This window comes from Pseudomonas sp. Y3 TE3536, from assembly GCF_053629175.1.
In genome coordinates this window covers 5,386,644-5,500,840 of sequence record NZ_JBRJHU010000001.1, presented here as the reverse complement: position 1 = coordinate 5,500,840, position 114,197 = coordinate 5,386,644, and the positions used below count along the sequence as shown (strand labels likewise).

Genomic DNA, 114,197 nt, shown 5'->3' with positions numbered 1-114,197 from the left:
GCCACGGCGCCGACGGCCGCGGCCGCGCCGAAGGCGGTGTTCGCCCGCCGAGCCTCGACTGGCAACGCCTGGCCCTGGGCCAGGGCGAGCGGCAGGCCAATGGCCGCAGTTACCCGCGTTATACCGACGCCAGCCTGGCCAGGGCGATCCAGCAGGGGGTGGACCCTGCCGGCAATCGCCTGGACGCCGCCATGCCGCGTTTCGATTTAACCCTGGCCGACCAGCGCAACCTCACCGCCTACCTCAAACGCCTGGCCGATGAGCGCGACCCGGGCGTGGAGGAGGGCGTGCTGCGCCTGGGCACCTTGCTGCCGGGGTCCGGGCCGCTGGCCGAAGCAGGGCACGTGGTGCGCGCAGTACTGGAAGACGGCCTGGCGCAACTCAACCAGCAAGGCGGTGTGCACGGGCGGCGCCTGGAACTGGTGGTGCTCGACCCAGGCAGCGACGCCGACAGCGCCGAGCAGGCCCTTCGCCAACTGCTGGACAAGGAGCAGGTGTTCAGCCTGATTACCCCGCTGGCACCTATGCTCGATCAGCGACTGACCGCGGTGTTGGCGCAGCAGAACGTGCCGCTGATCGGCAGCACCCCGCGCAGTGGCGGCAGTGCGCAGATCTTCGACCCGCTGCCGGGCTTGCCTGCGCAACTGCTGAGCCTGGCCGGCCACGCCCGTGACGCCTTGGGCCTCGCCCCAGATGGCTTGCGTGTGGTGTATGCCGGTGACGAGCAAGCGCCGCTGGCCGAGCAGGTGCGTGAACAGCTTGTGCAGCAGGGCTGGGCCCCCGGCGCCCTGCAGCCCTTCGATGGCCAGGCGGTGGACGGCCAGGGCATCGTCTTCGTTGGCCGCGCCCAGGCCTTTGCCGAGTTGGCTGCCGCGTTGCAGGCGGCAGGCCGCCAGCCATACCTGTTTGCAGCGTCCAGCCAGGTGGTCGGGGCCGTGGCGAACTTGCCTGCGCAGTGGTCGCAGCGCGTCTACCTTGCCTACCCATTCGTGCCCGAAGACTGGACCGAGCAGGGCCTGGCGACCCTCGCCGGCCTGCAACACCGCCAGGGCCTGGACCCGCGTCAGGCGTCCTTGCAGGTCAACACCCTGTGCGCCTTGCGCTTGCTGACAGAGGCCCTTAAACAGATCGGCCGAGATGCCAGCCGCGAGCAACTGATCACGGCCCTGGAGGGCCTGCACGACGTCACTACCGGCCTCACGCCAGCCCTGGGCTTCGGCCCCGGTCGCCGGCAGGGCATGGCCGGTGCCCACGTGGTGGCGGTGGCCTTGCCCGGGCCGCGCTTCACCTCGGTCACCCCGTACCGGCCAGTGCCGGACACCCCTTGAGCGGAGGTTGCCATGCGTACCCTGTTGCTGTGCCTGTTGCTGCTGGTCGCCAAGGCGAGTTGGGCCGATGTGCCGGCCGCGCGGGTAAACGGTGTGGAGATCGATGTGATGCGCCTTGAGCGCTACTTCACGGAGTACCTCGAAGCCCAGGGCCGCGCGGTGGCCAGCATCCGCAACCCGACCCTGTACAAGCGCCTGCGCGACCAGGCCTTGGACGAGCTGATCGACAAGGAGCTGCTGTGGCAGGAGGCCCAACGCCAGGGCATTGGCATCAGTGATGAACAGGTGTCTGCCCAGGTTGGTGAAGTGGAGGCGGCGTTTGGCAGCCCGACAGTGTTTGAAAGGCGTCTGGCGCAGGCAGGCTTTGATAGGGCAGAGTACGCTGATTACACCCGCCGCGAGCTGGCTGCCCAGCGGGTGTATGCCCAGCTCAGCGCGGTCGACGCGCCCAGCCAGGCCGAGGTGGAGGCCTTCTACATGGCCAATCGACAAAGACTGCAAGGAGCGCAGAACCAAAGTGATAACCCTTCTGTCATACGTGAACAGGGCCTGGTCTTGGCCAGGGCCTCGCTCATCGGGCAATTGCAGGCGCAAGCGCGGCAAGCTGTGCGCCAACGTTTGCGCGAATCCGCTAAAGTGGAAATCGCCGACTGAAGGCCCCGATGGCGTTTCCCCAAAGCTGGGGAATAACGACTTGGCAAAGTGCCATCAGGTCCCCCGGATGTGGGGAACCGGGCGAGCGCGCCTGCTCGCTGCGCCTGGGGTGTTTTCGGGCACCCTTGCCAGATCAACGACTTACAGTGGTGCAGCATGACTATTCACGCCTGGCACGAAGCCTGCTCAAGCCTTATCAAGGCCGCACTTCGCAGACCGGGAAACCGGGCAGTATTTGGGAGTCGACCTTGGTGAACAGAGTATTGGTAGTCGATGACGAACAGACTCTTGCGCAGAACCTGCAGGCGTATTTGCAGGCGCAAGGCCTGGAAGTTCATGTTGCCCACGACGGTGCCAGTGGTATCGAGCAGGCTGAACGCCTGGCACCGCAAGTGATCGTGCTGGATTACCGCTTGCCCGATATGGAGGGTTTTCAGGTACTGGAGACCGTGCGTAAGAACAGGCAGTGCCACTTCGTGCTGATCACCGCCCACCCGACCGCCGAGGTCCGTGAGCGAGCCGCCGAACTTGGCGTGACCCATGTCCTGTTCAAACCGTTCCCGTTAGCGGAACTGGCGCGCGCGATCCTCGACCTGATGGGCATCGAGCGCCGGCGCAGGGCCACGGACAACCCGGCAGAAGGGTTCGTCGAACGACGCCAGACCAGGAACGAATCGTTCCCCCTGCAGTTGTACGATGGTAGCTGGGTACTGGCTGACCGCCGCCGTAATGGCGCCAAGCCCCCAGGTCCGGATGACGAACAACTGCTCACAGGGGAATAGCGGCGCCCGCTGCCCTGGCTGAGCCAGCCTGCGACGCGCCCCCTGAGCGGAGTCGCAGGCCATGCCCGAAGTACTCGAGATTGTCGGTTTTACACGCGAGCTGCTGGCCCAGGCCCGTCTGCAAGCCAGTGACGAGCGCCTGCTCAATTGCCTGGAGCGCCTGGCCAACGACACCCCGGACACCTTCACCCGCCGCCTCGGCATCACCCTGCATTACCCCGTGCTGCACAGCCAGGCGCTGCTGGCCAGCACCCCCCGCTTCGACAAGGTCAGCCTGGCCCAGTGCCTGAAACGCGAGTTCGTGCTGATCGAGCAGGGCGGCGAACTGCTGGGTGTGTTCGCCGACCCCTTCGACCCTGCGCGCCTGGCCTGGATCGACGATGTGCTGCAAGGCGCGCCGCTGTACCTGGCGCACGCCGCCGAGCTGGCGACGTTTCTGGCCCGCCATGAAGAAAGCTTCCACGCGGTCGATGCGCTTGACCACGACAGTGAAGCCAGCAGCGAAAGCGACCCGCTGCAACGCCTGTCGCTGACCAGCATCAGCGAAGACCAGAGTCGCGTGGTCAAGCTGGTCAACTCGACCCTCTACGACGCCCTCAAACTGCACGCCAGCGACATTCACCTGGGCATGACCGGCCAGGGCCTGACCATCAAGTACCGTATCGACGGTGTGCTCAACGGCGCCGGCAAGGCCAGCGGCAGCGCCTTCGCCGACCAGGTGATCTCGCGCATCAAGGTCATGGCCGAGCTCGACATCGGCGAGAAACGCGTGCCCCAGGACGGCCGTTTCAAGGTCGCCGTGGGTGAGCGGCAGATCGACTTCCGGGTCTCGATCATGCCCAGCATCTTTGGCGAAGACGCCGTGCTGCGGGTGCTCGACAAACAGGACCTTTCCGACAAGGTGAGCGGCGTGCAGTTGCAGGCCCTGGGCTTTGCCGACGAAACCCTGCGTGCCTTGCGCCGGCTTGCCGCCGAACCCTACGGCATGATCCTGGTCACCGGCCCCACCGGCAGCGGCAAGACCACCACCCTGTACGCCATGATCAGCGAGATCAACCACGGCGTTGACAAGATCATCACCATCGAAGACCCGGTCGAATATCAACTGCCCGGCGTGTTGCAGATCCCAGTCAACGAGAAGAAGGGCCTGACCTTTGCCCGCGGCCTGCGCTCGATCCTGCGCCACGACCCGGACAAGATCCTGGTCGGCGAGATCCGCGACCCGGACACTGCACAGATCGCCGTGCAGTCGGCCCTGACCGGGCACCTGGTGTTCACCACCATCCACGCCAACAACGTCTTCGATGTGATCGGCCGCTTCAGCCAGATGCAGGTCGACCCCTACAGCTTCGTCTCGGCGCTCAACGCCATCTTGGCTCAGCGCCTGATTCGCCTGGCCTGCCCGCACTGCGCCAGCGCCTGCGAAGTGGACGATGAAACCCTGCTGGCCTCGGGCCTGACCCGCGCCGCCGTCGCGGGCTGGACGTTCGTCCGCGCCCAGGGCTGTGGCCAGTGCCGTGGCAGCGGGTATCGCGGCCGCAGCGCCATCGCCGAGCTGCTGCACCTGGACGATGACCTGCGGCAGATGATCGTCGAACGCCGCCCCCTGTCGCAGATCAAGACACTCGCCTGCCAGCGCGGCCTGCGCTTGCTGCGGGCCTCGGCCCTGGACCTGGTCCGTGACGGCCGCACCACCCTTGAGGAGATCAACCGTGTCACATTCATTGCGTGATCGTGCTGCTCATAAATACTGTGCCGTGCTCGGCGCCGAGGGTGTTGGCCTGGGTTGCTGGAAAGGCAATCAGCACCAGTGGCTGGGCAGCCGCGAATTCAGCTGCGACGCCGCCCAACCGGCCTGGGAAGCTGCTGTCGAAGCGCTGGGCGCACTGCTGGCCGAGCACGCCGTACGCGGCGCCCAATTGCGGGTGTTGCTGTCGGCCCGCTACAGCCGCTTCTGCCTGGTACCGTGGAGCGATGCTATTGGCCATCCACGCGAGCTGGATGCTTATGCGCGGGCCTGCTTCGAGAACCTCTACGGCCAGTCGCTGGGTGACTGGCGCATCGTCCTCTCGCCGGAGCCGGCAGGTGCCGCACGCATTGCCACGGCGTTGCCCGAGGCCCTGCTGCAACGGCTGCAGGCGCTGGGCCGGGAAAGCCGCCTGAGCCTGCGCTCGGTGCAGCCGTACCTGATGGCGGCCTACAACCGTTGTTCGGCGCAGCTGGCACAAGGCGACTTCCTGTTCGTCCTCGCCGAGCCGCGCCGCAGCGTGCTGTTGCTGGCTGCTGGCGGTGCCTGGCAGCAGGTGCTGGCGCAAGGCTGTGCCGATACCGACCAGGCCCTGCAAGCGTTGATTGAGCGTACCTGCGAGCTGTACGGCGAGCATCTGCCACGGGTCTACCTGCATGCGCCCGGCCGCGGCGACGTGCCGCAACTGGCAGCGGTGCAGCTGTGCCAGCCGGCCAGCGAAGCCGACCCTTTGTGCGCCATGTGGCGGGCGGTGGCCTGACATGCGCCGCCTCGACCTGGAATTCCAGCCCCGCCGCAATGGCGCCTTAGCTTGGTCGCTGCTGGCCCTGGGCTGTGCAGGGGTGGCCGCACTGGTCCTGCTGCAACACCACCTGCAGGGCGAGCAAGTCGACCTCGAAGGCCGCCTGCACAGCCTGGAGCTGCAACTGGGCCGGCGCCCAGCCACCGCCGCGCCGCAAAGCAGTGCAGCCAGCCGCGAGCAGGCCGAGCGCCTGGCGCAGATGCGCAATGTCTCGCAGCAGCTGCAACGGCCCTGGCAGCAACTGTTCGCCATGCTCGAAGCACTGCCGCAGGACGATGTGGCGCTGCTTGGCCTGACCCCGGACGCTCGCAAGGGCCAGGTCCGCATTGCCGCCGAGGCGCGCAACCTGGAGGCGATGCTGCAGTACCACCAGCGCCTGGAGGCCAGTGCCGAGCTCAGCGATGTTTCGTTGCTCAATCACGAGGTGATGGTGAGCCAGCCGGAGCACCCGGTGCGTTTCACCCTGACCGCCACCTGGGAGACCGGCCATGCGCGCCCCTGAACCGCTTAGCAGCCTGATCATTCAGGAGCACCTGCGCCGTATCGGCCCGGTGGGCCTGGCCGCCGTTGCCGTTGGCCTGCTGGTGGTCGGCGTGGCAGTGGCCGGCGTATTGCCGCAATGGCAAAGCGTGCGCGAACTGCGGGCCAGCGAGGCAGACGCCAGTGTGCAAGTAGGGCGGGTGCAGCGCGGTGAGCTGAAAATCGCGGTCAAGCCCGAGCAGCAGGCCCTCGACACCCTGCGTCAACAGCTGCCCGGTCAGCCGCAGGCCAGCGAACTGATCGAGCGGCTGTATCACCTGGCCAGTGCCGAGCACATCAGCCTGGCACGCGGCGAGTACGCCCTGGGCATTGACCCGAAAACCCAGTTGGCGCGCTACCAGATCGTGCTGCCGGTCCGCGGCAGTTACCCGCAGATCCGCGGCTTCCTCAAGGGCCTGCTTGGCCAGCTGCCGACCTTGGTGCTGGAAGACCTTGAGCTGCAACGCAAACGCATCGGCGACAGCGAGCTCAACGCCCGCCTGCGCATGACCCTCTACCTGTCGAGGTCGTGATGAATACTCAACGTGGGTTGGTCTGGCTCGGGTTTTTTGGGCTTTCTGCCGCGCTGGCGTGGGCGCCTGGGCATTGGTTTGGCCAAGAGGATGGCGTCGCTGCCATCGCGGGCAAGCCCGCTCCCACAGGTTCCGTAGTTTCCCCCGAACCGGTGGGAGCGGGCTTGCCCGCGAATAGGCCAGAACAGGCCTCCACCGACCTGTTCCCGAGCCAGCGCTGGACCAAACCCAAGGCCCTGGCCACCGTCACCGAACAACCGATCATCGCCACACCCGTGGTGGTTGCCGCACCCACGGCACCGGCGTTGCCCTTCCAGTTCGTCGGCCGCCTGGGCGATCGCGACGACCTGCAGGTTTTTCTGCAGAGCGGCGAAAAACTCTACGTCGTGCGCCAGGGCGACGTCATCGAAGACACCTACCGCCTCGACCGGGTCTCGGCCAACGAGCTGAGCCTGGTCTACCTGCCTTTGCATCAGTCGCAGACCTTGTCTGTTGGGAGCGCACCATGAAGTCATCGAAGCTGTGCAAGCCTGCTCCGTTCCTGCTGTTGGCGCTGTGCGTGGCCATCGCCGGCTGCGGCTCCAGTGCGGTACGCGAAGACAGCGCAGAACTGATGAAGGAGGGGCAGTACGAAGCCGGCATCGCGCGCCTGGAAGAGGCCCTGCGTGAAGACCCGCGCGACACCGAACTGAACATCGCCCTGGCCCATGGCCGCCAGGCGGCAGTCGAGGCACTGTTGAGCCAGGCCGACAGCGACCGTATCCGCCACGACTTTGCCGGTGCGCGCATGGGCTACGGCCGGGTGCTGAGCATCGAGCCGAACAACCGCCGCGCCCAGGAAGGCATCCGTCAACTGGAGCTGATCCGCACCCTCGACGAACGTGTCGCCCTCGGCCAGGCGGCCCTTCGCCAGGGCGACCTGTTCGGTGCCGAGCGCTACATGCGCGAAGTGCTGCGCCTGGACCCGCAGAACCAGAAGGGCATGACCCTGCGCAGCGACATCGAGAACGTCCAGGCACGCACCGCGCAGCCCTTCCCGCAGCTGCGTAGCAAGCTGGAGCGCCCGGTCACCCTGGAATTTCGTGATGCCAACCTGAAGACCATCTTCGAAGTGCTGTCCCAGGTCGCTGGCATCAACTTCATCTTCGACAAAGACCTGCGCCCGGACATGAAGGCCACCATCTTCGTCCGCGACGTCCGCATCGAGGACGCCGTAACCCTGCTGCTGGAGCAGAACCAGTTGCGCCAGAAGATCGTCAACGACAACACCCTGATGATCTACCCCGACTCGCCGCAAAAGGCCAAGGACTACCAGGAACTGGTCATGCGCACCTTCTACCTGACCAGCATCGACGCCAACACCGCGCTGAACATGGTCAAGACCATGCTCAAGACCCGCGATGTGTTCGTCGACGAGCGCCTCAACACCTTGACCATGCGCGACAGCCCCGACGCAGTGCGCATGGCCGAGAAGCTGTTGCAGTCCCAGGACCAGTCCAACCCTGAAGTGGTACTGGAAGTGGAGGTTATGGAAGTGGCCACCTCGCGCATCCTCGACCTCGGCCTGCAATGGCCCAACACCTTCGGCGTGCTGACCTCCGACGGCAAACCGGTCAGCGTGCTGGACCAGTTGCGCGGCATCGACTCCAGCCGCATCAGTATCTCGCCGGCCCCACAGGCCAAGATCAACGCCCAGGACAAGGACATCAACACCCTGGCAAGCCCGGTGATCCGCGTCAGCAACCGTGAGCAGGCACGTATCCACATCGGCCAGCGGGTGCCGATCATCAGCGCCACCTCGGTGCCGTCGACCCAGGGCCCCGTGATCACCGAAAGCGTCACCTACCTGGACGTGGGCCTGAAGCTTGAGGTGCAGCCTACCGTGCACCTGAACAACGAAGTGGCGATCAAGATTGCGCTGGAGGTCAGCAACGCCACCCCACTGGAGGCCACGCGCCAGGGCACCATTCCGGTTCAGGTCGATACCCGCAACGCCCAGACCAGCCTGCGCCTGCACGACGGTGAAACCCAGGTGCTGGCCGGGCTGGTGCGTAACGACCACAACGCCAGCGGCAACAAGATCCCCGGCCTGGGCGACATCCCCGGCCTGGGCCGGCTGTTCGGCAGCAACAAGGACGACATGAGCAAGTCCGAACTGGTGCTGGCGATTACCCCGCGCATCGTGCGCAACCTGCCGTACCAGAGCCCGTCGGACATGGAGTTTGCCACCGGCACCGAGTCGAGCCTGCAAGTCCGCCAGATGGCGCCGCTGCCGCCAACCGATGTACCGGGCAATACGCCGTCCGGTGACACGCCGGTAGTGGAAAGCCAGATGGCCGTGGTGCCTGCCAACGGGAGCCCACGCCCATGAAACGCCGCATGCAAGGCTTCAGCCTGATCGAGGTGGTGCTGACCCTGGCACTGCTCGGGCTGCTCGCCAGCATGGCCGCGCCGCTGACCGAAACCGTGGTGCGTCGCGGCAAGGAGCAGCAACTGCGCGAGGCGCTGTACCAGATCCGCGATGCCATCGATGCCTACAAGCGCGCCTTTGACGCCGGCTACATCGAAAAACGCCTGGATGCCAGCGGCTACCCGCCCAACCTGCAGGTGTTGGTCGACGGGGTGCGTGATGTGCGCAGTGCCAAGGGGGCCAAGTTCTACTTCCTGCGGCGCATCCCCCACGACCCGCTGCTGGCGGCCAAGGAGGACGATGAGGGCGCCTGGGGCCTGCGTGCCTACGACAGCAGCCCTGACAGCCCACGGGAAGGCGAAGACGTCTTCGACGTGTATTCCAAGGCCCGTGGCAAAGGCCTCAACAATATCCCCTACGGGCAATGGTGACGGCCATGAAACGCAGCCGAGGCTTCACCCTGATCGAACTGCTGGTGGTGATGGCGATTATCGCCACGCTGATGACCATCGCCATGCCGCGCTACTTCAACAGCCTGGAGAGCTCCCGCGAGGCCACCCTGCGCCAGAGCCTGGCAGTGCTGCGCGAGTCGCTGGACCACTTCTACGGCGACACCGGGCACTACCCCGATTCGCTTGAGCAACTGGTCGAGCTGCGCTACCTGCGCAACACCCCAGTGGACCCGATCACCGAACGCAGCGATGCCTGGCAACTGGTGCCACCGCCAGAAGGTGTGGCCGGTGGCGTGGCCGACATCAAAAGCGGCGCTACAGGGAGGGCGCGTGATGGCAGCCTCTATGCTGAATGGTAAGGCCTGTGCCGGCTTCACCTACTTGGGCGTGCTGCTGCTGATCGCGGTCAGCAGCGTGGCCCTGGCCGCCACCGGGACGGTCTGGTCGAGTGCCGCCCAGCGCGACCACGAGCGCCAGTTGCTGTGGGTCGGCAGCCAGTACGCCCAAGCCCTGCGCAGTTACTACCGCGCATCGCCGGGGCTGGCCCAGTACCCCCAGGACCTGGCCGACCTGTTGCAGGACAACCGCTTCCCCGAAGCCAAGCGGCACATCCGCAGGCTCTACCCGGACCCGATCAGCAACAGCGACGACTGGGGCCTGCTGCGCTCGATCGACGGCCGCATCACCGGCGTGCACAGCCGCTCGGACGCCACCCCGTTCAAACGCAGTGGCTTTGCCGCCGAGTGGTCGGGCTTCGAAGGGCTGGAGCACTACAGCGACTGGCAGTTCGTCGCCGAGCAGGCGTTCGCCGACAGCCCCAACGGTGCCCAGCCCCATGCCGGCCCGGGAGACACGCCATGAACCGCCTGGCTGTGCTGTGCCTGAGCCTGTTGCTGGCGAGCTCGCTGAGCAGCGCGCTGAAGGCGGCTGAAGAGGACGAGATGATGGGCTTTATCGTCGACAACACCATCTCGCACATCGGCCACGATTTTTACTACTACTTCGCCGACCGCCTGCGTGCCACCAGCCGCCTGGACTTCAACCTGGTAGTGCGCGAACGCCCGGATGCCCGCTGGGGCAGCCTGATCACCGTGGAGTTCGAGCGCGACGTGATGTACCGCCGCTTCCTGCCACCCAACACCACGGAACTCAAAGAAGAGGCCGTCGCGGCCGCCGACCTGGTCAAGCAGCAGATCATCCAACGCAAGTTGCAACGCCTGCTGCAGGACCACACCGATCTGGAGAGGGACGAGCTATGAAAACCCGCATTCCCCGTTGCATCGCCGCCTGCCTGCTGGCCAGCGCCTGTGCTGCCCAGGCCACCGAGCTGGTGTACACCCCGGTCAACCCGGCCTTCGGCGGCAACCCGCTCAACGGCACCTGGTTGCTGAACAACGCCCAGGCGCAGAACGACTACGACGACCCCGACCTCAAGGACCGTGCGTCTGCCTTCTCGGGCACCTCGGCCCTGGAGCGCTTCAGCAACCAGCTGGAGTCGCGGATGTTGTCGCAGCTGCTGGACAACATCAGCAATGGCAGCACCGGAAGCATGGCCACCGATGCCTTCCTGATCGACGTTATCGACGATTCAGGGGCGCTGAGCATCAAGGTCACCGACCGCGCCACAGGAGAAATTTCGATCATTGAGGTCAGCGGCCTGAACCCCTGAGAGGGAAAGGCATTTATGTTGGGGAGAGAACACCATGAAACGTCTGCTGAGCACGCTGCTGATCCTCACCGCCCTTGGCCTGCAAAGTGGTTGCAGCCTGCGCGAACCCATGTCGGCCGAACAGGACTCGGAAACCCCGACCCTGACCCCGCGCGCCTCGACCTATTACGACCTGATCAACATGCCACGCCCTAAAGGCCGGCTGATGGCGGTGGTGTATGGCTTCCGCGACCAGACCGGGCAGTACAAACCCACCCCGGCCAGTTCGTTCTCGACCAGCGTCACTCAAGGCGCGGCGAGCATGCTGATGGACGCCCTGAGCGCCAGTGGCTGGTTCGTGGTGCTGGAGCGTGAAGGCCTGCAGAACCTGTTGACCGAACGCAAGATCATCCGCGCCTCGCAGAAGAAGCCGGATGTTGCAGAGAACATCATGGGCGAACTGCCGCCGCTGCAGGCCGCCAACCTGATGCTCGAAGGCGGCATCATCGCCTATGACACCAACGTGCGCAGTGGCGGGGAAGGGGCGCGTTACTTAGGCATAGACATCTCCCGCGAGTACCGCGTCGACCAGGTGACCGTGAACCTGCGCGCAGTCGATGTGCGCACCGGGCAGGTGCTGGCCAACGTCATGACCAGCAAGACCATCTACTCGGTTGGGCGCAGTGCCGGGGTGTTCAAGTTCATCGAGTTCAAGAAGTTGCTGGAGGCGGAGGTGGGGTATACCACCAATGAGCCGGCGCAGCTGTGCGTGCTGTCGGCGATCGAGGCGGCGGTGGGGCATTTGCTGGCGCAGGGGATTGAGCGGCGGTTGTGGCAGGTGGCGGGGGAGGCGGGGGATGGCAAGGCGACGGTGGACAAGTACCTGAGTCAGTATCAGCAGCCGTGATCGACCTTGAGGGCCTCTTCGCGGGTAAACCCGCTCCCACAGGTACTGCGTAGCCTTTGAGATCAAGCTATTCGCCGACAGAGGTTTGGCGCCTGTGAGATCGAGCGCCGCCCGCGCGGCGCTTCGCGGGGCAAGCCCGCTCCCACATCTGTTTCAGGCCAGTTACTCCTGTACCTATGGCGCGCGGCCCCCTGGGTGCATGGCTGGAGATAGATGAAGGACCGCAGCGCTACCCTCGATATTGGATTGGCAAATACAGCGGACAGAGGTGAGCTCACTGGAGTGACTGGCCCGAAACAGATGTGGGAGCGGGCTTGCCCCGCGAAGCGCCGCGCGGGCGGCGCTCGATCTCTGCCCGCACACAAAACCCAAGCCATGCACTTCCAGCCATGCCCCAACCCATCAACCAGATGACGCCCAGCCTTTTCTCCCGCACACTGCGAAAAATTCCCAAGCCTGTACCCCGCCACTTGCGGGGCGCAGCCGGAGTAGAAAATGGCGCGACAACTAATAACAAACGCCCAAGACCCGCTACACGAATCCCGCCAGGCCCGGCTCAAGCTGGCCAGCGAAGGCGAGCTGCCATTGGGCATGCTGCGCGACGAAATCGACGCGTCTTGGCGCCGCAGCCTGGGCCATGGCCTGGACTGCCTGCAAGGCGAACAGGTTGGCCTGGGGCTGGAGCAAGGCCATGACCTACGCATGCTGTTGGAGCGCAACCGCTTGCTGGTCGATGCCGTCACCCCCGAGCTGGATTACCTGGTCTCGCGCCAGGGCAAGGCGGGCATCATCATCCTCGGTGATGCCCAGGCCAACGTGCTGGCCATCGAAGGCCAAACCCACGTGCTCAGCCGCGAAGGCCTGCGTGACCTGCACCCAGGCAGTTGCTGGAGCGAATCCCTGCGTGGCACCAATGCCATCGGCACGGCCGTGGTAGAAGGGCGGCCGACCTTGATCAACTGTGGCGAACACTACCTCGATCGCCTCAGCCCGTTCTCTTGCACCTCGGTGCCGCTGCGTGACCCGCGGGGCGAGGTGATCGGTGTGCTCGACATCACCCGCGAAGGCGTGATGGCGCAACCGCAGGACAGCCTGTCGACGCTGATGCTGGCAGCCGGCAACATCGAAGGCCGGCTGTTCGGCCTGTGCCACCCCGAGCAACTGGTGCTGGCCTTCCATAGCCGCCCGCAGTACCTCAACAGTGCCTGGCACGGTCTATTGGCATTGAGCCTGGACGGCGAAGTGCTGGCGGCCAACGACAGTGCCTGCCAATTGTTGCAGGTGCCGCGCCAGGACCTCATTGGCCGGCGTAGCAGCGACCTGCTCGGCGAGCGCTCGCCAGCCTTCATCGCCCGGCTGTGGCAGGGCGGTGTCAGCAGTGTGCAGACGGCCAAGGGCGAGTTCTTCTTCCGCGCGTTGCAACTGCCACGTCACGGCCAGCTGAACGGCAGCGTGGCGGTGAGCAAGCCGGCGCTGGCCAACACGTCACCGGCGCTCGATGCACTGGCCGGTGGCGACCCACGCCTGGCGCGCAACCTGCGCATGGCCCGCCAGGGCCTGGGCAATGGCCTGCCGGTGTTGCTGCTGGGTGAGACCGGCACCGGCAAGGAAGTCGTCGCCCGGGCCCTGCACCAGGCCAGCCCGCGGGCCGACAAGCCGTTCGTGGCGGTCAACTGCGCGGCCATTCCTGAAGGGCTGATCGAATCCGAACTGTTTGGCTACCGCGAAGGGGCGTTCACCGGCTCACGCCGTGGCGGCATGGTCGGGCGGTTGATGCAGGCCCATGGCGGCACGCTGTTCCTAGACGAGATCGGCGACATGCCGCTGGCCCTCCAGGCCAGGCTGTTGCGGGTGCTGCAAGAGCGCCGCGTGGCGCCGCTGGGCGCGGGTGACGAGCAGGACATCGACGTGGCGCTGATCTGCGCCACCCACCGCGACCTCAAACGCCTGGTGCTTGAACAGCATTTTCGCGAAGACCTCTATTACCGGGTCAATGGCGTCTCGCTGCGCCTGCCGGCCTTGCGCGAGCGTGACGACCTGGCCGGGATCATCCAAGGGCTACTGGACAAGTCCGGCGCCAAGGGCGTGAGCCTGGACCCGGCACTCAGCGCCTTGCTCGAAGGCTTCGACTGGCCAGGCAACATCCGCCAGCTGGAGATGGTCGTGCGCACCGCGCTGGCCATGCGTGAGGACGGTGAGCAGGTGCTGACCCTCGATCACCTCACCGATTGCCTACTCGATGAACTGGCCAGCGGCACGACGCCGTCCGGCAGCCTCAAGGACAATGAACTGGAGCTGATTCGCAGCGCCCTGGGCCGCCACCAGGGCAACGTCTCGGCAGCCGCCGAGGCCCTGGGTATCAGCCGGGCGACGCTGTACCGCAAGCTCAAGCAGTTGCGTAGCTGACATGGGTGGTTTGTTCGCAAGGCTGGTAGAGACCAGCGACCCTGTCCTCATGCGTCAGGCGTTGGCCTGGCTGTATGGTTTCGTCCGCCCTCATCGACGCGCCATCGGTGTGCTGCTGGGCTTGTCCTTGGGCGCGTCGCTGCTGGCCCTGGCGCAACCCTGGCTGGTCAAGACACTGATCGACGAAGGCCTGTTGGCCAAGGACTACCAGACCCTCTGGCACATGGCGGCGATCATGATCGCCGCGGGCCTGCTGGGCACCGTGCTGGCCGGGGTCAACCGCTACCTGCATACGCGATTGTCCGGGCGCATTCTGTTCGCGCTGCGTGATGACCTTTACCGCCACCTGCAGCAGTTGTCGCCGACCTTTTACGGGCGGCGGCGCATCGGCGATATCCTTTCGCGGCTGGATGGCGACGTCGCCGAAATCCAGCGCTTTGCTGTGGACTCGCTGTTTTCAGCGGTGTCTGCCGTGATCGGGCTGATGGGGGCGGTGGCCTTGATGCTGATGTTGTCTTGGCAGCTGTCGCTGTTGCTGGCGCTGCTGATCCCGATCGAGGTGCTGTGGTTGCGCTGGATGCGGCGCAAGGTCGAGCGCGAGGTGCGCAGCTTGCGTGAGCGCTCGGCCGATGTCTCGTCGTTTCTGGTCGAGACACTGCCGGCCATGAAGTTCATTCAGGCGGCTGGCCAACAGGGGCGCGAAGCCGGGCGCTTGGACCAGTTGGGCCAGGGCTACATGAGCCAGTTGCTCAAGGTGCAGGTGACCGAGTTCTTTACCCAGGCGATACCCGGCACGCTGACCTCCTGGTGCCGCGCCTGCGCCTTTTTGGTAGGCGGCTGGTGGGTGATCCAAGGTACCTGGCAACTGGGCGCGCTGATCGCGTTTTCCACCTACATGGGCATGGCAGTCGGGCCGGTGCAAAGCCTGTTGGGCTTGTATGTGGCAGTGCAGCGCATGGCCGTGAGCCTGGGCCGGGTAATGGAGCTTAAGCAAGAAGCCGTTGCCGTGCGCCAGGCGGACACGCCGCAGCCGATACCAGACGGGCCAGGTGAATTGCGCCTGGAGGCCTTGCACTTCGCCCATGACGGGCGCCAAGGCGCGGTGTTTAACGACGTGAATATCTGCGTGCCGGGTGGTCTGAAGGTCGCCATCAGCGGCGCTTCTGGGGTCGGCAAGTCGACCTTGATCGATCTGTTGCAACGGTTCTACGACCCGGACGCCGGGCGCATCCTGCTGGATGGCACCGACCTGCGCGAACTCGACCTGGCGGCGCTGCGCCGGCGCATTGCCGTGGTCAGCCAGGACATCGTGCTGTTCCGTGGCACCCTGGCGCAGAACCTTGCCTACGGGGTGCCCGAAGCCAGCCGTGCCGAGCTTGAGCGGGTGGTGCGCCTGGCGCGCCTGGACAGCCTGGTCGAAAGCCTGCCGTTGGGGCTGGACGGGCTGTTGGGCGAGCGTGGCCAGCAGCTGTCTGGCGGTCAGAAGCAACGTATCGCCATTGCCCGCGCGGTGTTGCAGGCCCCTGCGATCCTGGTGCTGGACGAGGCCACGTCGGCGGTAGACGAAGCGACCGAGCGCGAAGTGATCGCGGCCATCGACCAGCTGTTTGCCGGGCGCACGCGCATTCTGATCAGCCACCGAGCCTCGACCCTCGCCGATGCCGACTTGCATTTGCACCTGCATGATGGGCAACTGAAGGTGTTGCCCCAGGAGGCTATCAAGCATGGGCAATGAGTTGCGTGTCGGGGTCATCGACAGCGGTTGCACGTCGGCCCAAGCACTGGATTTGCTGGGCGCACGACGCTTCTGGCTTGAGGAAGGCCAACTGCGCGAAGGCGAAGCGTTGCCCGACCAACTAGGCCACGGCAGTGCCGTAGTCGCTGGCCTGCTGCGTGAATCTGGCCCGGTGCCGCTGTTGCTGGCCCAGGTGTTTTCTGCGCAGGCGAGCACCAGTGCGTTGCAGGTGACCGCCGCATTGTTATGGCTGGTGGAAGAGGGGGTGACGCTGATCAACCTTAGCCTCGGCCTGCTGCAGGACCGGCCCGTGCTGCACCAGGCCTGCGCCGAGGCCCAGGCGGCTGGCGTGCTGCTGTGCGCCTCCAGCCCGGCGCAGGGCGGGGCGGTGTACCCGGCCAGTTACCCGGGCGTGATTCGCATGACCGGCGATGCGCGTTGTGCACCGGGGCAGTGGTCCTGGCTGGGCACTGCACAGGCGGACTTCGGTGGCCATGTCGGCGCCGGTGGCCTGGCAGGGGCAAGCCTGGGTTGTGCTGCGCTGAGCGGGCGCGTTGCAGCATTACTGCGTGAGCGGCCCAGCATGGGGCGGCAGCAGGTGTTCGACTGGCTGCGCGCCCATGCCGCATTCAGCGGCCCTGAGCGGCGAGGTGCCGAGGATGAGTGAGCCGCACATCGTGGTGCTGGGTGCCGGCCCCGCGGGTGCCGCCACGGCAATCGGCCTGCGCCGCCTGGGCTACCTGGTCACGGTGGTGTCCGACTGGCGCCGCTTTGCTGCCGTGGAAGGCGTTTCGCAGCGGGTGCTGGAAGGTCTGCGGCACGCGGGCCTGGGCCGGGCCCTGAGCGAGGCGGCGATGCCAGCGACACGTCAGGTGCGCTGGAATGGCGAGCACCTGCAGATGAACCAAGAGTTTCTGCTCGACCGGCAACGCTTCGACCGTGCCTTGCGTGCTGACCTTGCACGAGCGGGAGTGACGCTGGTTGAAGGGCGCATCCGTGAGGTGGCGCGTGCCGAGGGTCATCAGGTGCGTCTGGACGATGGGCAAATGCTGCAGGCTGAATTCCTGGTTGAGGCCCGTGGGCGCCAGGCACCGTTGGCAGCTGACCGCATGCGCGGACCTGAGACGATCAGTTTGCTCAACGTCTGGCATGACGCCCCTGGCGCACCGGCTTCGGCGGTGGAAAGCCTGGATGACGGCTGGTCCTGGATGGCCAGGTTGGCCGATGGGCGCTGTTATTGGCAGATTACCCTCGATGCCCAAGGGGTGCCGACCAAGGCCGCCCTGCCTGAGTACTGCGCCACACGGCGCCGTGACTCGGCGTTAGTGGCCGAATTGTTCGGGGCGCAGGCGATGGAACCTGCACAGGTACATGCCCGTAGCAGTACCGCGATACTGGCCGGCGAATGCGTGGGGGATGACTGGATACGGGTGGGGGATGCTGCGATGGCGGTTGACCCACTATCGGGGAATGGGATTTTCCAGTCGCTGTCGTCGGCGCTGCAGGCGCCTGTGGTGATCAATACCCTACTGCGCCGGCCTGAGCGTGCGGCACTGGCCAAGCAGTTCCACCAACAGCGGATCGAGCAGCTTTTTTTGCGCTTTGCCCGCATCGGGCGGGACTTCTACGGGCAGGAGCTAAAACGCGCTGGGCAGCCATTCTGGGAACGCCGTCGGGCATGGCCGGATGCGCAGCTGTCGCATCTGAAGGTGGGCTGGAAGGCGGTGCAAATTGAACGCAGGCCGGTATTGCGTGGTGGACTGGTGGATGAGGCCGAGGTGGTTGTAACGGCGGATCAGCCTTTGGGAATTTGGCATTTGCAAAACGTGGAGTTGGCGCCGGTGGTGCGAGCACTCAAGGGAGGCAAAAGTATCCAGAAGGTATTAGAGGGCTATTCTACTTCTGAACGAATTCTATTACAGAAATGGTTGATGAGTATATCAAAGCCTATGTAGCTTGGCGCCTGTTAGTTTTGATAGTTGTGATGACCGCCTTCGGCATGCTTGTATGTGCAATGTGTTACGGTCATGATTGATTTTCAGGTGTGTCGTGATAACGCAATAGGCTCCAGCTTTCGAATAAGGCTTAAGTTCAGCTTCAGGTTGACTCATGGCATTTTTCGGGGGACTTTCTTTGGCTGATGGAAAACACGATGCATCAGTTTGGTTGCTGGCGAGTTGGTACTATGAGGAGGGTGTATGAACTACTCTGTTTATGGGTGCTCCGTTTTTTCTCCTTGTATAGGTGTTTTGGCTTTTAATGGACAGGTGCATGATCGTTTGTCCAACTGCTATCTGTTAGGAAATGGAGTTCGAGCGTTCAGCCCGACCCTGATGCGTTTCATCTCATCCGACCCATACAGCCCATTTGGTATGGGGGGACTGCACACTTATGCATATTGTGGTGGCGACCCTGTCAACTACATGGACATCGATGGAAATATGAAGTTCAGCGTTTTAACCAGGCGCAATGGGCCGTTGTCTCAGTTTGACGCCCCCCCAGCACCTGCCCGCCAAAGTGTGATCGTGACTGCACAGCGGAAGCGCGCTAGCGTTATCGTTTATGCGGGATCATTCCAAGGCTCTGAAGCCATGGATACATCAGGTCAGTCTCATGATCCTAGTCATGTTGTTGCATCAGCTTCTTCAAGCTCTTCCACTCGCAATGCCCAGGTTGGACAAGTACAGTCAATTTCTAGAGCAAAGTGGACCAATCCTGGATTCCCAGAGGAACAATGGGGTGAGGGTGTGAGGCGCTACGTGGCATTCAAAACAGCGCATTCTCATACGGTGAGCAAGACTGACCCGGTGCACCACGTTGCAGCCTTGGTTATAAATAAAAACAAGGGGATGCCAGGAATTCCTTTCAATAGCTATCCGGCTTATGTCAGGGCCCATATGAGAGTTCGTGGTCAATCAAGGATTAAGGCTGCAAGTGATAGACTTGCACACGTTACTAAGGCTGTGCGCAGCTTCGAAAAATCAGGAGGAGCGTCGAGGGCCAGTAACTAGGGGTTTATTTTTCGGCTACTAGCATGTCAGGAGAGCATCGCCTGTAACAGCATTGTCACTGTTACAGGCTGATGATCAGAGTTTGATCAGTACCGACTTGAGTTCGGTGTAATGCTCGATGGCCGCCGCGCCCATCTCGCGGCCGACGCCGGACATCTTGTAGCCACCGAATGGCAGGGCCGGGTCGAGTGCGCTGTGGCAGTTGACCCACACCGAGCCCGACTTGATCCGCGGGATCATCCGGTGCACCGCCCCCAGGTCGTTCGACCAGATACTCGCCCCTAGCCCGTAGGGGTTGTCGTTGGCCATGCCAATCACTTCGTCGAGGTCATCGAAGGGCATCGCCACCAGCACCGGCCCGAAGATTTCTTCCTGCACCAGGCGATGACGCTGGTCGACATCGACGATCACCGTTGGCTTGACGAAGTAACCTGGCCCGAAGCCTTCGCCGCCGCAGGCAATGGTCGCGCCCAGCTCGCGGCCGAGTTCGATGTAGCCGGTGACCCGGTCCTGCTGCTTGGCCGAGATCAACGGGCCCATCTGTACCGAAGGGTCCAGCCCGCTGCCCAGCTTCATGCCATTGGCGATACCGGCGATGTCGGCGATCACGTTGTCGAAGTGCTTGCGGTGCACATACAGCCGGGAGCCTGCGCAGCACACTTGGCCCTGGTTGAAGAAGATAGCCGTGGCAGCGCCGGCAGCGGCTTCCTGCAGGTTGGCGTCGGGCATGACGATGGTCGGCGACTTGCCGCCCAGCTCCAGTGTCACGCGGGTCATGTTGTCCATGGCCGCTTTGCCGATCAGCTTGCCGACCTCGGTAGAGCCGGTGAAGGTCAGTTTATCGACGCCGGGGTGGCGGCTCAGGGCTGCGCCGGCATTCAGGCCGGTGCCGGTGATCACGTTGAACACGCCTGCCGGGTAGCCGGCTTCCTCGATCAGCTCGGCCAGTTTCAGTGCGGTCAGAGGGGTTTCGTCGGCCGGTTTGAGCACCACGGTGCAGCCCGTGGCCAAGGCTGGGCCCAGCTTCCAGCAGGCCAGTAGCAGCGGGAAGTTCCAGGCGACGATGGCACCTACCACGCCTACCGCCTCGCGGCGGACAAAGCCGTGGAACTGGTCGTTGGGCATCAAAGGCATCGAGGCTTCGACGGTGCTACCCTCGATCTTGGTGGCCCAGCCGGCCATGTAGCGCAGGAAGTCGATGGCCAGTTGCACGTCCATGACCTTGGCCACTGCGGCGCTCTTGCCGTTGTTCAGGCACTCAAGCTCCGCCAGTTGTTGCGCGTCACGCTCCATCAGGTCGGCCAGGCGCCACAGCATGTTCTGCCGCTCACGCGGGCGCAGGCGGCTCCAGGGCGAGTCATCGAAGGCCTGGCGCGCGGCCCGCACGGCGCGGTCGACATCGTCGGCGTCGGCGGCGGGTACTTCGCCCAGCACCTCGCCGGTGGCCGGGTTGCGGAACGACAGGGTGCGACCGCTGGCGGCGTCCTGCCAGTCGGCGCCGATGCGCATTTTCAGTTTGCGTTCGAGGAAGGCGCGGGTGGCGGGCAGGATGGGCAGTTCGGAAAGCATGGGGCGGTGCCTCTTGTCATTGGGTGTGCCGGGCACAGGCGCAATGGGCGTGCCAACCTGAGCAGATGGGGTTAAAGCGCTGTAGTTATTGGGTTTTGCCTGGGTGCAAGGTTGTGATTGCGGGCGTGCGCTGTTGCACATTGAGACGGTGTGAGACGGTGGTGAAACAGTGGCTATACCGGCCTCTTCGCGGGGCAAGCCCGCTCCCACAGGGATAGAGCCGAATTCAGGTGCTGCGCCGTTTCGGTGAGATCAAGCCCGCTCCCACAGGGATAGAGCCGAATTCAGGTGCTGCGCCGTTTCGGTGAGAGCAAGCCCGCTCCCACAGGGATAGAGCCGAACTCAGCCGCTGCGCCGTTTCGGTGGGAGCGGGCTTGCCCCGCGAATGGCCTGCAGAGCAGGCCCTGTCTCAGGATGAAACACCCTGTCGCGAAATGGCACGCTTCGGCTCTACCCCGGCGTGCCTGCGCAACCACGCGAAACCTACTAAGAGGCTGAAATACAACAACTTTTCAGCATGTGGCACAGTTTCTGTATCACGACTGTCACATGCACACCTGCTGTACCAATGCGTGCGAGAACGATAAGAACAACAACCGTGGAGGTCTGACCTTGAAGACGACTCGACTCCGCCGGCATGCGGGCAAACTGGCGCTGGTCGCCGCCGCGCTGCTGAGCACCCAGGCCATGGCGGCCGAGCAGGGCCCTAACCTGTTGCAAACCAAGTGCATGGGGTGCCATATCCCCGAAGGCAACGACACCTACAGCCGTATCAGCCATCAGCGCAAAACGCCGGAAGGCTGGCTGATGAGCATCGCCCGCATGCAGGTCATGCACGGCCTGCAGATCAGCGACGATGACCGGCGCACCCTGGTCAAGTACCTGGCCGACAAGCAGGGGCTGGCGCCCAGCGAGACCGATGGCGTGCGCTACGCCATGGAGCGGCGGCTTAACACCGTCGAACACTTCGACCAACAGCTCAGCGAAACCTGCGGCCGTTGCCACTCCGGTGCCCGCGTTGCCCTGCAGCGTCGCCCGGCCCAGGAATGGGAACACCTGGTCAACTTCCACCTCGGCCAATGGCCGTCTCTCGAATACCAGGCCCAGGCGCGTGACCGCGACTGGCTTGAAATCGCCCTCAAGCAAATGGTGCCGGACCTGGCCAAGCGCTTCCCGCTCGACAGCCCGGCCTGGGCCGAATGGCAACAGGCCCGGCCCAAGGCCGATGCCTTGCCAGGGCAGTGGGCGTTCAGCGGTCACATGCTGGCCAAAGGCGATGTCCGTGGGGTGATGACGGTCAGTGCAGAGGAGGCTGACACCTTCAAGGTCGAGGTCAAAGGCAGCTACGCCGACGGCACGCCGTTCAATGGCAGCGGCTCGGCGATCCTCTACAACGGCTATGAATGGCGCGGCAACGTGAAGGTGGGCGACAGCAACCTGCGCCAGGTATTCGCGGCGCTGGATGGCGAAATGAAAGGCCGCATGTTCGAGGCCGATCACGACGAGCGCGGCCTGGACTTCAGTGCAGTAAAAGACGGCAAGGCACGCCTGCTGGCAGTGCAGCCAGCATTCATCAAGGTGGGCAGCGAAAGCGAGATCACCCTGGTCGGCAGTGGCCTGACGGGCAAGCCGGAACTGGGCGCAGGTGTTGAAGTGACAGAAGTGCTGGAGGCCACCCCGACCCTGGTGCGGGTCAAGGCGCGCGCGGCGGCAGACGCCAAGCCAGGCCAGCGAGACGTTGCAGTGGGCGCACTCAAGGGCGTCAACCTGGCGGTTTACGACAAGGTCGACGAGGTCAAGGTGGTGCCGGCGTTCTCCATTGCCCGCATCGGTGAAAACGGCGCGTCCGTGCCGAAGGTGCAGGGGCGCTTCGAAGCCGAAGCCTGGGGCAAAGACGCCAGCGGCCAGCCGCTGCGCATCGGTTACCTGCCCGCCCAATGGAAGGTCGAGCCGTTCAACGAGCGTGCCGTCGAGGACGAGGACGTCAAGTTCGCCGGGCAGATGCAGGCCGACGGCGTCTTCGTACCCGGCGGTGCGGGGCCTAACCCGGCACGCAAGATGATGACCAACAACGCTGGCAACCTGAAAGTCATCGCCACCCTGGCTGACGGCGGCCAGACCGGCGAGGGCCACATGATCGTCACCGTCCAACGCTGGAACAACCCGCCCTTGCCATAAGGCAGGTGTGAACGCGTTTTCCAACGGATCGATTATCGGAGGTCGCCATGGGCGCACTATTGAACCTGGTCGAACGCAACCTGCACGAAGTGCAGGTGGATGCCGACCGCATGCTGTTCCACATCCCTAGCAGTTCGCTGTTCGCCACCGACGCGGTGACCGGCGGCATCATCGACACCCTGCGCCAGCAAGGCTGCTCCGCCGAGGAGCTGATGCAGCGCCTCGGTCAGCAGTTTGCCGGCGCCGACATCCAGGACACCCTGCGCGAGCTGATCGCCCTGGAAGTGGTCAGCGACGGCTCACCACTGACGCCGGAAATCGCCCTCAAGCAGGTCGAGCGCACGGCGTTGAACACGGTGGTGCTCAACGTCAACACCGGCTGTAACCTCAGCTGTACCTATTGCTACAAGGAAGACCTGGACAAACCCTCTGCCGGCAAAAAGATGAGCACCGCCACTGCCGAGGCCTCGGTGGAGATGCTGCTCAAGGAGTCCCCTGGCGAGCAACGCTACAGCGTGGTGTTCTTCGGCGGCGAGCCGTTGTCCAACCGGCCTTTGATCGAGCACATGGTCGCTTACTGCGAGCGGCGTTTCGCCGAGGCCGGCAAGCAGGTGGAGTTCATCATGACCACCAACGCCACCTTGCTCACCGAAGAGATCATCGACTGGCTCAACGCCCACCGTTTCGGGTTGTCGATCAGCATCGACGGGCCGAAGACCGTGCACGACCGCAACCGCATCACCGTGGGCGGGCAGGGCACCTATGACGTGGTGCGGCGCAAGGCCGAGATGCTGCTGTCACGCTACACCAGCCGCCCGGTGGGGGCGCGGGTCACCCTGACCCGTGGCATCACCGATGTCGAGACCATCTGGAATCACCTGTTCAACGAGATGGGCTTTGCCGAAGTCGGCTTCGCCCCGGTGACCTCGGGCGACCTGTCGGCATTCAACCTCACCAGCGACGAACTGGTGCAGGTGTTCGCCAACATGAAGGCCCTGGGCCGTCGCTACCTGGAAGCCGCGCTGGAGCACCGCAACATCGGCTTTTCCAACCTGCACCAACTGATCACCGACATCCACGAGGGCCACAAGAAGGCCCTGCCGTGCGGCGCCGGGCTGAAAATGCTGGCGGTAGACCATGAAGGTGAATTGAACCTGTGCCACCGCTTCACCGGCTCCAGCCTGCCGACGTTCGGCAACGTGCACCAAGGGGTGAAACAGGCCCAGCTCAATGACTTCCTGTCGCAACGCCTGGACCGCAGCAACACCGGCTGCGAGAGCTGCCGTATTCGCAACCTGTGCTCCGGTGGCTGCTACCACGAGAGCTATGCCCGCTACGGCGACCCGCAGCACCCGACCTACCACTACTGCGAGCTGATGCGCGACTGGGTCGACTTCGGCATCGAGGTCTACAGCCGCATCATGGCCGCCAACCCGGCCTTCATCGACCGCTACATCACCCCGCGGAAGGCGCACTGACATGAAGCACTTGAAGCCCCTGAACAACAAGGCGCGCATCCTCGAGCAGGCCGCTGCCGAAGACCGTGTCGAAGAAGTCATGGCGATGAGCGCGGTGGCAGGCTGTACCGCCACCACCGACCCGGGTTGGGAAGTGGACGCCTTTGGTGGCGTGAGCTCGCTGTGCCAGCCCATGGAAGCCGACCTTTACGGCTGTTCCGACCCTTGCTGGTGGCCAGCGCAGGTGCCAGACATGATGAGCACCTACCAGGACTGGAACGCCCAGGCGACCAACTCCCAGGACGACTGGCGCAACCTCGGCACCGTGTTCCCGAAAGACAAGTGACCGGCCCAACAAGAATGACAAGGGGAAACCGCATGAAACCTGGACTCTGCGCGCAGCTCGCGCTCACCGTCGCCGCCACGGCCAGCGCCTGGGCGGTACAGGCTGACGACACCGGGCCGGCCTTGAAGGCTGGTCATGAATACCTGATCGTGACCAACTACCCGAACAACCTGCATGTGGTGGATGTGGCCAGCGATGCGCTGTACAAGAGCTGCCGCATGCCCGATGCGTTCGGCCCCGGCACCGCGATGATGGCACCGGACAACCGTACCGCCTACATCCTCAACAACCACTACGCCGACATCTACGGCATCGACCTGGACACCTGCAAGACCACCTTCCACGCCAACTTGTCCAGCGTGCCTGGGGAAGTCGGCAAGTCGATGTATTCGTTTGCCATCAGCCCTGATGGCAAAGAGGTGTATGCCACCGTCAACCCGACCCAGCGCCTGAACGATCACTATGTGGTCAAGCCGCCGCGCCTGGAGGTGTTCCGCACGGCCGATGGCCTTGATGCGAAACCTGCGCGTACCTTCCCGATGCCGCGCCAGGTGTACCTGATGCGCGCCGCCGACGACGGCAGCTTGTTCGTGGCGGGCCCGGACATCTACAAGATGGACGTGCAAACCGGCAAGTACGAGGTGGCATTGCCGCTGCGCACCTGGAACCGGCCCGGCTACAGCGCCCCGGATGTGTTGTATTTCTGGCCGCATCAGAGCCCTCGGCACGAGTTCTCGATGCTCTACACCATTGCCAAGTTCAAGGACGAAAAGCAGGACCCGAATACTGCCGAACTGCTCTACGGTTACCTGAGTGTCGACCTGAAAACCGGCAAGACCCACACCCAGGAGTTCGCCGACCTGACCGAGCTGTACTTCACCGGGTTGCGCTCGCCGAAGGACCCGAACCAGATCTACGGCGTGCTCAACCGCCTGGCGCGGTATGACATCAAGGAACGCAAGTTGATCAAGGCGGCTAACCTTGAACACACCTACTACTGCGTGACCTTCGACAAGAAGGGCGACAAGCTGTACCTGGGCGGCACCTTCAATGACCTGGCGGTGTTCGACCCCGAAACGCTGCAGAAGGTGAAGAACATCAAGCTGCCGGGTGGGGACATGTCGACCACTACGCCGCAGGTGTTCATCCGCTAGATACAAGGTGGACTTACCGGCCGCTTCGCAGCACAAGGCTGCTCCTACAGCTCACCGCGTTCCACTGTAGGAGCAGCCTTGTGCTGCGAAGAGGCCGGTTCAAACAACACAAGAACAACAAGAGAACGCCCATGCACCAGCCAAGCTATTCCCAGGGCAACCAGGACAAACCCCTGCTGACCCACTGCATCGGCGACGCCTTCGACACCACCGTGGCTCGCTTTCCCGACCGCGAAGCCCTGGTGGTCCGCCACCAGGCCTTGCGCTACACCTGGCGGCAACTGGCCGAGGCTGTCGACCAGCACGCGCGCGCCCTCATGGCATTGGGCGTGCAAGCCGGCGACCGCCTGGGCATCTGGGCGCCCAACTGTGCCGAGTGGTGCATCACCCAGTTCGCCAGCGCCAAAGTCGGTGCGATCCTGGTCAACATCAACCCAGCCTACCGCGCAAGCGAGCTGGACTACGCCCTGGGCCAGGCGGGTTGCCGCTGGGTGATCTGCGCCGATGCCTTCAAGACCTCCGACTACCATGCCATGCTGCTGGGCCTGATCCCGGGCCTTGCCGAGGGCCACCCGGGCGCGCTGGCCTGTGAGCGGTTCCCCGAGTTGCGCGGGGTCGTGAGCCTGGCCGCTTCACCGCCGCCGGGCTTTCTCGCCTGGCATGCCCTGCAGGCCCGCGCCGACGCCATCAGCGCCGAGGCGTTGGCCACCCGCCAGGGGCAACTGCACTGTGACGACCCGATCAACATCCAGTACACCTCCGGCACCACCGGCTTCCCTAAGGGTGCCACGCTGAGCCACAGCAACATCCTCAACAACGGCTACATGGTGGGCGAAAGCCTGGGCTTGACCGAGCACGATCGGCTGGTGGTGCCGGTGCCGCTGTACCACTGTTTCGGCATGGTCATGGCCAACCTGGGTTGCATGACTCACGGCAGCACGTTGATTTACCCTAACGACGCCTTCGACCCACTCGCCACGTTGCGCGCAGTGGCCGAGGAAAAGGCCACCGCGCTGTACGGTGTGCCCACTATGTTCATCGCCGAACTGGACCATCCGCAACGCAGTGCCTTCGACCTGTCGAGCCTGCGCACCGGCATCATGGCCGGCGCGACCTGCCCGATCGAAGTGATGCGACGGGTCATCGACGAGATGCACATGGCCGAGGTACAGATCGCGTACGGCATGACTGAAACCAGCCCAGTGTCCTTGCAGACCGGGGCCAATGACGACCTGGAGCGCCGCGTGACCAGCGTCGGCCGCACCCAGCCACGGTTGGAGAACAAAGTCATCGATGCCGATGGCCGCACAGTGCCGCGTGGTGAAATCGGCGAACTGTGCACCCGCGGCTACAGCGTAATGCTGGGGTACTGGAACAACCCCAAGGCCACGGCCGAGAGCATCGATGCCGAGGGCTGGATGCACACCGGTGACCTGGCGGTAATGGACGAGCAGGGCTATGTGCGCATCGTCGGGCGCAGCAAGGACATGATCATTCGGGGCGGCGAGAACATCTACCCACGTGAGCTGGAAGAGTTCTTCTTCACCCATCCAGCGGTGGCCGATGTGCAGGTGATTGGTGTGCCCTGCAGCAAGTATGGCGAGGAGATCGTCGCTTGGGTGCGCTTGCACCCGGGGCATGCAGCCACTGAAGACGAGCTGCGTGACTGGGGCGCGGGCGCGGATTGCGCACTTCAAGGTGCCGCGCTATTTCCGCTTCGTCGATGAGTTCCCGATGACGGTGACCGGCAAGGTGCAGAAGTTTCGCATGCGCGAGATCAGCATCGCGGAACTGTCGGCGGGCTAATGGCATGGGCACCGGCGAGGCCGGTGCCCAGCACCGCTACAACGCCTTGGCCAGGAAGCTGGCGGTACGGCTTTCAACGCACCCGGCGACGGCCTGCGGTGTGCCACTGGCCACGACCTTGCCCCCCGCATCCCCAGCCCCAGGCCCGATATCGATCACCCAGTCGCTTTGCGCCACCACGCGCATGTCATGTTCGACCACCACCACGCTATGCCCGGCATCCACCAGACGGTTGAGTTGTACCAACAACCGGTCGATATCCTGGGGATGCAGCCCGTTGGTGGGTTCATCCAGTACATACAACGTCGCCCCGCGCGCCGTGCGCTGCAACTCGGTGGCCAGCTTGATGCGTTGCGCTTCACCGCCAGACAGCTCCGTAGCCGGTTGGCCCAGGCGCAGGTAACCCAGGCCGATATCCTGCAGCACTTGCAGGCTGCGCCGTACTGACGGCTGTTCGGCGAACACCGCCAGGGCGTGTTCAACGGTCAGTTGCAGCACCTGGGCGATGTTCATCCCTTGCCAGGTCACCGCCAGTGTCTCGGGGTTGTAGCGGGCACCGTGGCAGGTCGGGCAGGGCGCGTAGACACTGGGCATGAACAACAGCTCGACGCTGACAAACCCTTCGCCCTCGCAGGTTGCACAGCGGCCCTTGGCGACGTTGAAGGAGAAACGCCCGGCATCGAAGCCTTGCGCCTTGGCGTGGTCGGTGGCAGCAAACAGTTTGCGCACGGCGTCGAACAGGCCGGTGTAGGTGGCCAGGTTGGAGCGGGGGGTACGGCCGATGGGTTTCTGATCGACCTGCACCAGGCGCTTGATGCTGCCCAGCCCTGCCTTTACCCGGCCGCTGCTGGTTTGTTCGGGGTCGTCCTCCAGGCTCTGTTCTTCGCGCTCGGCAGGCTGTTCGGCATGGCCCAGGTGCGCGCCGACCAGCTCCAGCAGCGCCTGGCTGACCAGGCTGGATTTGCCCGAACCGGAAATACCCGTCACGGCGGTGAAGCACCCCAACGGGAACTGAGCGCTGAGGTTGTCGAGGTTGTTACGGGTGATGCCTTCCAGCGCTAGCCAATCCTGCGCCTGGCGCGGTGTGCGAACGGCCTGGGCGTGCTCGCCGAACAGGTAGGCGCGGGTGCACGATTGCTCGACCCGGGCGAGCCCCTCGGGCGGGCCGCTGTAAAGGATGGTGCCGCCGTGTTCGCCGGCGGCAGGGCCAACATCCACCAACCAGTCGGCGCGGCGCATGGTGTCGAGGTCGTGCTCCACCACATAGACCGAGTTGCCGGCCTGTTTCAGGCGCTGCAAGGCCTCGAACAAGGCCTCGCTGTCGGCAGGATGCAAGCCGGCCGAAGGCTCGTCGAGCACATAGATCACGCCGAACAGTTGTGAGTTGAGCTGGGTGGCCAGGCGCAGCCGCTGCAGCTCGCCTGAGGACAGGCTCGGGGTACTGCGCTCCAGGGCCAGGTAGCCCAGCCCGAGGTCGAGCAGGGTGTCTATGCGCGCCAGCAACTCATGGGCGATACGCTGGGCGGCCAGGCGTTTTTCCAGGGTCAGGTCGTCCTGGTTCTGTTTCAGGTAGGCCGGCGCCGCCACCGTGCGGAACACCTCGGCCAGCGCCTGCAACGAGAGGTGCGACAGCTCGGCGATGTCCAGGCCTGCGAAGGTCACGCTCAGCGCTTCGCGCTTGAGGCGTTTGCCCGCGCACAGCGGGCAGGGGCTTGGGCGCATGAACTGTGACACGCGCTTGCGCATCTGCGCGCTTTGCGAGTGCATGAAGGTGTGCAGTACGTAGCGCCGGGCGCCGCTGAACGTGCCCTGGTAGCTGGGTTCCTGCTTGCGCTTGAGGGCGGCGCGGGTTTGCGCCGGGGTCAGGCCGGCGTACACCGGGGCGGTGGGGGTTTCTTCGGTGAACAGGATCCAGTCGCGCTGCGCTTGTGGCAAGTCGCGCCAGGGAATATCGACGTCATAGCCCAGGGTTACCAGGATGTCGCGCAGGTTCTGGCCCTGCCAGGCCATGGGCCAGGCCGCCACCGCGCGCTCGCGGATGGTCAGTGAAGGGTCCGGGACCAGGGTTGCCTCGGTCACTTCATAGACGCGGCCCAGGCCGTGGCATTCGGGGCAGGCGCCCTGGGGGGTGTTGGGCGAGAAGTCTTCGGCATACAGCATCGCGTGCCCGGCCGGGTAATGGCCGGCGCGCGAGTAAAGCATGCGGATCGAGCTGGACAGTGTGGTGACGCTGCCCACTGAGGACCGCGCGTTGGGCGTGCCGCGTTGCTGTTGCAGCGCCACCGCTGGCGGCAGGCCTTCGATGGCGTCCACATCGGGCACGCCAACCTGGTCGATCAGGCGCCGGGCATAGGGCGCGACGGATTCGAAGTAGCGGCGCTGGGCTTCGGCATACAGGGTGGAGAAGGCCAGCGAAGACTTGCCAGAGCCCGATACGCCGGTGAACACCACCAGCGCGTCGCGGGGGATATCGACATCGATGTTCTTGAGGTTGTGCTCGCGGGCGCCACGGACGCGGACGAAACCGTTTGGGGTGGTTTGGCTTGGGGGCATGACGCAGTCCTAGGCTGTGGCTGAACGGTGCGCCAAAGGTACCAGTAACAGCAAAGACAGTGCCCGGGAAATGATTCCCTTCAGTAGTTCTGCGAGTTATGTACGCCAATTCATATGAATAGCCTGGCCCTCTAAACACAGGTTGAGCAGGCTCGAAACATGCAAACAACGTCACTATTACCCAATGATAAGCAACCCTCGCTCCAGATGTTCAGGGCCCCCCCATTGCGGGCTTATGCGCCCTATGGTTATCACGTGGGCAGGGGCGGCCCACGCTTAGCGTTTGTTGGAGAACCGAATGCGCTACTGCCAAAGGGTTATCTGATTGGCAACGGCAAGCGTGCCTATGGTACAGGGCTGATGCGCTTTTACAGCCCGGATGCTTTTAGCCCTTTCGGCCGAGGTGGGCTCAATGCCTATGCGTACTGCTTGGGGGATCCTATCAACAATGTCGACCGTGACGGCCATTCCGCTACGCGCATACTCGGCCAGGGGACAGGCTTGGTATGGGGAACTGTGGGTATGTTGTCTGCGTTGAATAAAGCCTCGAAAACTATCGTCAGAAGATCGGTTGCCAAGGCCCAAGGGAGGCCTGTGCCACCGGAATACGATGCATCGAGCCGCACTAACAATGCATTGATATTCAATGGAGGGTTGGTGAGTACGTTGACAAAAGTCCCTGGCGTTGCGATGGCCTATGCATTTCCAATGGGTTCGATAGCGAGTGAGGCATCCACGCTAGTCGGCATAGGGGCTGCATCCGTGGCAGGTGTGGGCAAGTTGAGACAGTTGCACACCGATTTAAAGTCGACGATTCAAGAGGCCACGGCGAACAGGCTCCCACTGCCTGAGCTGTTCTGGGAGTCACTGAAAGAAGCTGCTGGCTGGAATCGCATGCGTGGTCAAGAGTCGGCAATCCTTAGCCCCATGCCAGAGAAGGTCCTGTTGGTACAAATCAAAACAGTGAGGGGCGGCGCTCGATCTCCTAGGCGCTGAAGATCTCACCCCGTACCCCTGGCGGCCCGCATGCAATCCCTCATGCCCAGTTCCACCCTGTGGAACCACATTCGATTGTGCTCCCCCCATCACTCGCGTTTATCTGTCAGCCAACACGACCTGCCTTCCCCGTCGTGATCTCAACGCGAACAACAAGAACGGGAATTACCCGCGCAAGGAGATTCCGCATGTCTCGACATCAACACATCCTGGCCTGGCTCAATGACGTGGCCAGCGACCTGCACGGCATCCGTCACGACATCCATGCACACCCGGAACTGGGTTTTGAAGAAAGCCGCACCTCGGCGCTGGTCGCTCGGCTGCTGCAAGCCTGGGGCTACGAGGTTCACACCGGTATCGGCAAGACCGGCGTGGTGGGGGTGCTGCGCAACGGCAGCAGCCCACGCAAGCTGGGGCTGCGCGCCGACATGGACGCGCTGCCGATCCATGAGGCCACCGGCGCGGCCTACAGCAGCCGGCACCAAGGCTGCATGCACGCCTGCGGCCATGACGGCCACACCACCATGCTGCTGGGCGCTGCGCGTTACCTGGCGGCGACCCGGCAGTTCGATGGCACGCTGACGCTGATCTTCCAACCCGCCGAAGAGGGCCAGGGCGGCGCCGAGGCGATGCTCGCCGACGGTTTGCTGGAGCGCTTCCCCTGTGATGCCCTGTTCGGCATGCACAACATGCCGGGGCTGCCGGCAGGGCACCTGGGCTTTCGCGAGGGACCGATGATGGCCTCGCAGGATTTGCTCAGCGTAACCCTTGAAGGCGTCGGCGGGCATGGCTCGATGCCGCACCTGACCGTCGACCCGCTGGTGGCAGCGGCCAGTGTGGTGATGGCGTTGCAGACGGTGGTGGCGCGCAATATCGATGCCCAGGAAGCCGCGGTGGTTACTGTGGGGGCACTGCAGGCGGGCGAGGCGGCCAACGTGATTCCGCAGCAGGCAGTGCTGCGCCTCAGCCTGCGGGCGTTGAATGCCGAAGTGCGGGCGCAGACCCTGGCGCGGGTACGCGCGATCATCGTTAGCCAAGCCGAGAGTTTTGGCTGCAGCGCCAGCATCGAACACCGGCCGGCGTACCCGGTACTGGTCAACCATGCCGCAGAGAACGCCTTCGCCCAACAAGTGGGCGTGGAACTGCTCGGTGCCGACGCGGTGGACGGCAACACCCGCAAATTGATGGGCAGCGAGGACTTCGCCTGGATGCTGCAACGTTGCCCAGGCGCCTACCTGTTCATCGGCAATGGCCTGTCGCGGCCGATGGTGCACAACCCGGCCTATGACTTCAACGACGACATCCTGCTGACCGGCGCCGCCTATTGGGGCGCGCTTGCCGAGCGCTGGCTCGAGCCCGCCTGACCTTTCTTTGACGACTGCCGCTGGAACCTGGGCGCGGCTGTGCCTGGGTCATCACCCAACAGATGAATGGAGTGTTCCCTATGCAGACTTCGAGCACAGGCGTGTCGCGTACCCGGCAAGTGGTCGCTGCCGTCATCGGCAATGCGCTGGAGTGGTATGACTTTATCGTGTACGGCTTTCTGGCGAGCATCATCGCCCGGCAGTTCTTCCCCTCCGACGACGAATACGCCTCGCTGCTGATGGCCCTGGCCACCTTCGGCGTGGGCTTTTTCATGCGCCCGGTGGGCGGCGTGCTGCTGGGCATGTACGCCGACCGCAAAGGCCGCAAGGCGGCCATGCAGATGATCATCCGCCTGATGACCGTGTCCATCGCCATGATCGCCTTTGCGCCCAACTACCTCGCCATCGGTATGGGCGCACCGTTGCTGGTCGTGGTGGCGCGCATGCTCCAGGGCTTCGCTACAGGGGGCGAATACGCCAGCGCAACGGCGTTTCTGGTAGAAAGCGCACCCGCCCATCGCAAAGGCCTGTATGGCTCCTGGCAACTGGTGGGGCAGTGCCTGGCGGTGTTCTCGGGGGCGGCGATGGTGGCGTTGGTGACGCACCTGTGCACGCCAGAGGCGCTAGACAGCTGGGGCTGGCGAATCCCGTTCGTGCTTGGCCTGCTGATTGGCCCGGTGGGGCTGTGGATTCGCAAGCACATGGAAGAACCCGAAGAGTTCCTCGAGGCGCGTAAACAGGCCAAGGGCCAGGCGCCGGGCCTGTGGCAGGTACTGCGTGAACACCGCCGCAGCCTGCTGGTGTCGATGGGCCTGGCGTGTGGCGCCACGGTATCGTTCTACGTGGTGCTGGTGAACATGCCGACCTTCGCCCACAAGAACCTCGGGTTGCCGCTGGACCAGGTATTGCTGGTGCAGATGCTTGCGGTGGGGCTGATGACCGTGGTCATCCCGCTGGCGGGGGCCTTGTCTGACCGGCTGGGCCGGCGCCCGGTACTGATGGCCTTCACCCTGGCCTTCTTCGTGATGGTCTATCCGCTGTACGTGTGGGTGGCGGCGGCGCCATCGATCGAGCGCCTGCTGGTGATGCAGCTGCTGCTGTGCACCGCCATCGGCGGGTTCTTTGGCCCGGCGCCGACTGCCCTGGCCGAGCAGTTCCCGGTCGAGGTGCGTTCGACCGGGGTATCGGTGGCCTACAACGTGGCGGTGATGGTGTTCGGCGGCTTTGCGCCGCTGATCGTTACCTGGCTGAGCAAAGCCCTGAACACGCCGGTGGCGCCGTCGTTCTATGTACTGTTCGCTTGCCTGCTGACGCTGTTGGGCACCTACTGCCTGAAAGAAGCGCCGCGTGCGGGTAAAGCTGTCGCGTTCAACCTTGGAGTGAAACCGTGAAGCCGCTAGCCATCGACCCAATCGTAGCGCTGGATGCCGAGGCGTTGTCCCGCGCAATTCATGCCCGCCAAGTATCGTGCCGTGAGGTGATGCTGGCGTACCTCGCCCATCTCGAGCGTTTCAACCCGCAGGTCAATGCGCTGGTGTCGCTGCGTTCGGCCGAGGCGCTGCTGGCCGAAGCCGATGAGCGCGACGGTGAGCTGGCGCGGGGGCAGTCAAGGGGCTGGATGCATGGCATGCCACAGGCAATCAAAGACCTGGCTGCCACGGCCGGGCTGCGCACCACCCTGGGCTCGCCGCTGTTCGCCGAGCAGGTGCCCGAGTACGATGCGGTCAGCGTGGCGCGGGTCAGGGCCAGTGGGGCGATCATCGTCGGCAAGAGCAACGTGCCGGAGTTCGGCCTGGGCTCGCAAAGCTACAACACCCTGTTTGGCACCACACTCAATGCCTACGACCCAAGCCGGGTGGCCGGTGGCAGCAGTGGCGGGGCCGCGGCGGCCTTGGCCCTGCGATTGCTGCCGGTGGCCGATGGCAGCGACATGATGGGCTCGCTGCGCAACCCGGCGGCGTTCAACAATGTGTTCGGCCTGCGCCCGTCCCAGGGGCGGGTGCCGCATGGGCCGGCGCCGGAGGTGTTCCTGCAGCAACTGGCCACTGAAGGGCCGATGGGGCGCAGCGTGGCCGATGTCGCGCGGCTGTTGACGACCCAGGCAGGCTTCGATGCACGGGTGCCGTTGTCGCTGAGTGGCGGCAAGGTTGATTTCGCTGAAGGGTTGCAGCGCGACTTCAAGGGCGCGCGGCTGGGCTGGCTGGGCGATTATGACGGCTACCTGCCGATGGAAGACGGGGTGCTGAGCCTGTGCGAGTCGGCCCTGGCGGATTTTGCCGAGCTGGGTTGCCAGGTCGAGGCCTGCCAGCCAGCCTTTGACTTGGCGCGCCTCTGGCAATGCTGGCTGACCCACCGCCACTTCCTGGTGCACGGCACCCTCGGCGCGGCCTATGCCGACCCCGGCAAGCGCGCCCTGCTCAAGCCTGAGGCGCAGTGGGAAGTCGAGGGCGGTTTGCACCTGAGTGCGGCGCAGGTGTACCAGGCTTCGATAGACCGCAGTGCGTGGTACCAGGCCCTCGGCAGGTTGTTCGAACGTTACGATTTCCTGCTGTTGCCTTCGGCCCAAGTGTTCCCTTTCGATGCACAGCAGGCGTGGCCGAAGGCAGTCGCAGGGCGAACGATGGACACGTATCACCGCTGGATGGAGGTGGTAATCGGGCCGACCCTGGCAGGGCTGCCGAGCATCAGTGTACCGGTGGGGTTCAGTGCCATGGGGTTGCCGATGGGCCTGCAAATCATTGGCCCAGCCCAGGCGGACCACGCGGTGTTGCAACTGGCCCATGCCCATGAGCAACTGACCCGCTGGGTCGAACGGCGGCCGCCGCCGTGCTTGCAACTTCCGTAAAGGCCCTGGGCAGGCGCGGTTCTTGCTGTGCATGATGACCAACCCGCCAAGTGACAGGGAGGTCAGACACATGGGCAACATGACAGACAGTGGTGGCGTACGCTCGGTGGAGCGGGCGCTGGCCATCGTCGACTTGCTGGGCGAACACCAGGCATTGGGGCTTGAAGAACTGCATTACCTGACGGCGCTGCCCAAGGCCACGGTCTCGCGCATGCTCGCCACCTTGCAGGAGCAGGGGTGGGTTTACCGGGGCTTGAGCGACCGGCGCTATCGACTGTGTGCTCGGCGCCTGTTCGGCGACCGCCAACTGCGCTTCAAGCGGCGCCTGGTGGAGCAGGCGGCGCCTTGGCTGCTTGAGCTGAGTGAACGCACCGGGCTGGTGGCAGACCTGTCGTGCTTCGATGGCGAGCGGCTGGAGGTGATGGAAAGCGCCATCCCTCAGGTGTTGCGCAAGCGCTACCCGAACAACTGCCAGATCGTCGGCCACCATGCCAGCCTGTTCCATTCGGCGATGGGGCGCGCGTGCCTGGGGGAGCTGGACGGCGACGAAGTGCAGCGCTTGGCCAGCCATCAACGGTTGGGTGATGACAGCCTGTTGCGCGATATCGAGGAGGATGCGCACAAGGGCTTTGGCCAGCGTACCGAGGGGCATTGGGAATACCCGGTGCGGTTGCCATTTCTGATCCGGGCGATCGCCTTGCCGGTCCGGGTCGAGGGGCAACTGGCGGGCAGCATCGCCTTGCATTGGCCGGTGGACCAGGCGCCTGTGGAGCGGGTGTTGAGCCTGCACCTGGACCGATTGGCGGCGACAGTGGGCCAGGTGCAGCATGCGCTAGAGGCTTGAAGAAACCTGTACTGGCCTCTTCGCGGGCAAGCCCGCTCCCACAGGGTGGAGACTCGCTGAATTAGCAGGGAGCCTGTGGGAGCGGGCTTGCCCGCGAAGGGGCCAACGCGGCCTCGCGAAACCCGCTCGGGCTCACCCCCGAGTGCTTGCGAAAAAACCGGCTGAAATACCCCACATCGACAAACCCCAGGTCATGGGCAATCTCTTTCACGCTGAGGCTTGAATGCCCCAGCGCCCGTTTGGCCTCCAGCACCAACCGGGCATTGATGACATTCATCGGGGTCATGCCCAGGTGTTCCTGGCACAGCCGCCCCAGCGTGGCCAACGTCAGCCCGAGTTCAGCGGCATAAGCCCCCAACGACCAACGCTCGCGAAAGTGCATGTCCACCAGTTCGCGAAACCCGGTCAGTTGCTGGCTGCGCCTGGACGGTGGGCGACGCCCGTTACCACTGGCCTGTGGTTCGTGGCGCAGCACCTGGATCAGCAGCGTCAGCAACAATGACATGCTGCTGGCCACATGCTCGCGAGCGCGGTTGTGGTATTCCTCGTGCAGGGCACGGCACAACGGCAGCAGAGGGTCTTCGTCGGCTTCCCAGCGGGGCAGGGCGATCACCTGGGGTTTGCGGAGCGTTGCCAGCAGGTTCGGCGCCAGTACCTGGGTGATGCTTTCCAGCGGGTGCTGCGCCGCCGTGATCACCTGGCCCTCGACCGCACCGGCCCAGTGGAAGCCATGCACCACCTGCGCCGGCACGTACACCACGCAGGGCGCCTGGGCCTGAATGCGGTCACTGTCGAATAGCACTTCACCGCCGCCGCGTTGCAGGTACAGCAACTGCAGCAGGCCCTCGTGACGGTGCGCGGCGATCTCCCAGTTGTGGGCACCGGAGCGTTTGGAGATCGACTCCACATGCAGCGACTCGTGCCACACCGGCTGTGCAGTCTCACCGTACAGGGCGTAATTGGGGATCTTGTTCATGGTGTTGTAATTGTTTTGATCGGTACCCGGCTACTGTGCCACAGCCGCTGAACAGGTTCAGGGGCGGTGCAGCAAATTGTCGGGAATGTGGGGCTGGTTGCAGGTTTTGTCCATTCTGCCCGGGTGCCTGTCAGCCCTAGGCTGTTCGCCAGATGAAGCGACACTCTGGAGAGCAGCATGCATAACAACAAGATTAGCGCTCACTGGCTGGGCCTGGATTCAGCCGTTTGTGTAGTGACCGGCGCGGCCGGCGGCATTGGCGCGGCACTGGCTGCCGCGTTGGTCGAACAGCAAGCCCATGTGGTGTTGCTGGACCGCGACCTGGGCAAGTGCCGTGAGCTGGCGGCCAGCTTGGGCGAGCACAGTGTCGGCGAGGTCAGCGCGCTGGGGTGCGACATCGCCGACCCCGATAGCGTAAGCCAGGCCGCCGCACAGGTGCAGGCGCTGCACGGCCGCTGCGATGTACTGATCAACAACGCCAGTGTGCTGCGCCCGGGTTCGCTCGACGTGCTGACCCTGGAGCAATGGAACCAGGTGTTGGCGGTCAACCTCAGCGGCTACCTGCTGTGTTCGCAGGCCTTCGGCAGCTTGATGCTTGCCCGAGGCCAGGGGCGCATCGTGCATGTAGCGTCGATCGCGGCCCATTACCCTCAACCCAACAGTGGTGCCTACAGCGCGGCCAAGGCCGGGGTCAGCATGCTGTCCCGGCAGATTGCCGTGGAGTGGGGGCCGCGCGGGGTACGCAGCAACGCGGTGTGCCCGGGGTTGATCCGTACGCCGCTGTCGGCGGCGTTTTACGCGGACCCGCACATCGAACGCCAGCGCAGCGCCATGACCGCCAACCAGCGCATCGGCGAGCCGCAGGACATCGCCGAGGCGGTGCTGTTTCTTGCCAGCCCGCGTGCCGACTACATCAACGGCGCCGAGCTGACGGTCGATGGTGGGCTGGAGAGCATGCCCATGGCGTTGATCCCGCGCCCCGGTTTCGAGGGCGTACGCGCATGAACACACGCACCTGCGATGTACTGGTGGTGGGGGCGGGGGCCGGCGGCCTGGCGACGGCGATCACTGCGAAAAAACACGGCCTGGATGTGGTCGTCATCGAAAAGGACGACTGCTTCGGCGGCACCACGGCGTTCTCCGGTGGGGTGCTGTGGGTGCCGGGCAACCGGCATGGGATGAACGACAGCGATGAGGCGGCGCTGACCTACCTGCGCAACGAAACCGGCGACTGTTTCGACGAAGTGGCGGTCAAGGCGTTTCTGCGTCACGGGCCAGACATGGTCGAGTTCTTCGAGCGCGAGACCGCCGTCAAATTCGTCCCCACGCTGTACCCCGACTATCACCCACACGTGGAAGGTGGCGTCGATGTCGGGCGCTCGATACTGGCAGCGCCCTACGACATTCGCGGCCTTGGGCCCGACATGGCACGCCTGCGGCCACCGCTCAAGACCATCACCTTCATCGGCATGATGTTCAATTCGTCGAATGCCGACCTCAAGCACTTCTTCAATGCCACCCGCTCGCTGACGTCGTTCGTGTATGTGGCCAAGCGCTTGCTGACCCACCTCAAGGAGTTGGCGCTGTACCGGCGCGGCACCCAGGTGACCAGCGGCAATGCCCTGGCGGCGCGGCTGGTGAAGTCTGCGCTGGACCTGGGCATTCCGATTTTGACCGGGACCCCGGCCAGGCACCTGTTGTGTGAAGGCAATCGGGTCACTGGCGTGTTGGCGAAACAAGGCGACAGCGAACTGCGCATCGAGGCGCGGCGCGGCGTGGTGCTGGCCTGTGGTGGGTTTTCCCATGACGTGCAACGGTTGAAGCAGGCCTACCCGCATGTGCGTCGGGGTGGCGAGCACTTTTCGCCGGTGCCAGCAGGCAACACGGGTGATGGTGCGCGCATGGCTGAAACGATGGGCGCCAAGGTCGATATCCGCCTGCAAGCGGCGGCGGCGTGGATGCCGGTGTCCAAGGTGCCGATGGGGGCAGGGCGATTTGTCGCGTTCCCCCATTTGCTCGACCGTTACAAGCCCGGTGTGATCGGCGTGCTGCGCTCGGGCAGGCGCTTTACCAACGAATCCAATTCCTACCACGACGTGGGTGCGGCCTTGATCGAGGCGTGTGCAGAGCAACCGGAAACCGCCATGTGGCTGGTCTGTGACCGACGCACCCTGGCCAAGTACGGCCTGGGTTTCGCCAAGCCTTCGCCGATGCCGCTGGGGCCACTGTTGCGTAACGGCTACTTGCTCAAGGGCAGCAGCCTCACCGAGCTGGCGCGCAAGGCCGGGATCGATGTCGCCGGGCTGGAGCAGGCCGTACGTGAGTACAACCTGGGCGCCGTTCAGGGTGAGGACCGCCAGTTTGGGCGAGGTACCACGCGTTTCAACCGCTACCTGGCCGACCCGCAGCACACGCCCAACCCGTGCGTGGCGCCAGTGGCCGAGGGGCCTTACTTTGCCGTGAAGGTGATCATGGGTGACCTGGGCACCTTCGACGGCATCCGCACCAGCGTGGTCGGCGAAGTGCTGGGCGCCGATCAGCAGGCCATCGACGGCCTGTACGCCGTCGGCAACGACCGCGCCAGCATCATGGGCGGCAATTACCCCGGTGCGGGCATCACCCTGGGGCCAATCATGACCTTTGGCTACATCACCGGGCGCCACCTGGCGGGCGTCGAACAAGGCCTGGCGACAGCGGGCAACGCGCGGGAGGTTGCATGATGGACAAGCCTGTCGTCGATCACAGGGTCTACACCATCCGGCCACGTGGCATGGCGGCCTTTCTCGAAGCCTTCGACCAGTTGGCGATGCCGATTCTGCTGCGCCATCTCGGTGCGCCGCTGGCGTTTTACACCAGCAGCATCGGCCCGCTCAACCAGGTGGTGCACTTGTGGGGCTATGACAGCCTCGATGACTTCGAAAAACGCAGCGCCGCGCGGGACGCTGACCCGGACTTCGCAGCCTACCTGCAGGCCACCCGCGATCTGGTCGTGGCCCAAGAGACCCGGATCATCCGGCCTGTGCGGCTGCCCAGCCTCGTTCACCGGTAATGCTGCCTGGGCCGCATGGCGGCCCACTGCCGATGCACCTTCATAAAAACAACAACAGGTGATACCCCATGAACAACGCCATTGATGTGCGCCAACTGATCGACCAGCAACCCATCGGCCGCTACCAGAAATGGGTAGTCTTCCTGGGCTTTCTGATCATCGCCCTGGATGGGCTGGACGTCGCCCTCATCGGTTTCATCGCACCGCAATTGAAAAACGATTGGGGCCTGGGCGCGCAAAGCCTGGGCCCCGTGTTGAGCGCGGCCCTTATCGGCCTGGCGCTCGGGGCATTGATCGCCGGCCCCTTGGCCGACCGCTATGGGCGCAAGGCGGTCTTGCTGGGCAGTGTCCTGCTGTTTGGTGTGTGGACCTTGGCCTCGGCATTCTCGCCCGACCTCGAGACCCTTGTTGCTCTGCGTTTTCTGACCGGCCTGGGCTTGGGCGCTGCCATGCCCAACGCCAGCACCCTGGTCAGTGAATACGCGCCGGCGCGCAGCCGCTCGCTGCTGATCACCCTGGCCTTCTGTGGTTTCTCACTGGGTGCGGCGGCAGGCGGCTTTGTCAGTGCCTGGATGATCCCCAACCTGGGCTGGCGCAGCGTGCTGGTGCTGGGCGGCGTGCTGCCGCTGCTGACAGTGCCGTTGCTGTGCTGGCGGTTGCCCGAGTCGGTCACCTTCCTGGTCAGCAAGGGTGCTGACAAACGTCGCATCCAAGCCATCGTCAGCCGTCTGGCACCGGAGCGTGTCAACGCCGACAGCACCTTCATCGTACCGGCCAGCGCGCCCAGCAGTGGTGGGGCGATTGCGACCATTCTCTCGCCGCGCTACCGCTTTGGCACCTTGATGCTTTGGGCTGGCTACGTGCTGGCGCTGTTTCTGGTTTACTTGTTCAGCGGCTGGTTGCCCACCTTGGTCAAGGAGGGGGGCGGCTTCTCGGTAGCCGAAGCGGCCATCGTCACCGCCTGTTTCCAGATCGGCGGGCCGCTGGGGGCGATCTCGGTGGGCTGGGCCATGGACCGCTACAACCCGCAACGGGTACTGATGCTGACCTTCTTGTTCAGCGGTGCAGTGATCTTCGCCATTGGCCAGGTGGCTGGGGATTTTGCCTGGCTGTGCGCGATTGCCTGGGCCGTGGGCTTTGGCCTCAATGGCGCAAGTGTGGGCATGAATGCTTTGGCGGCGGCATTCTACCCCACCGAAGCGCGGGCGACCGGTGCCAGCTGGATGAGCGGCATCGGCCGCGTCGGCGCGATTCTCAGTGCGTTTGCCGGCGCCCAGATGCTGGCCATGGGCTGGAGCTTTGCACAGGTGTTCGCGTCGTTGCTGATCCCGGCGGTATTGGCTGCGCTGGCGGTGTTGTTGCAAGGGCGCCATGCCGGTTCAGGCCGGCGCGCCGCCCGGCAAGCGGTGTAAATGTCGCTGGAACATAAACACCTGCAGGCCTTCGTTCAGTTTTCGCGGCTGTACATCCTGCATTCAGCCAGCAACGCCAGCAGGTTCGGCTCTCGTTCCCGCGCCTTCAAAAACACCACGCCAATGTGCTGTTGCAGGCGATAGCGTGGTTGCAGGGCAATCAACTTCACCCGGTTCTCGTAGACCGCAGCGATTCGCCCTGGCAGCAGGGCAAAGCCAACGCCGGAGCTGACCATGCTCAGCAGGGTGAAGATATCGTTCACCTGCATGGCCACCTTCGGCTCGAACCCTGCCTGCTCGAATACCCGCGCACCATCACGGTGGGTGGCAAAGCCTTGGGTCAGGGTGATGAAGGTGGAGTCGGCGAGGTCGGCCAGGTCCACCTCGGCGTGCTCGGCAAAGGGCGAGTCGGTGGGGACGGCAAGGAAGATGTCGTCGGAGAACAGCGGCAATTGCTCGCAGGCGGGGTCGCTGACGCTTTCGTCCAGCGACACCAGGATGGCCTCCAGTTCGTGGTTTTTCAGGCGTTGCAGCAGGTCGACGTTCGAGCCCAGGGTCAGGTCGATATTGAGCGCGCTGCGGCGCAGTTTCAGGCCCATGACCAGCTTTGGCACGGTCTTTACCGTTAGTGAGTACAGGGCGCCCAAGCGGAAACGTTCGGCATAGAACCCCGCAGCCTCACGGGTCTGGCGGACCATCTGCTCGGCGTCCTGGATCAGCTGGCGGGCTTTTTTCTCCAGCACGTAGGCGCTTTCCAGCGGGATCAGTTGCCGGCCTTCGTGCTTGAACAGGGGGCAACGCAAGGCGCTTTCCAGCGAGTGGATGGCGCGGTGCACGCTGACGGCACTGGTGGACAGCTCGGCGGCGGCGCGGCCGAGGTTGCCACTGCGCATGAAGGCGAGGAAGGTTTCCAGCTTTTTGAGGGTCAGTTCTTCGTCGATGAGCATGGGCGGCCTGATGGGTGGGGCAGCGGTTGAAGGTTAGAGCGTTGAGGTGTAGGGGTTGAGTGTTGTGGCGATTGTGAGATCGAGCGCCGCCTGCGCGGCGCTTCGCAGCACAAGGCTGCTCCTACAATTTTTCGGGCCAATTATTCCTGAGGCGGTCGCGCGCAAATATCACAGGCCTCACTGGCCCGAAACAGATGTAGGAGCAGCCTTGTGCTGCGAAGCGCCGCGCGGGCGGCGCTCGATCTCACAGGCGCCATAAACCTCAAGGCATGCACCAGCGCATCCAGCACACCTCACCCCATCGATTCAATCAACGCCCACAACCGCGCATCATCAAAGTCCTCGATCACCAGCCCAGCCCCCGCGTCCATCAGGCGTTCGGCAGTCTGTGTAGTCGCAACCCCAACCGTAAAGATCCCCGCACCACTGGCAGCCTTGACCCCGGGCAACGAGTCCTCGAAGGCCAGCGCCTGCCCGGCCTCGGCCCCGAGCCGCTGTAGCCCGGTGAGGTAGGGCAGCGGGTCCGGCTTGGCTCGCTCAAGCTCCTCGGCCACCAACACATGCTCGAAGCGGGCCCTCAGCCCCATGGCCTGCAACATGTGCTCGGCATTGAGCCGGGGGGCGTTGGTCACCACGCACATCCCCAGGCCACAGGCCTGGCCGTGCTCCAGCAAGCGCAACAGGCCGGGCATGGGCGCGAGCGACGGCGCCAGCGAGCGGAATAACGCCTCTTTGCGATCCGCCAGGGCCAGGCATTGCTGCGGGCTGGCATCGGCAAACAACTCGGCGAACAGTTCGCCGTTGGCACGGCCACTGACCTGTGCATCGAACTGGGCCTGGCTCAGTTCACGTCCGTCATGCTCGCGCAGCAACTGGCGGAAAGCCTGCAGGTGCAGGGTATCGGTGTCGGTGAGGGTTCCGTCGAGGTCGAACAGCAGGGCAGTCAGCATCAGGTATCCAGGTATGAAAAAACACAAGCCCGACGATCATAACCAAAGCGGACGACGAAGGGGGCTGTTCAGTGTGTTACGAAAAGAGTACAAATGTACTCCATGGACAATCTGACCCCCAAACGCCGCGCCATTCTCGAATTTATTCGTGAGCGCATTGCTGACCACGGCCAGCCACCGAGCCTTGCCGACATCGCCACGCGCTTCGGCTTCGCCTCGCGCAGCGTCGCGCGCAAACACATCACCGCCCTGTGCCAGGCCGGCCATATCGACGTCACGCCGAACCAGGCGCGAGGCATTCGCCTGGCTCAGCCGCTGCGCCGCCCGGAAATCCTCGAAGTGCCGGTGCTGGGCCAGGTCGCGGCAGGTGCCCCGATCGGCCCGGACCTCGACATCCACGAGCAGTTGCTGCTCGACCCCAGCCTGTTCCGGCGCACACCCGATTACCTGTTGAAAGTGCGCGGCGACTCGATGGTCGATGACGGCATCTTCGACGGTGACCTGGTCGGTATTCGGCAACAGGGCGAGGCCCGTGACGGGCAGGTCGTGGTCGCCCGCCTGGACGGCGAGGTGACCATCAAGCGCTTGCAGCGTCAGCCTGGCGGTTACCGGCTGTTGCCGCGCAACCCGGCCTATGCGCCGATCGATGTGGGCCCTGAGCAGGAATTCTTCATTGAAGGCGTGTTCTGCGGCCTGCTGAGGCGCGACTGATGGGCGCGGTGGTCGATCTCGACAGGCTGCTCGACCAGCGTCAGGTCTGGCGCGGGCGGCAGGTTCAGGCCCGGCCCCTGGGGTTGCAGCCGACCGGGCATGCCGCGCTCGACCAATGCCTGCCCGAGGGCGGCTGGCCGGCCGCGGCGCTCAGCGAACTGTTGCTGGCTAGCCCAGGGTGCGGTGAGCTGCAACTGCTGTGGCCCTCACTGGCGCGCCTGACTGCAGAAGGTGGCCGCGTGGTGCTGGTCGCGCCGCCGTTCATTCCCTATGCCCCGGCCTGGCAGGCAGCGGGTGTGGATCTACGCTGGCTGGCCCAGGTTAGCGCCACGCCTGCCGACGCACTGTGGGCGGCTGAGCAATGCCTGCGCTCAGGCAGTTGCGCCGCTGTGTTGTGCTGGCCAGAGCGCGCCGATGACCGGGCACTGCGGCGCCTGCAGGTGGCCGCCGAGACCGGCCAGGCGCTGGCGTTCGCCTGTCGCCCACAGCAGGCGGCACACAACCCGTCGCCGGCCGCTCTGCGTATTGCCATCGACACTCGGCCGGCACAGTGGCGTGTGCTCAAGAGCCGGGGCGGCATGCCGCCAGCGCTGCCCATCGCGCTGCCCGGCTGAGGCTGATGCACCATGCTCTGGGCCTGCATTCTGCTGCCACAGCTGGCGCTGGACACCGTTCTGCGCGAGCGTGACGACCCTGAAACGCCCCTGGTAGTGATTGGCGGCCCGACGCAGCGCCGTGTGCTACAGGCGGTCAACCCCGCTGCCGCAGCCCTCGGCCTGCGTGCCGGGCAAACCTTGACCACGGCGCGTGCCTTGGCCGATGGCTTCACCTGCGTAGAGGCCGATGACAAACGCATCGAGCAGTTGCAACAGTTGCTGGCAGCCTGGGCCTATCGCTTCAGCGCCCAGGTGAGCCTGCATTACCCAAGGGCTTTGTTGTTGGAGGTCGGCTCCAGCCTGCAGCTGTTTGGCCCCTGGCCGTTGTTCGAGGCACGCCTGCGCCAGGAGCTCAGCGCGTTGGGCTTGCGGCAGCGCATCGTGCTGGCCAGCAACCCGGTGGCGGCTCGCATGCTCGCCAACGGCCACGATGGCCTGGCGGTAACCTGTGCCGACGCCACCCGCGCCGTACTGGCACAGATGCCCATCGACCGTGTCGGCTTGCCGCTGGAGGCCGCCGAGGCCTTTGCCCGCATGGGGTTGCGCCAGTTGGGCCAGGTGCTGGCCTTGCCGCGCGACGCCCTGGCCAAGCGCTTTTCTGCGCAGGTCCAGTTGCACCTGGACCAACTGCTCGGCCTGCGCACCCTGGGGCTGGGCTTCTACCAGCCGCCGGACCGCTTCGAGTCGCGCCTGGAGCTGAACTTCGACGTGGAGTCGCACCAGGCGTTGCTGTTCCCGCTGCGCAGAATGCTCAACGACCTCGGCGCGTTCCTGGCTGGGCGCGATTGTGGCGTGCAGCGTTTTTGCCTGCACCTGGAGCATGCCGAAGGGCCGGACACGTTGCTCAAGGTTGGCCTGCTGGCGGCCGAACGTGACCCTGCCATGCTCTTCGAACTGGCAAAAGGGCGCCTGGAGCCGCTGCAAATCCCCGCCCCGGTACGCAACTTGCGCTTGGTCGCCGATGACCTGCCACCCTTCGTGCCCCAGCACCAGGCGCTGTTCGACCCCCGCGCCCAGCAGGCGCAGCCCTGGGAGCAGTTGCGTGAACGCTTGCGGGCACGGTTGGGCGACGAGGCCGTCAAGGGGCTGAGCGCCGAGGCCGATCACCGCCCCGAATGTGCCTGGCAAGCGGCGGAGCAGGGCGCACAAGGCAGCCTGCCGGTGTTGCCGGGTAGCCGCCCCGGCTGGCTTTTGCCGGCGCCCGTGGCGCTGGAGGCAGCCGGCCACCGTGTGCTGGGGCATGCCGAGCGCATCGAGTCGGGCTGGTGGGACGGGGGCGACGTGCGCCGTGACTACTACCGCATCGAAACCCGCGACGGCCTGCGCGGCTGGGCCTACCGCGACCTCAGCCAGCCAGGCCCTTTGTGGTTGCAAGGCTGGTTTGCATGAGCCGGTTCGGGTATGCCGAATTGCACTGCCTGTCGAACTTCAGCTTCCAGCGGGGTGCGTCGAGTGCCGCTGAGTTGTTCAAGCGTGCGCGCGAACAGGGCTATGACGCCCTGGCGATCACCGATGAGTGCACCTTGGCCGGTATCGTCCGCGCCTGGCAGGCCGCCAAGGCGCACCAGCTGCGGCTGATTATCGGCAGCGAAGTCCGCCTGCAGGATGGCCCGAAACTGGTGCTGCTGGCGGAAAACCTCACCGGCTACCAGAGCCTGTGCGCGCTGATTACCCGTGCGCGACGGCGGGCGGAAAAGGGCGACTACCAACTGTTCAGCGAGGACCTGCGCGAGCATCATCAAGGCTTGCTGGCGCTGTGGGTTGCCGAGGATGCCGACGACCCTGAACCCGGTGAGGGTTTGCGCACGCTGTTCGCCGAGCGGCTGTGGCTGGCCGTGCACCTGCACCGTGGCAGTGATGACGAGGTGCGGCTTGGCAAACTGCGCCAGCTGGCGAGCAAGGTCGGTATCCGCGCAGTGGCCTGCGGTGACGTGCACATGCATGCACGCGGTCGCCGTGCCCTGCAGGATTGCATGACCGCCATCCGCCAGCATTGCCAGGTGGCCGAAGCGGGTCGCTACCTGTACGCCAATGGCGAGCGTCACCTGCGCAGCCCTGAGCAGTTGCAGGAACTGTACCCGGCCGACCTGCTGGCCGAGACCCTGGTCATCGCCGAGCGCTGCCGTTTCGACTTGAGCGAGCTGAAGTACCAGTACCCGCGTGAATTGGTGCCAGACAGCCACACCCCGGCGAGCTGGCTGCGCGAGCTGTGCGAGCGCGGCTTGCCGATGCGCTGGCCGGGGGGGCCGAGCGACAAGGTGCGCGAGGTGCTGGCAAAGGAGCTGGCGCTGATCGAGGAACTGGCCTACGAAAGCTATTTTTTGACCGTGCACGATATCGTCGCCTTTGCCCGCAGCCAGCATATCCTCTGCCAGGGCCGAGGCTCGGCCGCCAACTCGGTGGTGTGTTTCGTGCTGGGGATCACCGAACTCGACCCCATGGAGCACCGTTTGCTGTTCGAGCGCTTTCTGTCACGCGAACGCAATGAGCCGCCGGACATCGACGTGGACTTCGAGCACGACCGCCGCGAAGAGGTGATCCAGTATGTGTTGCGGCGCTATGGCCGGCACCGGGCCGCACTCACCGCCGTGGTCAACACCTACCATGCTGCCGGTGCGGTGCGTGATGTGGCGCGGGTACTGGGGCTGCCGGCCGACCAGGTGGATGCGCTGGCCAAGTGCTGTGGCCGCTGGAGTGATCGCATCCCCGATGCGCAACGCCTGGCCGAGGCCGGTTTCGAGGCCAGCAGCCCGTCGCTGCGGCGGGTGCTGGTTCTGGCCGGTGAGCTGATCGGTTTTCCCCGGCACCTGTCGCAACACCCTGGCGGGTTCGTCATCTCGCAGCAGCCGCTGGATCAACTGGTGCCAGTGGAAAACGCCGCCATGCAAGACCGCACCGTGATCCAGTGGGACAAGGACGACCTGGACATGGTCGGTTTGCTCAAGGTCGATGTGCTGGCGCTGGGCATGCTCAGTGCCTTGCGCCGTTGCTTCGACCTGCTGCAGCGCCACCGGGGCCGGCAATTGACGCTGGCAAGCATCCCGGGGGAGGACCCGGCCACCTATGCGATGATCAGCCGAGCCGAAACCATGGGCGTGTTCCAGATCGAGTCTCGGGCGCAGATGGCCATGTTGCCACGGCTCAAGCCCGTCACGTTCTACGATCTGGTCATCGAGGTGGCCATCGTGCGCCCCGGGCCGATTCAGGGTGACATGGTCCACCCGTATTTGCGCCGGCGCCTGAAGCAGGAGCCCGTGACGTACCCCTCGCCTAAATTGCAGGAAGTGTTCGAGCGCACCCTGGGTGTGCCGTTGTTTCAGGAACAGGTGATGGAGCTGGCGATGGTGGCTGCCGACTACAGCCCGGGCGAGGCCGACCAGCTACGCCGCAGCATGGCGGCCTGGAAGCGCCACGGCGGGCTGGAGCCGCACCGCGAACGGCTGATTCAAGGCATGTTGCGCAATGGTTACGAACGGTCGTTTGCCGAGCGTATCTTCGAGCAGATCAAGGGGTTTGGCAGCTATGGCTTCCCCGAGTCCCACGCGGCCAGTTTCGCCTTGCTGTGTTACGCGAGCAGTTGGCTCAAATGCCATGAGCCGGCCATTTTCACCTGCGCGCTGGTCAACAGTTGGCCGATGGGCTTTTACAGCCCCGACCAGTTGCTGCAGGACGCCCGTCGCCAAGGCGTCGAGGTGCGGCCGGTGGATGTGTTTCACAGCGAATGGGATTGCACGCTTGAACCGGTGGGTGAACAGGCGCTGGCCATACGCTTAGGGCTGCGGCAGGTCCGTGGTTTTGCCGAAGCTGACGCCCGGCGTCTGGAGCAGGCGAGGGCGCAACGGCCTTGGCGCGATGTTGAAGACTTGTGCCTGCGTGCAGGGCTCGACCACCGCGCCCGTGCCCGCCTGGCTGACGCCGGGGCCCTGAGGGCTTTGGCACGTGACCGTCATCAGGCGCGTTGGCAGGTGGCGGCGGTGCAGCCACAGTTGCCCTTGTTCGCCGAGGTCGAAGCGTTGCCCGAGGCCGTGGTAGCGCTGCCTGCACCGACTGTCGGCGAGGACCTGGTTGCCGACTACCAGACCCTGGGCACCACGCTTGGGCCCCACCCGTTGCGGCTGCTGCGCCCTCGTTTGCGAGCGTTGGGTTGCCGCAGTTCGCACGAGCTGTCAGCTGTCGAGCATGGCGACAACATTGCCGTGGCCGGGCTGGTGGTAGGCAGGCAACGCCCACAGACGGCCAGTGGGGTGACGTTCGTGACGCTGGAGGATGAGTACGGCATGGTCAACGTGGTGGTCTGGCGTGACTTGGCCGAGCGGCAGAGGCGGGCGTTGGTGGGGTCGCAATTGCTCAAGGTGAGCGGGCGGCTGGAGCAGGAGAACGGGGTGCGTCACCTGATTGCAAAACGGCTGGAGGATATCAGCCCCTTGCTGCAGGGGCTGGATGTGCGCAGCCGCGATTTTCATTAGCCTGCCAGCGTTGCCTGTTGCGTTAACTGTTGTAGGAGCAGCCTTGCGCTGCGAAGAGGCCGGCGATACCAGAGAAGATTCGCTGTGTTGTCACCGGCCTCTTCGCAGCGCAAGGCTGCTCCTACAAGGGTCGGGCAAGGGCTTCAGACCATCGCCAAGCGTTGCTTGCGGGTCGGTGCTGGGAATGCCCGGTCAATCGCTCGCAGGTCTTCGCTGCTCAGGGTCAGCAAGCCGGCCGCCGCATTCAGTCGCACATGCTCTGGGTCTACCGCCTTGGGAATGGCAATCACCCCCTCATCACGGGTCACCCAGGCCAGGCTGACCTGGGCCGGTGTCGCACCGTGGCGCTCGGCGATCTCGGCCAGCACAGGGTGCTGCAACAACTGCCCGGCCTGGGCCAATGGGCAATACGCCATGGTCGGCAAGGCGCGTTTCTGGCTCCACGGCAGCAGGTCGAATTCGATGCCGCGTTGCACCGGGTTGTACAGCACTTGGTTAGTGGCGCAATCGGGGTTGTGCAGTTCGCGCAAGTCATCGACATCGAAATTGGACACCCCCCAACGCTTGATCTTGCCTTGTTCGCGCAAACGCTCGAACGCTTCGACGGTTTCCTCCAAGGGATGCTGGCCACGCCAGTGCAGCAGGTACAGGTCGATGCAGTCAGTGCCCAGGCGTTTGAGGCTACGCTCGCAGGCGGCAGGCACGCCGCGCTGGCTGGCATTGTGCGGGTAGACTTTGCTGACCAGAAACACCTGGTCGCGGCGCCCGGCGATGGCGTGGCCAACTACCTGCTCTGCGCCGCCCTCGGCATACATTTCAGCCGTATCGATCAGGCTCAGGCCCAGCTCGATACCTTGTTGCAGGGCTGCCACTTCGGCGGCCCGGCGGCCAGGGTCTTCACCCATGTACCACGTGCCCTGGCCAATGGCCGGCACCTTCGAACCTGCCAGTTTCACGTATCGCATGTCACCTCCGGGATCTGGGTATGGGAAAGCAGTACCTCGAGCAGCGCTTGCGCTGCGGTGGACAGTTTGTGCTCACTGAGCGCGATGACCCCCATGCGCCGCTCCACGGCGGGCTCGACCAGCGGCACGCAGCGGGCACCGAGCTCCTGCATCTGATTGATGCACAGCGCCGGCACCGCGCTGACGCCCAGGCCGCTGGCAACCATGCGGCCAACGGTCGACAGTTGATGGCTCTCGAATGCCACCGCCAGCTTGCCATGGCTGGCCGCGACGTTCTGTTCCATCAACAGGCGGACCGCCGACGGGCGTTGCAAGGCGATGAAGTCTTCGGCCAGCAGTTGCGTCCAACTGACCTGGGGCAGCCCGGCCAGTGGCGAGTCGGCGGGCACCACGGCGACGAAGCGGTCCATGTACAGGGGGTAGAAGTCCAGGCCATCGGTGTTGTCCGGTTCGAAGCCGATGCCCAGTTCGACGCGACGGTGGCGCACCAGTTCCTGTACCTGCTCGTTGATCACGTCATGCACGGTGACGTTGACTTTCGGGTAGCGCTGGCGAAACACCTTGAGCGCGTGCGGCAGCAGGTTACCGGCGAAGGCCGGTATGGCCGCCACCGAAACCCGCCCCAGTTGCAGGGTGAAACGCTGGCGCAGCATTTCTTCGGTGTCGTCCCAGTCGGCCAGCAGGCGCCGGGCCAGCGGCAGCAGCACCTCACCTTCGGCAGTCAGGCTGACACTGCGGGTGGTCCGGCTGAGCAGGGCGCCGCCGAGGTTTTCCTCAAGCGCCTTGATGGTCAGGCTCAACGCCGGTTGCGATACATGCAGGTGTTCACCGGCCTGGGCGAAGCTCTGGTACTTGGCCACGGCGACGAAGGCGCGGAGTTGCTTGACGTTCATGACGGCCCTGATCGTTGTTTTGAAAAAGTTATCAATCGATGATGAAAACAAAATTAACAAATCAGTCGACTAAGGTGAAGATGGGGCACACGCTCACCGACAGCCTCGTCGGTTCAACAACTACAAAAGGCGGATCAACATGGCCGGACTGGACAAGCGCGTAGCAACGTATGAAGAGGCCCTCGACGGCCTGACCGACAACATGACGGTATTGGCCGGTGGTTTTGGCCTGTGTGGCATCCCGGAAAACCTTATCAACGAGATCAAGCGCCGTGGCGTCAAGGGCCTGACCGTGGTGTCGAACAACTGCGGTGTCGACGGTTTCGGCCTCGGCGTATTGCTGCAAGACCGGCAGATCCGCAAGATGATCGCCTCCTATGTCGGCGAAAACGCCGAATTCGAACGCCAACTGCTCAGTGGTGAGCTGGAAGTCGAACTGACCCCACAAGGCACCCTGGCCGAAAAAATGCGCGCCGGTGGCGCTGGCATCCCGGCGTTCTACACCGCCACTGGCTACGGCACCCCGGTCGCCGAGGGCAAAGAGGTGCGTGAATTCAAGGGCCGCCACTACATTCTCGAAGAGTCCATCACCGGCGACTTCGCCATCGTCAAGGGCTGGAAGGCCGACCACTACGGCAACGTGGTGTACCGCAACACCGCGCAAAACTTCAACCCGCTGGCGGCCACGGCCGGCAAGATCACCGTGGTCGAAGTGGAAGAGATCGTCGAACCAGGCGTGCTGCTGCCCAGCGAGATCCACACCCCGGGTATTTTCGTTGACCGCGTGATTGTCGGCACCTTCGAAAAGCGTATCGAAAAGCGCACCGTCAAGGCCTGAGCGCCATCCTTCAGAACAACAAAGAGATCCTGACCATGGCACTGACCCGCGAACAGATGGCGCAACGCGTCGCCCGTGAACTGAAGGACGGCTACTACGTCAACCTCGGCATCGGCATCCCGACCTTGGTGGCCAACTACGTACCCGCTGACATGGATGTGATGTTGCAGTCGGAAAACGGCCTGCTCGGCATGGGCGAATTCCCTACCGAGAGCACGATCGATGCCGACATGATCAACGCCGGCAAGCAGACCGTCACCGCCCGCCGTGGCGCGTCGATCTTCGATTCGGCGCAATCGTTCGCCATGATCCGCGGTGGCCACGTCGACCTCACCGTGCTCGGCGCCTTCGAAGTGGATGTGCAAGGCAACATCGCGTCGTGGATGATCCCCGGCAAGTTGGTCAAGGGCATGGGCGGCGCCATGGACCTGGTGGCCGGTGCCGACAACATCATCGTGACCATGACCCACGCGTCCAAGGACGGCGAGTCCAAGCTGCTGCCGCGCTGCAGCCTGCCGCTGACCGGTGCCGGTTGCATCCGCAAGGTGCTGACCGACCTGGCCTACCTGGAAATCGACAATGGCGCCTTCATCCTGCGCGAGACAGCGCCGGGGGTGAGCGTTGAAGAAATCATCGAGAAGACCGCCGGCAAGCTGATCGTGCCGGATGATGTGAAAGAAATGACCTTCTAACCCGCAAGCGGGTCATTCAACCTGTAGGAGCAGCCTTGTGCTGCGAAGAGGCCAGTGACAACACAGTGATTCTTCGCTGCTGCCACTGGTCTCGTCGCAGCACAAGGCTGCACCTACAGGTTTTTTGCGTTGCTGTAGAAATGTCCGATAAAACCAATAAAAGGAAGTTGATCGTGGCCGCTGAAATCCAAGACAGCCGCTCCGCCCGCTTTGCCCTGCGCTGCTCCAACTGGGCCGAACGCTGGTTCCCTGATTCCTGGGTATTCGCTGCCCTGGCCGTCGTACTGGTGTGCGTGGGGGCCCTGGCCATGGGCGCCAAACCGACCGACACCGCCAAGGCCTTTGGTGATGGCTTCTGGAGCCTGATCCCGTTCACCATGCAGATGGCATTCGTGGTCATCGGTGGCTACGTGGTGGCCAGTTCACCGCCTGCCGCGCGGCTGATCGACCGTTTGGCACGCATTCCCAAGAACGGCCGCTCGGCCGTGTGCTGGGTGGCGCTGATCTCGATGCTGGCCTCGTTGCTCAACTGGGGCCTGTCGCTGGTGTTCGGTGGCTTGCTGGTGCGCGCCCTGGCTCGGCGCAGCGACCTGAACATGGACTACCGTGCAGCCGGTGCTGCGGCATACCTGGGCCTTGGCGCGGTATGGGCATTGGGCCTGTCGTCTTCGGCGGCGCAATTGCAGGCCAACCCGGCCAGTTTGCCACCGTCGATTCTGTCGATCACCGGGGTGATTCCGTTCACCGAGACCATCTTCCTCTGGCAGTCCGGCGTCCTGCTGGCGGCGTTGGTGATCGTGTCGCTGGTGGTGGCCTATGCCACCGCGCCAGGCCCTAACAGTGCCCGTACCGCGCAACAATGCGGTGTCGACCCAAGCTTCACCGCGCCGCCACCGGCCCAGCGCAGCCGGCCCGGTGAGTGGCTGGAGTACAGCCCCATCCTGACCTTGCTGCTGGTGGCCCTGGCCGGTGGCTGGCTGTATCAGGAGTTCGCCACCAAGCCCGCCATCACGGCCATCTCCGGGCTGAACACCTACAACTTCCTGTTCATCATGCTGGGTGCCTTGTTGCACTGGCGCCCGCGCAGCTTCCTCGATGCTGTGGCCCGCGCGGTGCCGACCACCACCGGGGTGCTGATCCAGTTCCCGCTGTATGGCTCGATTGCGGCGGTCCTTACACAGGTCAAAGGGGTGGACGAACAGACGCTGGCCCATCACATCTCCACCTTCTTCGTGCAGATCGCCTCCCACGACACCTACGCGGTGCTGATGGGGGTGTACTCGGCTGTGCTCGGCTTCTTCATCCCTTCGGGCGGTGGCAAGTGGATCATCGAGGCGCCCTACGTGATGCTGGTGGCCAATGACCTGCAATACCACCTGGGCTGGGCAGTGCAGATCTACAACGCCGCCGAGGCGCTGCCGAACCTGATCAACCCGTTTTACATGCTGCCGTTGTTGGGGGTACTGGGCCTCAAGGCGCGCGACCTGATCGGCTTCTCGTTCGTGCAGTTGCTGGTGCATGCGCCCCTGGTGCTGGTGCTGCTGTGGGCACTGGGCACAACCTTGCAGTACGTGCCGCCCGTGATGCCGTGAGAATTTGCCCGGTCAAGGCCAGCATTTCGCGCGCACTCCACGTATCATCGGTGTGCGCGAGCCTTGCATCTGCCTTCGCCTGGGAAACTGCTTCACATGTCGATCCGATTGAAACTGCTGAGAAAGAAACTGGGTATCACCCTGGAAGTGCTGGCCGACAAGACCGGCATGACCAAAAGCTACCTGTCCAAGGTCGAGCGCGGCTTGAACACGCCGTCGATCGCTGCCGCGCTGAAACTGGCGCGGGCGCTGAACGTCAATGTCGAAGAGCTGTTCGCTGAAGAACACACCGCGCAGAGCCGTTACAGCCTGGTGCGCCACGCTGAACGCCAGGCGCTGGTGGGCGACGGCGAAGGGCCGGGCTATGCGGCGCTGACCAGCCAGGTAGGGCAGCGCAGCCTGCTGCCGTTTCTGATTCAGCCGCCCACCGAGTTCAGTGACCCGACGTTCAAGGAACACCAGGGCGAGGAGTTTCTGTTCGTCCATGCGGGGCAGGTTGAGGTCGATTTCGTGAATGAACGGGTGCTGCTGGAGCAGGGCGACGCTTTGCATTTCAACGCCCAGACACCTCACCGCTTGCGTTCGGTCGGGCCGCGCCCGGCGCAGTTGCTGGTGGTGGTACACGACAACGGCGAATGAGGGCAGGGCGATGATCGAGGTGTCGCGGTTCTGGCGCGATCCGGCATTGCCCTTTGTTGAGGCTCGGCGGGTCGGGGACGGGCGCCAGGTGTGTTATGCCGCCCATTCCCATGAGAGCTTTTCCATCGGGGCCATCACCGGTGGGCGCAGCACCTACCTGAGCGGTGACAGCCGGATCGAAGTCAGCGCCGGCACCACGGTGTTGATGAACCCAGGGGTGGTGCACACGTGCAACCCCATCGAGGGCGAGGCGTGGTCCTACCTGATGCTGTTCGTTGACGTAGCGTGGTTGCAGAGGCTCGGCTTCCAGTTGCCGGCGCAGGTTGTCAGTACCTCGCCGGCTCTCTACAGCGCCTTGCTGCAGGTGTTTGCCGACCTGTTCGACGACAACCTGGGTGATCGCGAAGCGCGGCTTGCGGCGCTCTTCCAGAAGCTGTCGAGCGTGCTGGGTGGCGAGCCTGGGGCACCCAAGCCGGATCATCCTCGGCTGGAAGCCGCTGCGGCCTTCATCCGCGCACACCGTACCGACCCGCTAGACCTTGAAGACATCTGCCAAGCCTGCGGCTTGTCCCGCGCCTACCTGATCCGCGCGTTTCGCCAGCGTTTTGGGCTGACGCCCCACGACTACCTGCTTGACCAGCGTGTGCAGTGCGCGCGCGCGCAACTGCGCCAGGGCAGCTCGATTGCCGACGCAGCCCTGGCAGCGGGCTTCGCCGACCAGGCGCACCTGCAGCGTGCCTTCAAGCGGCATTTGGCTGCGACGCCGGGGCATTATCGCAAGCGATAACTTAGGGCCGCTGCGCGACCCATCGCCGGCAAGCCAGCTCCCACAGGTGTGAGTGAATCTCAAGAAATGCGCTACCTCTGTAGGAGCTGGCTTGCCGGCGATGGGTCGCGCAGCGGCCCCTTTGGCCCTGACTGACAGGCTTGAACCCGCATCAAGTGACCAGGTAAACCGCGCTGCCCACCAGCAATAAGGCCAGCCCCCGGTTCAACAAACGCATGCGCCCCGGGTTGCCCAGGCATTGGCGAATCACACTGCCAGCCCATGCCCAACTGGCCACCGAGGCGAAACAGATCGGCCCATAGATCCAGGTGAACACCCACAACAGTTGCTGGTCGCCCCCTGTGTAGGCGCCGACACCTGCCACCGCCGCCAACCATGCCTTGGGGTTGAGCCACTGCATGGCCGCGCCCTGCCAGGCAGACGGGGCGCGCTGTGCATGATCGCTGCCCAAGCGGCCATCGTCGCGGGCCAGCTTCCACGCCATGTACAGCAAAAACGCGACACCTCCCCAGTGCAGCAGCAAACCCAAAAGCGGCCAGCGCAACAGCAGTTCATGCAGGCCCAGCCCAACCAGTACCAGCAACAGGCAGAACCCCAGCGTGGCTCCGGCCACGTGGGCCAGGCTTGCGCGCAAGCCATGCCGGGCACCGCTGCCCAGCGCGACAATGTTGACTGGGCCAGGAGAAATCGAGGCGGCCAGCGCAAAGGCGGCCATGGACAAAGACAGGCTCATGGGGGTAATCCAAGTGGTGGAAGTTGGCGCTATTCTTCAGGGGCAGGGCGTCAGGTGTATTGAATGAAAATCCCCTGTTACAGGTTTTGTAATAGTTTCTCACTGTCAGAAAAACTGGCTGTGATTGTAGGATCTCTTACCCAATTTCTATTCAGGTACCTATGAGCACCTTCGCGGAACCCCCCTGTCCTTGGCCTTCTCGGCCGCCTTTCACCTGTCCTTGTGACGCTTCCCTCGTGAGTACCCGCTAATGGAATGGCTAGCCGACCCCACGGCCTGGCTAGGCCTGTTGACGCTTATCGTCCTCGAGCTGGTGCTGGGTATCGACAACCTCGTGTTCATCGCCATCCTGGCCGACAAACTGCCGCCGCATCAGCGTGACCGTGCGCGGATCATCGGTTTGAGCCTGGCGCTGATCATGCGCCTGGGCCTGTTGGCGAGTATCTCGTGGATGGTGACGCTGACCGCGCCGCTGTTCGAGGTATTCGGCAAGAGCTTCTCGGGCCGCGACCTGATCATGTTGTTCGGCGGTGTGTTCCTGCTGTTCAAGGCCACCATGGAGCTGCACGAACGGCTTGAAGGGCATGTCACCCAGGCCAGCGGTGCGGTACGCCACGCGGCGTTCTGGCCGATCGTCGCGCAGATCGTGGTGCTCGATGCGGTGTTCTCGCTGGACGCTGTGATCACGGCCGTGGGCATGGTCGAGCAGCTGTCGATCATGATGATTGCGGTGATCTTCTCGATCGGCATCATGATTGTCGCCAGCAAGCCGCTGACCCGCTTCGTCAACGCCCACCCGACGGTGATCATGCTGTGCCTGGGCTTCCTGATGATGATCGGTTTCAGCCTGACCGCCGAAGGCCTGGGCTTCCATATCCCGAAAGGCTACCTGTATGCGGCCATCGGCTTCTCTATCCTTATCGAAGTGTTCAACCAGCTGGCCCGTGCGCGCCGCAAGCGCAGCCTGCAGCAGCACAAGCCACTGCGTGAGCGCACGGCCCATGCGGTACTGCGCCTGCTGGGCGGCCGTCGGGTCGAGGCTGACGAGGTCGGGGAAGAAATCGCCGACCTGGTCGAGGGCGGTGGCGAAGAGGTGCTGTTCGACCGCCGTGAGCGGGTGATGATCAGCGGTGTGCTGAACCTTGCCGAGCGGCCGATCCGCACGGTGATGACCGCGCGCACCGAGGTCGATGTGATTGACCTGGCGCTGCCGGCCGCAGCCATTACCGAAGCCTTGGCCAATTCGCCGTACTCGCGCCTGCCGCTGATCCGCGACGGCCGCATTGATGAACCACTGGGCTTCGTGCACAAGAAGGAGCTGCTCAAGGAACTGCTGTCAGGCAGCCAGCCAGACCTGGAGCGCATGGCCCGGGCGCCGTTGAACCTGCTGGAAAGCTTCAGCATCCTCAACGCCCTTGAGCAGATGCGCGGTCAATCGACCCATATTGCCTTCGTGGTCAACGAATTCGGTGACTTCACCGGCCTGTTGACCATGACCGATATCCTCGAGTCGATCGCCGGTGAACTGCCGGATGCGAGTGAGGTAGAAGGGCCGGGTATCGTCGAAGAAGGGGATGGCTTTGTCGTCAGCGGCGCCCTCAACCTCAGCCAGGTGCAGGCGCGTACCGGTTTCAGCGCGCGTGCCACCGAGGACTACCAGACCCTCGCGGGCCTGGTGATGAGCTTGCTGGACCGCCTGCCGATGGTGGGGGATCGCCTGGCCTGGAATGGCTGGACGCTGACCGTGGAGGCGGTTGAGGAGCGGCGTGTGCGCCAGGTGCGGCTTATACCGAGCGGCGACGCTGACGCAGCAGGTGCTTGAAGCCTTCGAGCACCAGCACCAGCACTGCGGCCCAGATCGGCAGGTAGGTCAGCCACTGATCCGGGCCGATGCTCTCACCCAGCAGCAGGGCCACGCCTACCAGCAATACCGGCTCGACGTAGCTGAGCAGGCCAAACAGGCTGAACGGCAACAGGCGGCTGGCCAACACGTAGGCGATCAGGGCCGAAGCGCTGATCGCCCCCAGCACCGGGATCAAGGCGTAAAGGCCGGGGTGCGCCTGCAGGTCTGCAGGTGACAACGGCCCCTGGATCACGAAGTACAGGGCCCACGGCAACAGCAGGCACATGTCGCACCACAAACCGCCCAGGTGGTCGGTGCGGCAGCGTCGGCGCAGCACGAAGTAGATCGGGTAACCGATCATCACCACCAGGGTTTCCCAGGCGAAGCTGCCATGTTGGTACAGCTCGTGCCCGACACCCAGCGCAGCGCAGCACACGGCGATTTTCTGCAAGTGCGACAGGCGCTCGCCGTAGACCAGGCGCCCGGTCAAGACCATGGTCAGTGGCAGCAGGAAGTAGCCCATCGACACCTCCAGGCTACGCCCGTGCAACGGCGCCCAGAGGAACAGCCACAGTTGCACCCCCATCAGCCAGGACGTACCGACCATCCCCAGCAGCAGCACCGGGGTACGCCTTACCCGCCCCAGCAGCTCACCAACACGCTGCCAGTCCTTGGAAACCAGCATGAACAGCGTCAGGCAAGGCAGCGTCAGCAGCGTACGCCAGCCAAAGATTTCCTCACCATCGAGCGGCGTGAGCAGGGAGGTATAGAAGTACATCACGGCGAACAAGCACGACGCCATGACTGATGAAAGGATGCCTTTTGACACGAATGCCTCGAATGGGAGAGTTGGGCGGCTGGATCAGCCGCGCATGATCTCAGGGGGCGCGTCCTGCGGCAACCGCGAGACGCCTTGGCGAGCGGCCAGCGCTTCGAGGAACGCCTCAGCCGGCATGGGCTTGGCGAACAGGTAGCCTTGCTGGAAGTCGACGTTATGCCGGGCCAGGTAGTCGCGCTGGGTCTCGGTTTCGACGCCTTCGGCGACGATGCCCAGGCCCAGCTTGCCCGACAGCTCGATAATGGTGTCGAGGATGTGCAACGACAATGCGTCACCCCCGACCATGGCTACGAAGCTTTGGTCGATCTTCAGGTAATCGACCTTGAACTGGCGCAGGTAGTTGAGGCTCGACTGGCCAGTGCCGAAATCATCCAGCGCAATCATCACGCCCATTTCATGCAGCTTCTCGAACAGGTCCAGGGTCACCGGCGTGGCTTCGATCAGCTTGCGCTCGGTCAGTTCCAGGGTCAGCGCCACACGGCCTGGCGGGAAGTGCTGAAGAAAGGTCCGGCAATCGTCGAGCAGGCTCAGGTCGCGGCAATGGTCAGCGGTGATGTTGATGCCAATGTGGAAGCCATCCTCCAGCAGCGCGGCATACGGTGCCAGGTTCTGCGCAGTGTGCAGCATCAATGCGCGGGTCATGGCGACGATCTGGCCGCTGTGCTCGGCGTAGGGGATGAACAGGTCGGGGCGCACCAGGCCTTCGCGGGGGTGGTTCCAGCGCATCAGCACTTCGGCACCGGCCCACTGGTAATCACCCTTGCGTACCACCGGCTGGAAGTACGGCAGAAACTCGTCGGCCTCCAGGGCGCGCTGCAGTTCGGCACGCGGCGAAGTGGCGCGGCGGACCTGCCAGTGGCACACCGCCCCGGCCACCGCACCGAGTATCAGCAGCAGGCTGAGCAAGGCGGGGTAGTGGCTGAGCAGCAGTTGGCCTTGCTTGTCGGCGTCATAGCCGCCGTACACGCTGAACGGGTAGCGGGTAGAGCTCAACGTCACCGCGGCAGTCGCTGCCGTGGGCGGTGAGCCTTCGTGGACAGCACCGTCCTTGCCCATCCAATCGTTACCGACGCGGATCTGCAGCGTCTCGTCCGGGCCGATCAGGCGCAGTGCCGTGAGCAAGTGGTCGCCATCGACGGTAGTGATCGCGCCGCGGTCACCGTCGCTGGCCCGATACACCAGCAGCGCGTGGCCCGGCGTTACCGAGTTGCCATTCATCAACCACAGCGTGCCGTTGGCGTAGTCGCCAGCGTCGACGGCCTCATCGAACTCACCGAACAGCGAGGAGCAATACAGCGTGTTGTGCTGGAACAGGTTGGTGGAGCGCACAAAGGCATTACGCGTGACCTGGCCGCGCAGTGCCAGTTGCACCTGCGCGCACGGGCCGCCTGCCAACGGCAGCAGCGCTTGTGCCGTACTGGACGCCGTGTCGAGAATACGCTCGACATGGTCAATCACCTGAGCGGCAGTAGCATGGCTGTTGGCATGCAGTTCACGGTCGATCTGCCAGTTCATCACCCCCAGGCCGCAGGCCACCGGGAGCACGCCGATCGCCCAAGGCAGCAGGGTGCGCCAACTCCAGCCGGCGCGGCGTTTACGGGTGAGGGGCATACTGGCCTAATCTGTTGAAGAGAACGTGCAGAGGATAGCCGTTTGTCGGGGGCGCGGGCGAACTAAAGCGCGACAAACCGATTTACGCACTGTAGAATCCAGTTACGAATACAACAATAAGGTTCTCCACATTCGGGAGAATCAAGCCCGCCGAGAATGGGTCCATATGACAAACCATGGGTTCAAACTGATCATTGGTGGCTTCCTCGCTCGCAGCGTGCGTGGCATCCCGTGCTCACCGCCTGTTCTGTTCTACATCCCCGGAAATCACTAATTTTTCGCTGTAGATGAGGATAAGAACATGGCTGATATTTTCGAAAATCCAATGGGCCTGATGGGCTTCGAGTTCATCGAGCTGGCATCGCCGACCCCTGGCGTGCTCGAGCCGGTTTTCCAGATACTCGGTTTCACCAAGGTCGCCACCCACCGCTCCAAAGACGTGCACCTGTACCGTCAGGGCGGCATCAACCTTATTCTGAACAACGAACCCAAGAGCATCGCCTCGTATTTTGCCGCCGAACACGGCCCGTCGGTCTGTGGCATGGCGTTCCGCGTTCGCAATGCTCACGAAGCCTATGCCCGCGCGCTCGAACTTGGCGCTCAGCCTGTCGAAATCGAAACCGGCCCGATGGAGCTGCGCCTGCCCGCAATCAAGGGCATCGGTGGCGCGCCGCTGTACCTGATCGACCGCTTTGAAGAAGGCAGCTCGATCTACGACATCGACTTCAACTTCATCGAAGGCGTAGACCGCAACCCGGTGGGCGCAGGCCTGAAGATCATCGATCACCTGACCCATAACGTTTACCGTGGGCGCATGGCCTACTGGGCAGGGTTCTACGAGAAGCTGTTCAACTTCCGCGAGATCCGCTACTTCGATATCAAGGGCGAGTACACCGGCCTGACCTCGCGTGCCATGACCGCACCCGATGGCATGATCCGCATCCCGCTCAACGAAGAATCGTCCAAAGGCGCCGGGCAGATCGAAGAGTTCCTGATGCAGTTCAACGGCGAAGGCATTCAGCACGTGGCCTTCCTGACCGACGACCTGCTCAAGACCTGGGATGCCCTGAAGGGCATCGGCATGCGTTTCATGACCCCGCCGCCGCAGACCTACTACGAGATGCTCGAAGAGCGCCTGCCAGGTCACGGTGAACCTGTCGACCAACTGCAAGCGCGCGGCATCCTGCTCGACGGCGCTGCAGAACAGGGCGACAAGCGTTTGCTGCTGCAAATCTTCTCGGAGACCTTGCTTGGGCCGGTATTCTTCGAGTTCATCCAGCGCAAGGGTGATGATGGCTTTGGCGAAGGTAACTTCAAGGCCCTGTTCGAATCCATCGAACGGGACCAGGTTCGCCGCGGTGTATTGAGCACCGATTGATAGGTGCTGGTACCGCCGTCATGCCGCTTCGGCGGCGGTACCACGCTTGTTGCGACGCGCCCTGAACAAGCCCCAGTAGACGATCGAGCCGGTCACGATGCCTACCAGTACCAGGGAAGGCAGGACCTGCAACATCGATTGGCGGATTTCTTGCGCCGTATAGCCTCTGGCATAACCGCCCCTCACCGCATACCCATACTTCTCGGAGATTGCCCTTTGGGCATACTCGGGCTGCGAAGGCCGATGCGGGTCGCGGCTGTCTCCATGGCTCCAGATGTATTGGTCGCCGAACTCCAGAAGCAGTGTCAGGCCATCCTGAAAGGCCCGCAGCTCGTTGCGCAGTTCAGTGGCATAGCCTGTCACGATCACGCTCGGGTTGTTGCCCGGTTCCTGAAAGTGGGTCACCAGCGTAGTGGGTAATGCTGGCGAGTCGAGCGCGAGTTCAACCTGTTGCCCGGACTGGGCGAAGGCCGAAAGATGGTCGAGGGAGTCCGAGTGGGTGCTGCAATACGCTTCCTGGTCGCGCACCAAGGTCAACGCGCGTAGCAAGGGGTCACGGGTTACCTGATCCTGCAGGGTGCTCTGGACTTCGGCGCACGCCTTGCCTGCAACAGGCTGGGCGAGGATAACGGTGCTTTGCATGCGGTCCAGCACTTTATCGATGGTGAATACCGCTTCCTGGACGGAGATCTGTGCGTTTTCCTCCAGCTTTTTCTCCAGCTGAAACACCATGACCAGCAACCCGGACACCACCGGCACCAGCCCGATGGCCATGATGAGCAGCAATTCCAGCAAACTGCGCCCGGCATGCATGATTTTCGACATAGCCTATTGTTCTCCAGTCTGATGCTGCCCGTGGTGGGCAGGTAGTCTGGGAGCCTATGTAATCAATTGCGTGTCGGATGTAGTCCGCGTGCGGCCCGCGCTTCGAGAAACGATGTAATCACGCGTAAGCCGTCACTTTGCCTCGAGTCTTGCGAGTACCTTTTCAGCCAACGTTGCAGTGGAATCTGGGTTTTGCCCAGTAATCAGCCGATCGTCGCTCACCACGTAAGGTTTCCACGGGTCATCGTGCTTGCTGTAAATACCGCCCCGAGCAACCAGTTCGTTTTCGGTGAGAAAAGGCACAACCTTGTCCAGTTCCACCAGTTGTTCCTCAATGTTGGAAAAACCGGTGACCTGACGGTCTTTCAGCAGCAGGCTGTTGTCACTGAGCTTGATATTCAAAAGGCCGACAACGCCGTGGCAAACGGCCGCCACAATGCCTTTATTCTCATAGATTTTGCGCGCGATCTCTTGCAACGGCTGGTTATTGGCAAAGTCGTACATCACCCCGTGCCCACCGGTGTAATAGATGACGCTGTAGTCGTCAGCCTTGACCAGCCCCGGGCTGAGTGTGGCACCCAGACGTGTCATGAAGTCCTTGTCGTCGTACCACGCCCAGTCCAGATCGGGTGCCATTTGCAGGCTGTGCGGGTCGATCGGCACGTAGCCGCCGCTGGGGCTGACATAATCGACGCTGTAGCCTGCGTTCTGGACCTTTTCGACAAAATGCACAGCCTCGCCCAACCACAGCCCGGTTGCCCGTTTGAGGGTCGGGTACTTGGCCGTATTGGTCAGCACTACCAGCATCTTCTTCTTGCTCATGACCACACTCCCATCGGCAACCTAAAGGGACCGCTATTCCATGGCTCAGTGGAAAACCTAATCAGCATAGCTGCCACCTGCCGGTACGCCATAAATGCAGCGCATGCTGTGCTAACGTGAACAACGTCGCCACCCATCAGCCATTGGAGTCATGAGATTGGTCGCAAACGGTACCCCGCGCGAAGTTGAGCCGCAGGTCACCCTGCTGGCGTCCAACCCAGCATCAGCTGATCCCATGGGCGAACGCATTGCCCAATTCGATTGGGGCCGTACGTCGCTAGGGCCGCTGCCACGCTGGCCGGCCTCGCTGCGCATTGCCGTCGACATGATGCAAGTGTCGCCATTCCCGTGTGCGGTGGTGTGGGGGGCGGACCTGAGCGTGGTCCATAACGACGCCTATCGGATGCTCCGGGGCGGTGGCCAGGATGCATTGGGGCAGGCGTTCGACGTGCTCTGGAACGATGCCTGGCAGGGCATGGGGCCTTGGGTGTACAAGGCGCTTGAAGGCCGTTCGAGTTTCGTCGAAGACCCGCCGCTGCGGATCGAGCGTGGCAACGTCACCGACCCCTTGTGGTGTGCCTTCGGCTACTCGCCGATTCGGGACGAGCAGGGTGGCGTTGCAGGTTTTCTGCACACGGTCATCGAAACCAAGGCCAGTGCCGAGGCGCACCATCATTGGCGCGAGCAGGCGACGGCTTTTGAAAAACAGCTCCAACGCTACATGGCCGACCGGGAGCAGATCTGGCAATTGTCCCGCGATGCCATGATGATTGTTACCCGTGAGCTGACGCTGCACTCCGCCAACCCCGCCTGGCATCGCATCCTGGGCTGGAGTGAGGCGTTGGTACCGAACATGTCGATATTGGAGCTGATCCACCCAGCGGACCGCGCTGAAGTGCAGGTGGCGGTCTCGAGCTTTGTGCAGGGTCAGGAGGCTGAACAGATCGATATCCGCCTGCGCCACCAGGACGGCCACTACCGCTGGTTTAGCTGGTCCGCTAAATTCGATGGCAACTTACTGACCGCCGTCGGCCGCGACATCACCGCAGACCGCGAAGAAGCCACACGCCAGTCCGAGGCCTTGTTGCGCAACAGTGAGCGCCTGGAGGTGGTTGGCCAACTGGCAGGCGGCATGGCCCATGAAATGAACAACTTGCTGTCAGGCATCGGTGGCAGCCTCGAGCTGTTGCAACGCCGCTTGCTGCAAGGGCGCCTGGAGCGCATCGAGACCTATGTGGAACTGGCGCGAGACTCTGTGCAACGGGCCATGAACCTTACCCACCGGCTGTTGGCGTTTTCCAGCAACCAGCCGCTGGAGGCCAGGCCACTGAATGTCAACCGACAGCTGTCTCTGATCGAGCCCTTGCTGCAGCAGGCGCTGGGCGCGGAAATGAGCCTGCAGTGGCAGTTGGACGTCACCCCCTGGGCTGTCAGCGTCGATGTCACCCAGTTTGAAAATGCCTTGATCAACCTGTGCGCGAATGCCCGTGAAGCGTGCCTTGAGCGCGGCAGCGTCTCGATCAGAACGGTCAACGAACGCTTGGCGACGCATTTCCCGGATGAGAACGGGCTGCCGCCAGGCGACTATGTGGCCTTGCATGTTGAGGATGACGGCCACGGGATGTCGGCCGCAGAGGTCGCCAAGGCTTTTGAACCGTTCTTCACGACCAAGCCCCTGGGACGGGGATCGGGGCTTGGCCTGCCGATGGTCTATGGCTTTGTCGGGCAGTCGGGTGGCTATGTGTGGATAGAGTCGACCCAAGGCCAAGGGACGAAAGTCTCCATGCTGTTTCCGCGTAGCCTGGCGCTGGTTCCGGAAGAGCCACTGGTATGCCTGCCAAGCGTTAATCGCGCGCAAGGCCAGCGCGTGTTGTTGATCGATGACGAACTCAACTTGCGTGCACTGATGCGCGAATTTCTCACCGAGCGCGGGTTTGCCATCTGTGACGTTCAAGATGCCAATTCAGCGCTGGATCGCTTCCGCCATGACGGGCCTTTTGACCTGGTAATCACGGATATCGGCTTGCCGGGTGGGTTCAGTGGGCGGCAAGTGGCCAAGGCAATCCGCATGATCGTGCCGTCGCAGAAGATTCTGTTCATCACCGGCTACACCGACCAGCCGATCGAAGCCCAGTTGCTCGATCAGCCGGGCACCGCATTGATGCTCAAGCCGTTTGCGCTGGAGCACTTGGCGAACCAGGCCTTGCACATGCTAGACGGTTGAACCGGTTCAGGGCTTGCCAAGAATCTGCGTCACCTGCGCCTGCAATTGCTTGAGCTCGAATGGCTTGCATATGAGGTGCATGCCAGCGCCGAGGAAGCCCTCGCGAGCCATGGCCGTTTCCGCGTATCCGGTAATGAACAGCACCGGCAGGCGTGGCCGCAAGGTACGTGCGATCTCCGCCAGTTGCCGCCCATTCATGCCCGGTAGGCCAACATCGCTGACCAACAGGTCGATCCGTTGCGACGACCGCAGGATCTGCAGGGCTTCATTGGCGTTGGCGGCGGTTTGGCAGGGGAAGCCGTCTTCGCTCAGTGCCTGACACAGTAATTGGCGGACATGGGGGTCGTCTTCGACCACCAGCACATGGTGGCCCGTGCTGTCAGGCGCAGGTGCGAGGGCCGGGCGTTTGGGTATTGCCTCGCCGACGTGCCGCGGCAAGTACAGGTCGACCTGGGTGCCATGGCCGATCTTGCTCTGCAGGGTGACATGCCCATGCGACTGCTTGCTGAAGCCATACACCATAGAAAGGCCAAGGCCGATGCCCTGGCCGACGGGTTTGGTGCTGAAAAACGGCTCGAAAGCGTGTTCCAACGTGCTCTGCGACATACCCTGGCCGTTGTCGATGATGCGCAGACGCAGGTAATCACCGCTGTTCAGGGCGCCGTCGGCGAACTGCTTGGCCTCAATCTGCTGGTTGCTGGCCTCGATACGCAGCAGGCCGCCGGTGGGCATGGCTTCGCAGGCATTGAACAGCAGGTTGTCGAGGGCTTCGCGCAGTTGCCCATCATCGGCCTCCACGGCCCACAGGTCGTTGGGCACGTGCAGTTGCAGGGTCACCGAGTGGGTCAGGCCAGCGTTCAGGCGCTTCGCCTCCAGCAATGCATGCAGGTCGACCCGCTGGCTGTGCAACGATTGCCGGCTGGAAAAGGCCAGCAGCCGATGGGTCAATTTTCCTGCGCGTGACACGGCCTCCTGGCCCATGCGCAAAATGCCTTCCAGGCTGTCGCTTCGGCCTTTGCTCAAGCGTCGCTCGATCAGCTCGAAACTACCGCCGATACTGGTCAGCAGGTTGTTGAAATCATGGGCAATGCCACCGGCCAATTGGCCGACAGCTTCCATCTTGCGAACTTGTGTGCGGGCAATCTCGTTGCTGTGCTGTTCCTGGCTGCGGGCGTCCATCCGCTGCTGCAGTGCAGACAGTTGATCCCGCGCCCGGTATTGATGGCGGCGGTTGCGCTGGGCGATACGCGCCAGCTGCAGCACTTGCCCGTCATCAAGCGGGCAGAGCAACTGCATCAGGTTGCCCTCAGGCGGCTGAGAAGGCCGGGTGGCAGTGGCGGCTAAGTCCATGATCAACAAGATGGGCAGGTCCGACCAGCTCGGCTGTTGGTCGATAAACCCCTGCAACGGCACGCTGGGGCCATTGCTGAAGTTTTGTTCGGCGATGATGACCAAGGCTGCGCCTTCGATCAGGCAGGCGTGCAGGTTGGCGATGTCGAGGGTGCACAGGCTCTCGATGCCAGCGGACGCCAGTAGACGCGCGGTATCCGCGGCAAGTTGCGGGGGTGCCAGGATCAAGGCACGTTCGTCCAGCGCCAACGAACTGGCCAAAGCGACGCTCCTGTGACAATGGGCAGGGCCAAGGCTTGGCCTGCCACCGGTGGTTCGATACTCACTGGACCACGGGCTGCCGCTTAGGGTTCAACGAATTAGGGGAGGGGCCTACAGGCCCTGTTGCAGCACCGGATCGTCAGGGTTCTGGCGCTCTAGTTCGGCCAGTAGCACCTGGACGTTCTGCAGTTGGCCGGTCTCTTTCCAGTACTGGATCAGCAACAGCCGGGCCCGGCGATTGGCCGGTTGCCGATTGAGCACGGTTTCCAGCTGCTTTTGCGCAGCGTCGACCTGGTCGAGCTCATGCAAGGTCATTGCCAGCGAGTAGCGGTAGTCGGCGTTGTCCGGGTCCAACTCCACCGCACGCGATAAGGCCAGCAGGGCGTACTCGCGCTGTTCGTGGCGATTGAGCCAGAGCCCGAGCTCATATTGCAGAAAGGCCGACTCAGGGCTCAGCAGCAAAGCCTTGGCCAGCACTTGGCGGGAGGCGTCGTGATGGCCCTGGCGCTCTAGCAGGCGTACTTGGGTTGCCAGCGCGTCCAGATTGCCTGGTGCAACCTGCAGGGCGCGTTGCAAGGCCGTAGCTGCCTGGGTGTAGTCGTTTTCGTGCAGGTACAGGCGCGCCAAGTGCACCTGCGCGTCGGCGTCTTCGGGCTGCAGCTCCAGCGCCTGCTGATACTGCTCAAGGGCGGCCTGCAAGGGGCCGAAGTACAGGCCTATGGCGTCCGGGTCGAGGCCCAGCAGGGCGTCCACGGCAGCGAAACGTACACTTTGATCCGCATCATCCAGCAACGGGCCCAGCACCAGGCTGCGTTGCGCGGCGGGGAGCAGGCGGCGGATACCGGCGATGGCGGCTCGGCGTACCAGCGGGTCGGCATGCTCCAGGTCCAGGCGCGCGAGTTTCAGCGCCTGTGGTGAGGGGTAGTTGGGCAGCTCGGCATACAGGGCCGCACGGCGGATGGGGGCCAGGTCGTTACGTTGCAACTGCTGGTACAGCACCCGCGCTGCCCCCGGCAAGCCTTCATGGGCCTGGCGCAAGGCCTTGGCGTAGCTGTGCGCAGGCAGCGTAGGCGGGGCCGGCTGGTCGTCTCGCGGCAGGTAGCTGATCATGGCCGACACCAGAATCAGCAGCAGCAAGGCGATCAGGTAGCGGTTGCGTCTGGGCATCGGACGGTCCGTGGCGGCAGGAAGGGCAGAGCTTGGGGCAGCGAGGGGGCAAATGCAACTGGGGGGATTTTGGGGGCGGGTAAGGCGGGAGACGTTTGTTGCCTTTGAGATCGAGCGCCGCCCGCGCGGCGCATCGCGAGCAACGCTCGCTCCTACGTTTGTTTCGGGCCAGTGAGGCCTGTGCCATTTGCGCGCGACCGCCTTGTGGGTTTGACGCAATATTGCGCCATGCACCATGACGGTCGCGTGCGTTTGTCCCAGGAATAATTGGCCTGAAACAAACGTAGGAGCGAGCGTTGCTCGCGATGCGCCGCGCGGGCGGCGCTCGATCTTGTAGGCGCTGCAGATGTACCGCCTATCAGCGCGTGCTGGCCACCGTTTCAGGTTGCCAGCCACCGCCCAAGGCTTTGTAGATCGAGACGATACCGCGGTACAGCTCGACCTCACCTTGGGCTTGGGCATCTTCAGCGCTGAGGCGTTCACGTTCAGCGTCGAGCAACACCAGGTAGTCCACCGTACCTTCGCGATAACGGATCGACGCCAGCTCCGCAGCCTTGCGGCTGGCGTCACTCTGGCGCATCAGCGACAGCAGGCGCTGCTGCGTCTTGTCGTAATCGCTGAAGGCATTGGCCGACTCTTCCAGGGCCAGCAGCACCTGCTGCTCATAGTTGGCCAGGGCGCCTTCGGCGTCTGCCTTGGCACCGCGCAGGCGGGCCCGTACGCTGCCCAGGTCGAAGGCCGCCCAGGTGATGCTAGGGCCAAGGCCCCAGGCATTGGCTGCCGAAGACCCGATCTGCGAGCCGCGTGCGGCGGTAAAGCCGAGGAAGCCACTGAGGCTGACCCGCGGGAACAGGTCAGCGGTGGCGACACCGACGTTGGCCGTGGCGGCCGCCAGCTGGCGTTCGGCACTGCGGATATCCGGGCGGCGCCGCAGCAACTCGCCAGGGTCGCCCACCGGCAGCGCTTTGGCGATCGCCGGCAGGGCCTTGGGCGACAGGTCGACGCTCAGTGCATCCGGGCGTTGGCCAAGCAGGGTGGCGATGCGATGGCGGGCACGCGCCTGTTCGGCCTGCAGTTGCGGCACGGTGGCCTCGACGCCGGCCAGGCGCGCATCGGCCCGGACCACGTCGAGTTCGTTGCCGACCCCGGCATCGCGCAGGGTTTCGGTGATGCTGCGCGATTCTTGCTGAGTCTTGAGGTTGGCCAGGGCGATGTTCTCGCGCAATTGCGCGCCACGCAGTTGGCCGTAGGCGTCGACCAGTTCGGCGATCAGGCTGACCTGCAACTGCTGCAAGTCGGCTGCGGCAGCGGCTTCCTGGGCTTCGCTGGCTTCGATCTGGCGCTGGATACGGCCGAACAGGTCAAGCTCCCAGGCCATGTCCAGGCCCAGGTCGTAGCGTTCGCTGTTAACCCGCTGCTCAGTCTGGCCGGGGACCTGGCCTTTGCCGATTTCGCTGCTGGCACGGCTGGTGACCACCGGCAACTGGTCGTTCGAGGCGTCCTCACGGATCGCACGGGCCGACTTCAGCCGGGCAAAGGCCACGCGAAGGTCACGGTTGCCGTCGAGCGAGGCTTGCACCAGTTGGTTCAGCACCGGGTCGTCGAACTGCTTCCACCAGATGCTTTCGAAGCGGCTGCGGTCGTAGGCCTTGGCCTGCATTTCAGTGTCGAAATGGGCAGGCTCGGTGGTCGGCGTCTTGTAGTCCGGGCCCACCGCACAGGCCGCCAGGGCCAAGGCCAACAGGCTCGGGGTCAGGGGCTTGAGCATATTCATGCGTGGCTCTCCAGCGATTGAACGCGTTCGGCCTTGCGGGCTTGGCGGCGTTCGACGAAACGGCGGATCAGGAAGAAGAACACAGGCGTCAGGAACAGCCCGAATACAGTGACGCCGATCATCCCCGAGAACACCGCGACACCCATGGCGTGGCGCATTTCCGAGCCGGCACCGGAGGAGAACACCAGCGGTACCACGCCCATGATGAAGGCGATCGAGGTCATCAGGATCGGCCGCAGGCGCAGTCGGCAGGCTTCCAGTACCGCAGCCAGCGGGTCGAGGCCCTTGGCCTGTTCATCCTTGGCGAACTCGACGATCAGGATCGCGTTCTTGCACGCCAGGCCCACCAGTACGATCAAGCCGATCTGGGTGAAGATGTTGTTGTCGCCACCCGAGATGATCACCCCGGTAATGGCCGACAGCAGGGTCATCGGCACGATCAGGATCACCGCCAGCGGCAGGCTCCAGCTTTCGTACTGGGCGGCCAGCACCAGGAAGGCCAGCAGCACGCAGAGCGGGAAGACGAACAGCGCGGTGTTGCCCGAGAGGATCTGCTGGTAGGTCAGGTCGGTCCACTCGAAGGTCATGCCGTTGGGCAGCTCTTCCTTGAGCAGTTTTTCAATGGCTGCCTCGGCCTGGCCAGAGCTGTAGCCCGGTGCCGCCGCGCCGTTGATTTCGGCAGTGATGAAGCCGTTGTAGTGCATGACGCGGTCAGGCCCGGAGGTGTCGCTGACCTTGAGGAAGGTCGCCAGCGGGATCATCTCGCCCAGGTTGTTGCGCACCTTCAACTGGCCAATCTGCTCGGCGTCGAGACGGAACTGTTGTTCTGCCTGAACGTTGACCTGGTAGGTACGGCCAAAGCGGTTGAAGTCGTTGGTGTACAGCGAGCCCAGGTAGACCTGCAGGGTGTCGAAGATGTCATTGATCGCCACGCCGTGGGTCTTGGCCTTTTCGCGGTCGATGGCTGCATCGACCTGAGGCACGTTGACCTGGTAGCTGGTGAACAGGCCAGCCAGCTCCGGCACGTTGTGGCTCTTGGCGATGATGTTCTGGGTTTCTTTGTACAGCGCTTCGTAGCCCAGGTTGCCGCGGTCCTCGATCTGCAGGCGGAAGCCGCCGATAGTGCCCAGGCCTTGAACCGGCGGAGGCGGGAAGATCGCGATGTAGGCGTCTTGGATGTCGGCGAACTGGGCATTCAGCGCGGCGGCGATGGCGGCTGCCGACTGGCTCGGGTCTTTACGCTCGTCGAATGGCTTGAGCGGGGTGAACACGATGCCGCTGTTCGGGCTGTTGGTGAAACCGTTGATCGACAGGCCTGGGAAGGCCACCGAGTCGGCAACACCCGGTTGCTTCAGGGCGATTTCGCTCATGCGCTTGATCACCGCCTCGGTGCGGTCGAGGCTGGCGGCGTCCGGCAGCTGGGCGAAGGCGACCAGGTACTGCTTGTCCTGGGCCGGTACGAAACCGGTCGGGGTGGACGAGAAGCCCAGGTAGGTCAGGCCCATCAGGCCGGCGTAAACGAACAGGGCGATGCCGCTGGAGCGGATGACCCGGCGCACTCCGCCAACATAGCTGTGGCTGGCACGGTCGAAGAACCGGTTGAACGGCGCGAACAGCCAGCTGCCCAGCAGCTTTTCCAGCAACCGCGAGAAACGGTCCTTGGGCGCGTGGTGGTCTTTGAGCAGCACAGCCGCCAAGGCTGGCGACAAGGTCAGCGAGTTGAATGCCGAGATCACGGTCGAGATGGCGATGGTCAGGGCAAATTGCTTGTAGAACTGTCCGGTAAGCCCGGAAATGAACGCCGCAGGTACGAACACGGCGCACAGCACCAATGCGGTGGCGATGATCGGCCCGGTCACTTCGCTCATGGCCTTTTGCGTGGCTTCCAGCGGTTTCAGGCCAAGCCCGATATTACGCTCGACGTTCTCCACCACGACGATGGCGTCGTCCACCACGATACCGATGGCCAATACCAGCCCGAACAGCGACAAGGCATTGAGCGAGAAGCCGAACAGGTGCATCACGGCAAAGGTACCGATCAGCGACACCGGCACGGCCAGCAGCGGAATGATCGAGGCGCGCCAGGTCTGCAGGAACAGGATCACGACCAGCACGACCAGGATCAGCGCTTCGAACAGCGTGTGCACTACCGCTTCGATCGAACCACGGACGAATACGGTCGGGTCATAGACGATGCTGTAGTCCATCCCCTCAGGGAAGTCCTTCTTCAGCTCGGCCATTTTCGCCCGCACTTCGTCGGAGATGTCGATGGCGTTGGAGCCTGGGCGCTGGAAGATCGGGATCGCCACCGCCGGCTGGTTGTTCAGCAGCGAGCGCAGGGCGTACTGGCTGGAGCCCAGTTCGACCCGGGCGATGTCTTTCAGGCGGGTGATTTCGCCATCGGCACCGGCACGGATGATGATGTTCTCGAACTCTTCCTCATTGACCAGGCGGCCTTGGGTGTTGATCGACAGCTGGAAGCTGGTGGATCCGGGGGCGGGCGGGGCGCCCAACTGGCCGGCCGCAACCTGGCGGTTCTGCTCACGGATGGCCGCGACGACGTCGCTGGCAGTCAGGTTGCGCGAAGCGGTCTTGTTCGGGTCGAGCCACACGCGCAGCGAGTAGTCGCCCATGCCGAACAGCTGCACATCACCCACGCCGCCCAGGCGCGCCAACTCGTCCTTGATGTTGAGGATGGCGTAGTTGGACAGGTAGAGCATGTCGTAGCGGTTGTCCGGCGACGTCAGGTGCACGACCATGGTCAGGTCGGGCGAGGCCTTGTCGACGGTGATACCAATGCGCGTCACTTCTTCCGGCAGCTTGGGCTGGGTACGGGTGACACGGTTCTGGACCTGCACCTGCGCGTTGTCCAGGTCAGTGCCCAGGGCGAAGGTGATGGTCAGTGTCAGCTTGCCATCGGCGGTGGACTGGGAAGACATATACAGCATGTTCTCCACGCCGGTGATGGCCTGCTCCAGCGGCGCGGCGACCGTTTCACCGATCACCTTGGGGTTGGCGCCCGGGAAGTTGGCACGCACCACTACTGTAGGTGGCACCACCTCGGGGTATTCGCTGATCGGCAACTGGAACAGCGAGATCGACCCTGCGATCAGCAGTACCAGCGACAGTACCGCCGCAAAGATCGGCCGGGTGATGAAGAATTTCGAGAAGTTCATCGGTGTGGTCCCTTAACCGCGTGGCGCTTGGGCGCTGGCGACTTTTACAGTGGCGCCCGCTACCTTCGGCGCCGGGTTGCTGGCCTCCAGGGCCTGGCGCTGTTGGGCGAGGGCGGCGAGGGTCTGCTCGCTGGCCATCGGGGTGTCTTCCGGGGTTACCGCGGAGCCTGGGCGCACACGCTGCAGGCCCCTGACCACGATGCGGTCGTCCTTGGCCAGGCCGCTGCGCACGATGCGCAGGCCTTCTAGCTTCGGCCCCAGCTCTACCGCGCGGTAGGCGGCTTTGTTGTCCTTGTCCATCACCAGCACGAACTTCTTGCCAAGGTCGGTGCCGACGGCTTCGTCGTTGATCAGCACGGCGTCGTACTGGGCGCTGCCGACCAGCTTCAGGCGGGCATACAGGCCAGGGGTGAACTGGCCGTCGCGGTTGTCGAACACGGCGCGGCCACGGATGGTGCCGGTGCGCGGGTTAACTTGGTTGTCGACGAAGTTCATCTGGCCCAGGTGCGGGTTGCCGGTTTCGTTGGTCAGGCCGAGGTACACCGGGGTGGCCTGGCCGCGCTGGCCTTCACGCGCCAGCTGGGTGTACTTGAGGTACACGCGCTCGTCGGCGTCGAAATAGGCGTAGACCTTGTCGGTGGAGACCACGCTGGTCAGCGGGGTGACATCGGCGGTGACGATGTTGCCGGCAGTGAACTGGGCACGGCTGACCCGGCCGCTGATGGGCGCGGTCACGCGGGTGAAGCTCAGGTTCAGGCGGGCCAGGTCGAGTTGGGCCTGGATGGCATCGACCCCGGCGCGGGCTTCAGCGGCGGCGCTGCTGCGCGACTCGGCAAGCTCGGCGGAGATCGCGTTGCTGTCACGCAGGCGCTCGCCGCGGCGGGCTTCGTTGGCGCTGCGGATGGCCGTGGCCTTGGCTTGCTGCAGTTGGGCTTCGAGGCGGCGGACCTCTGCCTGGAACGGGCGTGGGTCGATCTGGAACAGCAGGTCGCCTTTCTTGACCTGCGCGCCCTCGGTGAAACCAACCAGGTCGATCTGGCCCGAGACCCGTGGCCGCACTTCGACGGTTTCCGGGGCTTCGAGGCGGCCGGTGAACTCGTCCCATTCGTTGATCGGCTGCTCGATCACCTTGGCCACGCTGACCTTGGGCGCGGCGGGCGCCTGCACGGCGTCGGGGGTTCGACCGCAAGCGCTGAGCACTACGACTGCCAGGGCAGCGAGTGGAAAGCGCAAGGGTTTGAGTGATTGTTCCATGGAGAACTCCGCCAATGTATTAGTAGTGGGCGGAGTGTGAGTGTCTTGCGCGTGAGGCACGAATCGAACGGGGCGAAGGTTATTATCACGCTGAATGATATGTCGGGATATTTCATCGATGGTGGGCATGGTAGGGTGCCTGTGCTGGCCCTTTCGCGGGGCAAGCCCGCTCCCACAGGTCATATGCTGCTGTCAGCGTCGCTGAGATTCCTGTGGGAGCGGGCTTGTCCCGCGAAAGGGCCGGTGCAGACACCCACGCATGTGACTCAAGGCCTCGTAGTGAAAAGCACCCCCCAATTCCCCAGGCCCCTCGGCATCGTCTGCCTGGGCATCCTGCAAATCCTGGTCTGGGGCGGTTCGTTCTTCCTCATGGCCGTGATGGCCGACCCGATCAGCCGTGACACTGGCTGGCCCAGCCAGTGGGTGTACGGCGCGTTGTCGCTGAGCCTGATGGTCTCGGCGCTGTGCGCCCCGTTGTCCAGCCGCCTGGTCGCCCGCTACGGCGGCCGCCCGCAAATGGCGGCCAGTGGTGCGGTGGTTGCAGTGGGCCTGCTGATCATGGCTGCCAGCCACAGCCTGTTGGTGTTCCTGCTGGCTTGGGCGGTGATCGGTGTGGGCATGGCCATGGGGCTGTACGAGGCCTTGTTCTCGACCCTGGGCGGCCTGTATGGCGAGGGCGCTGGCAAGGCTATCACTGGCATCACCCTGATTGCCGGCTTTGCCTCGACCCTGTCGTGGCCGACCGTGGCCTTGGCCATCGAGCACCTGGGCTGGCGCACGACCTGCGTGTGTTATGCGGTTGTGCTGCTACTGGTGGTAGCCCCGTTGTATTGGCGTGTATTGCCGCCAGGCGGGCAGGTCGAGGTGCGCAAGGCGCAGCAGAACAGCGCTGCAGTCGGGGTAGATCGCCAGCTCTACCTGCTGTTGACCGGCATGTTCGCCATTGGCGCGATCATCATGACGGCGATTGCCGTGCAGTTGGTCGCCGTGCTCCAGGGCCTTGGGCATTCGCTGCCGGTGGCGATCGGCCTGGCGGCGATGCTCGGCCCCAGCCAGGTGGCCTCGCGGGTGCTGCAGATTCTGGCGGGCAAGCGCCACCCAATCTGGACGGCGCTGGCCTGGGTAAGCCTGGTGCTGGTGGGCTTGCTGCTGGTGACGCTGGTGCCGGCGGCCACGGCCGTGGGCCTGCTGGTATTCGGCTGCGGTAACGGCTTGCGGGCGATCGTGCGCGGGCTGTTGCCGTTGGCAATGATGCCGCCCGCGCAGTATGTGCTGCTGATGGGGCGCATGTCGCGGCCTTCGCTGATCGGCCAGGCCTTGACGCCGCTGGTGGGTGGATATCTGTTTGAGCACTTTGGCTCAATGGGGGTATTGGTGACCTTGTGCCTGCTGGCACTGGTCAATGTGGTGCTGGTGGGCATGGTGATGCGGCGGGTAAGTGCTGGCGCTTGAAAAGGTTGAGTCCCTTTGAGATCAAGCGCCAGCAGCATTTCCCTAATGGCGTTGCCAGACTTCGCCTCGCTCGCTGACTACCCAAGGCGCTTGCTCAGCGTCGATAAGTACACCGCCAACCCAGCGCGGAGGAGGCGCCTGATCCAGCCAATTGGCCTGCCCGTCGAGAACGCTTTCGCCCAGTGCAGTCAGCCTCAAGGGCCGTTGCGCCCAGCCCTCTCCTGAGCCTTCCAGCAACAGCGGGTGCGGTGCATGGATCAGCGGTTGCAGCAGCACGTGGAACATCAGGTCGCCCAGGTAAGGCAATGGTTCATCGTGCATCATCAGCTGTGCAAACACTCGGCCGGCCGGGAGCTCACCCTTTTGCGCGAGGATGCGTAACAGCAAGCGCTCTGTGAGGCTCAGGCCATCCTTTGCCCCTGGCAGTTCCTGCAACTGGCGTGCAAGTGCTGCGCTTAATTGGGGTAAAGACGGGTGCTTCTGAACCGCAAGGGCAGCCCAGGCGCGTGGGTCTGGTGCGGTATAGGCAGCCCAAGCCTGCTTCGCTAACGCTATGGCGTCTGGGCCCAAAGGCCGCCGTTGTGGCCAAAGCCAGGCAAGCAGGTCGGGGGCGAGTTGGCCGATGCCGATGAAGCGCTCGACGCCGGGCACCTCGGTAATTTCGATCAGCTCGAGCCGCCGCGGCAGGCAGGGCAGGCTTGCCAGAACTCGGATCAGAAATAGCTGATCGTAAGCATCCCCTTCGCACCAGAGCACAACTTCACTATCAGCGTTCAACTGTGCCAGTGCTGCGCGCTGCCTAGCCTGGCGCTGCTCGACGTCCTGCGCGCCAAGGTTGAACGCCTGTTGCGTATACGCGGCACGCACGGGCCAGTACTCATCTTCTGGCAGTGCCGGCACCGGCCCCATGACCATCGGGTCGTCGAACATGTGAAACGCGCCGTTAAAGCCCACTGTGCGCAAGCTATGGGCGATGTCATTGCCGCAGCGCCAGTGCTGCATGGTGGCCTCGCCATCGGCGGTAAAGTTTGGGTGGCGCGCTGCAAAGGCGACAGCGTCAGCATGCGCCTTGAGCTTTGGCCAACTGGCAAAACCCGCTTCGCGGGCCAGCAGCCACTGGGTGTCAGCGAGCCTGTAATGCGGGCCAGTCAGGCCGAGTAGGCGCAGTTGGGCGCGCGCGTCCTCGGCCTCGCCGTTGTTTAGCGCTTTCAGCAAGCGTTTGGCGCGTTTGCGCAGGTCGGCCAGATCGAGCAGGCCGTGATGACGGGAAGCATGGATGGCGGGCATGCCAACTCCTTTGGGGCTCGGTCCGCCGACAAGCCGGGAGCTGGAATGAAAATGAGATGAAGCGTGGCTTGGGCACCCCTTCGCGCGGACCGCAGGCGCAGCGAACGCCCTAGGGCGGACTCTAGCGGCTAGTGGGCGGTGAAGCAATGGCCTGGCGGTTGATGGGAACTTCGATGGCATGTTCAGGTCGATAGCGTCTTCTTTCGAACCAGGCCCACCTGGACCCGTCGAGTGCGTTCCTCATGTCAAGCAAGCGTATGCTGTCGGCCTTAACCCTGTTGTTCAGCATCACCGCGTGCGATTCCATCACCGCCGGCGAGCGCACGGCGCCTGCAAGCAGTAACACGGCCTCGACCCTGCTGATCGAAACAGCCTCCAGACAATACGCAGAAGGCAAACTGGACCAGGCTGCCGCCACGCTGGAGCGGGCGCTGCAAATCCAGCCGAACAACCCCGCCACGCTGCACTACCTGGGTGTGCTGCGCCTGCAGCAGGGGCAATACGAACAGGCTGAAGTGTTGGCGGCGCGCTCCAACCTGCGGGTTGGACGCAACGTGGCCTTGCGCAATCGCAATCTGCAATTGATCGAGGCGGCGAACCAAGCCCGGATTTCGGGTACGCCGCCGGGTGCTGTAAAGGCGTCGGCCGTTCAAGTAATACCCGCAGAGGCCAGCCCGGAGCCCGCGCGATCAGTCTCCCTGGCTGCTGCCCAGCAACGCCAGGGCGTTGCCGGTCAGCAGCGCGTGGGCATGCCTGAATACCCCATGGACGAAACTGCCTTCGAGGTACCGCGGGGCCACAGACCGCCGCCAGGCAAATGCCGAATCTGGTACCCCGATCGCCCACCTGGGCACCAACCCCCGCCGGGCAAATGCAAGAAGCTGCAAAAGCTTCTTCCTGCCGGAGCCTACTTAGTGCATCACTGATGAGCGGGTGACGCTTGAATAGGAAACTAGCATTTCTAACAGTTGTGTTCCGATTTTGTATTCGGCGAAGCTAGGGCCTACCAGTCAATCGGCCAGGGTTGCACCATGAGTAGCTCACAACATGGCTCACGTAAGTTTAGCTATAGACCGTTTGGGAATGGCTCGCCGAATGATCATGCCTGTTTTTTGTTGGGGTTTGACGGTGAATGCCGACAGTTCAACGATTTTTACTTATTGGGCACCCGGTGTCGTAGCTATTGCCCCCTATTTTGGTTGGTTTTTCGCGCAGTGTATATAAAAATTGCCACATACAACAAATGAGAAGAGGTGTGTGATGGATAGGTCAAATGATCATCTGTACTTCTATCGGCGTAATAAGCTTGTTACGAGCATAAAGGATGCTGAAAGTATTTCGTTATTGTATGGTGGTTACATGCCGCTGGCGGAGGTTGGTCATAAAGATGCCGCTGTCGCTGCTGGTTTATATGGTGTTGACGCTCTCAATACCATTCAGTCAAATCGACAAGAGAAATCGAAAAGTTATACAGCTTTTGGATTTTTACACGGGTCAGCCACGCCACGTACGTTGTTAGGGTTTACCGGTCAGTACTGTCAGCTCAATGGCATCTATTTTTTGGGGAACGGATACCGTGCATATAATCCTATGCTCATGAGGTTTTGTAGTGCTGATGCATTCAGTCCTTTTGGTAAGGGCGGAATTAACGCTTACGTGTACTGTGGGAGCGATCCTGTTAATTATAGTGATCCATCGGGAAGGTGGCGATGGCTGAGGAAAAATCTGACACGCCTCACCGGTCTTTCCAGTAAAGTTAAAACATACGATAAAGGGAAGACGGATGGGCATGCAAATGGTCTTGCCGAGGGACGTGCAGATGGTCTTGCCGAGGGATATGCAAATGGTCTTGCCGAGGGACATGCAAATGGTCTTGCCGAGGGACGTGCAACTGGTCTTGCCGAGGGACGTGCAACTGGTCTTGCCGAGGGACGTGCAACTGGTCTTGACGAGGGACGTCAATGGGGTCACGAAGAAGGGTTTGCGCGGGCAACCAATGGTAAGATTCAGTGGAATAAGTGGATGATGGACCCAGCCTATGCCGATCAAACACTACAGCAAGCTCTTGATAATGCTTACCAAGGTGTGGAGCCGTACAAAGTGGCAACTAATTATGGCGGGCGATCGAATGACGTGCTTCACGCTATCTATTCGTTAGCTTCTGGAGTTCGTAATAATGGTGTGACTATGGAGGGATCACTCAGTTATTTACTTGATGGTGGATTTGGTGCGCTACGGGATCCACGTAGGTAATAATTAAGATTGAATCTATGTGGGCTCTTTAAGATTTGCTGTAACTGGTGTTTGATATGAACTTGGAGCTGCCGCGCGGCAGCCCCGTTTCTCTCACCTTAAAACACGAAAACCATGCGTACCGTCGCGTTCAAGCTGGGCGATCAGGCCGAACTCCCAGTCCAGATACCCTTGCATGGCTTCACGCGGGTTGTCGGTGCCTTCATAGGGCCGGCGGTAGCGGTCGCTGCGCGCCACTGCCAGGTGCGTTTCGCCACTTTCCAGCGGTAAGCCCGCAGCAATCCAGCGCGCAGTGCCGCCCTCCAGCACATACACCGGGGTGTGTGTCAGGGCCTGCAAGTCGACCGCCGCAAAGCGCGCCAGCAAGCTGCTGCCGCAGGTGAGCACGTAGCGTTCGGCAACCGGCAGTTGCTCCAGCACCTGCGGCAACTGCGCTCGGATCGCCCAATGGGCACCCGGGATGTGGCGTTTGACGTAGTTGGCGCTGGTGGTGAAGTCCAGCAGCACCGTGCCTGGCGCTTGCAGCCAGGTGTGCAACTGGTCGACGTCGATCTCGTTCACCTGGGGCTGTTCCGGCAATGGCGCCTGCCAATCGCCGGACTCGCTGAAATCCGCTGCCGACAGGCCGTCCAGCACGGCGACCTGCCAACCCATCTGGGCCAGCCACGAGGCACTCATGTTGGCCCGCACACCGTCGTCATCCACCAGCACGATGCGGGCGCCGCGCACGCTGGCGACATGGTCGGTCTCTTGCACCAGTTGCCCGCCGGGGACCGAGCGGCTGGCCGGCAGGTGGCCTTGGGCAAACTCTTCAGGGGTACGCACATCGAACAGGTAGGTGGTGCGGTGGGGCTCGGCCTGCCAGGCCGCCAGGCCTTCGCAAGTCAGCCGCGCGACTGCGGCACGGTCGGCCACGGCGCGGGCACGGTCGGCGGCGCTGGCGCGGGTGGTGTCGCTAACGGGGGCAAAGCTGCGTTGCTGGCCGTGAGCCAGTTGCTGGCCGGCAAGCGTCCAGCCGATGGTGCCATTGCGCAGTGCCGCCACCGGGTTGGGGATGCCGGCGTTGACCAGTGATTGGGTGCCGATGATGCTGCGGGTACGCCCCGCGCAGTTGACGATTACCTGGGTGGCGGGGTTCGGCGCGAGCTCGGCCACGCGCAATACCAGTTCGGCCCCCGGCACACTGATGCCGCCGGGGATGCTCATGGTCTGGTACTCGTCGAAACGACGGGCGTCGAGCACCACCACATCGGCCTTGGCATCGAGCAATGCCTGCACCTGCTCGGCCGCCAGCGACGGCGTGTGCCGCTCGCTTTCGACCAGTTCGCCAAAGGCCTTGCTTGGCACGTTGACGTCACGGAACAACTCGCCGCCAGCCGCGCGCCAGCCAGCCAGGCCGCCCTCGAGCAGTGCCACATCGCTGTAACCCAACGCCGACAAACGCGCGGCAGCCAGCGTAGCCAGCCCTTCACCGTCGTCATACAGGGTGATGGCGGTGTCACGCCGCGGTACCCGGGCGAAGACTTCCAGCTCCAGCTTCGACAGCGGGATGTTGGCGGCAAACAGCGGGTGTTCCTGGGCGAACGGGTCTTCCTCGCGAACATCGATCAACGCCAGCTCTTCATGGGCCAGCAAGGCCCGGCGAATGTCATGGAAGGAACGGGTGGCGACAGTACTCATGGGGCTGGATTCTCTTTGGACAGGTCCCAGATGTTGGGCAGGAGGGTATTGGAGTAGCCGGAGATGAAGGGTTTTTCAGTGCCGTCGGCCAGGTACACCGCCCGGCTGACCGCGCCGATGTTGGCGCCGTAGACGTGGATGCTGATCGACACCTGGTCGTCGAAGGCGTTACTGACCTGGTGAATGTCGCCGATACGCGGCGAAACCGCTTCGACATGGCCAGGGTCGATCCGCACCGGCGCACCGGCCGGCAGCAACGCACCGTGCTCGCTGCGGGCGAAACCTTGCGAATATTCAGCGCCGCGCAGCATGCCGATCAGCCCCCAGACTCGGTGATCGTGAATCGGCGTCTGCTGCCCTGGCCCCCAGACGAAGCTGACGACAGAGAAGCGTTGGCGCGAGTCGCAATGCAGCAGGTATTGCTGGTAACGGCTTGGGTCCGGTTGGGCGAGGGCTTCGGGTAACCAGTCGTCATGGGCGACCAGGCTGCGCAGCAGGCCTTGGCCTTGGTCGAGGAGGGTGGCTTCGTCGGGGGCTCGGTCGAGCAGCTCCGAAAGCGCACCGATGAAGTGTCGCAGGCGCTCCAGGCGCAGGGGTTGGCTCATGGTTCAGGCTCGGCTGACGGTTTCGGTTAACCCTAGCAAACTCGCTGAATATTCACCAAAGTAAAATTAATCATAAGCTAATATGCAAAATATGCATTTACAGGCTCGCCTATCTGTTTTGAAATAGGTCACCGCCGGAGGCATTAGGTTATGCCTAGAACGAATTTCCCACAGGCTCTATACATCGATAACTTATAAGCAAGGCGCTGGTTAGATTCAAAGCGCATACCACTGTCATTTATCAAAGCGAGACCGCACGGGCGGATCGACTACCTAGTTGCGCCTTTATTGGCCCTGGAGACGAACGTGCGATACCTCAAGCAACTGGCCGCCGGTGTGCTGGCCACCTCACTGAGCCTGGCCGCCGCCGCGCAGACCCTGGTGGTCGGCGACCAAAGCTTCAATGCCCGTGCGGTGATGGAAGCCGCTGGCGTGCTCGATGACGTGCCCTATACCCTGGAATGGAAGCAGTTCACCGCAGGCTCCCCGGTGGCTGAAGCCTTGAATGTCGGCAGCCTCGACATTGGCCTGCTGGGCGATGCGCCGCCGCTGTTTCTCGGTGCCTTGGGGGCACCGATCAAGGTGATTGCGGTGAGCCGGCAGAACCTCGACGGGGTCGCCATCCTGGCGCGCAAGGATTCGAACATTCACAGCCTTGAAGACCTGCGCGGCAAACGCGCGGCCCTGTGGAAAGGCTCGTGGAGCCAGCAACTGCTGTTCAGCGCCCTGGACAGGGCCGGCGTGCCTCGCGATGCCCTGGAGCTGCGCTACCTCAGCGCGCTGGATGCCTCGCACGCCCTGGATGGCGGTTCGGTGGACGTGATCGCGACTTGGGAGCCCTATGTCACCCAACAGGAGCGCCAAGGCGCCAGGGTGCTGGCCACAGCCGAAGGCTTGATTCCGGCCCAGAGCTTTGTGGTGGCCAATGCCAAGGCCGTCGACGCCAAGCGTGCGCAGATCACTGATTTTCTGCAGCGTTTGAAGAAGGCCCGTGATTGGACATTGAGCAATCCAGCCAACACCGAGGCCTATGCCGACGCCTGGGCCAAGCGCACCCGCGCCGACCGTGACATTGCCCGGGCCTGGTTCGCCCGCGCGCGCACCGACGTGGCGCCACTCACCCCCCAGGTGATTGTCGATGCGCAGAAGACAGTGGACTTCTTTGCCGGGCTTGGGCTGATCAAGGCCTACCCGGCAGCGAGCCTGTTCGATACCTCATTTGCTGCGGCGCTGGCCAACGACCATTGAGTTTGACTGTGCCGGCCTCTTCGGGGGCAAGCCCGCTCCCACAGGAAAAGCGCCACCTTCAGAATCGGCGCAGGTCCCTGTGGGAGCGGGCTTGCCCGCGAAGAGGCCGGTACAGCCCCATCACTTCAGAGGACTCCCCATGACCACCCGCAAAATCAAACTCGGCGCCCTGACCATGGGCTGCGGCGGCCCTGGCCGCCATAACCTCTGGCTCGACCCCGAGCTGCCGGCCGATGCCAGTGTCAACATCGACTGGTACATCGACATCGCCCGCCAGGCCGAGGCTGCGCTATTCGACCTGATATTCATCGTCGACAGCCAATACATCACCCCCGGCTCACCCTCGCATTACCTCAACCGCCTGGAGCCGCTGACCCTGCTCTCGGCCCTGGCCGTCACCACCCGGCATATCGGGCTGGTCGGTACCCTGACCACCTCCTACAACGAGCCCTATAACGTCGCCCGTCGCCTTGCTTCGCTGGACCTGATCAGCAAAGGCCGCGCTGGCTGGAACGTGGTGACCAGCGGCGATGCCGGCACCGCGGGTAACTATGGCCGTGACGAGCATTACGACTACGACACCCGCTACGCCCGCGCCGAGGAACACGTGCAGGTGGTGCAGGGCTTGTGGCATTCCTATGAGAACGGCGCCTTCCCGCGCGATCGCGCCACGGGCCAGTTTCTCGACCCCTCGAAGCTGCATGCGCTCAACCACAAGGGCGAACACTTCTCGGTGGTGGGGCCCTTGAACATCCAGCGTTCGCCCCAGGGCCAACCGGTAATCTTCCAAGCTGGCGACTCGCAGCAGGGCCGCGACTTGGGGGCCGCCACCGCCGATGTGATCTTCACCCACGCGGCCAGCATCGAGCAGGGCCAGGCCTTCTATCGTGACGTCAAGGAGCGTGCCGCGCGCCTGGGTCGAGACCCGGAGCAGATGCTGGTACTGCCAGGTGCGGAAATCTACGTGGGCGACACCGATGCTCACGCCCGTGAGATCGAGCGCCATTACCACCAGCAGGACCACAGCTTCGAACTGGCACTCAAGGAGTTCGGGCGCAATTTCGGGTGGCACGATTTCACCCAGTACGACCTCGATGCGCCGTTCCCTCAAGAGAGCCTGGAGCATGCCCGCAGCAGCTTCTTCACCAATGCCAAGCGCATTGCCGACCAGGCGCGGGCGCAGGGCTTCAGCTTGCGCCAGGCGGTGGAGTTCGGCCGCCAGCTACGCCCGGGGGCATTCGTCGGCTCCGCCGAAACGGTGGCGGCAAAAATGACCGAGTGGTTCGAGGCGCGGGCGCTGGATGGCTTCAATATCTACATTGGCCATCCAGGCCAGTTCCGCCGTTTCACCGAAGAAGTGGTGCCATTGCTGCAGGCACGTGGCGTCTACCGCACCGCGTACGAAGGCACGACATTGCGCGAAAGCCTCGGCCTTAGCCTTCAGTGAATGCTCGAGGCCAGTTCGAAGATCGGCATGTACATCAGGATCACGATAAAGCCGATCAACAGGCCAATGAACGTCATCAGCAGCGGCTCGAACAGCTTCACGAACCATTCCACCCAGCGGCCAATCTCCTGGTCGTGAAAGTCGGCGCAACGCTCCAGCATCTCGCCAAGGTTGCCCGACTGCTCACCGGCGCGCAGCAGACGCAGCGACACCGGCGTCACCAGTTGCCCAACTTCCAGCGCGTCGGACAGCGGCAACCCCTCGGCCACACGCTGGCTGGCCTGTTCAAGGCCCTGCGCGGCGGCGCTACCCAGCAGCCCGCGGGCCATGCCCATGGCTGTGAGGATAGGAATACCGCCTTGCAGGAGGATGCCCAGCGAGCGGTAGAAGCGCGCCAGCTCGTACATCATCAGCCGCTGGTGCAGCGCTGGCATGCGCCTGAGCTGGCGCGCTGCCCAGCGCCGTACCCGCGGGTGGCGGCGCAGCAGTACCAGGGCGGTGATGCCCGCCACGCTGCCCAGCGCCAGCGGCAGTTGCTGGGCATGCAAGAACAACCCGATCTGCATCAGCAGGCGTGACAGCCACGGCAGCTCGGTACCCATGCCTTCGAACACCTGGCTGAAGCGCGGCACCACGTAGCCGAGCAAAAACAGCACCACGCCACCACCGACCAGCAACAACAGCAGTGGGTAAACCGACGCCCCCACCAGTTTCTGCCGCACCAGGTCCAAGCGTTGCCGGTAGGCGATATAGCGGCCGAGGGCGTCGCCGAGGGCGCCGGTGCGCTCGCTGGACTGCACCAGCGCCACGTACAGGGCCGGGAATATCCTGGGCTGGCGGCCAAGCGCCTGAGACAGCGAGTGCCCCTCGTACAGCTGGCGTACCAGTTCGCCGAGCACCTTGCGCGAGGCCGCAGCGGGGGCTTTTTCCGCCAGGCTTTCCAGGGCATCGATCAATGGCAAGCCAGCGTTGAGCAGGGTCGACAGCTCCTGGCTGAACAACACCAGGTCAAAGCTCGCCTCGCGGCGCCAGGCCATGCCGCGCAAGGCACTGCCCTGGCCCTTCACGCTGACCACCCGCAAGCCTTGGTCCTCGACTTGGCGGCGCGCCTGGTCGGCATCTTCGGCGTCGATCTGCAATTGCACCACGCCCTGTCTGCCCAGGGCCTTGAGGCTGTAGCGCATGGCCGAGCTCCTTATTGCCAGCTGGTGATTTCGGCGTTCTCACCGTCGCCACCGGGCTGGCCGTCCTTGCCCATCGACAGCAGATCGTACTCGCCGCCGTTCTCACCGGGTTGCCGGTAGATGTAGGCGCGGCCCCACGGGTCTTGCGGCACGGCCTTCTGCAGGTACGGGCCGGTCCAGCGGGCCTCGCCGCTAGGGGCGATGACCAGTGCCTGCAAGCCTTGTTCACTGTTGGGGTAATGCCCGACTTCCAGGCGATAGAGGTCCAAGGCTTTGCTCAAACCCTCGATCTGCGCCCGCGCCACCTTGACCTCCGAGCGGCCAAGTTGGCTGAAGTACTTGGGCGCGACGATGCCGGCCAGCAGCCCGAGCACAACCAGCACCACGAGGAGTTCGAGCAGGGTGAAGCCACGTTGGGGGTTGGATCTGCGCTGCATGGTGATGCCCTCCGCTGCGTAGGAACATGCTGTGGCAGGCACCATGCAACAGCCGTGCACGTCTGCCTCGGGGCCTTGCGCCATGCGGTGCAGGAAGCGGCACAGTGCTTGCGTCGTGGTCTGCAACCTCGGGTTTTCCGGGGCATTTCCCCCACATCGGGGGCCACGACGAAGAGGCGACCGACATGCGTGGACTTATCCTGGGTTTGATCTGGCTGGCGGCGGGTGCCGCCCAGGCCGATGTGTACATCTCCATCGATGCCAAGGGCGGCTACGTACTGACCAACGTCCATCGGCCCGGGCGCCAGTATCAGCGGGTGATCAGCGAACCGCTGGCCCAGGCGGGGGCTGCTGGTGCGCAAATGATCACCGGGCGGCCCTATGCCGAGCTGGTGGCCGCTGCAGCGTTGGCCCACAACGTGCCGCAAGCACTGCTGCATGCGCTGATCAAGGCAGAGTCCGGCTACAACCCCAAGGCCCGCTCGCCGGCGGGCGCGGTGGGGCTGATGCAACTGATGCCCGAAACCGCGCGGGAGATGGGCGTGGAGAACGCCCTGGACCCTGAGGACAATGTGCAGGGTGGGGCACGCTACCTGAAACGCATGCTGACCTTGTTTGACAATGACATCACCCTCGCCGTGGCCGCCTATAACGCCGGCCCCGACGCGGTGCTGCGCCGGGGTGCAGTGCCACCGTACGCCGAAACCCGCCGCTACGTGCCCAACGTGCTGCGCGATTACCGCAAGCTGCAAGGGCTGGCGGACGACTCGCCGCTGTAGGCGCGCGACGTGGCCGAGCAGCGCGGCGGCCACCCTTCGGCGGATGACATCAATTTAGAACCATGGTTCCCCCAACTCTGGGCTATAACCTTCAAAGGTGCCCAGCTGTGGAGTCCGCCATGGACATCGCCCCTCGTTCCGACGCCCTTGGAGTGCCTGCCGGTACCGAGGCGACAGCCCCACGCAAGCCGTTCAACCTGCTGCGCTGGTATGCCTGGGTCAGCCTGGCCATCATTCTCTCGGTGGCGGTCGGGCTGGGGCTGATCTCCAGCCGTTTCATCATCGATGAAAGCGTCGAGCGCGATGCGCTGTTGTCCGCTCAGTTCATCACCTCTATCGCTGATGCTGAAGTGCGCCATGTGTCGATCCCCAATGTGCGCACCATGGGCGAATTGCTGGACCCGCGTACCGATCGCACGGCGCTGCCGGATGTCGACCCCGATGCCCGGCGCAAGGCTAGGGGCGAGTTTCTCGACCATATCGCCCACCTGCCGGACATGCTGCTGGCCAATATCTATGCGCCGGACCGCACGGTGATCTGGTCGACCAACCCGGCACTGATCGGCAAGTTGATCGAAGGCGACGACGACCTGGACCGCGCCTTCGAGTACAAGATGCGGGTCTCGGCCAGCTACCACGACTTCGAGCGGGCACGCGAAGAGCAAAAGTTCGTGACCCCGCCTGAGCAGCTGTTCATCGAAAATTACATTCCGTTGTTCGACGCCGATGGCGAGCACGTCACGGCCATGGTGGAGATCTACAAGGAACCGCATGACCTGATCGTGCGCATCGAACATGGCCTGATCCTCATCTGGCTGGCGATCACCGTCGGCGCCGGGCTGGTCTATATCGGCCTGTACGGCATCATGCGCCGGGCGGCCAAGCTGCTGGCGGTGCAACAGAAACGGCTGATCAACAATGAAACCTACGTGGCCCTGGGCGAGGTGTCTTCGGCGGTGGCGCACAGCTTGCGCAACCCGCTGGCGAGCATCCGCTCCAGTGCCGAGCTTGCGCAGGCGTTCGACGAGGGCCCGGCGCAAAGGAACATCAACGACATCATCAGCCAAGTCGACCGCATGTCGCAGTGGATCCGCCAGCTGTTGCAGTCACTGCGCCCGCTCAATGACGAAGCGGTGGCGGTGGACCTGCCGCAGGCGCTGCAGGAAAGCCTGCAGACCTTTGCCGTGCCGCTGGCGCGCAGTGGCGTCACCCTCGACCTGCAACCGTTACCGGCGGTTCAGGTGTTGGGGCACCCGGCGTTACTGCGGCAGATTTTCAGCAGTTTGATTGCCAACGCATTGGAGTCGATGGAGCAGGGCGGGAAGTTGCGTGTCGAGGTGGTGCGCCACGACCGGCGCGGCCTGACGCTGCGCCTGTCCGATAGCGGCAAGGGCATGACCGAGCAACAGCAGCGCATGGCCTTCAGGCCGTTCTTCACCACCAAGCAGGGCGGGCTGGGCGTTGGCCTGGTTTTGGTCAAACGCATCATGGAGCGCTTTGGTGGCGCGGTGAGGTTGAGTAGCAGCCTAGGGCATGGCACCCGCGTTTCGCTGAATTTCAGGTTGGCCAAGTCTTCTTAGTGGGCTTTAGGTTCATATCGTAACTACATGATTTATAACAAATAGATTTTTTTGGGTAATTGTTACCCAAAAGTGGGGACTGAAGCTTGACCGGATTTTAATAAGTTCTTTCAAGTGACTGAAAAATATGAATATGTCTTTTCGTTCGTCGACTGGCTGATTTTTTGCAACGTGAGCATGGCAACAACGGGTCGCCTTGGCGACCTGGGTGAAGTGCCATTAAATTGCTACTAATCGTGGCAAGGGGGCGCTTCAGAACGGACGCCCAGCGCGGGAACCCCTCAATGCAGATGCTGGAAAACGAAGTGCCCGACAAAGCGTCTGCGGCCACCAGTGGTTTTGCGGCGCCATTGCGCGAGTTCAACCTGTTGCGTTGGTTTTCGATCATCAGCCTGCTGATCATCGCCTCGGTGGCCGGTGGCTTGGGCTATGTGTCGACGCGCTTCGTGGTGCGCGACAGCGTGGAGCGCGATGCCATGCTCACCGCCCAATTCATCCAGGCCATGGCCCAAGCCGAGGTCCGCCATTCGCAACTGCCGCCGGGCACCACCATGGGCGAACTGCTCGATCCGCGCCTGGACCTGCAGCACCTGCAGTTCACCCCGGCGTTGGCCGAATCGACCCGTGTCGAATTCCTCGACCACGTCGAACACCTGCCCGATACCCTGTTGGCCAACGTCTACGCCCGCGACCGGACCATTGTCTGGTCCACCAACCCTCAGTTGATTGGCGAGCGGATCGAGGAGGATGGCGACCTGGAGCGCGCGTTCCGTTCGCGCAAAGCGGTGTCTGCCAGCTACCACCAAGCCGAGGACGACCGTGAAGAACAGAAGTTTCTGCGCGAACCCAAGTACCTGTTCATCGAGAACTACATCCCGCTGTTCGACAGCCAGGGCGAGCAGGTGCTGTCGATGGTGGAAATCTACAAGGAGCCGCAGGACCTGATCCGGCGTATCCAGCGCGGTTATGTACTGATCTGGGCCTCGACCCTGGTGGGTGGCGCGCTGATTTACTTTGGCCTGTTCTGGATCGTGCGCCGGGCAGCGCTGATGCTCAACCAGCAGCAAGACCGCCTGGTAGCCAGTGAAACCTACGTGGCACTGGGCGAAATGTCCTCTGCGGTGGCCCACAGCCTGCGCAACCCATTGGCCAACATCCGCTCCAGCGCCGAACTGGCCCAGGAGATCGCCAACCCCACCGCACAAAAGAACATCACCGACATCATCAGCCAGGTCGACCGCATGTCACGTTGGGTGCGCGACTTGCTGGTGTCGTTGCGCCCGACCAGTGACGAGCCCGAGGCCGTGGACCTGGTCGCGTCCATCGAGGACACCCACCTGGCCTTCGCCCAGCAGATGGCGCGCAACGGCGTGCAGTTCTGCTACGAGGGCCCCGACGTGCAGTGTGTGGCCAGCCAACCGCTGCAGCTGACGCAAATCCTCAACAGCTTGTTTTCCAATGCCCTTGAAGCCATGCCGGCAGGCGGTGTGCTGCGCGCAGAAGTGAGCGTGCAGGACGGCCAACGCGCCGTGCTGCTGCTCAGCGATACCGGCAAGGGCATGAGCCAACAGCAGGAACGGATGGTGTTCAAGCCGTTCTTCACCACCAAGCAGGGCGGCCTCGGTGTAGGCCTGGCCCTGGTGCAACGCATCATGGAGCGTTTTGGCGGCTCGGTCAGCCTGAGCAGCCGCGAAGAGGAAGGAACCCGCGTAAGCCTTACTTTCAATATCGCAGCGGGAGGGGACCATGGAACACAGCATCCTGGTAGTCGAGGATGATGAAATCCTTGCTGACAACATACGCACCTACCTGAGCCTCAAGGGTTACGAGGTGACGGTCTGCCACAGCGCGGAGCTTGCGCTGGAGCAGATCAAGCAGGCCCAGCCCGATGCGGTGCTGACCGACAACTCGTTGCCAGGCATGAGTGGGCATGACCTGTTGCGCGTGCTGGTGGCGCAGGCGCCGGCGCTCAAGGTCATCATGATGACGGGCTATGGCAATGTCGAAGACGCGGTACAGGCGATGAAGGAGGGCGCCTTTCATTACCTGACCAAGCCGGTGGTGCTGGCCGAGCTTAAACTGACCCTGGACAAGGCCCTGGCGGCTGAACGGATGGAGCGCACCTTGTCGTTCTACCAGGAGCGCGAGGCGCAGAAGTCCGGGCTGCAGGCACTGATTGGCGAGTCGCCGGTGATGCACAGCCTCAAGCACACCCTGCGCCAGGTGCTGGACGCCGAGCGGCGCATGGCCAGCGACGACCTGCCGCCGGTGTTGGTCGAGGGCGAGACCGGTACTGGTAAGGAACTGGTAGCCCGGGCCCTGCATTTTGATGGCTCGCGCAGCAAGGGCCCATTCATCGAATTCAACTGCGCATCGATCCCGGCCAACTTGCTGGAGGCGGAGTTGTTTGGCCATGAAAAAGGCGCGTTCACCGATGCCAAGGAGCGTCGCGTAGGCCTGGTCGAGGCCGCAGATGGTGGCACGCTGTTCCTCGATGAAATCGGCGAGATGGACCTTGTGCTGCAGGCCAAGCTGCTCAAACTGCTGGAGGATCGCAGCATCCGCCGCATTGGCGCGGTCAAGGAGCGCAAGGTCGACTTGCGGGTGATCAGCGCTACCAACTGCAACCTCGAACAGATGGTGCAGCAAGGCAAGTTCCGCCGCGACCTGTTCTTCCGGCTACGCATCATCGCCTTGAAGGTGCCGCGGCTGTATGCCCGGGGGCAGGATATCCTGCTGTTGGCCAGGCATTTTTTAGCGCACCACGGGCGGCGCTATGGCAAGCCGAATTTGCGCTTTTCCGCCGAGGCAGAGGCCCTGATGCTGGGCTACAGCTGGCCTGGCAACGTGCGCGAACTGCGCAACATGCTGGAGCAGACGGTATTGCTGGCACCCAATGAGGTGGTGCAATCGCATCAGTTGAACCTGTGCATGACGCTGATCGACGAGCCGCTGATACAGCAACAGGCACCTGCAGTATTCGAGATGCCACGGCATGAGCCAGAACCGGGTACCAGCCTGCCGGACATGGAGCGGGATTTGGTGTGCAAGACCCTGGACCGGACTGACTGGAATGTGACCAAGTCGGCGCGGATGCTGGGGCTGTCGCGGGATATGCTGCGTTACCGGATCGAAAAGCTGGGGTTGACCAGGCCAGACAAGCGGCAGTGGTGACCTCACGGCTTCGGCCATGCGCGATCTGGGTACGATCTGTGTAGGAGCAGCCTTGTGCTGCGAAGAGGCCGGTACTAGCAGCGAAGATTCACTGTGTAATTGCCGGCCTCTTCGCAGCACAAGGCTGCTCCTACAGGGGCTCAAGGGTTGCCCGTGCTCGTGCCTTGGCGCCCAGTACCTTCCGAGCCACTGCCATCCATCCCTGGCAAATCCCGCCCATCATTCTGGGTGGCCGGCGGGCTCTCGGGGTCGTTGCCCTCGATCCGCGGGTCGGTGTCGCGTGGCATCGGCTTTTCAATCGGGTTGAGCGTGCTGTCTACGCCCGGTGTCGGCGCCTGACAAGCGGCAGTGGTGAGCTTCGGCCATGCGCGATCTGGGTAGGAGCAGCCTTGTGCTGCGAAGAGGTCGGCAACTACACAGTGAATCTTCGCTGCTTGCACCGGCCTCTTCGCAGCACAAGGCTGCTCCTACGGGGGCTCAAGGGTTGCCCGTGCTCGTGCCTTGGCGCCCAGCACCTTCCGAGCCACTGCCATCCATCCCTGGCAAATCCCGCCCATCATTCTGGGTGGCCGGCGGGCTCTCGGGGTCGTTGCCCCCGATCCGCGGGTCGGTGTCGCGTGGCATCGGCTTTTCAATCGGGTTGAGCGTGCTGTCTACACGGTGTCGGCGCCTGACAAGCGGCAGTGGTGAGCTTCGGCCATGCGCGATCTGGGTAGGAGCAGCCTTGTGCTGCGAAGAGGTCGGCAACTACACAGTGAATCTTCGCTGCTTGCACCGGCCTCTTCGCAGCACAAGGCTGCTCCTACGGGGGCTCAAGGGTTGCCCGTGCTCGTGCCTTGGCGCCCAGCACCTTCCGAGCCACTGCCATCCATCCCTGGCAAATCCCGCCCATCATTCTGGGTGGCCGGCGGGCTCTCGGGGTCGTTGCCCCCGATCCGCGGGTCGGTGTCGCGTGGCATCGGCTTTTCAATCGGGTTGAGCGTGCTGTCTACACGGTGTCGGCGCCTGACAAGCGGCAGTGGTGAGCTTCGGCCATGCGCGATCTGGGTAGGAGCAGCCTTGTGCTGCGAAGAGGCCGGCAACTACACAGTGAATCTTCGCTGCTGGCGCCGGCCTCTTCGCAGCACAAGGCTGCTCCTACAGGGGCTCAAGGGTTGCCCGTGCTCGTGCCTTGGCGCCCAGCACCTTCCGAGCCACTGCCATCCATCCCTGGCAAATACCGCCCATCATTCTGGGTGGCTGGCGGGCTCTCGGGGTCATTGCCCTCGATCCGCGGGTCGGTGTCGCGTGGCATCGGCTTTTCAATCGGGTTGAGCGTGCTGTCTACACCCGGTGTCGGCGCTGGGTTGTGTGGGTCGTCGGGGTAGGTGGGCCCAGTGCCGACCGCCAGGGCCAGCGGTGAAACCAGTACGGCTGCAAGCAGGAAGGGGCGGATCATGGGGCAGGCTCCTTTGCATCGGGATGGGGGCAAGGCTTCTATTTCGATTGGGCCATCAAGCCCGCACCTGGTGCCCCCACCCCGATCAACGGTCACACCACCATCGACAGCAACATGATGAAGATGATGCCGACCACCGAAAGGATGGTCTCCATCATGCTCCAGGTCTTGAAGGTCTCGGCCACGGTCATGTTGAAGTACTGTTTCACCAGCCAGAACCCGGCATCGTTGACGTGTGACAGGATCAGCGAGCCGGCGCCAGTGGCCAGCACCAGCAGCTCACGGTTGACCCCAGGCACCAGGTCGATCACCGGTGCCACGATGCCCGCGCCCGTGATGGTCGCGACCGTCGCCGAACCCGTGGCAATGCGGATCACCGCCGCCACCAGCCAGGCCAGCATGATCGGCGAGATTTCGGCCTGCACGGCCATCTGCCCGATCACGTTGCCGACACCGGTATCCACCAGCATCTGCTTGAAGCCGCCACCGGCACCGACGATCAGCACGATGGCGGCGGTGGGCGCCAGGCTCTGGTCGAGCATCTTCATGATCTGCTGGCGGTTGAAGCCACGCGCCGCGCCGAAGGTGTAGAAGGCCAGCAGCAACGCAGCGAGCAGGGCGGTGATGGGGTGGCCGATCAGGTCCATCCATTGGCGCACGATGTGCTCGGCCGGCAGGACGACGTCGGCGAAGGTCTTGAGCAGCATCAACGCCACTGGCAGCAGTACCGTGACCAACGTGATGGTGAAGCTCGGCAGGTTGCCCTGGTCGGACTCCTTGGCGATCTGGTCCATCAGCTCCTGGGACGGGTTGCCCGGGATGTAGCGTGAAATGAAGTTACCGAACAGCGGGCCGGCAATGATCGCGGTGGGCAGCGCGACGATCAGGCCGTAGAAGATGGTCTTGCCGATGTCGGCATGGAAGATGCCGATCGCCAGCAACGGCCCCGGGTGCGGCGGCACCAGGCCGTGAACCACGGACAGGCCGGCCAGCAGCGGTATGCCGATTTTCACCAGCGAAACGCCGGAGCGCCGGGCGACGATGAACACCAACGGGATCAGCAACACGAAGCCGATCTCGAAGAACAGCGGAATACCAACCAGGAAGGCGGCGAACATCATGGCCCAGTGCACGTTCTTCTTGCCGAAGGCGCGGATCAGGGTCTGGGCGATCTGGTCGGCGCCGCCGGAGTCGGCCATCAGCTTGCCGAGCATGGTGCCCAGCGCGAGGACGATACCGACGAAGCCCAGCACGCCGCCAAAACCGTCCTGGAACGATTTCATCACCTTGGCCACCGGCATGCCGGAGGTGAGGCCGAGGAAGCCGGCCGCGAGGGTGAGGGCGACGAAGGGGTGCACTTTGAAATGGGTGATCAGCAGGATCAGCCCGACGATGGTGACCAGTGCGTCGAGCAGCAGGAAGGTATCAGTAGCCAGTCCGAACATGGTTTTAATGCCTCGGTCTTATCGTTGTTTTGGGCGTAACGTTATGGAACTTTCAGGCGCTTTCATTGGTCGAGACAGCGCTGTCTTGGGTGAGCCGGATAAACCGCCAGGTTCAGGCGGTTTGCGCCAGGTCCCGCTCACCGCAAGGCTTTAGCCAGGTGTCTACCGTATTAGCCAAGGCATCGATGGCCTGGGTGGCGTCCAGTGACAAGGTCCGTGGCTCGCCATTCGGCGATTCGAGGGCCGCGAACTGGCTGTCGATGAGGCTCGCCGGCATGAAATGCCCAGGGCGCGCCAAGACCCGCTTTTCGGCTTCGGCAGGGGTCAGCTCCAGGAACACGAACGCCAGGCCCGGCATGGACGCGCGCAACGTTTCGCGGTAACGGCGCTTGAGTGCCGAGCAGGTCAGGATCGGGCGTTCGCCCGACTGCACCGTGGCTTGCAATTCCTGGCCCAGGCGCACCAGCCAGCCGGCTCGGTCGTTATCGTCCAGGGGGATGCCAGCGCTCATCTTGCGGATGTTTTCGGCAGGGTGGAAAGCGTCGCCTTCGATCAGGCGGCCGCCGCTTCTGGCAGCGATGGCAGCGCCGACGCAGCTTTTGCCGCAGCCAGCCACGCCCATCACCACAATGGCGGACAGGGGAGAATTCATCAGTACCTCCTGCGGGGTGAGATAGCGCTGTCTCGTCGTTGACGAACAGCCACCTCCCCGGTGTTATTGGTCTTGTCCTTACGCAGTATGGACGCTTGGCACAGTGCACGTGGAACCGCTACCAAAGATTACATTGCCTGCGTCCTGAGACAGCGCTACCTTAGTGGCCGTTCCCCTCCCTTGGCAAGTAGTAAAATTACAACATCCATGTCCCGCACAGGCTCTCGCACCACCGGTCGTCCTACCCTGGCAGAAGTCGCCAGGCTTTCCGGGGTTTCCCCGATCACCGCATCCCGCGCCTTGCGCGGCGTCAGCACGGTTGCCCCGGCGCTGGTGGAAAAGGTTGCCGCTGCTGCGGCCAGCCTGGGCTATGTCGCCAACCCGGCAGCCCGCGCACTGGCTTCGGCGCGCAGCCAGTCGGTGGTGGTACTGATCCCGTCGTTGTCCAACCAGTTGTTCATCGACACCCTCGAAGCCATTCACGAGGTGATGCGCCCGCGAGGGCTTGAGGTGTTGATCGGTAACTATCACTACGACATTGCCGAAGAAGAAAACCTGATCCGCAACTACTTGGCCTACCAGCCTTGCGGCATGCTGCTGACCGGTTTCGAGCGCAGTGACGCCGCGCGGCAGATGCTGGCGGCCAGTGGCGTGCCCTGCGTGCACATGATGGAGCTGGGCGGCGAGGCGGGTGCGTTGTCGGTGGGCTTCTCGCAGCAACAGGCCGGGCGCGCTGCGGCCAGGCACTTGATCGAGCGTGGGCGGCGCCGGCTGGCGTTCATTGCCGCGCAGCTCGACCCACGGGTGATGCAGCGTGCCGAAGGCTTCCGCCAAGCCCTCGCCGAGGCAGGGCTGCAGTCGACGGAGCTGGAAATCCTTGCACCGGAGCCTTCCTCGATCGCCCTGGGCAGTGCGTTGTTCAGCCAGCTGATGCAACAGGCGCCGGATGTCGACGGTATCTTCTTCTGCAACGACGACCTGGCCCAGGGTGCGGTCCTGCAGGCACTGCGCCAGGGCGTGGAAGTACCCCGCGAGGTGGCGATGGTCGGCTTCAACGACTTGCCCGCTTCTGCGCACATGGTCCCGCGGCTGACCTCTATTCGCACGCCGCGGGCTGCCGTTGGTCGGGGCGCCGCGCAGGCCCTGCTGGCGTTGCTTGACGGCAAGCGGGTGGCCACTGAGCAGCAAGACCTTGGTTTCGAGTTGATGGTGCGCGAAAGCTCGTGACACGCGGTGCCTGAGTAGCGCTTAGGGTGTTAATTACAAAGTGATATCAATGTGCTTGCACGGCGCAGTTGCCCATCTATGCTCAGGACACCCCGCGCATAAAGGAGCCCGGCGTCATGTTCGATTTCCATCGCAAGTCCGACTTGGTCGAGATTCAGCGTAGTCACCAGGCACTGGCCAGCGCGCAAGCGAAACTGGCGGCAATCAGCCGTTCGATGGCGATGATCGAGTTCGCGCCCGACGGCACCATTCTCGACGCCAACGAGCGTTTCTGCCAGGCCATGGGTTACAGCGTCGAAGAGCTACGCGGCAAGCACCATCGGTTGTTTTGCGACCCGGCCTACGTCAAGACGGCCGAGTATCAGCAGCTTTGGCGTGAATTGGGGCAGGGCAAGGCCATCAGCGGGACCTTCGAGCGCGTCGACAAGGCAGGGCGGGAGGTTTGGCTCGAAGCCAGCTACATGCCGGTGCTGGATGAGCAGCGCCAGGTCACCAGCGTGATCAAGGTGGCGTCGGACATCAGCCAGCGCGTTATGCAGGAGCACGAGAGCGAGAGCCTGCTCAAGGCCATCGGCCGCTCCATGGCGGTGATCGAGTTCACCCCTGCCGGGCGGGTGATCAAGGCCAACCAGAACTTTCTCACCACCATGGGCTACCGCCTGGAAGAGGTGGTCGGGCGCCACCACGGGCTGTTCTGCCTGCCCCAGGAGCGGGAGTCGTCGGCGTACCGTGAATTCTGGGCCTCGCTCAACCGCGGGGAATACCATTCGCACCGCTTCGAGCGCATCAACAAGCAAGGCCAGACGGTCTTTCTCGAAGCCTCCTACAACCCGATCTTCGACAGCAAGGGCCGGCTGTACAAGGTGGTGAAGTTCGCCAGCGACATCACCAGCCAGGTCTGCACCCAGCAAAGTGCCGCCGATGCCGCCCACGCCAGCTCCATGCAAACCGATGCCTGCGCCCGCAAGGGCACCGAGGTGGTACAGCAGGCGGTGCAGGTGATCGAACAGATTTCCCAGGAGCTCAATGACGCCGCACGCAGTATCGATGCAGTCAGCAAGCAGTCGGACGTGATAGGGCAGATCGTGTTGACCATTCGCGGCATCGCCGACCAGACCAACCTGCTGGCATTGAACGCGGCCATTGAGGCCGCGCGCGCTGGCGAACATGGGCGCGGTTTTGCCGTGGTCGCCGATGAAGTGCGCAACCTGGCGGCGCGTACCAGCAAAGCCACCTTGGAGATCGTCGATGTGGTGCGGCAAAACCATGACCTGTCGCTGTTGGCGGTGGCGAGCATGCAGTCGAGCCTGACGCGTACCGGCCACGGCGTGGCCCTGGCCAACGAGGCCGGCACGGTGATCATGGAAATCCAGCAAGGGTCACGCCACGTGGTCGATGCAATCAGCCAGATCAACTCGACGTTGCAATTGCACTGAGGGCGGCACTGAGTTCGTGCAACAGGGCCTGCATGCTGGCTTGCAGTTGCTGGCGCAGTTCAGCCGTTGGCAGCCCTTGGGCCTGCGCCTGTTCGATGGCTTCGCAGTGCTTGACCAGCGTGCGCATCTTGAGCATTTTTGCCCCACCCTTGATGCGGTGGGCCAAGGCGCGCACGGCGTCGCTATCCGCCTCTGGCCCGAGTGCACACAGGGCGGCCAAATCTTCACTGGCGCTTTGTGACAGCTGTTCGAGCAGGTGCCGGGTGAGCTGTTCGTCGTCCTGAGTCAGGTGGCGCAGCTCGCTCAGGTTGAAACCGCTGCCTTGGGCCTGCACAGGCGGTGTGTGCGTGCTGGCCTGGGGCAGGTGGTTTTTCAGGGTTTGCAGGCCAATCGGCTTGAACAGGCATTCGTCCATGCCACTGGCCAGGCAGCGGGCACGTTCCTCGGCCTGCGCGTTGGCGGTGACGCCGAGGATCTTACAGGCCATCAACTCGCCCTCGTGTTCCAGCTTGCGTATGCGGCGGGTCAGTTCGTGGCCGTCCATGATTGGCATGCTGCAGTCGGTAATCACCAGGTCGAAGCGCGCTGCCTGCCACCGGGCCAGCGCGGCTTCGCCGTTTTCAGCGAGGGTGACGCGATGCCCCAATGTGTGCAGTTGCCGCTCCAGTAACAGCAGGTTGGCGGGGTAGTCGTCGACCACCAGAATGTTCAGCGGCCCGCTGCTGGCTTCCAGCACTGGGGCGCGCTGTTCGGCAGGCGCGGGGGCTTGGCTGGCGGGCAACTGCAGGCAGACTTGCACCTTGCTGCCCACGCCTTCGACGCTGTGCAGGCTCAGCGTGCCGCCCATCAATTCGGCCAGGGTGCGGCTGATCACCAGACCCAGCCCGGCGCCCTGGCGTGCCCGCGGGCCATCGGCCTGGGCGAAGGCATTGAACAGCCGGGCCTGGTCTTTAGGGCTGATCCCAATGCCGGTGTCGCGTACACAGAGTTCGACCTGCAGGTCGCTCTTTGCGTCGGCGGGCGACAGAATAAGGCTGACGTGCACTTCGCCGCGCTCGGTGAACTTGATGGCGTTGCTGATCAGGTTGGACAGTACCTGCTTGAGCCGCAAAGGGTCTGCCATGACCCAGCCAGGTGAGGTAGGCAGCGCGCTGTGCAGGTGCAGGCCTTTGATCCGCGCATTGCCTTCGAATACCCGCAGCGTGTTGCGCACCAGGTCGACCAGGTTGGTCGGCACCGGCTGCAGGGTCATGTGCCCGGACTCGATGCGCGAGATGTCGAGGATGTCGCCGATCAACTCCAGCAGGCCAATGGCCGAGTCGTGGGCTGTCTGCAGGGTCTGGGTATCACAGCGGCCGGCGCGGCTGTCTTCCAGGGCCAGTTCGAGCAGGCCGATCACCGCATTCATCGGTGTGCGGATTTCATGGCTCATGGTGGCCAGGAAGGTGCTTTTGGTCTGGCTGGCCTGTTCGGCATCGTCCTTGGCCTGGCGCAGCTGTTCGAGCAGGCCGCGGCTCAAGGCTAGCTGGGCTTGCAGGGCATGCTGGGCGTCGGTGCGCTGATGGATGAGTTTGCGCAGGTAGGTGTTCCAGAACACCACCCCGGCCAACAGCAGGGCGGACAGCACCAGCACTTGTAGCGCCAGCGTGCGGTAGTCGCGCCATGGGCTGTCACTGACCAGCGTGCTGGTGCGCCAGCGGTTGATCAGTTGGTCCAGTTCTTCGGGGGGGATGCTCAGCAGCGCCTTGTCGAGTATGGCCTGCAGCTGAGGTTGGTCCGGGGCCACGGCAAATGCCGCGATGGCTGGGCTGTCGTCCAGCACGCTGGCAATGCGCAATTGGTCCTTGAACACATGGTTGATGTAGTAGGTGGCGTTGATGTAGTTGCTCAGGGCCACGTCGGCGGCGCCACTGGCCACCGCCTCCATCAGGCCGAGGGGGTTGTCCACTTCGACCACCTTGGCGCGAGGGAAGCGGCGCTGCAGTTCTGCGCGCTGTGGCGAGCCACGTACCAGGGCGACGCGCTGGCCATCGAGGGCTTTGGCCTGCGCCGATGAGGTGGCGTCGTTGCGGGTCACCAATACCCTAGGGCTGACCAGGTACGGGCGGGTGAAGCGCAGCTGTTTGGCACGCTCGGTGCCGTAGCCCAGCGCACCGATCATCTGCGCGTCGCCGCGCGCCAGGCGCTCGATCATCGCCTGCGCCGACTGGCTCTCGATCGGTTTGAAGTGCAGGCCCGTGCGCAGGGAAATCTGCTTGAGCAGCTCCAAGGTGATGCCGTTGGTACGGTGCTGCGCATCGTTGAACGTCAGCGGTGCCAGTGAGGTGTTGACCAGTACCTTGACGGTCGGGTTGTGGGCGATCCAGGCGGCCTCTTCGGCGGTCAAGGCGGTCAGGTGGCGCTCCAGCAGCAGGCTGGTGTTACCGCTGGTCCAGCGGCGCAGAATGGTCAGGCGCTCGCTCTCGGTGATTCTGGCCAAGGCCTGGTTGACCAACCCGCGCAAACGGGGGTTGTCGTCAGCCATGGCAAACGCAAAGGCACCCGGCGCCACCTGGCAGAAATGGTCGATCTTCAAGGTGCCCTGGTAACTCTTGCCAATAAAGAAGTCGGTGCTGATGGCATCGCCCAGGTAGGCGTCGGCCTCACCCAGATCGACCGCGGCAAGGCCAGCCAGGGTCGAGCGGTACAGGCTCAATTGCGCTTTGGGGTACAGCGAGCGCACGGCGCTGGCGGGCAGGTAGTGGTCGACCATGGCCAGGCGCAGGCCGTCCAGGTCGAGGGCGTTTTTCAGGGTGCGGCCTTCGCGGGTGACGATGACCGGCAGGTCGTCGGCGTAGGGCGAACTGAGGCCCAAATGGGCATCCGCCGCCTCGAAGGCGTTGGAGCTGCCGAGCAGGTCGATGCGGCCCTCGCGCAGCGCGGCGATGGCTGCGTGCCGGTTGTCGAAGCGTCGTACTACGACCGGGATCCCCAACTGCTCGGCGATGATGCCTGCATAGTCGGCGCTCAGGCCTTCGTAATCACGTTCGCTGATGTTGATTTCGAACGGCGGGTAGTCAGGCCGGGAGCTGCCCAGTACCAGCTGGCCGCGCTGCTGCAGCCAGTGGCGGTCCTGGTCGCTCAGTTGCAGGGGCGGCGCGGCGCTGATCGAGCGCGCTAGCAGTTGCCGTGGTTCGCTGTCGGCGAACAACCCAGGGGAACTGGCCATGCCAATGGCCAACAGGATGCTCGCCAGCAGGCGCGTCATGGCGGCTGGGCTCAGTAAACGCTGTTGCGTTTGGCCAGATCGACCATTTCTACCAACGATTCTGTCTTGAGCTTTTCCATGATTCGGCCCCGGTAGGTGCTGATGGTTTTGGCACTGAGGTTCATGCAGGTGCCTATATTCTTGTTGTTTTCACCGCGCGCCAGGCGCCGCAACACTTCCATTTCGCGGTTGGACAAGCTGGCCAGGCGTGTCGGTTCGCTCTCCAGCGAATTGCTGTTGACCGACATCTGCGGGAAGGTCGAATAGCCTTTTACCAAGGCCTTGAGCGCGAACAGCAGGGCCTCGTGGTCTTCGTCCTTGGTGACGAAGGCACCGATGCCGGCATCCAGGCAGCGCCTCACGTACAGGTCGGTGGCCTGCCCGGTCAGCACCATGATTTTGGGCACTGGCTCCAGGCACTGAAGCCGTTTGATGACCTCCATGCCGTCCAGGCCGGGCAAACCGATGTCCAGCAGCACCACGTCCGGCCGCAATTCGCGTGCTGCCTGAGCCACTTCGCTGCCATTGGCAACTTCACCCACGACGTGAAAGCGCTCCCGCTCGAGCAGCAGGCGCAGGGAGAGTCGGACAATAGGGTGGTCGTCGACGATCAGGACGGTAGTCATGAAGAAAACTCCTGTAGGGCTGTGGTCCGCTTCCTGGAACACTCAGGAATACGTCTGCAAGGGGGTTTATCGGAAGCGCTGCAAGATACGGCCATTCCCTACGTTTGGTAATGCCGAGTATAGAGTTGTTGAATAACCCTGTAGGTGTTGTTGAAAATTCCTACAAAAACAGGGATAGGCACCGCCCGCGTGGCGTGGCGATGCCTATTTGCACAAGGCCGTTAGGCGCAAGCGGTGTGAGGTTTGCGCACGCGCTGGGTCGAGGCGGGGTTGTTGGCCAGTGCTTGGCCGACCCGTGGCGGGCGTGCCAGCAACTGGCCGGAGCAGTTGGGGCAGCGGCCGTGCAGGCGGGTGTCGGCGCAGGCACGGCAGAAGGTGCATTCGAAGGAGCAGATCAAGGCGTCTGGGCTATCACCCGGCAGGTCAGCGTCGCAGCACTCGCAATTGGGTCGTAATTCCAGCATTGGCGTAGCTCCAGGTGGCAGGGGGAACCTTGAGTCTGCTACGCCTGCGCTAACGCTGGCAATGCTCAGTCGCCAGGGCGATAGAGGTGCGCGTGCCCGGCACGGTACAAGGCCGACTCGGCGAAAGGCGTGTCACCCAGCACATGGCCGACAAGAATCAGCGCCGTGCGGCGAAAATCCTTAAGCGCCACGCGCTCGACGATGTCGTCAAGGGTGCCCCGCACCCAGTCCTGGTCCGGCCAGGTGGCGCGATGGACCACGGCAACTGGGCATTGCGGGCCGTAGTGCGGCAACAGTTCGCTGACAATACGCGGCAAGTTTTTTACGCCCAGGTGGATGGCCAAGGTGCTGCCATGGCGCGCCAGGTCGGCCAGTTGCTCGCCGGGCGGCATCGGCGAAGTGTCGCCAAAGCGCGTGAGAATCACCGTTTGCGACACCTGTGGCAGGGTCAGCTCGCAGCCTAGTAAGGCCGCACTGGCGGCAGTGGCGGTGACGCCTGGGATGATCTGGTAGTCGATGCCCAGCTCACGCAGGTGGCGGATTTGCTCGCCGATTGCGCCATACAGGCTCGGGTCACCGCTGTGCACGCGGGCCACGTCCTGGCCGTGCGCGTGTGCCGTGCGCATGGCACTGATGATCTGTTCCAAGTGCAGCTCGGCGCTGTTGATCACGGTCACGGCCTGGTGGCCTTCGAGCACAGCCGCGGGTACCAGCGAGCCGGCATAGATGATCACTGGGCACTGGCGGATCAGGCGCTGGCCCTTGACCGTGATCAGTTCCGGGTCGCCGGGGCCGGCGCCGATGAAGTAGACCGTCATGGAAAGTCCTTGCAATGAAAGGGATGCTGCGATTATCGCCCGCAGGCCAGGGCCAGAGTAGCCGGCCCGATCACTTGGCGTGTGACCCGCAGCCGGGCCGTGCCGAGGTGCTGGCTGGCCATGGCCAGCGCCGCGCTTTCTGCGACGCCCCAACAACCGCTGTGTGCATGGGCGACGGCCGAGCGATGGCTGAGCAAGGGTTCGTAGGGCAGAAGTTGCCCGGCATCGTACAGCAGCAAGGGCAGGCCAAGGCGTTTGGCCAGTTGCTGCAGGCCAGGTTCGTCGGCCTTGAGGGCGATGCTGGCGATACCGCGCAGTGCTGAAAGCGCCAAGCCATGGTCAGCCAAGGCTTGGCGCAGCAGGTTTTCGAGGGTGTCCGCCGGGCAACCCCGGCGGCAGCCAAAGCCGGCGTACAGCGCCGGCAGGGTAGCGTCTAAAACCATCAGGCCTGACTGGAGCGGCGGTACAGCCACGCGCTGAGCAGGCCCAGGGCCAGCCAGAAGGCGGCGTTGGTCAGCCAGCTGGCGACCTTGAACTGGGCTTCCAGGGCTTCAGGCGCGAGGCTTTGATGCACCTCGGGTTGCGGTGCACCGATGACATGCGGCAGTACCAGCAGCACGGCGCCTAGCGCTTTAACCAGCCAGTGGCGGGCAAATACCAACAGGGCCAGGCCCAGTGCGGTAGCGCTTGCGGTGCCGATCCACCAGGCCTGGCGTTGCCCCAGGTCAGCGGCAGCGGTGCCCGGCAGCTCTGGCGGCAGGCCCAGGGTAGGGGCCAGGCAGAACACGGCGAACCCCGCCAGGCCCCACAGGGCGCCGGTGCCCGCGCGCTTCGGTTCACGCAGGCTGTACAGGGCGACCAGTATCAGCGCGAAGCCTACCGCTACCACCAGGTTGCCCCCGGTGGTGGACAGCACGCGTTGCCAGCCGTCTTCAGGCGACCAGGCTTCGGCGCTGTGTTCATGGGCCGCGGCCCCTTCGGCGCCGTGTTCGTGATGCTCGGCAACAGGGGCTGCGGATTCGTAGGTTTCCGCTTCAAGGATCAACGGGGCAACCCAGAAGCTTTGCAGCAGGGTCAGCAGCAAGGCCGCAAGCAGCCCGCTGAAGCCCGCGGTACGGGCAATGCGCATGATCATGGGGCGTACTCAGTGGCAGGGGAAGGCGGCGCTGTGGCGGGTGTCGTGCGCCGCGTTGTGCACGGCTTCGATGTGCGAGAAGCCGGCAAAGTACACCAGGCACAGGCCCAGCAGGCTGGCGCCGACGGCGATGACGACACGCTGACTGAGGGTGACGGGGGTGGCAATGCTGTGTTTGGCGCTGGTGACGGGCATGACGCGTTCCTCTGCTTTTTGTGGGCAACGGGCAAGCGCGGCAGCCCCGAACGTGATCCGCCCAGGGGAATGCGACAGCGCCCGCCCACCGCGGGGTGTTCATGAACGTCAGGCCGGTCTCCGGGCTCACGAGGAGGAGCAGGGCTCCTGAAAAGCGCCCCTTCCCATGCCAGATGACGCGGCACAGTGGTCTAGACGCTTCGCTCGCTTACCGTTGCGGGGGCAGCACCGGCTTGGTCGGGCCCTGGTCGAGGGCTTGCGACGCACCGGTTTCCCGTTTCACCCCCTGAGGGGCACCTGAACGCGAGGCATTAGGAGACCACGAGGCAGGTTTTCCGTCAATTGCACAGCGGTGTGCGCGTGAAAAGTATTTCAGAAGTTGTAGGCCAGCAATTTTCGGGTTTTGCAGTGCCTGGGAGGTCGAGCGCCGCCTGCGCGGCGCTTCGCAGCACAAGGCTGCTCCTACATCGAAGTGGGCGCCAAGACATGTCACAGGAATAATTGGCCCGAAACAGATGTGGGAGCAGCCTTGTGCTGCGAAGCGCCGCGCGGGCGGCGCTCGGTCTCATAGGCGCCAAAAAAATCCAGCCATGCACTAAGCCGTCCGCGCGCTACGCCCAGCCTCCCGCTGCGCCACCAACCCACGAATCCGCGGAATCAGTTCCTGGCCATACTCCACCGCATCGCGCAACTGATCGAACCCGCGGAACAGGAAGGTGCTAACCCCCAGGTCGTAGTACGCCAGCGCCGCCTCAGCCACTTGGTCCGCCGTCCCTACCAGCGACGTCGAGTTGCCCGCACCGCCGCCCAACGCGGCAATCTCGGTCCACAGCCGGGTGTCATGCACCTTGCGCTGGCTGGCCAACTGCACCAGGCGCTCTGAGCCGGCGTTGCTCTTGCCGAAGTTCTTTTCGCGGCGGTTGCCCTGGCGGATGCCGATGCGCGTCTGGGCATCGGCCAGAATGCGCTCGGCACGGGCCCAGGCTTGCTCCTCGGTAGCCCCCAGGATCGGCCGCAGCGACAGGCTGAAGCGGATGTGCTTTTCACGCCCATAACGGGCTGCAGCCTTGCGCACCTTGGCAATACGCTCGCGCACCTGCTCCAGCGGTTCGCCCCACATCATGTACACATCGGCATGCTTGGCGGCCACTTCGACGGCTGCATCCGAAGCACCGGAGAAGTAGATGGGCAACTGCTGCACGGGCTTGACCAGGGTCAGGTTGTCTTCCACCCGGTAGTGCGTGCCGTTATGGTCGAACGGTTCGGTGCGGGTCCAGGTGTCGCGCAGCACCTGCAGGTACTCGTCGGTACGGGCATAGCGGGCGTCCTTGTCGAGGAAGTCGCCGTCGCGCTGCAGGTCGCCGCTGTCGCCGCCGGTGATGACGTTGATCGAGGCGCGACCACGGCTCAACTGGTCAAGCGTGGCGAACTGGCGAGCGGCGAAGGTCGGGGCCTGAAAGCCCGGGCGGTGCGCGACCAGCAAGCCGATGCGCTCGGTCAACGCAGCGACGTAGCTGGCCAGGATCAGCGAGTCGGGTGCGCTGGTGTTGACCGCCAGCAGCGCCTTGTCGAAGCCGCCGTACTCCTGGGCTTGGGAAAATGCCTTGATGAAGTCAAGGTCGACCAGCGGGCCGCGTGGTGCCTGTGATTCGCTACCTTCCTGGGGGCCGATGAGGCCAATGAATTCGAGGCTCATGGAACAGAACTCCTTGTTGGGGTGGGCTCAGGCAACGGCCGGCTGGGTGCGGCGCTGGGTGTTGCGGTTTTCCGGCACGCTGAGGCCGAAGTTGTCACGCAGGGTGGTGCCGGTGTACGCGCTGCGCACCAGGCCACGGGCCTGCAGCAGCGGCACCACCTGCTCGGTGAAGGACTGCAGGCCGTCGGGGAGCAGCGCGTTGATGATGAAACCGTCGGCGGCGCCCTGTTCGAACCAGTGCTGCAGGGCATCGGCCACCTGTTGCGGGGTGCCGACGAAGTCGCGGCGTGGGCGCGAGAAGCGCAGCGCCAATTGGCGAAGGGTCAGGCCTTCGTCGCGGGCCAGTTGCTTGAGCTGGTCCGAGGTGCCCTTGTGGCTGTCGTTGCCTAAAGTGCCGAGGTCGGGGAAGGGCGCGTCCAGGTCATGCTGGCTGAAGTCGTAGTCGTTGAACGGGCGGCCAAGGGCGACCAGTGCGTCCTCGATGCTCACCAGGTCCACAGCCTGCTGGTAGCGCTGCTCGACTTCCTCGGCGTCACGGCCAACGATAGGGCGGATGCCGGGCAGGATGAACAGCGCGTCGGGGTTGCGACCATGGCGTGAGGCGCGTTGCTTGAGGTCTTGGTAATAGGCATGGGCGTCGTCGAACGACTCGGGGCTGACGAAGAGGGCGTCGGCGTTCTGTGCCGCGAAATTGCGACCTTCTTCTGACACGCCAGCCTGGAAGATCAGCGGTTGGCCCTGCGGTGAACGTTGGATGTTCAGCGGGCCCTTGACCTTGAAGAACTCGCCCTGGTGGCCCAGGGTGTGCAGCTTGGCCGGGTCGAAGAACTGCCCGCTTTGTTTGTCACGGGTGAAGGCGTCGTCTTCCCACGAGTCCCACAACCCCTTGACCACATCCACGTGCTCGCGAGCGATTCTGTAGCGCACAGCATGGGGCGGGTGTTCGGCCTTGCCGAAATTGTCGGCTGTACCGGAAAGCCACGAAGTGACCACGTTCCAGCCGGCGCGCCCGCCGCTGATCAGGTCCAGCGAGGCGAACTGGCGCGCCACCTGGAACGGCTCGGTGTAGCTGACGGTGACCGTGGCCACCAGGCCGATGTGCTCGGTCACTGCAGCCAATGCCGAGAGGATGGTCAGAGGCTCGAAACGGTTGAGGTAGTGAGGGCTGGAGCGGGTGTGGATGTGCAGGCTGTCGGCGATGAAGGCGAAGTCGAACTTCGCTGCCTCGGCCAACTTCGCCTGCTGTTTGTAGAAACCAAAATTGACGCTGGCATCGGCAAGCGCCTGAGGGTGGCGCCATTCGCCCCAGCCGTGGCCGACGCCATGGATCATGGCGCCCAGGCGGATCTGTCGTTTGCTCATGGGAATACCTGTGGGTTGTGCTGCAAATGGAATCGATACCGCCATGCGTCACCGCGCGCGGGGGCGCCGGCGAAGCAGGGTGGGTGATAGGGAAGGGTCATGCGTGCAAGGCTCCTGGCGAGGTCGTGATGGACGGCCTCCGCCAGGAATGGGGTCGGTCTGGAGTGACCTTAGCGGGTATGGGGTGAGGTTGTGAAAGGCTTTGTGGTTCTATGCTAATTATGTTTTTAGGGTATTTACTGATCTTATTTAAATGCAAATAAATAATATTGTGTCATGACTTATGCGGCAGCTTTGTGCCCCGGGATGGCCGCGATCAGTTCACGGGTATAGTCACTCGTTGGCCGATCGAACACCGCGTCTACCGTACCTTGCTCCACCACCTGGCCTTGGCGCAGCACCAGTACGTGGTCCGCCATGCTCGCCACCACTGCCAGGTCATGGGACACCAGCACATAGGCGATCCCCAATTCGCGTTGCAATTCATCCAGCAGCGCCAGGATCTGCGCCTGCACCGAGACATCCAGTGCACTGACCGGCTCGTCGAGCAACAGCAACTCGGGTTGCAGGGCCAATGCCCGGGCAATGGCCACGCGCTGGCGCTGGCCACCGGACAGCTCGCGGGGCAGGCGGTCCAGGTAGCTGACGGGCAGGTGCACGCGTTCGATCAGCTCACGGGCCGCCTGTTCCAGCGCGGGGCCTTTGAGCAGGCCGAACGACACCAGGGGCTCGACGATGCTGTCGAACACCGTGAAACGGGGGTCAAGGGCCGCGAACGGGTTTTGCTGGACCAGTTGCATGCGCCGGCGCAAGGGCCGAAACGCCCGCCAGCCATGGCCGGTAACGTCTACCTGGTCGAACAGAATGCGGCCTTGGCTGGGCGCCTCCAGGCCAAGCGCGATGCGCAGGGCGGTGCTCTTGCCAGAGCCGGACTCGCCGACGATGGCCAAGGTCTGGCCTGGGTGCACCTGCAGGCTGAGGCCCTGCAGGGCGACGAAGCGGTTGTGCTGGCCCTTGGTCTTCGGCAACTCGAATGTCTTGCCGATACCCTCCAGGCTCAGGATCGGTTGCGTACCTGGCGTCAATGGCCCTGGTCGCCGGCGATGGGTAAAGGCGGGCGCTGCCGCAAGCAAGTCACGCGTATAGGGGTGCTGTGGTGCCTGAACGACGAGGCGAGGCGGGCCTTGCTCGACCAGTTCACCCTGTTTCATCACCAGCAAGCGGTCGGCGCGGTCGGTGGCCACGCCCAGGTCATGGGTGATGATCAGCAGCGAGATACCCCGTTCGGCCACCAGCCGCTGCAGGTGATCGAGGATCTTGCGTTGCACCGTCACGTCCAGCGCGCTGGTGGGTTCGTCAGCGATGATCAGGCGCGGGTTGCCGGCCAGGGCAATGGCGATCAGTACCCGTTGGCGCATGCCGCCCGACAGTTCGTGCGGGTATTGGCGGGCGCGCAGGGCCGGCTGGTCCAGGCCGACCTGGCCCAGCAGCGCCAGCACATCGGCGTCGAGGCTGCGGTAGCGGCGGCCGTGGGCCAGGGCCAGTGCTTCGCCGATCTGCTGGCCAACGCGCAGTGTCGGGTTGAGGCTGACCATCGGGTCCTGGGGCACCAGGCCGAGGGTACGGCCGCGCAGGTGGCGCTTCTGCCGTTCGCTGGCGTGCGCCACGTCGATGCCATCGACCCACAACTGGCCGCCATCGACTCGGGCAGTGCCCGGCAGCAAGCCAAGCAGCGCGTTGGCCAGGGTCGACTTGCCCGAACCGGACTCGCCGACGATGGCCACGGTCTCGCCCTGGGCCATGGAGAACGACAGGTGTTTGACTGCCTGGGTGGTATGGCCGCCAGCGTTGTAGCTGACGCTGAGGTCGCGCACGGCGATCAGGGGGTGTTGGCTCATCGATGGTGCTCCTCGAGGGTACGGGCGAGATGGTTGAGGCTGAACACCACGGCGACCACGAACAGGCCCGGTAGCAGCGACACCCACGGGGCAGTGATCAGAAAGTGGCGGCCGTTGGCGATCAGCGTGCCCCATTCTGCTGCCGGGGGCGCCGCGCCAAAGCCGAGGAAGCTCAGGCCGGCAGTGGCCAGGATCGCGGCGCCGAAGTCCAACGTGGCAAGCACCGCGACCGGCCCCCAGGCGTTGGGCAGGATGTGCCGCAGCAAGGTGCGGCACCAACTGGCGCCCCCCAGGCGCGCGGCTTCGACATAGGGCAAGGTCTTGACCCGCAGTACCTCGGCGCGGGTGGTGCGGGCAAAGCCCGGAATGATGCCCACGCCGACGGCGATTGCCACAGGCACCGTACCGAAGCCGATGGCGGTGACAATCGCCAGGGCCAGCAGCAGGCCAGGCAGGGCCAGCAGCACATCGATCACACGCATGAGCGCCGCGTCGACTCGCCCTCCGGCAAACCCCGCCAACACACCCAAACCAAGGCCACCGGCCAGGGCGATGCCCACCGCCAGCAGTGCCGCTTGCACCGACAGGCTGGCGCCGTACACCACGCGTGTATACAAGTCGCGGCCCAGTTCGTCGGTACCGAACCAGTGCGCGGCACCGGGCGCGGTCAGCTTGGCCGCAGGCGAGGTGGCATAGGGGTCGAAGTGGGTCAGCCACTGCGGCACCACGGCGGCGGCCAGCGCAAACAGCACCACCAGCAGCGCCACGGCGAAACCTGGGCGCGATAACAACGGTGCCACTGCCTGGCCCAAGCGCTGCACGCGGGTGCGGCGCTTCCAGGGCGTTGCGGGTGCGGCGGCACGGAACGGGCGGGTATCGGTGGTCATGGTCAGGTCACCTTCGTGGCATGCGTGATGCGGGGGTCAAGGTAGGGGTAGAGCAGGTCGACGATCAGGTTGACCAGCACGAAGGCCGCCGCCGATACCGCGACGATCGCCAGCACCACCGGGATGTCCTGGCGCAACACCGCTTCCTGGGCCAGCCGACCAACACCGTTGCGCGAGAAGATGGTCTCGACCAGCACGGCGCCGGACACGGTATTGCCCACTTGCAGGCCCACCAGGGTAAGAATCGGCAGGGCCGCGTTGCGCAGCGCGTGCCGGGCCTGCACCTGGGCACGGCTCAGCCCCTTGGCGAACGCCGTGGCGATGTAGGGCTCGTGCCACACGCCTTGGAAACCGCGTTGCAGCACCTGGGCATAGACTGCGGCGCTGGGGATGGCCAGGGTCACGGCCGGCAGCACCAGGCTGGCGAAGCCTTGGCTGCCGGTGGCCGGGAACCAGCCCAGGCCGAAGGCGAAGACCTGGATCAGCAGCAGCCCCATCCAGAACACCGGCACTGAGAATCCCAGTGAAGGCACGCGCGACAGCGCCACCTTCAGCGGCCGCCATTGCAGGTACGCGGTAAGGTAGGCCAGGCCGATACCCGCCAGCAACGACAGCACGATGGCCAGGCCGGCCAGTGACAAGGTCTGCGGCAGGCGCTCGGCCAGTAGCTCAGTCACCGGCCTGTTCAGCGACAGCGAACGGCCCAGGTCGCCTTGCAGCGCGCGCCACAGCAAGTCGAAGTACTGCTCGAAAATCCCCTGGTCCAGCCCGTAGTAGGCGCGCGCCTTGGCCAGGTCTTCGGGTGACAGGCCGTCGGCCTCCATGCCCGAGGCGCTGAGCATGATCGCCAAGGTGTCCCCTGGCAGCAGGTAGAGGATGAAGTAGGTAATGGTGTAGGCCCCCCACAGCACCAGCAGCGCCTGGCCGATGCGTCCGATCAGGTAGCGGTTCATGGCTGGGCGACCTGGATATCGCTGAGGAACGCAAAGCCCTCGGCGGTCCAGCGGAAGTCCTTGACCCTGGGCGCGGTGGCGGCCTGCCAGACACGCTCGTACAACGGGAACGCCGAGGCCTGGTCGATGAGCAGGTCCTGCAGTTGGCCGTAGGCCTGGGCACGCTGAGCGTCGTGGGTGGCGGTAATGCCATCGTCGAACAGCGCCTGGGCCTGGGTCAGGGTCTGGGGCTCGTAGGTATTGGTGGCGAGGGTGGCACTGTTGGCGGCGCGCGGGTCGAGGATGGTCTGGAGGATGATCGGGTCGGCGCGGGTCATGTAGGTGGAGGTGAGGTCGTAGTTACCCGACGCATTGCCTGCGACCCATTCGGCGCGGGTCAGTACATTGAGCTTGAGGTCGATGCCCACCTTGCGCAGTTGGTCCTGGATCAGCACGTCGCCAGCGCTTTCGGCCGGCGTTAGGTTGTAGCGCAAGGTCAGGCGCTTGCCATTCTTGTGCCGATAGCCATCATCGCCCTTGCTCCAGCCGGCGGCGTCGAGCAAGCGCTCTGCGCCTTGTGGGTCGTAGGCGAGCTTGTCGGCCTGGGCCTTGAAATACGGGGTGGTGATGTCATAAACCCCGGTCACCACCGGGAACTCGGCGTTGTAGACGGTGTGGGCGTAGCTGGTGCGGTCGATGGCTTTCTGCAAGGCCAGGCGTACCTGGCGATCACCCAGCAGCCGGTCGTTGCGGGTGTTGGGGTAAAGGTTCAGCGCCGGGCCTGGCAGCGAGCGGCTCTGAATGGTCGCGCCTTTGGCCTGGAACAGCTTCAGGTCGACTTCGGAGAACGGGTTGCGCGGCCAGAGGATGTCGGCCTTGCCCTGCAGGAACAGGCCGTTGCGCACGCTTTCTTCGGGGATGTAGCTGATGTCCACGGCATCCAGGTGGGCCGCGCCGGGGTTTTTCACGTTGGCCGAGGCCCAGGCGTAGTCAGGGCGTTTCACCAGGCGTGCGCCGACTTCTGGGGTGTAGTGCTCGAGTACGAATGGGCCAGTGCCGATGATCTTGCCCAGCGAACGCTCTTGGGCGCTGAGCGCGTAGGACGCGGGCGCCAGGATGGCCAGGTTGGTGGTCGAGGTGGCCTGCAGGAAACCGGCATTGGGGCGGGCAAGCACCAGGCGCACGGTGAAGTCGTCGACCACGTCGGCGTGGTCGTAGCCCGCGAGGTAGGTTGCGCCGAAGGTGGCGGGCAACTGCGTGGCGAAGGCTTTGTTGGTGTCGAAGGCCGTCTTCACGGCGTGGGCGTCGAAGCGCTCGCCGTTGCTGAAGCTGACGTCCTGGCGCAGGTGGAAGGTGTAGGTGAGGGCGTCATCGCTGACTTCCCAGCTTTTCGCCAGCCACGGGATGATGCGGCCGCTGTCCGGGTCCTGGTCGGTGAGGGACTCGGCGACATTGCGCAGCAGCACACGGTGTTCGAGCCAGTAGACCTGGAAGGGGTCGACGCTGACCAGGGTGGTGTTGTCGCCCCAGAAAGCGATGTTGAGGATTTTGCTGGTGTCCTCGGTGGCGGGGGAGCAGCCGGCGAGGGCCAGCACCAGGGCGCAGGCGCTAAGCAAGTGGCGGGCACGGGGGAGTGGCGGCATGGGGCGTTCCTTCTGATGTAATTGGGTTGCCGGGGCTGGCCTCTTCGCGGGCAAGCCCGCTCCTACAGGTACAGTGGTGTACCTGATGGATGTGGGAGCGGGCTTGCCCGCGAAGAGGCCAGCCCAAGCAGCAGCGGTCTGCCAGTCAGTCCTGGTAGTCACGCCCCTCACGGTCCAATTGGCGGATCAGCGCATCCCAATGCCGCTGAATCCCTTCGCCAAGCCCGTCGGAAAACCGTTTGGACTGCTCGTGCACCTTGGCAATCGCCGCCGGAGCCGCATGCAGCAACTGGTCATTGCCGCCGGCCTGCGCCGCCACCTGGATGTTGCACGCCCGCTCCAGCCCATGCAGCTCGCGGAACGCATGCTCGACGCTAACCCCGCCGGTCAGCAGGCCGTGGTTGCGCAGGATCAGGATGTTGCTGTCACCCAGGTTGGCAACCAGGCGCTGTTGCTCGTCCAGGTCCAGGGCGACGCCTTCGTAGTCGTGGTAAACCACCCGGCTGTAGTAGGCCAGCGCGTGCTGGGAGATCGGTAGCAGGCCATCCCGCTGGGCCGACACGGCGGCGCCGTCGCGGGTGTGGGTGTGCAGCACCGCCTCCAGGTCGTGCCGCGCGCGGTGGATGGCGCTGTGGATGACGTAACCGGCCTGGTTGATACCCAGCCCCAGTGGGTCGTCGATGATCGTACCGTCGACATCCACCTTGACCAGGTTGGAGGCGGTGATTTCATCGAACAGCAAGCCAAAGGCGTTGATCAGGAAGTGCTCGTCTGGCCCGGGCACCCGCGCCGAAAAGTGCGTGTAGATGTGGTCGGTCCAGCGGAACAATGCCGCCAGGCGATAGGCGGCCGCCAGTTTGACCCGCACCTCCCATTCCTCGGCACTGACCCGCTGGCGAACGGTGTTTGTTTGTGGGGATACGACAGACAATGAACTCATGGTGTGCTCCAGAAGAGAGGGTCAGTAGCCACGCTGGATATCGACCAGGTTGCGCAGCGGCGCCTGCTCGCGATAGCGGGCGAAGTTGTCGAGGAAGGCGTCGAGCAGCGCGGGGTAGCCGTCCTCGGAAATCGCCGACGTGTGCGGCGACAGGA

The 114,197-nt window shown here is 63.8% G+C and carries 98 protein-coding genes, 2 pseudogenes and 1 riboswitch (2 of these 101 cut by a window edge); of the genes and pseudogenes, 58 read left to right on the top strand and 42 right to left on the bottom strand.

The features are described from left to right. From AB7M33_RS24610 to AB7M33_RS24515, 20 genes are all read left to right on the top strand, one after another. A protein-coding gene (locus AB7M33_RS24610) for an ABC transporter substrate-binding protein (RefSeq protein ID WP_454243867.1) crosses the window boundary here: on the top strand, nt 1–1,328 show its 3' portion. Its footprint begins 244 nt before the window's first position; the window shows 1,328 of its 1,572 coding nt (coding positions 245–1,572); its start codon lies off the left edge, out of view; the stop codon is at nt 1,326–1,328. 12 nt (nt 1,329–1,340) lie between these two features. Beyond that, the gene (locus AB7M33_RS24605; protein WP_027593473.1) at nt 1,341–1,982 is read left to right on the top strand and encodes a SurA N-terminal domain-containing protein; all 642 of its coding nucleotides are present in this window, start codon (nt 1,341–1,343) and stop codon (nt 1,980–1,982) included. Nucleotides 1,983–2,230: 248 nt separating this feature from the next. Then, nucleotides 2,231–2,764, top strand: a complete 534-nt coding sequence (locus AB7M33_RS24600; protein WP_172960411.1) for a response regulator — start codon at nt 2,231–2,233, stop codon at nt 2,762–2,764. A gap of 61 nt (nt 2,765–2,825) precedes the next feature. Further along, complete coding sequence (locus AB7M33_RS24595) at nt 2,826–4,496, top strand: GspE/PulE family protein (protein ID WP_099429180.1); 1,671 nt, start codon at nt 2,826–2,828, stop codon at nt 4,494–4,496. Further along, entirely contained in the window at nt 4,477–5,271 is a 795-nt protein-coding gene (locus AB7M33_RS24590; RefSeq protein WP_027593470.1) for a hypothetical protein, read from the top strand. The genes AB7M33_RS24595 and AB7M33_RS24590 overlap by 20 nt, the downstream gene beginning before the upstream one ends. 1 nt (nt 5,272) lies before the next feature. After that, nucleotides 5,273–5,815, top strand: a complete 543-nt coding sequence (locus tag AB7M33_RS24585; protein WP_099429181.1) for a pilus assembly protein — start codon at nt 5,273–5,275, stop codon at nt 5,813–5,815. Continuing rightward, nucleotides 5,802–6,365, top strand: coding sequence for a type 4a pilus biogenesis protein PilO (gene pilO, locus AB7M33_RS24580; RefSeq protein WP_027593468.1), 564 nt, complete (start codon nt 5,802–5,804; stop codon nt 6,363–6,365). The genes AB7M33_RS24585 and pilO overlap by 14 nt, the downstream gene beginning before the upstream one ends. Continuing rightward, nucleotides 6,365–6,874, top strand: coding sequence for a hypothetical protein (locus tag AB7M33_RS24575; RefSeq protein WP_454243866.1), 510 nt, complete (start codon nt 6,365–6,367; stop codon nt 6,872–6,874). Before pilO ends, AB7M33_RS24575 begins: the two co-directional genes overlap by 1 nt. Next, nucleotides 6,871–8,736: a secretin N-terminal domain-containing protein gene (locus AB7M33_RS24570; RefSeq protein ID WP_454243865.1), complete on the top strand. Its 1,866-nt coding sequence runs from the start codon at nt 6,871–6,873 to the stop codon at nt 8,734–8,736. Before AB7M33_RS24575 ends, AB7M33_RS24570 begins: the two co-directional genes overlap by 4 nt. Beyond that, entirely contained in the window at nt 8,733–9,206 is a 474-nt protein-coding gene (locus AB7M33_RS24565; protein WP_033694024.1) for a type II secretion system protein, read from the top strand. The genes AB7M33_RS24570 and AB7M33_RS24565 overlap by 4 nt, the downstream gene beginning before the upstream one ends. A gap of 5 nt (nt 9,207–9,211) precedes the next feature. After that, nucleotides 9,212–9,586, top strand: a complete 375-nt coding sequence (locus AB7M33_RS24560; RefSeq protein WP_085272959.1) for a type II secretion system protein — start codon at nt 9,212–9,214, stop codon at nt 9,584–9,586. Further along, a complete protein-coding gene (locus AB7M33_RS24555; RefSeq protein ID WP_085272958.1) occupies nt 9,561–10,088 on the top strand; it encodes a type II secretion system protein in 528 nt (175 codons plus the stop codon). Before AB7M33_RS24560 ends, AB7M33_RS24555 begins: the two co-directional genes overlap by 26 nt. Next, nucleotides 10,085–10,486 (top strand): curli production assembly/transport protein CsgE, encoded by a 402-nt coding sequence (csgE, locus tag AB7M33_RS24550; protein ID WP_265970257.1) that lies wholly within the window; start codon nt 10,085–10,087, stop codon nt 10,484–10,486. Before AB7M33_RS24555 ends, csgE begins: the two co-directional genes overlap by 4 nt. After that, nucleotides 10,483–10,896, top strand: coding sequence for a curli assembly protein CsgF (locus tag AB7M33_RS24545; protein WP_027593461.1), 414 nt, complete (start codon nt 10,483–10,485; stop codon nt 10,894–10,896). The genes csgE and AB7M33_RS24545 overlap by 4 nt, the downstream gene beginning before the upstream one ends. A gap of 34 nt (nt 10,897–10,930) precedes the next feature. After that, complete coding sequence (locus AB7M33_RS24540) at nt 10,931–11,782, top strand: CsgG/HfaB family protein (protein WP_085272956.1); 852 nt, start codon at nt 10,931–10,933, stop codon at nt 11,780–11,782. A gap of 495 nt (nt 11,783–12,277) precedes the next feature. Continuing rightward, on the top strand, nt 12,278–14,188 hold the full coding sequence (locus tag AB7M33_RS24535) for a sigma-54-dependent Fis family transcriptional regulator (RefSeq protein WP_454243864.1): 1,911 nt from the start codon (nt 12,278–12,280) through the stop codon (nt 14,186–14,188). 1 nt (nt 14,189) lies between these two features. Next, nucleotides 14,190–15,923: an ABC transporter ATP-binding protein gene (locus tag AB7M33_RS24530; RefSeq protein ID WP_454243863.1), complete on the top strand. Its 1,734-nt coding sequence runs from the start codon at nt 14,190–14,192 to the stop codon at nt 15,921–15,923. Continuing rightward, entirely contained in the window at nt 15,913–16,590 is a 678-nt protein-coding gene (gene qhpE, locus AB7M33_RS24525; protein ID WP_454243862.1) for a subtilisin-like serine protease QhpE, read from the top strand. Before AB7M33_RS24530 ends, qhpE begins: the two co-directional genes overlap by 11 nt. Then, on the top strand, nt 16,583–17,878 hold the full coding sequence (gene qhpG, locus AB7M33_RS24520) for a flavin-dependent monooxygenase QhpG (protein ID WP_454243861.1): 1,296 nt from the start codon (nt 16,583–16,585) through the stop codon (nt 17,876–17,878). Before qhpE ends, qhpG begins: the two co-directional genes overlap by 8 nt. A 243-nt stretch (nt 17,879–18,121) precedes the next feature. Beyond that, the gene (locus tag AB7M33_RS24515) at nt 18,122–18,934 is read left to right on the top strand and encodes an RHS repeat-associated core domain-containing protein (protein WP_454243860.1); all 813 of its coding nucleotides are present in this window, start codon (nt 18,122–18,124) and stop codon (nt 18,932–18,934) included. 75 nt (nt 18,935–19,009) lie between these two features. Here the strand turns inward: AB7M33_RS24515 and AB7M33_RS24510 are convergent, their stop codons facing one another. After that, nucleotides 19,010–20,503, bottom strand: coding sequence for an aldehyde dehydrogenase family protein (locus AB7M33_RS24510; RefSeq protein WP_099454318.1), 1,494 nt, complete (start codon nt 20,501–20,503; stop codon nt 19,010–19,012). A 612-nt stretch (nt 20,504–21,115) separates the two neighbouring features. On the opposite strand from AB7M33_RS24510, the gene peaA reads away from it, so the two are divergent. The 5 genes and pseudogenes from peaA to AB7M33_RS24485 all read left to right on the top strand — a co-directional run bounded on the left by peaA (nt 21,116) and on the right by AB7M33_RS24485 (nt 27,444). Further along, nucleotides 21,116–22,681 carry a quinohemoprotein amine dehydrogenase subunit alpha gene (peaA, locus tag AB7M33_RS24505; protein ID WP_454243859.1) on the top strand — a complete coding sequence of 522 codons (1,566 nt, stop codon included), beginning with the start codon at nt 21,116–21,118 and terminating at the stop codon, nt 22,679–22,681. A 47-nt stretch (nt 22,682–22,728) separates the two neighbouring features. After that, nucleotides 22,729–24,159 (top strand): quinohemoprotein amine dehydrogenase maturation protein, encoded by a 1,431-nt coding sequence (peaB, locus tag AB7M33_RS24500; protein ID WP_275744787.1) that lies wholly within the window; start codon nt 22,729–22,731, stop codon nt 24,157–24,159. A gap of 1 nt (nt 24,160) precedes the next feature. Then, complete coding sequence (gene qhpC, locus AB7M33_RS24495) at nt 24,161–24,484, top strand: quinohemoprotein amine dehydrogenase subunit gamma (protein WP_008091708.1); 324 nt, start codon at nt 24,161–24,163, stop codon at nt 24,482–24,484. 32 nt (nt 24,485–24,516) lie between these two features. After that, on the top strand, nt 24,517–25,638 hold the full coding sequence (gene peaD / locus AB7M33_RS24490; RefSeq protein WP_027593451.1) for a quinohemoprotein amine dehydrogenase subunit beta: 1,122 nt from the start codon (nt 24,517–24,519) through the stop codon (nt 25,636–25,638). A 131-nt stretch (nt 25,639–25,769) separates the two neighbouring features. Then, nucleotides 25,770–27,444, top strand: a pseudogene (locus AB7M33_RS24485) (fatty acid CoA ligase family protein). 36 nt (nt 27,445–27,480) lie between these two features. Here AB7M33_RS24485 and uvrA read toward each other — a convergent pair. Beyond that, nucleotides 27,481–29,997, bottom strand: coding sequence for an excinuclease ABC subunit UvrA (uvrA, locus tag AB7M33_RS24480; RefSeq protein WP_454243858.1), 2,517 nt, complete (start codon nt 29,995–29,997; stop codon nt 27,481–27,483). 159 nt (nt 29,998–30,156) lie between these two features. On the opposite strand from uvrA, the gene AB7M33_RS24475 reads away from it, so the two are divergent. The 5 genes from AB7M33_RS24475 (at nt 30,157) to AB7M33_RS24455 (ending at nt 36,046) form a co-directional block, all read left to right on the top strand. Continuing rightward, nucleotides 30,157–30,993, top strand: a complete 837-nt coding sequence (locus AB7M33_RS24475) for an RHS repeat-associated core domain-containing protein (protein ID WP_454243857.1) — start codon at nt 30,157–30,159, stop codon at nt 30,991–30,993. A 188-nt stretch (nt 30,994–31,181) separates the two neighbouring features. Then, nucleotides 31,182–32,357, top strand: coding sequence for a M20 aminoacylase family protein (locus tag AB7M33_RS24470; RefSeq protein ID WP_454243856.1), 1,176 nt, complete (start codon nt 31,182–31,184; stop codon nt 32,355–32,357). 80 nt (nt 32,358–32,437) lie between these two features. Beyond that, nucleotides 32,438–33,748, top strand: coding sequence for a citrate-proton symporter (locus tag AB7M33_RS24465; protein WP_454243855.1), 1,311 nt, complete (start codon nt 32,438–32,440; stop codon nt 33,746–33,748). Then, nucleotides 33,745–35,202: an amidase gene (locus AB7M33_RS24460; protein ID WP_454243854.1), complete on the top strand. Its 1,458-nt coding sequence runs from the start codon at nt 33,745–33,747 to the stop codon at nt 35,200–35,202. The genes AB7M33_RS24465 and AB7M33_RS24460 overlap by 4 nt, the downstream gene beginning before the upstream one ends. A gap of 70 nt (nt 35,203–35,272) precedes the next feature. Beyond that, on the top strand, nt 35,273–36,046 hold the full coding sequence (locus AB7M33_RS24455) for an IclR family transcriptional regulator (protein WP_238213640.1): 774 nt from the start codon (nt 35,273–35,275) through the stop codon (nt 36,044–36,046). Nucleotides 36,047–36,107: 61 nt separating this feature from the next. Here the strand turns inward: AB7M33_RS24455 and AB7M33_RS24450 are convergent, their stop codons facing one another. Beyond that, nucleotides 36,108–37,022 carry a helix-turn-helix domain-containing protein gene (locus AB7M33_RS24450; RefSeq protein ID WP_454243853.1) on the bottom strand — a complete coding sequence of 305 codons (915 nt, stop codon included), beginning with the start codon at nt 37,020–37,022 and terminating at the stop codon, nt 36,108–36,110. Between the two features lie 177 nt (nt 37,023–37,199). Between AB7M33_RS24450 and AB7M33_RS24445 the strand changes: the two genes are divergently transcribed. From AB7M33_RS24445 to AB7M33_RS24430, 4 genes are all read left to right on the top strand, one after another. Then, nucleotides 37,200–38,027, top strand: coding sequence for an SDR family NAD(P)-dependent oxidoreductase (locus AB7M33_RS24445; RefSeq protein ID WP_238213644.1), 828 nt, complete (start codon nt 37,200–37,202; stop codon nt 38,025–38,027). After that, the gene (locus AB7M33_RS24440; RefSeq protein WP_454243852.1) at nt 38,024–39,742 is read left to right on the top strand and encodes an FAD-dependent oxidoreductase; all 1,719 of its coding nucleotides are present in this window, start codon (nt 38,024–38,026) and stop codon (nt 39,740–39,742) included. The genes AB7M33_RS24445 and AB7M33_RS24440 overlap by 4 nt, the downstream gene beginning before the upstream one ends. Continuing rightward, nucleotides 39,742–40,071: an NIPSNAP family protein gene (locus tag AB7M33_RS24435; protein WP_186678116.1), complete on the top strand. Its 330-nt coding sequence runs from the start codon at nt 39,742–39,744 to the stop codon at nt 40,069–40,071. Before AB7M33_RS24440 ends, AB7M33_RS24435 begins: the two co-directional genes overlap by 1 nt. 68 nt (nt 40,072–40,139) lie before the next feature. Beyond that, the gene (locus AB7M33_RS24430) at nt 40,140–41,483 is read left to right on the top strand and encodes an MFS transporter (protein ID WP_454243851.1); all 1,344 of its coding nucleotides are present in this window, start codon (nt 40,140–40,142) and stop codon (nt 41,481–41,483) included. A 35-nt stretch (nt 41,484–41,518) separates the two neighbouring features. Here the strand turns inward: AB7M33_RS24430 and AB7M33_RS24425 are convergent, their stop codons facing one another. After that, nucleotides 41,519–42,430 carry a LysR family transcriptional regulator gene (locus tag AB7M33_RS24425; protein WP_027593440.1) on the bottom strand — a complete coding sequence of 304 codons (912 nt, stop codon included), beginning with the start codon at nt 42,428–42,430 and terminating at the stop codon, nt 41,519–41,521. A gap of 293 nt (nt 42,431–42,723) precedes the next feature. Beyond that, entirely contained in the window at nt 42,724–43,380 is a 657-nt protein-coding gene (locus AB7M33_RS24420) for an HAD family hydrolase (protein ID WP_454243850.1), read from the bottom strand. Between the two features lie 93 nt (nt 43,381–43,473). On the opposite strand from AB7M33_RS24420, the gene lexA reads away from it, so the two are divergent. From lexA to AB7M33_RS24400, 4 genes are read left to right on the top strand one after another with little or no spacing between them, the layout of a single operon-like run. Continuing rightward, on the top strand, nt 43,474–44,091 hold the full coding sequence (gene lexA / locus AB7M33_RS24415) for a transcriptional repressor LexA (RefSeq protein ID WP_085272942.1): 618 nt from the start codon (nt 43,474–43,476) through the stop codon (nt 44,089–44,091). Beyond that, entirely contained in the window at nt 44,091–44,705 is a 615-nt protein-coding gene (gene imuA, locus AB7M33_RS24410) for a translesion DNA synthesis-associated protein ImuA (RefSeq protein WP_454243849.1), read from the top strand. Before lexA ends, imuA begins: the two co-directional genes overlap by 1 nt. A gap of 12 nt (nt 44,706–44,717) precedes the next feature. Then, nucleotides 44,718–46,136 carry a Y-family DNA polymerase gene (locus AB7M33_RS24405; RefSeq protein WP_085272941.1) on the top strand — a complete coding sequence of 473 codons (1,419 nt, stop codon included), beginning with the start codon at nt 44,718–44,720 and terminating at the stop codon, nt 46,134–46,136. Then, nucleotides 46,133–49,213, top strand: coding sequence for an error-prone DNA polymerase (locus AB7M33_RS24400; protein ID WP_454243848.1), 3,081 nt, complete (start codon nt 46,133–46,135; stop codon nt 49,211–49,213). Before AB7M33_RS24405 ends, AB7M33_RS24400 begins: the two co-directional genes overlap by 4 nt. Before the next feature lie 143 nt (nt 49,214–49,356). Here the strand turns inward: AB7M33_RS24400 and AB7M33_RS24395 are convergent, their stop codons facing one another. Then, on the bottom strand, nt 49,357–50,178 hold the full coding sequence (locus AB7M33_RS24395) for an aldo/keto reductase (protein ID WP_454243847.1): 822 nt from the start codon (nt 50,176–50,178) through the stop codon (nt 49,357–49,359). Further along, complete coding sequence (locus AB7M33_RS24390; protein WP_027593433.1) at nt 50,166–51,071, bottom strand: LysR family transcriptional regulator; 906 nt, start codon at nt 51,069–51,071, stop codon at nt 50,166–50,168. Before AB7M33_RS24390 ends, AB7M33_RS24395 begins: the two co-directional genes overlap by 13 nt. A gap of 139 nt (nt 51,072–51,210) precedes the next feature. On the opposite strand from AB7M33_RS24390, the gene AB7M33_RS24385 reads away from it, so the two are divergent. The 5 genes from AB7M33_RS24385 to AB7M33_RS24365 all read left to right on the top strand — a co-directional run bounded on the left by AB7M33_RS24385 (nt 51,211) and on the right by AB7M33_RS24365 (nt 55,619). Then, nucleotides 51,211–51,909 carry a CoA transferase subunit A gene (locus AB7M33_RS24385; protein ID WP_265969438.1) on the top strand — a complete coding sequence of 233 codons (699 nt, stop codon included), beginning with the start codon at nt 51,211–51,213 and terminating at the stop codon, nt 51,907–51,909. 35 nt (nt 51,910–51,944) lie between these two features. After that, the gene (locus AB7M33_RS24380) at nt 51,945–52,601 is read left to right on the top strand and encodes a CoA transferase subunit B (RefSeq protein WP_027593431.1); all 657 of its coding nucleotides are present in this window, start codon (nt 51,945–51,947) and stop codon (nt 52,599–52,601) included. A gap of 140 nt (nt 52,602–52,741) precedes the next feature. Beyond that, complete coding sequence (locus tag AB7M33_RS24375) at nt 52,742–54,193, top strand: short-chain fatty acid transporter (RefSeq protein ID WP_252823949.1); 1,452 nt, start codon at nt 52,742–52,744, stop codon at nt 54,191–54,193. Between the two features lie 96 nt (nt 54,194–54,289). Then, nucleotides 54,290–54,832 carry a helix-turn-helix domain-containing protein gene (locus AB7M33_RS24370; protein WP_027593429.1) on the top strand — a complete coding sequence of 181 codons (543 nt, stop codon included), beginning with the start codon at nt 54,290–54,292 and terminating at the stop codon, nt 54,830–54,832. 10 nt (nt 54,833–54,842) lie between these two features. Further along, the gene (locus tag AB7M33_RS24365; RefSeq protein ID WP_454243846.1) at nt 54,843–55,619 is read left to right on the top strand and encodes a helix-turn-helix domain-containing protein; all 777 of its coding nucleotides are present in this window, start codon (nt 54,843–54,845) and stop codon (nt 55,617–55,619) included. 151 nt (nt 55,620–55,770) lie between these two features. On the opposite strand, the gene AB7M33_RS24360 is transcribed toward AB7M33_RS24365, so the two are convergent. Continuing rightward, entirely contained in the window at nt 55,771–56,352 is a 582-nt protein-coding gene (locus AB7M33_RS24360; protein ID WP_454243845.1) for a LysE family translocator, read from the bottom strand. Nucleotides 56,353–56,602: 250 nt separating this feature from the next. On the opposite strand from AB7M33_RS24360, the gene AB7M33_RS24355 reads away from it, so the two are divergent. Then, complete coding sequence (locus AB7M33_RS24355) at nt 56,603–58,174, top strand: TerC family protein (protein WP_027593426.1); 1,572 nt, start codon at nt 56,603–56,605, stop codon at nt 58,172–58,174. Here AB7M33_RS24355 and rarD read toward each other — a convergent pair. Further along, nucleotides 58,137–59,024, bottom strand: a complete 888-nt coding sequence (gene rarD, locus AB7M33_RS24350) for an EamA family transporter RarD (RefSeq protein ID WP_027593425.1) — start codon at nt 59,022–59,024, stop codon at nt 58,137–58,139. The two genes, AB7M33_RS24355 and rarD, sit on opposite strands and share 38 nt — an antisense overlap. A gap of 33 nt (nt 59,025–59,057) precedes the next feature. Then, nucleotides 59,058–60,644, bottom strand: coding sequence for an EAL domain-containing protein (locus AB7M33_RS24345; RefSeq protein ID WP_454243844.1), 1,587 nt, complete (start codon nt 60,642–60,644; stop codon nt 59,058–59,060). Nucleotides 60,645–60,945: 301 nt separating this feature from the next. Here AB7M33_RS24345 and hppD point away from each other — a divergent pair, with 301 nt between their 5' ends. Beyond that, the gene (hppD, locus tag AB7M33_RS24340; RefSeq protein WP_027593423.1) at nt 60,946–62,022 is read left to right on the top strand and encodes a 4-hydroxyphenylpyruvate dioxygenase; all 1,077 of its coding nucleotides are present in this window, start codon (nt 60,946–60,948) and stop codon (nt 62,020–62,022) included. 18 nt (nt 62,023–62,040) lie between these two features. On the opposite strand, the gene AB7M33_RS24335 is transcribed toward hppD, so the two are convergent. Both AB7M33_RS24335 and AB7M33_RS24330 read right to left on the bottom strand, forming a co-directional pair. Further along, on the bottom strand, nt 62,041–62,847 hold the full coding sequence (locus AB7M33_RS24335; RefSeq protein WP_454243843.1) for a CSS-motif domain-containing protein: 807 nt from the start codon (nt 62,845–62,847) through the stop codon (nt 62,041–62,043). A 132-nt stretch (nt 62,848–62,979) separates the two neighbouring features. After that, complete coding sequence (locus AB7M33_RS24330; protein WP_454243842.1) at nt 62,980–63,669, bottom strand: type 1 glutamine amidotransferase domain-containing protein; 690 nt, start codon at nt 63,667–63,669, stop codon at nt 62,980–62,982. A 151-nt stretch (nt 63,670–63,820) separates the two neighbouring features. Between AB7M33_RS24330 and AB7M33_RS24325 the strand changes: the two genes are divergently transcribed. Beyond that, on the top strand, nt 63,821–65,893 hold the full coding sequence (locus AB7M33_RS24325; protein ID WP_454243841.1) for an ATP-binding protein: 2,073 nt from the start codon (nt 63,821–63,823) through the stop codon (nt 65,891–65,893). A 6-nt stretch (nt 65,894–65,899) separates the two neighbouring features. On the opposite strand, the gene AB7M33_RS24320 is transcribed toward AB7M33_RS24325, so the two are convergent. The 5 genes from AB7M33_RS24320 to mexE form a co-directional block, all read right to left on the bottom strand. After that, nucleotides 65,900–67,504: a response regulator gene (locus tag AB7M33_RS24320; RefSeq protein WP_265969428.1), complete on the bottom strand. Its 1,605-nt coding sequence runs from the start codon at nt 67,502–67,504 to the stop codon at nt 65,900–65,902. A gap of 111 nt (nt 67,505–67,615) precedes the next feature. After that, nucleotides 67,616–68,671 (bottom strand): tetratricopeptide repeat protein, encoded by a 1,056-nt coding sequence (locus AB7M33_RS24315; RefSeq protein ID WP_265969427.1) that lies wholly within the window; start codon nt 68,669–68,671, stop codon nt 67,616–67,618. Nucleotides 68,672–69,029: 358 nt separating this feature from the next. After that, nucleotides 69,030–70,445: an efflux transporter outer membrane subunit gene (locus AB7M33_RS24310; RefSeq protein WP_027593417.1), complete on the bottom strand. Its 1,416-nt coding sequence runs from the start codon at nt 70,443–70,445 to the stop codon at nt 69,030–69,032. After that, entirely contained in the window at nt 70,442–73,621 is a 3,180-nt protein-coding gene (locus tag AB7M33_RS24305) for an efflux RND transporter permease subunit (protein WP_027593416.1), read from the bottom strand. The genes AB7M33_RS24310 and AB7M33_RS24305 overlap by 4 nt, the downstream gene beginning before the upstream one ends. A 12-nt stretch (nt 73,622–73,633) precedes the next feature. Next, the gene (gene mexE, locus AB7M33_RS24300; RefSeq protein ID WP_099454285.1) at nt 73,634–74,875 is read right to left on the bottom strand and encodes a multidrug efflux RND transporter periplasmic adaptor subunit MexE; all 1,242 of its coding nucleotides are present in this window, start codon (nt 74,873–74,875) and stop codon (nt 73,634–73,636) included. Between the two features lie 330 nt (nt 74,876–75,205). Here mexE and AB7M33_RS24295 point away from each other — a divergent pair, with 330 nt between their 5' ends. After that, nucleotides 75,206–76,327 carry an MFS transporter gene (locus AB7M33_RS24295; RefSeq protein WP_454244256.1) on the top strand — a complete coding sequence of 374 codons (1,122 nt, stop codon included), beginning with the start codon at nt 75,206–75,208 and terminating at the stop codon, nt 76,325–76,327. A gap of 42 nt (nt 76,328–76,369) precedes the next feature. On the opposite strand, the gene AB7M33_RS24290 is transcribed toward AB7M33_RS24295, so the two are convergent. Beyond that, nucleotides 76,370–77,614: a DUF1835 domain-containing protein gene (locus AB7M33_RS24290; RefSeq protein ID WP_265969426.1), complete on the bottom strand. Its 1,245-nt coding sequence runs from the start codon at nt 77,612–77,614 to the stop codon at nt 76,370–76,372. A gap of 242 nt (nt 77,615–77,856) precedes the next feature. Between AB7M33_RS24290 and AB7M33_RS24285 the strand changes: the two genes are divergently transcribed. Both AB7M33_RS24285 and AB7M33_RS24280 read left to right on the top strand, forming a co-directional pair. Beyond that, nucleotides 77,857–78,540, top strand: a complete 684-nt coding sequence (locus AB7M33_RS24285; RefSeq protein WP_454243840.1) for a tetratricopeptide repeat protein — start codon at nt 77,857–77,859, stop codon at nt 78,538–78,540. 334 nt (nt 78,541–78,874) lie between these two features. Continuing rightward, a complete protein-coding gene (locus tag AB7M33_RS24280) occupies nt 78,875–79,867 on the top strand; it encodes an RHS repeat-associated core domain-containing protein (RefSeq protein ID WP_454243839.1) in 993 nt (330 codons plus the stop codon). Nucleotides 79,868–79,960: 93 nt separating this feature from the next. Here the strand turns inward: AB7M33_RS24280 and AB7M33_RS24275 are convergent, their stop codons facing one another. Then, nucleotides 79,961–81,547 carry a rhodanese-related sulfurtransferase gene (locus tag AB7M33_RS24275; RefSeq protein ID WP_454243838.1) on the bottom strand — a complete coding sequence of 529 codons (1,587 nt, stop codon included), beginning with the start codon at nt 81,545–81,547 and terminating at the stop codon, nt 79,961–79,963. After that, the gene (locus AB7M33_RS24270) at nt 81,544–82,152 is read right to left on the bottom strand and encodes a cysteine dioxygenase family protein (RefSeq protein WP_085272930.1); all 609 of its coding nucleotides are present in this window, start codon (nt 82,150–82,152) and stop codon (nt 81,544–81,546) included. The genes AB7M33_RS24275 and AB7M33_RS24270 overlap by 4 nt, the downstream gene beginning before the upstream one ends. Nucleotides 82,153–82,458: 306 nt before the next feature. On the opposite strand from AB7M33_RS24270, the gene AB7M33_RS24265 reads away from it, so the two are divergent. Then, a complete protein-coding gene (locus tag AB7M33_RS24265; protein ID WP_454243837.1) occupies nt 82,459–83,400 on the top strand; it encodes an ABC transporter substrate-binding protein in 942 nt (313 codons plus the stop codon). Nucleotides 83,401–83,539: 139 nt separating this feature from the next. Continuing rightward, nucleotides 83,540–84,847 (top strand): LLM class flavin-dependent oxidoreductase, encoded by a 1,308-nt coding sequence (locus tag AB7M33_RS24260; protein ID WP_454243836.1) that lies wholly within the window; start codon nt 83,540–83,542, stop codon nt 84,845–84,847. Here AB7M33_RS24260 and AB7M33_RS24255 read toward each other — a convergent pair. Both AB7M33_RS24255 and gspG read right to left on the bottom strand, forming a co-directional pair. Beyond that, entirely contained in the window at nt 84,841–86,031 is a 1,191-nt protein-coding gene (locus AB7M33_RS24255; RefSeq protein ID WP_099429219.1) for a type II secretion system F family protein, read from the bottom strand. The genes AB7M33_RS24260 and AB7M33_RS24255 overlap by 7 nt on opposite strands. 11 nt (nt 86,032–86,042) lie before the next feature. Next, nucleotides 86,043–86,468 carry a type II secretion system major pseudopilin GspG gene (gene gspG / locus AB7M33_RS24250; RefSeq protein WP_027593406.1) on the bottom strand — a complete coding sequence of 142 codons (426 nt, stop codon included), beginning with the start codon at nt 86,466–86,468 and terminating at the stop codon, nt 86,043–86,045. A gap of 185 nt (nt 86,469–86,653) precedes the next feature. On the opposite strand from gspG, the gene AB7M33_RS24245 reads away from it, so the two are divergent. The 4 genes from AB7M33_RS24245 to AB7M33_RS24230 all read left to right on the top strand — a co-directional run bounded on the left by AB7M33_RS24245 (nt 86,654) and on the right by AB7M33_RS24230 (nt 92,001). After that, nucleotides 86,654–87,247 (top strand): transglycosylase SLT domain-containing protein, encoded by a 594-nt coding sequence (locus AB7M33_RS24245; protein WP_454243835.1) that lies wholly within the window; start codon nt 86,654–86,656, stop codon nt 87,245–87,247. 119 nt (nt 87,248–87,366) lie between these two features. After that, entirely contained in the window at nt 87,367–88,827 is a 1,461-nt protein-coding gene (locus tag AB7M33_RS24240; protein WP_027593404.1) for a sensor histidine kinase, read from the top strand. 284 nt (nt 88,828–89,111) lie between these two features. Then, on the top strand, nt 89,112–90,605 hold the full coding sequence (locus AB7M33_RS24235; RefSeq protein ID WP_238213730.1) for a sensor histidine kinase: 1,494 nt from the start codon (nt 89,112–89,114) through the stop codon (nt 90,603–90,605). Continuing rightward, complete coding sequence (locus AB7M33_RS24230; protein WP_099429220.1) at nt 90,574–92,001, top strand: sigma-54-dependent transcriptional regulator; 1,428 nt, start codon at nt 90,574–90,576, stop codon at nt 91,999–92,001. Before AB7M33_RS24235 ends, AB7M33_RS24230 begins: the two co-directional genes overlap by 32 nt. Nucleotides 92,002–92,141: 140 nt before the next feature. Here AB7M33_RS24230 and AB7M33_RS24225 read toward each other — a convergent pair whose 3' ends face one another. From AB7M33_RS24225 to AB7M33_RS24205, 5 genes are all read right to left on the bottom strand, one after another. Next, nucleotides 92,142–92,441 carry a hypothetical protein gene (locus AB7M33_RS24225; RefSeq protein ID WP_454243834.1) on the bottom strand — a complete coding sequence of 100 codons (300 nt, stop codon included), beginning with the start codon at nt 92,439–92,441 and terminating at the stop codon, nt 92,142–92,144. Nucleotides 92,442–92,813: 372 nt separating this feature from the next. Next, nucleotides 92,814–93,044 carry a hypothetical protein gene (locus AB7M33_RS24220; RefSeq protein ID WP_454244255.1) on the bottom strand — a complete coding sequence of 77 codons (231 nt, stop codon included), beginning with the start codon at nt 93,042–93,044 and terminating at the stop codon, nt 92,814–92,816. Between the two features lie 104 nt (nt 93,045–93,148). Further along, entirely contained in the window at nt 93,149–93,439 is a 291-nt protein-coding gene (locus AB7M33_RS24215) for a hypothetical protein (protein WP_454243833.1), read from the bottom strand. Between the two features lie 92 nt (nt 93,440–93,531). Further along, entirely contained in the window at nt 93,532–94,884 is a 1,353-nt protein-coding gene (locus AB7M33_RS24210) for a GntP family permease (protein ID WP_027593400.1), read from the bottom strand. A gap of 112 nt (nt 94,885–94,996) precedes the next feature. Then, the gene (locus tag AB7M33_RS24205; RefSeq protein ID WP_265969333.1) at nt 94,997–95,536 is read right to left on the bottom strand and encodes a gluconokinase; all 540 of its coding nucleotides are present in this window, start codon (nt 95,534–95,536) and stop codon (nt 94,997–94,999) included. A gap of 207 nt (nt 95,537–95,743) precedes the next feature. Between AB7M33_RS24205 and AB7M33_RS24200 the strand changes: the two genes are divergently transcribed. The 3 genes and pseudogenes from AB7M33_RS24200 (at nt 95,744) to AB7M33_RS24190 (ending at nt 98,199) form a co-directional block, all read left to right on the top strand. Continuing rightward, nucleotides 95,744–96,763, top strand: a complete 1,020-nt coding sequence (locus tag AB7M33_RS24200; RefSeq protein WP_027593398.1) for an HTH-type transcriptional regulator GntR — start codon at nt 95,744–95,746, stop codon at nt 96,761–96,763. Nucleotides 96,764–96,879: 116 nt separating this feature from the next. Next, nucleotides 96,880–97,662 (top strand): annotated as a pseudogene (locus AB7M33_RS24195) (PAS domain-containing protein); the annotation flags it as partial. A 42-nt stretch (nt 97,663–97,704) separates the two neighbouring features. Further along, nucleotides 97,705–98,199 (top strand): methyl-accepting chemotaxis protein, encoded by a 495-nt coding sequence (locus AB7M33_RS24190; protein ID WP_371097432.1) that lies wholly within the window; start codon nt 97,705–97,707, stop codon nt 98,197–98,199. Here AB7M33_RS24190 and AB7M33_RS24185 read toward each other — a convergent pair. The 15 genes from AB7M33_RS24185 to AB7M33_RS24115 form a co-directional block, all read right to left on the bottom strand. After that, nucleotides 98,174–101,446: a transporter substrate-binding domain-containing protein gene (locus tag AB7M33_RS24185; protein WP_454243832.1), complete on the bottom strand. Its 3,273-nt coding sequence runs from the start codon at nt 101,444–101,446 to the stop codon at nt 98,174–98,176. The genes AB7M33_RS24190 and AB7M33_RS24185 overlap by 26 nt on opposite strands. 11 nt (nt 101,447–101,457) lie before the next feature. Next, nucleotides 101,458–102,072 carry a response regulator transcription factor gene (locus tag AB7M33_RS24180; RefSeq protein ID WP_027593395.1) on the bottom strand — a complete coding sequence of 205 codons (615 nt, stop codon included), beginning with the start codon at nt 102,070–102,072 and terminating at the stop codon, nt 101,458–101,460. Between the two features lie 221 nt (nt 102,073–102,293). Then, nucleotides 102,294–102,536 carry a DUF1272 domain-containing protein gene (locus AB7M33_RS24175; RefSeq protein WP_027593394.1) on the bottom strand — a complete coding sequence of 81 codons (243 nt, stop codon included), beginning with the start codon at nt 102,534–102,536 and terminating at the stop codon, nt 102,294–102,296. 65 nt (nt 102,537–102,601) lie between these two features. Beyond that, complete coding sequence (gene cobM / locus AB7M33_RS24170; protein WP_454243831.1) at nt 102,602–103,354, bottom strand: precorrin-4 C(11)-methyltransferase; 753 nt, start codon at nt 103,352–103,354, stop codon at nt 102,602–102,604. A 32-nt stretch (nt 103,355–103,386) separates the two neighbouring features. Continuing rightward, nucleotides 103,387–103,779, bottom strand: coding sequence for a cobalamin biosynthesis protein (locus tag AB7M33_RS24165; protein WP_454244254.1), 393 nt, complete (start codon nt 103,777–103,779; stop codon nt 103,387–103,389). Nucleotides 103,780–103,796: 17 nt separating this feature from the next. Beyond that, the gene (locus tag AB7M33_RS24160) at nt 103,797–104,489 is read right to left on the bottom strand and encodes a CbtA family protein (RefSeq protein ID WP_027593391.1); all 693 of its coding nucleotides are present in this window, start codon (nt 104,487–104,489) and stop codon (nt 103,797–103,799) included. Nucleotides 104,490–104,498: 9 nt separating this feature from the next. After that, complete coding sequence (locus tag AB7M33_RS24155; protein WP_027593390.1) at nt 104,499–104,684, bottom strand: CbtB domain-containing protein; 186 nt, start codon at nt 104,682–104,684, stop codon at nt 104,499–104,501. A 94-nt stretch (nt 104,685–104,778) separates the two neighbouring features. Continuing rightward, nucleotides 104,779–105,000: riboswitch (cobalamin riboswitch) on the bottom strand. 279 nt (nt 105,001–105,279) lie between these two features. Beyond that, nucleotides 105,280–106,380: an LLM class flavin-dependent oxidoreductase gene (locus AB7M33_RS24150; protein ID WP_274885244.1), complete on the bottom strand. Its 1,101-nt coding sequence runs from the start codon at nt 106,378–106,380 to the stop codon at nt 105,280–105,282. Between the two features lie 27 nt (nt 106,381–106,407). Continuing rightward, entirely contained in the window at nt 106,408–107,742 is a 1,335-nt protein-coding gene (locus AB7M33_RS24145) for an LLM class flavin-dependent oxidoreductase (protein ID WP_454243830.1), read from the bottom strand. A gap of 281 nt (nt 107,743–108,023) precedes the next feature. Continuing rightward, a complete protein-coding gene (locus tag AB7M33_RS24140; protein WP_454243829.1) occupies nt 108,024–109,640 on the bottom strand; it encodes a dipeptide ABC transporter ATP-binding protein in 1,617 nt (538 codons plus the stop codon). Beyond that, nucleotides 109,637–110,527, bottom strand: a complete 891-nt coding sequence (locus AB7M33_RS24135; RefSeq protein ID WP_454243828.1) for an ABC transporter permease — start codon at nt 110,525–110,527, stop codon at nt 109,637–109,639. Before AB7M33_RS24135 ends, AB7M33_RS24140 begins: the two co-directional genes overlap by 4 nt. A 2-nt stretch (nt 110,528–110,529) precedes the next feature. Then, complete coding sequence (locus tag AB7M33_RS24130) at nt 110,530–111,480, bottom strand: ABC transporter permease (RefSeq protein ID WP_027593382.1); 951 nt, start codon at nt 111,478–111,480, stop codon at nt 110,530–110,532. Beyond that, nucleotides 111,477–113,102 (bottom strand): ABC transporter substrate-binding protein, encoded by a 1,626-nt coding sequence (locus AB7M33_RS24125; RefSeq protein WP_454243827.1) that lies wholly within the window; start codon nt 113,100–113,102, stop codon nt 111,477–111,479. Before AB7M33_RS24125 ends, AB7M33_RS24130 begins: the two co-directional genes overlap by 4 nt. A gap of 145 nt (nt 113,103–113,247) precedes the next feature. Next, nucleotides 113,248–114,042, bottom strand: coding sequence for a class II aldolase/adducin family protein (locus tag AB7M33_RS24120; RefSeq protein ID WP_454243826.1), 795 nt, complete (start codon nt 114,040–114,042; stop codon nt 113,248–113,250). 21 nt (nt 114,043–114,063) lie between these two features. Further along, nucleotides 114,064–114,197: the 3' portion of a D-isomer specific 2-hydroxyacid dehydrogenase family protein gene (locus tag AB7M33_RS24115; RefSeq protein WP_274885248.1), read on the bottom strand. It continues 811 nt past the right edge of the window; the window shows 134 of its 945 coding nt (coding positions 812–945); its start codon lies beyond the right edge, outside the window; its stop codon occupies nt 114,064–114,066.

Coding starts and splice junctions, on each gene's coding strand:
- AB7M33_RS24605 (WP_027593473.1), top strand. CDS start 1,341: ATGCGTACCCTGTTGCTGTGCCTGTTGCTGCTGGTCGCCAAGGCGAGT.
- AB7M33_RS24595 (WP_099429180.1), top strand. CDS start 2,826: ATGCCCGAAGTACTCGAGATTGTCGGTTTTACACGCGAGCTGCTGGCC.
- AB7M33_RS24585 (WP_099429181.1), top strand. CDS start 5,273: ATGCGCCGCCTCGACCTGGAATTCCAGCCCCGCCGCAATGGCGCCTTA.
- pilO (WP_027593468.1), top strand. CDS start 5,802: ATGCGCGCCCCTGAACCGCTTAGCAGCCTGATCATTCAGGAGCACCTG.
- AB7M33_RS24575 (WP_454243866.1), top strand. CDS start 6,365: ATGAATACTCAACGTGGGTTGGTCTGGCTCGGGTTTTTTGGGCTTTCT.
- AB7M33_RS24570 (WP_454243865.1), top strand. CDS start 6,871: ATGAAGTCATCGAAGCTGTGCAAGCCTGCTCCGTTCCTGCTGTTGGCG.
- AB7M33_RS24565 (WP_033694024.1), top strand. CDS start 8,733: ATGAAACGCCGCATGCAAGGCTTCAGCCTGATCGAGGTGGTGCTGACC.
- AB7M33_RS24560 (WP_085272959.1), top strand. CDS start 9,212: ATGAAACGCAGCCGAGGCTTCACCCTGATCGAACTGCTGGTGGTGATG.
- AB7M33_RS24555 (WP_085272958.1), top strand. CDS start 9,561: ATGGCAGCCTCTATGCTGAATGGTAAGGCCTGTGCCGGCTTCACCTAC.
- csgE (WP_265970257.1), top strand. CDS start 10,085: ATGAACCGCCTGGCTGTGCTGTGCCTGAGCCTGTTGCTGGCGAGCTCG.
- AB7M33_RS24545 (WP_027593461.1), top strand. CDS start 10,483: ATGAAAACCCGCATTCCCCGTTGCATCGCCGCCTGCCTGCTGGCCAGC.
- AB7M33_RS24540 (WP_085272956.1), top strand. CDS start 10,931: ATGAAACGTCTGCTGAGCACGCTGCTGATCCTCACCGCCCTTGGCCTG.
- AB7M33_RS24535 (WP_454243864.1), top strand. CDS start 12,278: ATGGCGCGACAACTAATAACAAACGCCCAAGACCCGCTACACGAATCC.
- AB7M33_RS24530 (WP_454243863.1), top strand. CDS start 14,190: ATGGGTGGTTTGTTCGCAAGGCTGGTAGAGACCAGCGACCCTGTCCTC.
- qhpE (WP_454243862.1), top strand. CDS start 15,913: ATGGGCAATGAGTTGCGTGTCGGGGTCATCGACAGCGGTTGCACGTCG.
- qhpG (WP_454243861.1), top strand. CDS start 16,583: ATGAGTGAGCCGCACATCGTGGTGCTGGGTGCCGGCCCCGCGGGTGCC.
- AB7M33_RS24515 (WP_454243860.1), top strand. CDS start 18,122: ATGAACTACTCTGTTTATGGGTGCTCCGTTTTTTCTCCTTGTATAGGT.
- AB7M33_RS24510 (WP_099454318.1), bottom strand. CDS start 20,503: ATGCTTTCCGAACTGCCCATCCTGCCCGCCACCCGCGCCTTCCTCGAA.
- peaB (WP_275744787.1), top strand. CDS start 22,729: ATGGGCGCACTATTGAACCTGGTCGAACGCAACCTGCACGAAGTGCAG.
- qhpC (WP_008091708.1), top strand. CDS start 24,161: ATGAAGCACTTGAAGCCCCTGAACAACAAGGCGCGCATCCTCGAGCAG.
- peaD (WP_027593451.1), top strand. CDS start 24,517: ATGAAACCTGGACTCTGCGCGCAGCTCGCGCTCACCGTCGCCGCCACG.
- uvrA (WP_454243858.1), bottom strand. CDS start 29,997: ATGCCCCCAAGCCAAACCACCCCAAACGGTTTCGTCCGCGTCCGTGGC.
- AB7M33_RS24475 (WP_454243857.1), top strand. CDS start 30,157: ATGCAAACAACGTCACTATTACCCAATGATAAGCAACCCTCGCTCCAG.
- AB7M33_RS24470 (WP_454243856.1), top strand. CDS start 31,182: ATGTCTCGACATCAACACATCCTGGCCTGGCTCAATGACGTGGCCAGC.
- AB7M33_RS24465 (WP_454243855.1), top strand. CDS start 32,438: ATGCAGACTTCGAGCACAGGCGTGTCGCGTACCCGGCAAGTGGTCGCT.
- AB7M33_RS24455 (WP_238213640.1), top strand. CDS start 35,273: ATGGGCAACATGACAGACAGTGGTGGCGTACGCTCGGTGGAGCGGGCG.
- AB7M33_RS24450 (WP_454243853.1), bottom strand. CDS start 37,022: ATGAACAAGATCCCCAATTACGCCCTGTACGGTGAGACTGCACAGCCG.
- AB7M33_RS24445 (WP_238213644.1), top strand. CDS start 37,200: ATGCATAACAACAAGATTAGCGCTCACTGGCTGGGCCTGGATTCAGCC.
- AB7M33_RS24440 (WP_454243852.1), top strand. CDS start 38,024: ATGAACACACGCACCTGCGATGTACTGGTGGTGGGGGCGGGGGCCGGC.
- AB7M33_RS24435 (WP_186678116.1), top strand. CDS start 39,742: ATGGACAAGCCTGTCGTCGATCACAGGGTCTACACCATCCGGCCACGT.
- AB7M33_RS24430 (WP_454243851.1), top strand. CDS start 40,140: ATGAACAACGCCATTGATGTGCGCCAACTGATCGACCAGCAACCCATC.
- AB7M33_RS24425 (WP_027593440.1), bottom strand. CDS start 42,430: ATGCTCATCGACGAAGAACTGACCCTCAAAAAGCTGGAAACCTTCCTC.
- AB7M33_RS24420 (WP_454243850.1), bottom strand. CDS start 43,380: ATGCTGACTGCCCTGCTGTTCGACCTCGACGGAACCCTCACCGACACC.
- lexA (WP_085272942.1), top strand. CDS start 43,474: ATGTACTCCATGGACAATCTGACCCCCAAACGCCGCGCCATTCTCGAA.
- imuA (WP_454243849.1), top strand. CDS start 44,091: ATGGGCGCGGTGGTCGATCTCGACAGGCTGCTCGACCAGCGTCAGGTC.
- AB7M33_RS24405 (WP_085272941.1), top strand. CDS start 44,718: ATGCTCTGGGCCTGCATTCTGCTGCCACAGCTGGCGCTGGACACCGTT.
- AB7M33_RS24400 (WP_454243848.1), top strand. CDS start 46,133: ATGAGCCGGTTCGGGTATGCCGAATTGCACTGCCTGTCGAACTTCAGC.
- AB7M33_RS24395 (WP_454243847.1), bottom strand. CDS start 50,178: ATGCGATACGTGAAACTGGCAGGTTCGAAGGTGCCGGCCATTGGCCAG.
- AB7M33_RS24390 (WP_027593433.1), bottom strand. CDS start 51,071: ATGAACGTCAAGCAACTCCGCGCCTTCGTCGCCGTGGCCAAGTACCAG.
- AB7M33_RS24385 (WP_265969438.1), top strand. CDS start 51,211: ATGGCCGGACTGGACAAGCGCGTAGCAACGTATGAAGAGGCCCTCGAC.
- AB7M33_RS24380 (WP_027593431.1), top strand. CDS start 51,945: ATGGCACTGACCCGCGAACAGATGGCGCAACGCGTCGCCCGTGAACTG.
- AB7M33_RS24375 (WP_252823949.1), top strand. CDS start 52,742: ATGTCCGATAAAACCAATAAAAGGAAGTTGATCGTGGCCGCTGAAATC.
- AB7M33_RS24370 (WP_027593429.1), top strand. CDS start 54,290: ATGTCGATCCGATTGAAACTGCTGAGAAAGAAACTGGGTATCACCCTG.
- AB7M33_RS24365 (WP_454243846.1), top strand. CDS start 54,843: ATGATCGAGGTGTCGCGGTTCTGGCGCGATCCGGCATTGCCCTTTGTT.
- AB7M33_RS24360 (WP_454243845.1), bottom strand. CDS start 56,352: ATGAGCCTGTCTTTGTCCATGGCCGCCTTTGCGCTGGCCGCCTCGATT.
- AB7M33_RS24355 (WP_027593426.1), top strand. CDS start 56,603: ATGGAATGGCTAGCCGACCCCACGGCCTGGCTAGGCCTGTTGACGCTT.
- AB7M33_RS24345 (WP_454243844.1), bottom strand. CDS start 60,644: ATGCCCCTCACCCGTAAACGCCGCGCCGGCTGGAGTTGGCGCACCCTG.
- hppD (WP_027593423.1), top strand. CDS start 60,946: ATGGCTGATATTTTCGAAAATCCAATGGGCCTGATGGGCTTCGAGTTC.
- AB7M33_RS24335 (WP_454243843.1), bottom strand. CDS start 62,847: ATGTCGAAAATCATGCATGCCGGGCGCAGTTTGCTGGAATTGCTGCTC.
- AB7M33_RS24330 (WP_454243842.1), bottom strand. CDS start 63,669: ATGAGCAAGAAGAAGATGCTGGTAGTGCTGACCAATACGGCCAAGTAC.
- AB7M33_RS24325 (WP_454243841.1), top strand. CDS start 63,821: ATGAGATTGGTCGCAAACGGTACCCCGCGCGAAGTTGAGCCGCAGGTC.
- AB7M33_RS24315 (WP_265969427.1), bottom strand. CDS start 68,671: ATGCCCAGACGCAACCGCTACCTGATCGCCTTGCTGCTGCTGATTCTG.
- AB7M33_RS24310 (WP_027593417.1), bottom strand. CDS start 70,445: ATGAATATGCTCAAGCCCCTGACCCCGAGCCTGTTGGCCTTGGCCCTG.
- AB7M33_RS24305 (WP_027593416.1), bottom strand. CDS start 73,621: ATGAACTTCTCGAAATTCTTCATCACCCGGCCGATCTTTGCGGCGGTA.
- mexE (WP_099454285.1), bottom strand. CDS start 74,875: ATGGAACAATCACTCAAACCCTTGCGCTTTCCACTCGCTGCCCTGGCA.
- AB7M33_RS24290 (WP_265969426.1), bottom strand. CDS start 77,614: ATGCCCGCCATCCATGCTTCCCGTCATCACGGCCTGCTCGATCTGGCC.
- AB7M33_RS24285 (WP_454243840.1), top strand. CDS start 77,857: ATGTCAAGCAAGCGTATGCTGTCGGCCTTAACCCTGTTGTTCAGCATC.
- AB7M33_RS24280 (WP_454243839.1), top strand. CDS start 78,875: ATGGATAGGTCAAATGATCATCTGTACTTCTATCGGCGTAATAAGCTT.
- AB7M33_RS24275 (WP_454243838.1), bottom strand. CDS start 81,547: ATGAGTACTGTCGCCACCCGTTCCTTCCATGACATTCGCCGGGCCTTG.
- AB7M33_RS24270 (WP_085272930.1), bottom strand. CDS start 82,152: ATGAGCCAACCCCTGCGCCTGGAGCGCCTGCGACACTTCATCGGTGCG.
- AB7M33_RS24260 (WP_454243836.1), top strand. CDS start 83,540: ATGACCACCCGCAAAATCAAACTCGGCGCCCTGACCATGGGCTGCGGC.
- AB7M33_RS24255 (WP_099429219.1), bottom strand. CDS start 86,031: ATGCGCTACAGCCTCAAGGCCCTGGGCAGACAGGGCGTGGTGCAATTG.
- gspG (WP_027593406.1), bottom strand. CDS start 86,468: ATGCAGCGCAGATCCAACCCCCAACGTGGCTTCACCCTGCTCGAACTC.
- AB7M33_RS24245 (WP_454243835.1), top strand. CDS start 86,654: ATGCGTGGACTTATCCTGGGTTTGATCTGGCTGGCGGCGGGTGCCGCC.
- AB7M33_RS24240 (WP_027593404.1), top strand. CDS start 87,367: ATGGACATCGCCCCTCGTTCCGACGCCCTTGGAGTGCCTGCCGGTACC.
- AB7M33_RS24235 (WP_238213730.1), top strand. CDS start 89,112: ATGCAGATGCTGGAAAACGAAGTGCCCGACAAAGCGTCTGCGGCCACC.
- AB7M33_RS24230 (WP_099429220.1), top strand. CDS start 90,574: ATGGAACACAGCATCCTGGTAGTCGAGGATGATGAAATCCTTGCTGAC.
- AB7M33_RS24215 (WP_454243833.1), bottom strand. CDS start 93,439: ATGATCCGCCCCTTCCTGCTTGCAGCCGTACTGGTTTCACCGCTGGCC.
- AB7M33_RS24210 (WP_027593400.1), bottom strand. CDS start 94,884: ATGTTCGGACTGGCTACTGATACCTTCCTGCTGCTCGACGCACTGGTC.
- AB7M33_RS24205 (WP_265969333.1), bottom strand. CDS start 95,536: ATGAATTCTCCCCTGTCCGCCATTGTGGTGATGGGCGTGGCTGGCTGC.
- AB7M33_RS24200 (WP_027593398.1), top strand. CDS start 95,744: ATGTCCCGCACAGGCTCTCGCACCACCGGTCGTCCTACCCTGGCAGAA.
- AB7M33_RS24190 (WP_371097432.1), top strand. CDS start 97,705: ATGCAAACCGATGCCTGCGCCCGCAAGGGCACCGAGGTGGTACAGCAG.
- AB7M33_RS24185 (WP_454243832.1), bottom strand. CDS start 101,446: ATGACGCGCCTGCTGGCGAGCATCCTGTTGGCCATTGGCATGGCCAGT.
- AB7M33_RS24180 (WP_027593395.1), bottom strand. CDS start 102,072: ATGACTACCGTCCTGATCGTCGACGACCACCCTATTGTCCGACTCTCC.
- AB7M33_RS24175 (WP_027593394.1), bottom strand. CDS start 102,536: ATGCTGGAATTACGACCCAATTGCGAGTGCTGCGACGCTGACCTGCCG.
- cobM (WP_454243831.1), bottom strand. CDS start 103,354: ATGACGGTCTACTTCATCGGCGCCGGCCCCGGCGACCCGGAACTGATC.
- AB7M33_RS24160 (WP_027593391.1), bottom strand. CDS start 104,489: ATGATCATGCGCATTGCCCGTACCGCGGGCTTCAGCGGGCTGCTTGCG.
- AB7M33_RS24155 (WP_027593390.1), bottom strand. CDS start 104,684: ATGCCCGTCACCAGCGCCAAACACAGCATTGCCACCCCCGTCACCCTC.
- AB7M33_RS24150 (WP_274885244.1), bottom strand. CDS start 106,380: ATGAGCCTCGAATTCATTGGCCTCATCGGCCCCCAGGAAGGTAGCGAA.
- AB7M33_RS24145 (WP_454243830.1), bottom strand. CDS start 107,742: ATGAGCAAACGACAGATCCGCCTGGGCGCCATGATCCATGGCGTCGGC.
- AB7M33_RS24140 (WP_454243829.1), bottom strand. CDS start 109,640: ATGAGCCAACACCCCCTGATCGCCGTGCGCGACCTCAGCGTCAGCTAC.
- AB7M33_RS24135 (WP_454243828.1), bottom strand. CDS start 110,527: ATGACCACCGATACCCGCCCGTTCCGTGCCGCCGCACCCGCAACGCCC.
- AB7M33_RS24130 (WP_027593382.1), bottom strand. CDS start 111,480: ATGAACCGCTACCTGATCGGACGCATCGGCCAGGCGCTGCTGGTGCTG.
- AB7M33_RS24125 (WP_454243827.1), bottom strand. CDS start 113,102: ATGCCGCCACTCCCCCGTGCCCGCCACTTGCTTAGCGCCTGCGCCCTG.
- AB7M33_RS24120 (WP_454243826.1), bottom strand. CDS start 114,042: ATGAGTTCATTGTCTGTCGTATCCCCACAAACAAACACCGTTCGCCAG.